97 protein-coding genes, 1 other RNA gene, 2 pseudogenes and 1 riboswitch (1 of these 101 only partly in view) are annotated in these 109,693 nt (G+C 59.9%); of the genes and pseudogenes, 60 read left to right on the top strand and 40 right to left on the bottom strand.

Translation table 11 applies throughout. The annotated features are described in order from the left end of the window. The 5 genes from EXY20_RS22630 to EXY20_RS22650 all read left to right on the top strand — a co-directional run. Window positions 1-160, top strand: partial view of a DUF2087 domain-containing protein gene (locus EXY20_RS22630; RefSeq protein WP_135554390.1) — the end only. It extends 440 nt beyond the left edge of the window; the window shows 160 of its 600 coding nt (coding positions 441-600); its start codon lies off the left edge, out of view; its stop codon occupies window positions 158-160. 519 nt (window positions 161-679) lie between these two features. Then, window positions 680-1,534: an ABC transporter ATP-binding protein gene (locus EXY20_RS22635; protein ID WP_135554391.1), complete on the top strand. Its 855-nt coding sequence runs from the start codon at window positions 680-682 to the stop codon at window positions 1,532-1,534. Next, a complete protein-coding gene (locus tag EXY20_RS22640) occupies window positions 1,527-2,189 on the top strand; it encodes an ABC-2 transporter permease (RefSeq protein WP_135554392.1) in 663 nt (220 codons plus the stop codon). Before EXY20_RS22635 ends, EXY20_RS22640 begins: the two co-directional genes overlap by 8 nt. Further along, a complete protein-coding gene (locus tag EXY20_RS22645) occupies window positions 2,186-2,551 on the top strand; it encodes a GntR family transcriptional regulator (protein ID WP_135554393.1) in 366 nt (121 codons plus the stop codon). The genes EXY20_RS22640 and EXY20_RS22645 overlap by 4 nt, the downstream gene beginning before the upstream one ends. A 70-nt stretch (window positions 2,552-2,621) precedes the next feature. Continuing rightward, window positions 2,622-3,347: an MOSC domain-containing protein gene (locus EXY20_RS22650; protein ID WP_135554394.1), complete on the top strand. Its 726-nt coding sequence runs from the start codon at window positions 2,622-2,624 to the stop codon at window positions 3,345-3,347. Here EXY20_RS22650 and dapA read toward each other — a convergent pair. Next, on the bottom strand, window positions 3,340-4,221 hold the full coding sequence (dapA, locus tag EXY20_RS22655; RefSeq protein ID WP_135554395.1) for a 4-hydroxy-tetrahydrodipicolinate synthase: 882 nt from the start codon (window positions 4,219-4,221) through the stop codon (window positions 3,340-3,342). The two genes, EXY20_RS22650 and dapA, sit on opposite strands and share 8 nt — an antisense overlap. 136 nt (window positions 4,222-4,357) lie before the next feature. Here dapA and EXY20_RS22660 point away from each other — a divergent pair, with 136 nt between their 5' ends. The 3 genes from EXY20_RS22660 (at window position 4,358) to EXY20_RS22670 (ending at window position 7,835) form a co-directional block, all read left to right on the top strand. Then, entirely contained in the window at window positions 4,358-5,236 is an 879-nt protein-coding gene (locus tag EXY20_RS22660) for a LysR family transcriptional regulator (protein ID WP_135554396.1), read from the top strand. 108 nt (window positions 5,237-5,344) lie between these two features. Then, on the top strand, window positions 5,345-6,295 hold the full coding sequence (argC, locus tag EXY20_RS22665; RefSeq protein ID WP_135554397.1) for an N-acetyl-gamma-glutamyl-phosphate reductase: 951 nt from the start codon (window positions 5,345-5,347) through the stop codon (window positions 6,293-6,295). 91 nt (window positions 6,296-6,386) lie between these two features. Next, window positions 6,387-7,835, top strand: a complete 1,449-nt coding sequence (locus EXY20_RS22670) for a SulP family inorganic anion transporter (RefSeq protein ID WP_135554478.1) — start codon at window positions 6,387-6,389, stop codon at window positions 7,833-7,835. 91 nt (window positions 7,836-7,926) lie between these two features. On the opposite strand, the gene EXY20_RS22675 is transcribed toward EXY20_RS22670, so the two are convergent. After that, window positions 7,927-8,607, bottom strand: coding sequence for a DUF2306 domain-containing protein (locus EXY20_RS22675; RefSeq protein WP_167859441.1), 681 nt, complete (start codon window positions 8,605-8,607; stop codon window positions 7,927-7,929). 945 nt (window positions 8,608-9,552) lie between these two features. On the opposite strand from EXY20_RS22675, the gene EXY20_RS22680 reads away from it, so the two are divergent. Together EXY20_RS22680 and EXY20_RS22685 are read left to right on the top strand one after the other, a co-directional pair. Continuing rightward, window positions 9,553-11,346 carry an AAA family ATPase gene (locus tag EXY20_RS22680; protein WP_135554399.1) on the top strand — a complete coding sequence of 598 codons (1,794 nt, stop codon included), beginning with the start codon at window positions 9,553-9,555 and terminating at the stop codon, window positions 11,344-11,346. A 169-nt stretch (window positions 11,347-11,515) separates the two neighbouring features. Next, entirely contained in the window at window positions 11,516-11,719 is a 204-nt protein-coding gene (locus tag EXY20_RS22685; RefSeq protein ID WP_135554400.1) for a YwbE family protein, read from the top strand. A 385-nt stretch (window positions 11,720-12,104) separates the two neighbouring features. Here EXY20_RS22685 and EXY20_RS22690 read toward each other — a convergent pair whose 3' ends face one another. The 3 genes from EXY20_RS22690 to EXY20_RS22700 form a co-directional block, all read right to left on the bottom strand. Continuing rightward, window positions 12,105-12,887, bottom strand: coding sequence for an exodeoxyribonuclease III (locus EXY20_RS22690; protein ID WP_135554401.1), 783 nt, complete (start codon window positions 12,885-12,887; stop codon window positions 12,105-12,107). Window positions 12,888-12,941: 54 nt separating this feature from the next. Beyond that, the gene (locus EXY20_RS22695; RefSeq protein ID WP_135554402.1) at window positions 12,942-13,688 is read right to left on the bottom strand and encodes a phytanoyl-CoA dioxygenase family protein; all 747 of its coding nucleotides are present in this window, start codon (window positions 13,686-13,688) and stop codon (window positions 12,942-12,944) included. A 171-nt stretch (window positions 13,689-13,859) separates the two neighbouring features. Next, window positions 13,860-15,029, bottom strand: coding sequence for a winged helix DNA-binding domain-containing protein (locus tag EXY20_RS22700; RefSeq protein ID WP_135554403.1), 1,170 nt, complete (start codon window positions 15,027-15,029; stop codon window positions 13,860-13,862). A 188-nt stretch (window positions 15,030-15,217) separates the two neighbouring features. Here EXY20_RS22700 and EXY20_RS22705 point away from each other — a divergent pair, with 188 nt between their 5' ends. The 4 genes from EXY20_RS22705 to EXY20_RS22720 all read left to right on the top strand — a co-directional run bounded on the left by EXY20_RS22705 (window position 15,218) and on the right by EXY20_RS22720 (window position 18,507). Then, window positions 15,218-15,700 (top strand): hypothetical protein, encoded by a 483-nt coding sequence (locus EXY20_RS22705; protein ID WP_135554404.1) that lies wholly within the window; start codon window positions 15,218-15,220, stop codon window positions 15,698-15,700. Window positions 15,701-15,833: 133 nt separating this feature from the next. Then, a complete protein-coding gene (locus EXY20_RS22710; RefSeq protein WP_135554405.1) occupies window positions 15,834-16,142 on the top strand; it encodes a TFIIB-type zinc ribbon-containing protein in 309 nt (102 codons plus the stop codon). Window positions 16,143-16,293: 151 nt separating this feature from the next. Further along, entirely contained in the window at window positions 16,294-17,250 is a 957-nt protein-coding gene (msrA, locus tag EXY20_RS22715; protein ID WP_235886148.1) for a peptide-methionine (S)-S-oxide reductase MsrA, read from the top strand. A gap of 63 nt (window positions 17,251-17,313) precedes the next feature. Then, a complete protein-coding gene (locus tag EXY20_RS22720) occupies window positions 17,314-18,507 on the top strand; it encodes a GGDEF domain-containing protein (RefSeq protein WP_135554407.1) in 1,194 nt (397 codons plus the stop codon). Between the two features lie 64 nt (window positions 18,508-18,571). On the opposite strand, the gene EXY20_RS39120 is transcribed toward EXY20_RS22720, so the two are convergent. The 7 genes from EXY20_RS39120 to EXY20_RS22745 form a co-directional block, all read right to left on the bottom strand. Next, complete coding sequence (locus EXY20_RS39120; protein WP_167859442.1) at window positions 18,572-18,868, bottom strand: helix-turn-helix domain-containing protein; 297 nt, start codon at window positions 18,866-18,868, stop codon at window positions 18,572-18,574. Then, window positions 18,865-19,410, bottom strand: coding sequence for a hypothetical protein (locus EXY20_RS39125; protein ID WP_167859443.1), 546 nt, complete (start codon window positions 19,408-19,410; stop codon window positions 18,865-18,867). The genes EXY20_RS39120 and EXY20_RS39125 overlap by 4 nt, the downstream gene beginning before the upstream one ends. A gap of 137 nt (window positions 19,411-19,547) precedes the next feature. Beyond that, window positions 19,548-20,393, bottom strand: a complete 846-nt coding sequence (locus tag EXY20_RS39130; protein ID WP_167859444.1) for a type 2 periplasmic-binding domain-containing protein — start codon at window positions 20,391-20,393, stop codon at window positions 19,548-19,550. 17 nt (window positions 20,394-20,410) lie between these two features. Next, window positions 20,411-21,106 carry an extracellular solute-binding protein gene (locus EXY20_RS22730; protein WP_135554409.1) on the bottom strand — a complete coding sequence of 232 codons (696 nt, stop codon included), beginning with the start codon at window positions 21,104-21,106 and terminating at the stop codon, window positions 20,411-20,413. Between the two features lie 76 nt (window positions 21,107-21,182). Continuing rightward, window positions 21,183-22,055 carry a carbohydrate ABC transporter permease gene (locus tag EXY20_RS22735; protein ID WP_135554410.1) on the bottom strand — a complete coding sequence of 291 codons (873 nt, stop codon included), beginning with the start codon at window positions 22,053-22,055 and terminating at the stop codon, window positions 21,183-21,185. A gap of 1 nt (window position 22,056) precedes the next feature. After that, window positions 22,057-23,037, bottom strand: a complete 981-nt coding sequence (locus EXY20_RS22740) for an ABC transporter permease (RefSeq protein ID WP_135554411.1) — start codon at window positions 23,035-23,037, stop codon at window positions 22,057-22,059. A gap of 136 nt (window positions 23,038-23,173) precedes the next feature. After that, window positions 23,174-25,213 (bottom strand): MGH1-like glycoside hydrolase domain-containing protein, encoded by a 2,040-nt coding sequence (locus EXY20_RS22745; protein ID WP_135554412.1) that lies wholly within the window; start codon window positions 25,211-25,213, stop codon window positions 23,174-23,176. Window positions 25,214-26,220: 1,007 nt separating this feature from the next. On the opposite strand from EXY20_RS22745, the gene EXY20_RS22750 reads away from it, so the two are divergent. Further along, the gene (locus tag EXY20_RS22750; RefSeq protein WP_235886149.1) at window positions 26,221-26,841 is read left to right on the top strand and encodes a GyrI-like domain-containing protein; all 621 of its coding nucleotides are present in this window, start codon (window positions 26,221-26,223) and stop codon (window positions 26,839-26,841) included. Window positions 26,842-26,862: 21 nt separating this feature from the next. Here EXY20_RS22750 and thrC read toward each other — a convergent pair whose 3' ends face one another. Then, a complete protein-coding gene (gene thrC / locus EXY20_RS22755; RefSeq protein ID WP_135554413.1) occupies window positions 26,863-28,071 on the bottom strand; it encodes a threonine synthase in 1,209 nt (402 codons plus the stop codon). 147 nt (window positions 28,072-28,218) lie between these two features. Between thrC and EXY20_RS22760 the strand changes: the two genes are divergently transcribed. Next, the gene (locus tag EXY20_RS22760) at window positions 28,219-29,163 is read left to right on the top strand and encodes a LysR family transcriptional regulator (RefSeq protein ID WP_135554414.1); all 945 of its coding nucleotides are present in this window, start codon (window positions 28,219-28,221) and stop codon (window positions 29,161-29,163) included. On the opposite strand, the gene EXY20_RS22765 is transcribed toward EXY20_RS22760, so the two are convergent. Further along, window positions 29,160-29,831, bottom strand: coding sequence for a DUF421 domain-containing protein (locus EXY20_RS22765; protein ID WP_235886158.1), 672 nt, complete (start codon window positions 29,829-29,831; stop codon window positions 29,160-29,162). The genes EXY20_RS22760 and EXY20_RS22765 overlap by 4 nt on opposite strands. 223 nt (window positions 29,832-30,054) lie before the next feature. Between EXY20_RS22765 and EXY20_RS22770 the strand changes: the two genes are divergently transcribed. The 4 genes from EXY20_RS22770 to EXY20_RS22785 all read left to right on the top strand — a co-directional run bounded on the left by EXY20_RS22770 (window position 30,055) and on the right by EXY20_RS22785 (window position 36,471). After that, entirely contained in the window at window positions 30,055-31,353 is a 1,299-nt protein-coding gene (locus tag EXY20_RS22770; protein WP_135554416.1) for a glucosidase family protein, read from the top strand. A 70-nt stretch (window positions 31,354-31,423) separates the two neighbouring features. Then, a complete protein-coding gene (locus tag EXY20_RS22775; RefSeq protein WP_235886150.1) occupies window positions 31,424-32,047 on the top strand; it encodes an S-layer homology domain-containing protein in 624 nt (207 codons plus the stop codon). A 390-nt stretch (window positions 32,048-32,437) separates the two neighbouring features. Next, entirely contained in the window at window positions 32,438-34,492 is a 2,055-nt protein-coding gene (locus EXY20_RS22780) for a hypothetical protein (RefSeq protein ID WP_135554418.1), read from the top strand. Then, complete coding sequence (locus tag EXY20_RS22785; RefSeq protein ID WP_235886151.1) at window positions 34,489-36,471, top strand: beta-propeller fold lactonase family protein; 1,983 nt, start codon at window positions 34,489-34,491, stop codon at window positions 36,469-36,471. Before EXY20_RS22780 ends, EXY20_RS22785 begins: the two co-directional genes overlap by 4 nt. Window positions 36,472-36,505: 34 nt before the next feature. Here the strand turns inward: EXY20_RS22785 and EXY20_RS22790 are convergent, their stop codons facing one another. Next, the gene (locus EXY20_RS22790) at window positions 36,506-39,676 is read right to left on the bottom strand and encodes a hybrid sensor histidine kinase/response regulator (RefSeq protein ID WP_235886152.1); all 3,171 of its coding nucleotides are present in this window, start codon (window positions 39,674-39,676) and stop codon (window positions 36,506-36,508) included. Window positions 39,677-39,966: 290 nt separating this feature from the next. On the opposite strand from EXY20_RS22790, the gene EXY20_RS22795 reads away from it, so the two are divergent. From EXY20_RS22795 to EXY20_RS22825, 7 genes are all read left to right on the top strand, one after another. After that, the gene (locus tag EXY20_RS22795) at window positions 39,967-41,016 is read left to right on the top strand and encodes a GntR family transcriptional regulator (RefSeq protein ID WP_135554419.1); all 1,050 of its coding nucleotides are present in this window, start codon (window positions 39,967-39,969) and stop codon (window positions 41,014-41,016) included. Between the two features lie 132 nt (window positions 41,017-41,148). Continuing rightward, the gene (locus tag EXY20_RS22800; RefSeq protein WP_235886153.1) at window positions 41,149-42,090 is read left to right on the top strand and encodes an ABC transporter permease; all 942 of its coding nucleotides are present in this window, start codon (window positions 41,149-41,151) and stop codon (window positions 42,088-42,090) included. After that, window positions 42,084-42,953 carry a carbohydrate ABC transporter permease gene (locus tag EXY20_RS22805; protein ID WP_135554420.1) on the top strand — a complete coding sequence of 290 codons (870 nt, stop codon included), beginning with the start codon at window positions 42,084-42,086 and terminating at the stop codon, window positions 42,951-42,953. Before EXY20_RS22800 ends, EXY20_RS22805 begins: the two co-directional genes overlap by 7 nt. Before the next feature lie 66 nt (window positions 42,954-43,019). Beyond that, window positions 43,020-44,651: a DUF3502 domain-containing protein gene (locus tag EXY20_RS22810; RefSeq protein WP_135554421.1), complete on the top strand. Its 1,632-nt coding sequence runs from the start codon at window positions 43,020-43,022 to the stop codon at window positions 44,649-44,651. Window positions 44,652-44,667: 16 nt separating this feature from the next. After that, window positions 44,668-45,669: a sialidase family protein gene (locus EXY20_RS22815; RefSeq protein ID WP_135554422.1), complete on the top strand. Its 1,002-nt coding sequence runs from the start codon at window positions 44,668-44,670 to the stop codon at window positions 45,667-45,669. Between the two features lie 39 nt (window positions 45,670-45,708). Continuing rightward, a complete protein-coding gene (locus EXY20_RS22820) occupies window positions 45,709-46,509 on the top strand; it encodes an HpcH/HpaI aldolase family protein (protein ID WP_167859445.1) in 801 nt (266 codons plus the stop codon). Between the two features lie 387 nt (window positions 46,510-46,896). After that, window positions 46,897-48,396, top strand: a complete 1,500-nt coding sequence (locus tag EXY20_RS22825; protein WP_135554424.1) for a glycoside hydrolase family 10 protein — start codon at window positions 46,897-46,899, stop codon at window positions 48,394-48,396. Window positions 48,397-48,525: 129 nt separating this feature from the next. Here EXY20_RS22825 and EXY20_RS22830 read toward each other — a convergent pair whose 3' ends face one another. The 8 genes from EXY20_RS22830 to EXY20_RS22865 form a co-directional block, all read right to left on the bottom strand. Further along, window positions 48,526-49,608, bottom strand: a complete 1,083-nt coding sequence (locus tag EXY20_RS22830) for a glycoside hydrolase family 172 protein (protein ID WP_135554425.1) — start codon at window positions 49,606-49,608, stop codon at window positions 48,526-48,528. 57 nt (window positions 49,609-49,665) lie between these two features. After that, a complete protein-coding gene (locus EXY20_RS22835) occupies window positions 49,666-50,778 on the bottom strand; it encodes a glycoside hydrolase family 172 protein (protein ID WP_135554426.1) in 1,113 nt (370 codons plus the stop codon). A 27-nt stretch (window positions 50,779-50,805) separates the two neighbouring features. After that, window positions 50,806-52,344 carry an extracellular solute-binding protein gene (locus EXY20_RS22840; protein ID WP_135554427.1) on the bottom strand — a complete coding sequence of 513 codons (1,539 nt, stop codon included), beginning with the start codon at window positions 52,342-52,344 and terminating at the stop codon, window positions 50,806-50,808. A 60-nt stretch (window positions 52,345-52,404) separates the two neighbouring features. Continuing rightward, on the bottom strand, window positions 52,405-53,286 hold the full coding sequence (locus EXY20_RS22845; protein ID WP_135554483.1) for a carbohydrate ABC transporter permease: 882 nt from the start codon (window positions 53,284-53,286) through the stop codon (window positions 52,405-52,407). Window positions 53,287-53,307: 21 nt separating this feature from the next. Next, the gene (locus EXY20_RS22850) at window positions 53,308-54,162 is read right to left on the bottom strand and encodes an ABC transporter permease (RefSeq protein WP_135554484.1); all 855 of its coding nucleotides are present in this window, start codon (window positions 54,160-54,162) and stop codon (window positions 53,308-53,310) included. A 161-nt stretch (window positions 54,163-54,323) separates the two neighbouring features. After that, a complete protein-coding gene (locus EXY20_RS22855; RefSeq protein ID WP_135554428.1) occupies window positions 54,324-55,358 on the bottom strand; it encodes an ROK family protein in 1,035 nt (344 codons plus the stop codon). Continuing rightward, window positions 55,348-56,517 carry an N-acetylglucosamine-6-phosphate deacetylase gene (nagA, locus tag EXY20_RS22860; RefSeq protein WP_135554429.1) on the bottom strand — a complete coding sequence of 390 codons (1,170 nt, stop codon included), beginning with the start codon at window positions 56,515-56,517 and terminating at the stop codon, window positions 55,348-55,350. The genes EXY20_RS22855 and nagA overlap by 11 nt, the downstream gene beginning before the upstream one ends. A gap of 50 nt (window positions 56,518-56,567) precedes the next feature. Continuing rightward, window positions 56,568-57,659, bottom strand: a complete 1,092-nt coding sequence (locus EXY20_RS22865; RefSeq protein WP_135554430.1) for an ROK family protein — start codon at window positions 57,657-57,659, stop codon at window positions 56,568-56,570. Window positions 57,660-58,058: 399 nt separating this feature from the next. On the opposite strand from EXY20_RS22865, the gene EXY20_RS22870 reads away from it, so the two are divergent. After that, window positions 58,059-59,144 carry a Gfo/Idh/MocA family protein gene (locus EXY20_RS22870; RefSeq protein ID WP_135554431.1) on the top strand — a complete coding sequence of 362 codons (1,086 nt, stop codon included), beginning with the start codon at window positions 58,059-58,061 and terminating at the stop codon, window positions 59,142-59,144. Window positions 59,145-59,176: 32 nt separating this feature from the next. Here EXY20_RS22870 and EXY20_RS22875 read toward each other — a convergent pair whose 3' ends face one another. The 4 genes from EXY20_RS22875 to EXY20_RS22890 are packed head-to-tail and all read right to left on the bottom strand — an operon-like array spanning window position 59,177 to window position 61,582. After that, window positions 59,177-59,683, bottom strand: coding sequence for a GNAT family N-acetyltransferase (locus EXY20_RS22875; protein WP_135554432.1), 507 nt, complete (start codon window positions 59,681-59,683; stop codon window positions 59,177-59,179). 36 nt (window positions 59,684-59,719) lie between these two features. After that, window positions 59,720-60,331 carry a VC0807 family protein gene (locus EXY20_RS22880; protein ID WP_135554433.1) on the bottom strand — a complete coding sequence of 204 codons (612 nt, stop codon included), beginning with the start codon at window positions 60,329-60,331 and terminating at the stop codon, window positions 59,720-59,722. A gap of 2 nt (window positions 60,332-60,333) precedes the next feature. Next, window positions 60,334-60,984: a DUF2306 domain-containing protein gene (locus EXY20_RS22885; RefSeq protein ID WP_135554434.1), complete on the bottom strand. Its 651-nt coding sequence runs from the start codon at window positions 60,982-60,984 to the stop codon at window positions 60,334-60,336. Window positions 60,985-61,000: 16 nt separating this feature from the next. Then, the gene (locus EXY20_RS22890; protein ID WP_167859446.1) at window positions 61,001-61,582 is read right to left on the bottom strand and encodes a TetR/AcrR family transcriptional regulator; all 582 of its coding nucleotides are present in this window, start codon (window positions 61,580-61,582) and stop codon (window positions 61,001-61,003) included. 657 nt (window positions 61,583-62,239) lie between these two features. Here EXY20_RS22890 and EXY20_RS22895 point away from each other — a divergent pair. The 3 genes from EXY20_RS22895 to EXY20_RS22905 all read left to right on the top strand — a co-directional run bounded on the left by EXY20_RS22895 (window position 62,240) and on the right by EXY20_RS22905 (window position 67,017). Further along, window positions 62,240-63,445, top strand: coding sequence for an ROK family protein (locus EXY20_RS22895; protein WP_135554436.1), 1,206 nt, complete (start codon window positions 62,240-62,242; stop codon window positions 63,443-63,445). 21 nt (window positions 63,446-63,466) lie between these two features. Beyond that, window positions 63,467-64,504 (top strand): zinc-dependent alcohol dehydrogenase, encoded by a 1,038-nt coding sequence (locus EXY20_RS22900; RefSeq protein WP_167859447.1) that lies wholly within the window; start codon window positions 63,467-63,469, stop codon window positions 64,502-64,504. A 293-nt stretch (window positions 64,505-64,797) separates the two neighbouring features. Further along, complete coding sequence (locus tag EXY20_RS22905) at window positions 64,798-67,017, top strand: LTA synthase family protein (RefSeq protein WP_135554438.1); 2,220 nt, start codon at window positions 64,798-64,800, stop codon at window positions 67,015-67,017. An 85-nt stretch (window positions 67,018-67,102) separates the two neighbouring features. On the opposite strand, the gene EXY20_RS22910 is transcribed toward EXY20_RS22905, so the two are convergent. The 8 genes from EXY20_RS22910 to EXY20_RS22945 all read right to left on the bottom strand — a co-directional run bounded on the left by EXY20_RS22910 (window position 67,103) and on the right by EXY20_RS22945 (window position 75,178). Continuing rightward, window positions 67,103-67,897: an SDR family oxidoreductase gene (locus EXY20_RS22910; RefSeq protein ID WP_135554439.1), complete on the bottom strand. Its 795-nt coding sequence runs from the start codon at window positions 67,895-67,897 to the stop codon at window positions 67,103-67,105. Between the two features lie 322 nt (window positions 67,898-68,219). Further along, a complete protein-coding gene (locus tag EXY20_RS22915; protein WP_235886154.1) occupies window positions 68,220-68,699 on the bottom strand; it encodes a C40 family peptidase in 480 nt (159 codons plus the stop codon). A gap of 5 nt (window positions 68,700-68,704) precedes the next feature. Further along, a riboswitch (cyclic di-AMP (ydaO/yuaA leader) is annotated at window positions 68,705-68,842 on the bottom strand. Window positions 68,843-69,019: 177 nt separating this feature from the next. Beyond that, window positions 69,020-69,274 carry a hypothetical protein gene (locus EXY20_RS22920; protein ID WP_135554440.1) on the bottom strand — a complete coding sequence of 85 codons (255 nt, stop codon included), beginning with the start codon at window positions 69,272-69,274 and terminating at the stop codon, window positions 69,020-69,022. A gap of 5 nt (window positions 69,275-69,279) precedes the next feature. Beyond that, window positions 69,280-70,314, bottom strand: coding sequence for a D-alanyl-D-alanine carboxypeptidase family protein (locus EXY20_RS22925; RefSeq protein WP_167859448.1), 1,035 nt, complete (start codon window positions 70,312-70,314; stop codon window positions 69,280-69,282). Window positions 70,315-70,470: 156 nt separating this feature from the next. Then, window positions 70,471-71,571 (bottom strand): sensor histidine kinase, encoded by a 1,101-nt coding sequence (locus EXY20_RS22930; RefSeq protein ID WP_135554442.1) that lies wholly within the window; start codon window positions 71,569-71,571, stop codon window positions 70,471-70,473. Further along, window positions 71,561-72,268, bottom strand: coding sequence for a response regulator transcription factor (locus EXY20_RS22935; protein ID WP_135554443.1), 708 nt, complete (start codon window positions 72,266-72,268; stop codon window positions 71,561-71,563). Before EXY20_RS22935 ends, EXY20_RS22930 begins: the two co-directional genes overlap by 11 nt. A gap of 80 nt (window positions 72,269-72,348) precedes the next feature. Further along, window positions 72,349-73,167, bottom strand: a complete 819-nt coding sequence (locus EXY20_RS22940; protein ID WP_135554444.1) for a hypothetical protein — start codon at window positions 73,165-73,167, stop codon at window positions 72,349-72,351. A 13-nt stretch (window positions 73,168-73,180) separates the two neighbouring features. Then, on the bottom strand, window positions 73,181-75,178 hold the full coding sequence (locus tag EXY20_RS22945; RefSeq protein ID WP_135554486.1) for a M1 family metallopeptidase: 1,998 nt from the start codon (window positions 75,176-75,178) through the stop codon (window positions 73,181-73,183). 163 nt (window positions 75,179-75,341) lie between these two features. Here EXY20_RS22945 and EXY20_RS22950 point away from each other — a divergent pair, with 163 nt between their 5' ends. Both EXY20_RS22950 and EXY20_RS22955 read left to right on the top strand, forming a co-directional pair. Then, window positions 75,342-75,893 carry a CcdC protein domain-containing protein gene (locus EXY20_RS22950; RefSeq protein WP_135554445.1) on the top strand — a complete coding sequence of 184 codons (552 nt, stop codon included), beginning with the start codon at window positions 75,342-75,344 and terminating at the stop codon, window positions 75,891-75,893. Between the two features lie 103 nt (window positions 75,894-75,996). Continuing rightward, window positions 75,997-76,497 carry a YwhD family protein gene (locus tag EXY20_RS22955; RefSeq protein ID WP_135554446.1) on the top strand — a complete coding sequence of 167 codons (501 nt, stop codon included), beginning with the start codon at window positions 75,997-75,999 and terminating at the stop codon, window positions 76,495-76,497. Window positions 76,498-76,660: 163 nt separating this feature from the next. Here the strand turns inward: EXY20_RS22955 and EXY20_RS22960 are convergent, their stop codons facing one another. Further along, window positions 76,661-78,715 carry a transglycosylase domain-containing protein gene (locus EXY20_RS22960; RefSeq protein WP_135554447.1) on the bottom strand — a complete coding sequence of 685 codons (2,055 nt, stop codon included), beginning with the start codon at window positions 78,713-78,715 and terminating at the stop codon, window positions 76,661-76,663. A 238-nt stretch (window positions 78,716-78,953) separates the two neighbouring features. Here EXY20_RS22960 and speE point away from each other — a divergent pair, with 238 nt between their 5' ends. Further along, complete coding sequence (speE, locus tag EXY20_RS22965; RefSeq protein ID WP_135554448.1) at window positions 78,954-79,781, top strand: polyamine aminopropyltransferase; 828 nt, start codon at window positions 78,954-78,956, stop codon at window positions 79,779-79,781. Window positions 79,782-80,510: 729 nt separating this feature from the next. Beyond that, window positions 80,511-81,404 carry a transposase gene (locus EXY20_RS22970; protein ID WP_135554449.1) on the top strand — a complete coding sequence of 298 codons (894 nt, stop codon included), beginning with the start codon at window positions 80,511-80,513 and terminating at the stop codon, window positions 81,402-81,404. A gap of 581 nt (window positions 81,405-81,985) precedes the next feature. On the opposite strand, the gene EXY20_RS22975 is transcribed toward EXY20_RS22970, so the two are convergent. From EXY20_RS22975 to EXY20_RS22985, 3 genes are read right to left on the bottom strand one after another with little or no spacing between them, the layout of a single operon-like run. Continuing rightward, window positions 81,986-83,497 (bottom strand): glycoside hydrolase family protein, encoded by a 1,512-nt coding sequence (locus tag EXY20_RS22975; RefSeq protein ID WP_135554450.1) that lies wholly within the window; start codon window positions 83,495-83,497, stop codon window positions 81,986-81,988. A gap of 20 nt (window positions 83,498-83,517) precedes the next feature. After that, the gene (locus EXY20_RS22980) at window positions 83,518-84,360 is read right to left on the bottom strand and encodes a carbohydrate ABC transporter permease (protein WP_135554451.1); all 843 of its coding nucleotides are present in this window, start codon (window positions 84,358-84,360) and stop codon (window positions 83,518-83,520) included. Further along, on the bottom strand, window positions 84,357-85,244 hold the full coding sequence (locus EXY20_RS22985) for a carbohydrate ABC transporter permease (RefSeq protein WP_135554452.1): 888 nt from the start codon (window positions 85,242-85,244) through the stop codon (window positions 84,357-84,359). The genes EXY20_RS22980 and EXY20_RS22985 overlap by 4 nt, the downstream gene beginning before the upstream one ends. 119 nt (window positions 85,245-85,363) lie before the next feature. Here EXY20_RS22985 and EXY20_RS22990 point away from each other — a divergent pair, with 119 nt between their 5' ends. The 3 genes from EXY20_RS22990 to EXY20_RS23000 all read left to right on the top strand — a co-directional run bounded on the left by EXY20_RS22990 (window position 85,364) and on the right by EXY20_RS23000 (window position 87,702). Further along, complete coding sequence (locus EXY20_RS22990; protein ID WP_167859449.1) at window positions 85,364-85,792, top strand: DUF1934 domain-containing protein; 429 nt, start codon at window positions 85,364-85,366, stop codon at window positions 85,790-85,792. Between the two features lie 43 nt (window positions 85,793-85,835). Further along, window positions 85,836-86,708: a helix-turn-helix transcriptional regulator gene (locus tag EXY20_RS22995; RefSeq protein WP_167859450.1), complete on the top strand. Its 873-nt coding sequence runs from the start codon at window positions 85,836-85,838 to the stop codon at window positions 86,706-86,708. A gap of 112 nt (window positions 86,709-86,820) precedes the next feature. Next, window positions 86,821-87,702: a phytanoyl-CoA dioxygenase family protein gene (locus EXY20_RS23000; protein WP_135554455.1), complete on the top strand. Its 882-nt coding sequence runs from the start codon at window positions 86,821-86,823 to the stop codon at window positions 87,700-87,702. A gap of 2 nt (window positions 87,703-87,704) precedes the next feature. Here the strand turns inward: EXY20_RS23000 and EXY20_RS23005 are convergent, their stop codons facing one another. Then, window positions 87,705-88,877, bottom strand: a complete 1,173-nt coding sequence (locus EXY20_RS23005; RefSeq protein ID WP_235886156.1) for a S8 family peptidase — start codon at window positions 88,875-88,877, stop codon at window positions 87,705-87,707. A 396-nt stretch (window positions 88,878-89,273) separates the two neighbouring features. On the opposite strand from EXY20_RS23005, the gene rpoE reads away from it, so the two are divergent. From rpoE to EXY20_RS23105, 22 genes and pseudogenes are all read left to right on the top strand, one after another. Continuing rightward, window positions 89,274-89,858 (top strand): DNA-directed RNA polymerase subunit delta, encoded by a 585-nt coding sequence (rpoE, locus tag EXY20_RS23010; protein WP_135554456.1) that lies wholly within the window; start codon window positions 89,274-89,276, stop codon window positions 89,856-89,858. Between the two features lie 198 nt (window positions 89,859-90,056). Then, window positions 90,057-91,658 (top strand): CTP synthase, encoded by a 1,602-nt coding sequence (locus EXY20_RS23015; protein ID WP_135554457.1) that lies wholly within the window; start codon window positions 90,057-90,059, stop codon window positions 91,656-91,658. A 198-nt stretch (window positions 91,659-91,856) separates the two neighbouring features. Beyond that, window positions 91,857-92,237, top strand: coding sequence for a response regulator (locus EXY20_RS23020; protein WP_135554488.1), 381 nt, complete (start codon window positions 91,857-91,859; stop codon window positions 92,235-92,237). Between the two features lie 220 nt (window positions 92,238-92,457). Further along, window positions 92,458-93,312, top strand: coding sequence for a class II fructose-1,6-bisphosphate aldolase (fba, locus tag EXY20_RS23025; protein WP_135554458.1), 855 nt, complete (start codon window positions 92,458-92,460; stop codon window positions 93,310-93,312). 152 nt (window positions 93,313-93,464) lie between these two features. After that, window positions 93,465-94,718: a UDP-N-acetylglucosamine 1-carboxyvinyltransferase gene (locus EXY20_RS23030; protein ID WP_135554459.1), complete on the top strand. Its 1,254-nt coding sequence runs from the start codon at window positions 93,465-93,467 to the stop codon at window positions 94,716-94,718. Between the two features lie 59 nt (window positions 94,719-94,777). Further along, complete coding sequence (gene rho, locus EXY20_RS23035; protein ID WP_135554460.1) at window positions 94,778-96,073, top strand: transcription termination factor Rho; 1,296 nt, start codon at window positions 94,778-94,780, stop codon at window positions 96,071-96,073. 22 nt (window positions 96,074-96,095) lie between these two features. Next, entirely contained in the window at window positions 96,096-97,358 is a 1,263-nt protein-coding gene (locus EXY20_RS23040) for a radical SAM protein (RefSeq protein ID WP_135554461.1), read from the top strand. A 120-nt stretch (window positions 97,359-97,478) separates the two neighbouring features. After that, a complete protein-coding gene (rpmE, locus tag EXY20_RS23045; protein WP_135554462.1) occupies window positions 97,479-97,676 on the top strand; it encodes a 50S ribosomal protein L31 in 198 nt (65 codons plus the stop codon). 59 nt (window positions 97,677-97,735) lie between these two features. After that, window positions 97,736-98,158, top strand: coding sequence for a hypothetical protein (locus EXY20_RS23050; RefSeq protein WP_135554463.1), 423 nt, complete (start codon window positions 97,736-97,738; stop codon window positions 98,156-98,158). Between the two features lie 72 nt (window positions 98,159-98,230). Beyond that, an RNA gene (ffs, locus tag EXY20_RS23055) (signal recognition particle sRNA large type) lies at window positions 98,231-98,498 on the top strand. A 196-nt stretch (window positions 98,499-98,694) separates the two neighbouring features. After that, window positions 98,695-98,961: pseudogene (locus tag EXY20_RS40690) on the top strand (PAS domain S-box protein); the annotation flags it as partial. A 213-nt stretch (window positions 98,962-99,174) separates the two neighbouring features. Then, window positions 99,175-100,197: an ATP-binding protein gene (locus tag EXY20_RS23060; protein WP_407944934.1), complete on the top strand. Its 1,023-nt coding sequence runs from the start codon at window positions 99,175-99,177 to the stop codon at window positions 100,195-100,197. A gap of 189 nt (window positions 100,198-100,386) precedes the next feature. Beyond that, window positions 100,387-102,156, top strand: a complete 1,770-nt coding sequence (dnaX, locus tag EXY20_RS23065) for a DNA polymerase III subunit gamma/tau (RefSeq protein ID WP_135554489.1) — start codon at window positions 100,387-100,389, stop codon at window positions 102,154-102,156. A 47-nt stretch (window positions 102,157-102,203) separates the two neighbouring features. Next, entirely contained in the window at window positions 102,204-102,515 is a 312-nt protein-coding gene (locus tag EXY20_RS23070) for a YbaB/EbfC family nucleoid-associated protein (protein WP_135554465.1), read from the top strand. Between the two features lie 24 nt (window positions 102,516-102,539). Continuing rightward, a complete protein-coding gene (recR, locus tag EXY20_RS23075) occupies window positions 102,540-103,136 on the top strand; it encodes a recombination mediator RecR (protein ID WP_135554466.1) in 597 nt (198 codons plus the stop codon). Between the two features lie 193 nt (window positions 103,137-103,329). After that, window positions 103,330-104,175, top strand: a pseudogene (locus EXY20_RS39990) (lysylphosphatidylglycerol synthase transmembrane domain-containing protein); the annotation flags it as partial. Between the two features lie 402 nt (window positions 104,176-104,577). Further along, window positions 104,578-105,291, top strand: coding sequence for a glycosyltransferase family 2 protein (locus EXY20_RS39995; RefSeq protein WP_235886160.1), 714 nt, complete (start codon window positions 104,578-104,580; stop codon window positions 105,289-105,291). A 21-nt stretch (window positions 105,292-105,312) separates the two neighbouring features. After that, on the top strand, window positions 105,313-106,854 hold the full coding sequence (locus tag EXY20_RS23085) for a nucleoporin-interacting protein (RefSeq protein ID WP_135554468.1): 1,542 nt from the start codon (window positions 105,313-105,315) through the stop codon (window positions 106,852-106,854). 90 nt (window positions 106,855-106,944) lie between these two features. Then, window positions 106,945-107,727 carry a hypothetical protein gene (locus tag EXY20_RS23090; RefSeq protein ID WP_135554469.1) on the top strand — a complete coding sequence of 261 codons (783 nt, stop codon included), beginning with the start codon at window positions 106,945-106,947 and terminating at the stop codon, window positions 107,725-107,727. A 24-nt stretch (window positions 107,728-107,751) separates the two neighbouring features. Then, a complete protein-coding gene (locus EXY20_RS23095) occupies window positions 107,752-108,675 on the top strand; it encodes an FTR1 family iron permease (protein WP_135554470.1) in 924 nt (307 codons plus the stop codon). A gap of 191 nt (window positions 108,676-108,866) precedes the next feature. After that, window positions 108,867-109,163, top strand: coding sequence for a DUF2508 family protein (locus EXY20_RS23100; RefSeq protein WP_135554471.1), 297 nt, complete (start codon window positions 108,867-108,869; stop codon window positions 109,161-109,163). Window positions 109,164-109,165: 2 nt separating this feature from the next. Further along, entirely contained in the window at window positions 109,166-109,432 is a 267-nt protein-coding gene (locus EXY20_RS23105) for a pro-sigmaK processing inhibitor BofA family protein (RefSeq protein ID WP_207671323.1), read from the top strand. Window positions 109,433-109,693 lie beyond the last annotated feature (261 nt).

Genomic DNA, 109,693 nt, shown 5'->3' on the forward strand with positions numbered 1-109,693 from the left:
ATACGACGAAAAAGAAATCAACGCGTTCGTCAAAAGGTTTCACGACGACTTTGCCACGATTCGCCGGGAATTCATCATGCATCAGTTTCTGTATCGCGAGAAGGAGATCTACGAATTGAACCCGCGGGAAATGTGGGCGCGGTGGGAGAAGCTGTCGTGAGGCGCGGCGGCGGTTAGTCGTAATCATGCCAGAGGCTGGAGCAGCTGGAATAATGGGAGCAACCTTCTGCTCCGCTATAGGAGGGAAGCCAGAATAGCCAATGAAAAATGGCTTATTTATCCGATTGCGCCTGCCTCGTCGGAAATAGCCAGTGAAAACATGGCTTATTTGCTCCACCAGGCCCCCAATTCAGGTATTTTAACCGAAATAACCAGTGATTTCACTGGTTATTTTGAAGACACTGCCCGTTTTTGGCGAAATAGGCAATAAAACATGGCTTATTTTGCAAGATGCTTCATCGGAGCGCGGCAGTGAAGCAAATGGGATAGTCGGCGGAGGGGAGAATGCCGCGCTTTGTGCAGCTTGTCTGCTTGATGATTGTTAAAGGGGCGATAGGGCGCATTGCACACCAGCACAAGGCAAGTGTTGCGTACGCAAAAGCATTTGATTTAAAAGCCTCCTCATGTTATATTGTGCATATACGATATACACAATTTGGTTTGGTGGAGGAGGCGCGGCATGCTGGCCTTGGACATTCGAAATATAACGAAAAGGTACCCCGATTTTCAGTTAAGGGATGTATCGTTCCAGCTGGAAAAGGGTTATATTATGGGCTTTATCGGCGCCAACGGCGCGGGGAAAACGACCACCATCAAATCGATCATGAACATGATCCATACCGATGGCGGCGAGGTCTACATTTTGGGCAAAAACATGGCGGAACACGAACTCGAATTGAAACAAGAGATCGGCTGCGCATTCGGCGGCATCGATTTCTATACGAGAAGCCGAATCAAAACGTTGACCGATACCATCAAGAAGTTTTTCACCCGATGGGACGATGCGGCCTATCAAAGCTACTTGAGCCGATTCAAATTGAACGAAAACAAAAAAATCGCCGAATTGTCGATGGGCATGAAGGTCAAGTACAGTTTGGCGCTTGCCTTGTCCCACGGCGCCAAGCTGCTCATCCTCGACGAACCGACAAGCGGGCTCGATCCGGTGGCCAGAGACGATCTGCTCGATCTTTTTCAGGAGCTCGTCACGGACGGCGAAATCAGCATTCTGTTTTCGACCCATATTACTTCCGACCTGGAAAAGTGCGCGGATTTCATCACGTTTATCGCGGACGGGCAAGTGGTCAAGAGCGCCGAAAAAGAGGAATTCAAGGAATCCTTTCTGTTGCTGAACGGCAACGAAACCCAACTGGGCCTGGTGAAAGAACGGATGATTGCCTACAAGGTCAATTCGTTCGGCTTCACGGGATTGATTCGCTCCGCAGACTACCATTCCTCTTCCGGCATTAAAGCGGTCACGCCGAGTCTCGAGGACATCATGATCTACTTCGCAAAGAAGGAGCCCGCGCATGTATAATCTGGTGAAGAAGGATTTGAAATTAGGCATTCAGCCGTTTTTTTTCGTATTCCCTCTATTATTGGGCCTGTTGATGCTCATTCCCAGCTGGGTTTATTTTCTGGTCCCCCTGTATTTTTGCTGGCTCACGATCCCGAACATGTTCAGCAATTTTAAAACGCAGAATGACTTGATGTTTACCGCGATGATGCCCGTAACCAAGAAGGATATGGTCAAAGCAAGAATTTCCGTCATTGTCATCCTGGAGATCATGCACATCGGCTGGGCAGCGATCTTCGGTCTGATTCATGATCTTCTGTACGCGAACATAAACGTCGGCTACTATTTTTTCGCCCCGACCATGGGTTTCTGGGGACTTTGCATGGCCATGATGGCCATCTTCAATATCGCCTTCATCCCCATGTACTACAAGACGGCTTATAAATATGGCGGGGCGCTGGCCGTGGCTGTAATAGCCGCTATGCTTTTTGCCGGTATCGTGCAATGGCTGGGCATCCGGATTTCGTCCTGGTCCGAACTGTTCAATGTTAACGTCGCGGACCATTGGGTTTTTCATGGCACCCTCCTGATCGCAGGAATCGCCATCTTTGCAGCGTTCACCCTGATTGCTTACGGGATAGCGGTGAAACGATTCCTCAAAGTGGAAATTTTATGAACGTATCGATCTCGCACACATCGGAAAAACCGATTTATCAGCAGCTATTTGAACAGATCGGCGCCCAGATTATGAGGGGCGAGCTTCCGAGCGGCTACGTATTGCCGCCCATTCGGCAAGCGGCCCAGGAGCTTCGCGTGAGTGTCATCACGGTCAAGAAAGCCTGGGAAGAACTCGAACGATGCGGTCTGATCAACACGGTGACCGGCAAGGGATGTTTTGTCGCCGAGCTTTCTTCCGAAGAGATGCTGCAAATGCGCAACGAAATGATCTTGAAGCAAATGGAAAGCGACGCCTCCTACTACAAGTCCTTCGGCCTCACCCTGAATGAAGCGATTGAGATGTTGAAAAAGATTTATTAACCGCTCTCTGCCAGGCGGGGAAAAGCGTTTTGTATCATCAGTTCTCGTGCGGAAAGGAAGGTGCCGGACGGTGGTGAGAATCGGCACGATCGGGGATATTCGCCGTTACCCGGTCAAATCGTTTGCGGGCGAGCGGCTTGCGGCTTGCGACATCGAGCCGTACGGCATGAGCGGCGATCGTTTGTACGCGTTCCACGACGGCCAGGGGGCGGGATGGAACAGCTACATCACCGCCCGGGACGTTCCGGCGATGCTGGGTTATCGCGCGCAGCTCGGCGAAGACGGCGGCTTGCGCGTGACGGCGCCGGACGGCCGCCGCTTCGGCTGGGACGCGGCGCTGGCGCAGGAGCTTCAGGCGCAGACGCGGCGCCGCGTGCACTTGACGAGCGGGCCGGCACCGGAGGAGCCGGAGCGAATGGCAGTCGATCAGGGGAGCATTCTGCTGATCGCCGACGCCGACTTGCGCAGGCTGGAAGCGGCCTGGGGCAAGCCGGTCGATCCGCGGCGGTTTCGCGCCAATCTGCTGGTCCGGCTGGATGCCGGCGCGGGCGGCGCGCAAGACTGGCTCGGCCGCCGGCTGACCGTAGGCAGCGCGCGGCTGCGCGTCGACGAAAGCTGCGAGCGCTGCACCGTCATTACGCTCGACCCGGACACGCGCGAGCGCGATGCATCGCTGCTGCGCGCAGTCAACGATACAATGGCGCTGACGTTCGGCGTCTACGCGTCCGTCATAACGCCCGGCCGAGCGCGGCTGGGCGACGAAGTGCTGCTGGAGGAAACGCCGGCCGTCAGTTGACCGGCTCCTGCTCCAGCTCGCGTGCGAGCGCCGGCGAGATCGGCGCCAGCGGCAGCCGGACCGCACCTTCGGCGATCATGCCGTGCCTGGCCAGCAGCCACTTGAGCGGCGCCGGGTTCGGCTCGCGGAACAGCCGCTCGATGATGGGGCGCAGCGGCGCGAACGCCTGTTCGGCAGCGGCCATGTCGCCTGTGGCGGCGAGCCGGCACGTCTCGAGGAACAGCGGCGTCCGCACATTCGCCGAAGCGAGAATGCCGCCGCGGGCGCCGAGCCGGAGCATGTCGCAGAGCAGCGCATCGTCCCCGCACAGGACGGGCTTCGTCTTGTGCCGCATCAGTTCCTCCAGCAGCGCGGTGCTGCCGGAGCTGTCTTTGACGCCGATGACGCCGTCCAGCTCGAGGATGCGCCGCATCGTGTCCGCCGTCAGGCGAACGCCGGTGCGCGCCGGAATCTCGTAGGCGATGACCGGAACGCCGACTTCGGCGATGCGCCGGTAGTGCGCTTCGATTCCTTCCTGCGACGGCCGGCTGTAGTACGGCGTCACGACGAGCGCGGCATTGGCGCCGAGCCGCCCCGCCAGCTCCGTCCGCCGCACGCTGGCGGCGGTGTCGTTCGTGCCGGTTCCGACGACGATCGGAACCGGCCGTTTCTGCGCCGCGGCGACTTCCTGCGCCGCCCGGACGAGCGCCGCCGCTTCCTCCCACGCGACGGTCGGGCATTCGCCGGTCGTTCCGTTGACGACAATTCCCTGAATATCAAACGCGAGCAGTCCGGCGACATAGCGCCGGAAGGAAGCCAGGTCAAGCGCACCGTTCGGCAGAAACGGCGCAACGACCGGCACGAACACGCCGCACAAATCGTTTGTTTGCAGCAACGAAACCACTCTCCTCCAAATTGATGTTGAGCATGAAGCGGATAGTATCACTTTACCATCGCACCGATCATCAACGTTATCTATAATAATCGATAGGGATCATCAATAATTTTGAAATGGAAAGGGGGATGGCACGATGGACCTCGTCTACCTGCGGACGTTTCGCGAAGTGGCGCTCCGCCGCAGCTTCACCCGGGCCGCGGCGGAGCTCGGCTACGCGCAGTCCAGCGTCACGACGCAAATTCAGAAGCTGGAGCAAAGCTACGGCGTTCCTTTGTTCGAGCGCATCGGCAGCGGGCTGCGGCCGACATCGGCCGGAGAAGAACTGCTGGTGCTCGCGACGCAAATGCTCGAGCTGCACCAGCAAGCGAAAGAACGGTTGGCCCGGCAAAGCGGGGGCACGCTGACGATCGGCACGATCGATTCGATCGCCGCCTATTTTTTGCCCGCCATCCTGCAGCAGCTGCGGCGGCAGTATCCCGAGCTGACCATCCGGCTGCAGCCCGGGAGCGAGGACACCATCGTCGGCCAGGTAAAAGCGGGCGAGATCGACATCGGGCTTATTCTCGATCAGGCGGCAACCGATCCGGCGCTGGAGTGGACGACGATCCGCGAAGAGCCGCTCGTGCTGCTTGCTGCGCCCGGCCACCCGCTGACGCGGCAGACGATCGTCGAGCTGCAGCACCTCGAAGGCGAGGAGTGGATCATGACGGAAGCGAGCTGCAACTACCGCGTCATGCTGGAGAAGCTGCTGCGGTCGGAACGGGTAACGTGCCGCATCGGTCTGGAGCTGGGCAATCCCGAAGCGGTGAAGCGCTGCGTCATGGCCGGCGCCGGCATCGCGCTGCTGCCGGAAATGGCGGCGAAGGAGGAGATCCACCGCGGCGAGCTGGCGGCGCTCCCGTTCCGCCACTCCGAATTGCGGCTGGAGCTGCGCTGGTGCAAACACCCGAAGAAGTGGATGTCCCGGGCGCTGCAAGGGTGTATCGCGTTAATGGAGCAACAGGGCGAATGATCGACGCCGGAGAATATTGGCGCAGTTAACGATTGCGCAGCGGCTGCACGAAATGTATATTTATACTTATTAAAGTATAAATATACATTAACACTGGAGTGTGATCGCATGGGCATCAAAATATTCGTGGACGGTCGGGAAGGGACGACCGGACTGAAGATCCATCATTATTTATCGGGCTTCGCGGATGTGGAACTGCTGGCGATCGATCCCGCCTTACGCAAGGATGCTGCCGCGCGCAGCCGGCTGTTGAACGCGGCGGACATCGCGATCTTGTGTTTGCCCGATGCGGCTGCGCGGGAATCGGTGGCGCTGGTGACCAATCCGGCGACCCGCATCATGAACGCCAGCACGGCGTTCCGCACCGACCCCGCCTGGGCGTACGGCTTGCCCGAGCTTCACGGCCAGCGCGAACGGATCGCCTCGGCCGCGCGGGTATCCGTGCCCGGTTGCCATGCGACCGGCTTCATCGCCGCTCTCCGGCCGCTGGTCGAAGCGGGCATCGTGCCGCACGATTACCCGGTCACGAGCTACGCCGTTACCGGCTACACCGGCGGCGGCAAGATGCGCATCACGCAATACGAGTCGCCCGCTTTCGCCGCAGCGCATCAATTGCAGGCGCCCCGCCATTACGCGCTGCTGCACGATCACAAGCACATTCCCGAGATGCGCCTGTACGCCGGGCTGTCGTTCGACCCGTCGTTTACGCCGGTCATCGCGAATTACCCGCAAGGCTCGGCGGTGGCGGTGCCGCTCGTGTCCCGCTTGCTCGGCCGGAACGCATCCGCCAAGGACGCGCATGAGGCGCTTGCCGCCTATTATGACGGCGAACCGTTCATCCGCGTCATGCCGTTCGATGCGGCGGCGGAGCTTGACGAGGGCCATTTTCCGATCATGGCGCTGAACGATACGAACCGGCTCGAGCTGTTCGTCTTCGGCGGCGCGGACCGTTTCACGATCTTGTCCCGTTTCGACAACCTGGGCAAAGGCGCGGCCGGCGCCGCCATCCAGAATATGAACCTGATGCTCGGGCGCGACGAACGGACCGGACTGATCTGATCGGAACGCACTAAAAAGATGAGCGTCCTCCGCTCCATCCTGTATAATGGAACGGTCTTGATTTGCACCATGGGGGAGTGGGGAGCGGTTGTTGTACCGAAAGTGGAAAGAGGCGTGGCTGTTCAACGTGCGCAAAGACATTTTGGCCGGGATGACCGTGGCGTTGGCGCTTATTCCGGAGGCGATAGCATTTTCGATTTTGGCGGGCGTCGATCCGATGGTCGGCTTGTACGCTTCGTTCACCATCGCGGTGACGATTTCGATCGTCGGCGGCCGGATGGGCATGATTTCCGCGGCGACGGGCGCCATGGCCTCGCTGATGGGGCCGATCGTCGCCAAATACGGGATCGAGTATTTGTTCGCCGCCACCGTGCTGACCGGCATCATCCAATATGCGATGGGGGTGCTGCGCTTCGGCAAATTCATCACCTTCATCCCGCACGCGGTCGTCACCGGCTTCGTTAATGCGCTGGCGATCATCATTTTTATGGCCCAGCTGACGAACTTCGAGGACGCCGGTTGGCCCATGTACGCCATGGTCGCCGGAACGCTCGCGATCATTTATTTGCTGCCGCTGCTGACGAAGGCGGTGCCGTCGGCGCTGGTGGCGATCATCGTCATGTCGGCGGTGTCCATCGGCTTTCACCTCGACCTTCGCACGGTCGGCGATATGGGCGAAATTACGCAGCAGCTGCCCTTTTTCCATGTGCCCGATTTGGAGCTGTCGCTGTCCGCGCTTGGCACGATGCTGCCGTTTTCGCTGGCGCTGGCGGTGGTCGGGATGACCGAGTCGCTGATGACCGCCACGATCGTCGACGAAATGACTGAAACGAAAAGCGACAAAAACAAGGAAGTGCGCGGCCAAGGCATCGCCAACATCGTGACCGGCTTCTTCGGCGGCATGGCCGGCTGCGCGATGATCGGACAAACCGTCATTAATGTCAAATCCGGCGGGCGCGCCCGGCTGTCGACGTTCGTTTCGGGCGTGTTTCTGCTGTTCCTCATTCTGGTGCTCGGCAGCGTGGTCAAACAAATTCCGATGGCGGCGCTCGTCGGCGTCATGTTCATGGTGTCGATCGGCACGTTCGACTGGCATTCGCTGCGCACGCTGGCGCGCATCCCGCGCGGCGACGCGCTGGTCATGGTCGTGACGGTTGCGATCGTGGTGGCGACCTCGAATTTGGCGATCGGCGTTGTGTCCGGCGTCGTGCTGAGCGCACTGCTGTTCGGGTGGAAGTCCGCCCGCATCAAGGCGCATGTCGGCGTGGACAAGCATGGGGCCAAGGTGTATCGCATCAGCGGACAGCTCTTCTTCGGCACGATGATGCATTTCGTCGACCTGTTCGATTATCGCAGCGATCCCGAGCGGATCGTCATCGATTTTGCCTCGTCCCACGTGTGGGATCATTCGGCCGTAACGGCCATCGCCAAAGTGACGCACAAATACCGGCAGCTGAACAAACACGTGACGATGGTCGGTCTGAACGAGGAAAGCCGGCTGCTGATCGATCGCGAAGGCGTGTCCGGTCATGTAGCGTAACGGAAGAGCGACGGCTGATTTGGCGGCCAAAATCGTTCGCAGCGCCGTCCGCCGGTGATTTTACACCGGAGGCGGCGCTGTTTGGCGTGCGCTAATGCAGCACGCGGCCGGAAGTTCGACTCGTCGCGGCTGCCGTTGCCGCGCTGCGCCGCCGTCCGATGGCCCATTGCGCGAACAGCAGATTCGGCACCCAGCACAGCCAGGCGATGACGGGAAACGTATCGTTCGTGTCCGTCAGGCCGAACAGCGAATCGGCGAGCGGCGTGTAGATGCGAAGCGAGATCGCCGCGCACGACAACGCGAAATTTCGCGTCATCCAGCGGCCGTGAGCGGCCGGATCGCGTTCGTAAATGATGCTGTGCAGGCCGCGGCCGAGCGTGTAAAGCCACAGCGCCGACAGCAGGCCGAAGCCGAGCTGCGAGACCCAGCCGCCGTTTGCGTAGCAGGCCAGATACAGGCCGGTGACGCCGCCGGCCGCGATTGCCGCCGCATACACATAGCCGATTGCGCGATGCACATTCGGCATGTTCCGGCGGATGTTGCGGCCGAATTGCAGCCAGCCGATCGCCAGCCCCGTGCCGGCCGATACGGCATGCACCCACAGCATGCGATACCACAGGTCGGGCAATGCGCCTTTGTCCGTGACGAACGGCTGACGCCGGACTCCGCCCGGGTCGCCGTAGAACGCCAGCGCGTAAGCGCCGATCGCCATCGCCAGCACGGCCATCGCCCAGAATAGCCACACGGGTACGGAACGTTTTTTCGTTTGCATGACGAATTTGCCTCCTTCGGGAAATGGGCGGTCCATGTCAACATAACCGGACTTGTGGTGATCTGATTGCAGCATACCATGCGCGTTTTCGTTCCAGAAGCGGCTGCGGCAGGGGGAACGGCTCCGTCGGGAGACGGAGTTTTCTTGTAGTGACACGTTTGGGGATGAGGGGCAGGATCAATGTTGTCAGGATAAGGCAAAGAAGTCTGCATTGCTTGGAATGTTTGCGAAATAAGGCCGATTTCAGCCTTACAGCGGCGTTTCGGCGAGCAGTCGGCGAAATAAGGCTGATTTCAGCCTTGCAGCGTCGTTTTGACGAGCAGTCGGCGAAATAAGGCTGATTTCAGCCTTACAGCGGCGTTTCGGCGAGCAGTCGGCGAAATAAGGTTGATTTCAGCCTTACAGCGTCGTTTCGGCGAGCGGCAGACGAAATAAGGCTGATTTCAGCCTTACAGCGTCGTTTCGGCGAGCGGCAGACGAAATAAGGCTGATTTCAGCCTTGCAGTAGACCGGGACAGCTACCATCGCTTAACCTGACAACATTGGGTGCAGGATAATGACTCCCACGAAGGTGCTGCAGCGCAGGAAACATGCGCTAAACGCGCCGCGGTGGGCCATGGCGGGTGCTGCAGCGCATGAAATACCAAATTTTCTTGTGTTGACCAGGCGGATGCAAGCTTGTCCGCGGAGACAAGTTTTCGTTCTTGAACGACCGATTCGGAATATATTGGGATCATCGACAGTTGGGATTGCCAGCCCGAATATCGATCGTATATGCTAGGACTATCACTCATTTTACGGAGAAAGCTCGGAGGGGGGAGACCTTATTCCGCCTGCAGGAAAACGCTGTCAAGCGGCAACCTGTCCGGATCGCGCAAGCGCGGATTATACGGCAAGGCAGTCCCCTTGGAATGCAACCAATCTGGAGCAAAGGAAGGGAGAGCCATGAGGAGTTACCAATGGATCAGGTGGCGCAAGATTCTCCTCAGGCTTGCGATTCTCGTTGTCGTCGTCGCGGGAATATGGCTGGGAGGGCCGCCGGTATGGAACGTCACGCTGTCCATCGTCAGCCTGTTGTTTCAACTGTTGTTTGCCGTCATTTTTATCATCATTCAATTTGTAGCGCTGTTCTGGTTCCTTGCCCGCGGGCGGACGTACTGGATTTTGCCCGGAGAGACCGGCTCGAACTGGAGCGATTACCGGGGCAACCCGGAAATCGTCGACAACGCCAAACGCATCGTCACGTTGCTGAGAGGCGTCAAGGAGTTCAAGGAGATGGGCGGCGAAGCGGTGCGCGGGCTGCTGCTGTGCGGGCCGCCGGGAACGGGCAAGTCGTACCTGGCCCAGGTAATTGCCAACGAGGCGCAAGTCCCTTTCGCTTACGCGTCGGCGCCGAGCTTTCAGAACATGTTTTTCGGCGTCGGCAACATGAAGGTCATGAGGCTGTACAGCAAAGCGCGCAAGCTGGCCAAAATGTACGGCGCCTGCATCATCTTCATCGACGAGATCGACGCAATCGGCATGAGGCGCCAGGGCGGCGGCGGGGGCATGATGGGCGGCATGTTCGGCATGGGCGGCGGCTCCGGTCTGCTGAACGAGCTGCTGCTGCAGATGGATCCGCCGAATATGGACAACTCGCGGATCGCCAAGCTGCTGCGTTCGCTCGGCTTGCGGCACAAGAAGGCGGAACGGCTGCCCGTGCTGACGATCGGCGCGACCAACTTGCCCGACGTGCTCGATCCGGCGCTGCTGCGGCCCGGCCGCTTCGACCGGCAGCTGTGGGTCGATGTGCCGGACCATGACGGGCGCGTGGACGTGTTCGAATACTATTTGCAGAAGATCAGGCGGGACGAGTCCCTCACATCCGAGAAGGCGGCGCTCGATACGGTCGGTTACAGCCCGGCGCAAATCCGGCATATCGTCAACGAAGCGGTCGTCATGGCGCACCAGCGCGGCTCGACGGTAGCGAGCTACGAAGATTTCCGCGCTGCGATGGAAACGTACGAATGGGGATTGAAGCAGCCGCTCCGTTCGATGAAGGACGACGAGAAACGCAATGTGGCGTACCACGAGGCGGGGCATGCGGTGGCCCAGTTTCTGCTGAAGCCGCACGAGCGGGTGTGGAAGGTGACGATTATCCGCCGGGGCGGGGCGCTCGGGTTGGCGGCTACCAAGCCGGTGCATGAGCGTTACAATCATACCGACAGCGAAATTTTGGCCGAAATCCAGGTTTGTTTGGCAGCGAGGGCGGTGGAGGAGCAGTTTTTGCGAAAGAAGCTGAACGGCGTCACGTCCGATCTGCAGCAAGCGACCCAACTGGCCGGCGTCTACCTGGGCATGTACGGCATGGGCGACGAACTGTTCAGCTATTTGGCGGTAGGCGGCCGCACCGATGCCGTGAAATCGCTTCGCCCCAAAATCAACGAACTGCTGAAAAACCAAATGCAAGAAGCAAAAAAGCTCGTGCTGGAATACGCAGACTTCGTCCATGCGATCGCCGAAGAGCTGCTGGCGCGCGAAGACTTGACCGGCGATGAAATCGAGGAAATCTACGTGCGCCTGTACGGGGCCGACAAGCCGAAGCCGCCGCTTCCGAATCCGGAAGGACTGCCTCCGGAAATCGCCAAAATCGACGCGATGAAAGGGCCGGGAGCAATCGCGGCCGCGGGCGGCGACGATGGCGACGACGATGACCGATCGGGCGAAGAAGAAGGGGAAGAGGGCAAGGGCACGGCATGAGCGAAAGCTGCCAATCGAAAAAGGCCGGATTGTCTCGCGGGTCGAGGCGTCCGGCTTTTTTTTGACGTGCGGTTTGGATGTGCGCCGGTTTCGGGTACAATGGGGAAAAAGCGACCGCGCCGCCGGAACGCCGGCAGCGCGGGATGGCAGAAGCGAAAGAGGAGAACAGATGAACGGACAACTACGCGCCAACATCAGGCCCGGCCTCGAAGTGGACATCGTGCTGAAGCAGGACCAGGCGACGGGCAAGCTGACGCGCGGGATCGTGCAGGCGATCCTGACCAATTCTCCCCGGCACCCGCACGGGATTAAAGTAAGGCTGACCAGCGGGCAAGTCGGCCGGGTCAAATCGATTGCAACGCCGCCGCAGTAACACGCACGCGCGAACGGAAAGGCGAGCATCCGCTCATCGCGCTCACCCAAATAGGCCACAAAAAATGGCTTATTCGCCTTTTTTGCCTCGCTCCATCGAAAATAGCCAGTGTTTTCACTGGCTATTTTCATTCAAACGCCCCAAAATCGATCATTTCCCCAAAATAACCAGCATTTTCACTGGCTATTTCATCACCGTCGTCCGTTTTTGGCGAAATAGGCCATGAAAAGTGGCTTATTTCAGGCAGTGGTTGCTGTAGTTGCTGTGTTGTAGTAGTTGCTGTGTTGTTATGGTTGTTATGGTTGTTATGGTTGTTATGGTTGTTATGGTTGTCGTGGTCGTTGCGGCCTGATGTACGTTCTATGCATCAAGCGGGACGCCGCTTTCAGCCGGCCAGCTCCGCTTCGGCGGGTTCGTCGATCGTCAGGCTGACCGGGCAGTGGTCGCTGCCGAGCACATGGGCGTCGATCTGCGCGTCGCGGATGTACGGCGCCAGCCTGGCGGAAGCGAGGAAATAGTCGATGCGCCAGCCGACGTTCCGCTCTCGTACCTTGGGCATGTTCGACCACCACGTATAGGCGTCGTCGCGTTCCGGGTACAGGTGGCGGAACGTATCGAGAAAGCCGGCTTCCAGCAACTGTGTCATCTTGCCCCGCTCTTCGTCGGTGAAACCGGAATTGCCGCGGTTGCTGCGCCAGTTTTTGATGTCGATTTCGTTGTGGGCCACGTTGAGGTCGCCGCAGGCGAGCACCGGCTTGCGCGCGTCCAGCTCCAGCAAATAGGCGCGGAAGCGCTCCTCCCACTCCATCCGGAAATCCAGTCGCGACAAGTCGCGTCTGGCGTTCGGCGTATACACATTAACCAAATAATAGCGGTCGAACTCGAGCGTAATGATCCGGCCTTCCGGCTCCTCGTCCTGCTCCATGCCGTAGCGGACGGAGAGCGGGGCGATCCGGCTGAATACGCCTGTGCCCGAATACCCTTTCTGCTGCGCGTAATTCCAATATTGCCTGTACTCGCCGTCCAGCGCCAACTGGATCTGCCCTTCCTGCAGCTTCGTCTCCTGGACGCAAATCACGTCCGCCTCCGCCTGCTTCGCGTAGTCGAGGAAACCTTTGTTCACGCAGGAGCGCAGTCCGTTGACATTCCATGATACCAGCTTGGTCACGTTTCGAACCTCCACGATCCGTTCTCGTCCGCTGCAAGCCGGCCATGGCGGGACTTACGGGCACGCGAGAATGCCGTTGTCCGGGCCTACCGGGCAAGAAGGACGGTAATTCAGTTCGCCTTTTTTCATTTCCGGGTTGCTAGTCGCATTATAGCACATGATGAACGACCGGCGGGGATAATCCGACAAGTTGGCGGCCGAGCTGTGCAGCAGGTTGCTGTGGAAGAACAACACCGAGCCCGGCTTCATCTCGACCGGCACCAGTTCGAATTGCGACAGGATTTGCTCCATCCGGTCCGGATCGGCGCCGGTCTGAGTGCCGACATACTGGTGGCTCAGCCTGCCCAGCTTGTGCGAGCCTTTCAGAACGCGCAGGCAGCCGTTCTCGATGGTGGCCGGATCGAGCGCCGTAAACGCGCTGATTAAGTTCGGGTACATAAAGCCTTGGTCATACCAGTACCCGTAATCCTGATGCCATTCCCAGGCTCCGCCCGTTTTGGCTTCCTTCAGCATCACTTTCCCGTGAAAAAAGGAAGCGTCTTCACCAAGCAAAATACGAACCGGATTGACGATGCGCGGCACGGTGGACGCCGCCGACCAGATATCGTCGGCCAGATCGAACCAGAGCGCCAGCTTGGTCAGCTTGCCGCTGCCGTCTTTGACCGTATAGGACATGCGCGACACTTTTTCGCCCTGCTCGACGGCGTCCAGCAGCTTGGCGACTTCTTCGGGAGAGAACACATTCTCGAGTACGATATAACCGTCCCGCTCATATTGGCTGACTTGGGAAAAGGATAACATGGGATACACGCTCCTTGGCGAATTTGTGCCCGGGTGAACGAATTCACCTGACTTGGTTAGGAGTATACCACCTGCGGCCGGCGCTTGAACATGTAGGATGTTGTCGCTTTACCTGTACGATATCGCTGTTTTTGCCCGGCGGATTCGGCAGCGAATCGCCGCCCGCCGGGCTCACCGCGAATCCTCGAAACGGATGGCGCGCCGCCCGGCCGTTTCGGCGGCAAACGCCAGCAGCCGCTCGCCTTCTGCCGCCAATTCCTCCCGCACCGCATCGTCGATCGGCTCGAACAGCTCGACGACAAGCTCGGCTTCGCCGCGCTTCCGGTCGATCCGCCACATGCCGCGGACGAAGCCGTCGACCAGCACGGTGGCGCGGATGATGCCGTTGACGGTGAAGACGCGCGCGCGGCTTGCTTCGCTGATGATGCGCGAACGGTCGTCGTAGGACAGCAGCATGTTGTCGAACTCCGCAAGGAAGCGGGGCGGCGCCGGCGTATCCGGATCCGGCCGCGGCGCGTCCGGCAAGTCGAACAGCTCGCCGCCTTGCTCGTCGCGGAAAACGACGAGCAACGGGCGCAGCCGTTCGACCGCTTCGCGCAGCCGGGTCAAGCCGGACCATACTTGCATGTCCTTCACCGTCGCCGGTCCGAATGCGCGCAAATAGCGCACAATCGTCGCTTCCGGCGCGGCATCCGCTGCGAGCGGCCGGCCCAGCCATTGCTCCGCATCGGCATGGGCCGCCTGGCCGCCGGCGCCCCAAATGGCGCGCGGCGGCACCTGCGCCAGCGGCACATACGTGCGCACCGCCGCAGCCAGCGCGGCCGGGTCGCGCTCCGGCCAGCGCTCCGCCAGCCGCGCGCCAAGCTCGCTCGCCGTCAGCGGCTCCCGCGCGAGCAGCTCGCGCCCGGCGGCGGCCACCGCGGGCGCATCGAGGCCCGCGAACAGCTTGCCCGAGGCGCTGTGCAGGAAGGCGCGCTCGAGCATCGGCTGCAGCACGGGGCGCAGCGCCAGACAATCGCGGTCGGTGACGAGGTGGATCGTCGACCGCATCAGGGCGATGCGCACGGCGCGCCGCTCCAGGATGAGCTGCGACAGCTGCTCCTGGCGGAAGTCGGCCAGCCGCGTCCAGAGCCCGAAATAGGGCGGGTTCGGCGCTTGCGCCTGCAGCCCGGCGAGCTGCTCCAGCGCGTCGTAGGCGGACAGCTCGGCGCGGCTTAGCAGCAGCTGGCGCGCCAGCAGAGCGCGGTTCAGCGCGCGCGGCCCGAGCACGCCGCCGGGCGCGGGGCTGTCGCCGGAGCCGGTGCGGAAGCTTTCCGGCCGGGATGAAACGGGCTTCGTCATCGGGAATCGGGCTCCTTCCGTGCAAAAAAAATCGTACTTGCTTTCCATCGTACCAAATGATCCGGAATTCGCCAAAAGCGCCGACTCGCCGCAAAATGTCATTGACCGCCATACGGTCGCGGAGGTACAATGAAGTCCGTTTGGCTTTTCGGACGAAAGTTGCCTTTGCGGAAGGAAGACATCGCGACATGCTGTTGCGCTCGATCGTGCTTTGTATGTATTTGGCTTGCTTATACGAACTATCGCACCAATCTGGCGAATTGCAACTGCTCTTTTTCCCGACGCTCGGCGCGTTCGGGTTTCTGTTTCTTGCCCGTTCCCAGCGGGAAATGATGAAGGTGTCCTCGGCAGCGGTGCTCGCCGTGGTGTTCGGCAACACGCTGTATTTTATTTCTCCGGGGGTAGGGTCGTTTTTTGCAACGGCGCTGCTCGTCGTGTTCCTGATCCAGAAGCTGCGCCTGCAAGCGGCTCCGGTCGTGGCGGCGTCGTTCGTGCCGTATTTCGCCAAGCCGGAAGCGTTCTGGACGGTGCCGATGTCGGTGTTCGCTTCGCTGGCCGGCTTGCTCCTCGTGCTGGCAGCGGCGACCTACGCGGTGCATGCCGGGAAGGCGCTCATCGCCGGTATGGGGTGGACCGGGTTCGCCGCGCGGCGGATGGATGCCGGCGAATAGACGCGGCGGGGGCGGGGCAGGCTGATTTTGAAACCGCCGCGGCTTCCGAACGTATGATTTGCGCGAGCGTCAAGCTTTTGCGAGTGATGCGAATCCGCGTTCGCGGCGGCGAGCGCCCGAGGAGGAATGACGGATGAACTGTCCGGTATGTCACGACACCCGCATGAGAGAAGTGCAGAAGAACGACGTTATGATCGACATTTGCCCAAGCTGCAAGGGCGTCTGGCTGGATCGCGGCGAACTGGACAAGCTGATGAGCGATGTCAAGGAAGTGCGCGACGACTATAACAAGTGGTACTACGACGAACCCGGCAAACGCCGGGAGCGCGACGACGACGATGACGACGACGATTACAAGCGGCGCGGGCCGAACGACCGCAATTACCGTCCGCCCCACCGCAAAAAAAGCGTGCTCGACCGGCTCGGCGACTTGTTCGACTGAGCGAAGCCATTGGCGCGACCCGAAGCTTTCGGGTCGCGTTTGTTTCGTTTGAGCAGCAATTTTCGCCGCGCGCTTCCGGTCTTTTTTGCGGAGGCGCCGCATTTTGGTATCATAAGAAGAGAAGGAAGCGATGTCGAGGAGGGAACCAAGCATGAGCGAGTTGGCGACTTTTGCCGGAGGGTGTTTCTGGTGCATGGTGAAGCCGTTCGAGGAATGGCCGGGCATCGAAAAGGTCGTTTCCGGCTACACCGGCGGCCATACGGTCAATCCGACTTATAAGGAAGTGTGCTCGGAAACGACGGGGCATACGGAAGCGGTACAAATTACGTTCGACCCGGAGACGATCTCTTACGAGCGGCTGCTGGAAGTCTATTGGCAGCAAATCGATCCGACCGACGCGGACGGCCAGTTTCACGATCGCGGTTCGTCGTATCGGCCGGCGATTTTTTATCATAGCGAGGAGCAGCGGCTGGCGGCGGAGCAATCGAAGCGGGAGCTCGACGCCGGCGGCCGGTTCGAGCGGCCGATCGTGGTGGCGATCGAACCGGCGAAGCCGTTCTACCCGGCGGAGGACTATCATCAAGGCTACCATCGCAAAAACACGCTGCGCTACAAGCTGTACCGCAGCGGCTCGGGACGCGACTCGTTCCTGAAGCGGCATTGGCGGGACAACGCCGACGACAAGCAGCTGCGCGCGAGGCTGACGCCGATGCAATACGAAGTGACGCAGAACAGCGCAACGGAGCCGCCGTTCCGCAACGACTACTGGGACAACAAGCGCGAAGGGCTGTATGTCGACATCGTGTCCGGCGTGCCGCTGTTCAGCTCGCTCGATAAGTTCGACTCCGGCTGCGGCTGGCCGAGCTTCACGCGTCCGCTGGCGGAGCAGTTGATCGACGAGAAGCACGATTTCACCCACGGCATGATCCGCACCGAAGTGCGCAGCGCCGGCAGCGACTCGCACCTTGGGCATGTGTTCGAGGACGGACCGGCCGAAACGGGCGGTCTGCGCTACTGCATCAACTCGGCGGCGCTTCGTTTCATCCCGAAGGAAGAGATGGAGCGGGAAGGGTACGGCGAGCTGCTGGAGCTGTTCAAGCGGGGCTGACGCCCGCTGCGCCGGCATCGGCAATCGGATCGGCGCATTCCATAAGAGAGAGGAGCTTGCGGCATGAGCGGCACCTGGATCGTAGTAGGCGAGCAGTCGCGGGAGTGGGCGGCCGTTCGCGCCTTGCTGGAGCGCGAGGCGGATGTGTACGCCGCCATGGATTGGGATGAAGCGGCGAACAGCGTCGGCATGGACGCCGGCGGGCTGGTGCTGGTCGCGTCGGCGTCGCCCGACGGCTGGCTGGCCCGGCTGCGCGGGGAGCCGCGGCTGGCCGGGACGCCGGCCGTTGTGCTGGCGCTGCGGCGGCCCCGCGCCGAAGACGCGCAGCGCTGGCGCGACGAAGGCGCGTCCGACGTGCTCGATGCGAGCCTGCCGCAGTCGGACATCGTGCAGCGGCTGCGCGCCGCGGCCAAGCGCGCGGAGGAGATGCGGCAGCTCGCGTACACGGACCCGCTCACCGGCGCATGGAACCGCCGTTATCTCGACGAGTGGCTGAGCGGACCGCGCGGCGCCGCCGGCCTGAAGCTGCCGCTGGCGCTGGCGATGCTCGATCTCGATCGCTTCAAGGCGATCAACGACACGTACGGCCACGATGCGGGAGACCGCGTGCTGCGCCGGCTGGCGGACCTGTTCCGGCGCCATGTGCGCCGCGGCGACCGCGTCGTCCGGTACGGCGGCGAAGAATTCGTGCTGCTGTTCCCGCAGACGACGGCGACGGAAGCGCAAGCGGCGCTGCGCAGCCTGGCCGAACACGCGGCGCGGGAAGAGTTCCCCGGCGTGGCGCAGCCGGTGACGTTCTCGGCCGGCATCGCCGAATGGCGGCCCGGCCAACCGCTGCGGGACGCGCTGCGCCACGCCGATCAGGCGCTGTACCGCGCCAAGGACGAAGGGCGCGGCCGCGTCCTCGTCGGCGAGCCGGAAGCGGGCGAAGGGCTGCGCGTGCTGCTGGTCGGCGCCGATGTGCCGCTTGCGGCGCTGGCCGCATTCGGCCCGCAGCCGCTGCGCACGGCCAGCGCCGCCGGCGTAGCGGAAGCGGCGGCCGCGCTGGCGGCGGAGCCGTACGATCTGTGCGCCGTCGACATGGACGGGCCGGAGGCCGACCCGTTCGAGTGGATCCGGCGGCTCCGGGCGGCGGCGGCCGACCGGCTGGCGAAGCCGCGGCTGGTGGCGGTGTCCGCCAAGGAAGGGGCGGCGCTGCGCTACCTGCAGCTGGGCGCGGACGAGTTCGTCAGGAAAGGGGACGCGCGCGGCGAATGAACCGCGGGCGCGTCCGCCTTGCGGGACCGGCGCCTCGTTCGCCGCGCCGGTCCGCCCGCAAGGTTCACTTGCTCCAGTATTGCTCGCGATATTGCCCCGGCGTTGTCCCCTCCATTTTGCGGAAATAACGAATGAAATTGGCCGGCGTATTGTACTTCAGCTTCTCGGCGATTTCGGCGACTTTCATGTCCGTTTCGACCAGCCACATCTTGGCCATCTTCAGCCGGTGCGTCGCCAAATAGTCGCTGAACGTCACCCCGGTTTCCTTGCGGAACACCTTGGTCAAGTAGTTGGGGCTGTAGTTCATCCGCCGCGCGCAGTCGTCGAGCGTCAGCTCGGTATCGAAGCCGGTTTCGATCATCTGAATGATCGTGTCGGAGATGCTGCGGTAACCGATATTTTTTTGATCAGCTTCACGTCCCCCGTGCCGGCCGACCAGAAGGAAGTGCGCGGGTCCTTCACCCAGATCGCGTACCGCTCCTGCCTGACGGGATCGACCGCGCCGAGCCCGTTGTCGTCGATGCGCCACAAGCTCGCCAGGCTGGCGAGCTCCATGTGCATCGTCCCGAGCTCGTAGCTCTGCAGCTTGCTCATCGATTCGAGCAGATCCTTCACTTTGGTGACGTCGGCGCGCATGGCGCCGTTCAGCTGTTCCCGCAGCGTGGCGGTCACGAGCGGCAGGTTCATGTATTGAATCGCCGAGTAGTCGACGAGCCGCAGCTGCTGCTCGATCTGCGCCTGCGTCTGCAGCAGGAGCTGGCGATTGCTTTCCTTCACTTTCTCCTGCACGGCTGTAGTCGATTTGGCATAGGAGAACACCCCCAGCGCGATGACCGGGAACGTGCACAGCAGCAACGCAAACCCGATGAGCTTCGATAAAAAAGACGACGCGCGAAATTTCATTTTCTGGCCCCCGCCGATCCATACTTGATCCGTTCTCCCCAGCCTGGTTTGATCCAGGCCGCATACGGCGAAATCGCCGCATCGGTCGGGCCGATGCGGCGTTCGTCGGCTCCCGCTGCATGCGGGAAGCAACGGCGTTATTTGGCTTGCGCTTTCGTGTAGGCTTCCGTGTACTCGGCGATGATCTTGTCGCCGCCCTTCGTTTTCCATTCGTCGGTCGCCTTCTTGAAGCCGGCTTCGTCAAGCTGCCCCATGATGAAGTGGACGCGCGCATCGTTGATGATCTTGTCCAGCTCTGCGCCCCGTTCCGCCCGCGTCGGCGAAAGATAAGGCTCGGTTGCGTTCGGCACGGCGTTCGGCGTTTGTTCCTTGTACAGCTTCTTCACTTTTTTCATGACGTCGGTTTCCGTCGGCCATGTCAAGTCGGAAGGAGCAAGGCGCAGCTGCCCGAGCGTGTCGACCTGATCGGTCCACAGCTGCTGGTTGGTAAATACCGGGTTGCCGTTTTCCACCTTGTAATGTACCCCTTCGACTCCGAACGCAAACAGCTTCAGCACGTCAGGTTCCAGCGTTTTTTCGAAAAAGTTCAGGATTTGCTTCAGGTCGGCTTCCGTTTTGACACTCGATTTGGGGAACATGAACACGCCCGAATACCCGGCATTGGCCGGCAGCTTGACGCCCTTCGGCCCGCTCAGGCCAAGCACGAAGTCCATTTTGGCGTTCGGGTTCAGCTTATACAGATCGGCATGCTTGTTCGCGATATCGTCGATGCTCGTGATGTACATGCCCGCTTTGCCTTCATTGATGTTCTCGTGCAGCTTCGTGCCTTTAATCGCGCCGAAGTCCTGGTTGATCAGCTTCTCGTCGTACATTTTTTTCAGCAGCTTGAGCGCGTCCATGTATTCCGTGGTCAAAAAGTCGGGAACGATTTTGCCATCCTGTACGCCAAATTGGTTGAAGCCGCCGAGCGCTGTGACGAGCACCGGGAACGTATCGTTGATCAGGTTATCGTCGGTGACGCCGAGGCCGTACGTATCGTTTTGCCGTTTTTGTCCGGATCGTTCGATGTGAACGCTTTGGCGACATTGTACAGGTCGTCGACCGATTTGGGCTGCTGCAGCCCGAGGTTGTCCAGCCAGTCCTGGCGGAACAGGAGCCCTTTGCGCGCGAACGGGCGGTCGCGGTAAATGCCGTAAATTTTGCCGTCGACGGAAATGTTGTTGGCGATCGTGTCGTTCCAATACTTCTGGATGTTCGGGTATTGTTTGATGTACGGACCGATTTCCCAGAAGGCGCCGGAGCGGATCGCGCCCACGATCGCGGCGTTTTTGTTGTCGAGCACGACCATGGCTTGCGGCAAATTGCCGGAGGCGATCGTGACGTTCAGCTTGTCGTTGTAGTTGGTGCCCGGAACGAATGTCACTTCCAGCTTGGAGTTGGTTTTCTCCTGGATCGCCTTGAATGCGGCGTTGCTGTCGTCGACCGCCGGCGGCTGCGCCGAATAGAACGGCGACATCATGCTGAATTTGGCCGGCTGGGCCGGGGCCGCGCTTCCCGCCGCAGGCGAGCTGCCGCCTGCCGCCGGGCTGGCGCCTTGTTTGTCGTCTTTCGAGTCTCCGCAGGCCGCCAGTACGGATGCCGCGATTGCCGTCGTGCAGAGAACGGCCAACCCTTTGTTCCACTTTGTCCGTGTCATGTTACACCCTCCATAATCGTTTTATTATAGCTTGAAAACTCCTTGCGGAGTAATTCACGGATAAGCGTCCCGCCTTTTACCCTTTGACGGAACCGAGCAGCACGCCCTTGGCAAAATGCTTCTGCATAAACGGATAAAAAATCAGCACCGGCACCGCCGCGACGACGATTACCGCGTATTTGATGCTTTCCGGCGGCACGACGAATTCCGAAAGCGAACCCCCGTCGGCGAAGCCGCCCGAGGACAGCATGACGATCTGCCGCAGCCACACCTGGATCGGCCACATGTTCATGTCGTTGATGTACAGCACCGCGCTGAAATACGAGTTCCAGTGCCCAACGGCGTAGAATAGCGAGAAGGTGGCGATCGCCGGCAAGGAAAGCGGCACGACGATTTTGTACAGCAGCTGCAGATCGTTGCAGCCGTCGATTTTGGCCGACTCTTCGATGCCGTCCGGCAGCTGCTGGAAAAAATTTTTCAGCAAAATCAGATTAAATGCGCTGATCGCCGCCGGGATCCAGAGCGACCAATACGTGTCCAGCAATCCCGCGCTTTTGACTACCAGATAGGTCGGGATGATCCCGCCGCTGAACAGCATCGTAAACACGATCATCAGCATGAGCGGCTTGCGCCCGCGCAGCGTTCTGCGCGCCAGGGGGTAGGCCATGAGCGTCGTCGCCAGCAGGTTGATCAGCGTTCCCGCAACCGTGATGAAGACGGTAATCAGCAAGCTGCGCGGAATCGTCCGGGTCGAAAAGATGTAGTCGTAGGCATCCCATGTCACATGCGTCGGAACGAGCACGATTTTCTTGGCCAGCAGTTCCTCCGAACCGACCAGCGAACCGGACAACACGTACAGAAACGGCAGCACGGTGACGACCGCCACGACGGTCAGCAGCGCATAGTTGCCTGCGTCGAACAGCGCCGTTCCCCAGGTGCGTTTGTTCATGCTAGTACACCCCCTCTTCGCCGATCGCTTTCGCCGCGCGGTTCGCCGCCACGACGAGAATCAGGCTGATGACCGATTTGAACAGGCCGACCGCCGTGCTGTAGCTGAACTGCGCCCCCAGCAAACCCGACGTGTAGACGTAAGTGTCGAACACCTCGCCCACATGGCGGTTGCCGGAGTTGAGCATCAGGAAAATTTGCTCGAAACCCGAGTCGAGAAAGCTGCCCAGCCGCAAAATCAGCAGAATGACGATCGTCGAGCGAATCGCCGGAATCGTCACGCTCCACAGCCGCTGCCACCGGTTCGCGCCGTCCATGCGTGCGGCTTCGTACAGCTGCAGGTCGACACCCGCCAGCGCGGCGAGAAAAATGATCGTGCCCCAGCCGGTTTCCTTCCACATGACCTGCGACGTGATGAGCGTGCGGAACCAGTTTTCGCTAAGCAGAAAATTGATTTTGTCCGCTCCGGTGTAAGCGATCGCTTCGTTGACGATGCCGCCTTCGGTCGTAAACATCGTGTACGTCAGCCCGGCGACGACAACCCAGGAAATAAAGTGCGGGATGTAAATAATCGTCTGCACGAATCGTTTGAACACTTCTTTTCTAACCTCGTTAAGCAATAGCGCGAGCACGATCGGCATCGGGAAAAAGAAAACGAGGTTGTACACCGCCAGCATGAGCGTGTTGCGGAACAGCATCCAGAACGTCGGGTCGCCGAAAAAACGGTCGAAATGCTTCAGCCCGACCCAGTGGCTGTGCATGATGCCGGCGAACGGCTGGTAATCCTGGAAGGCTATGACGGAGCCCAGCATCGGCAAATATTTGAACAGCAGGAAGAAGAGCACGCCCGGGACGAGCATCCCGTACAGCCATTTGTCTTTGCGCAAGTCCCGAAGCAGGCGGACGGCGTAGCCGCGTTTGACCGGCTGCGGGGAGGAGGCTGCGCTTGCTCCCGGGCCGTCCTGCACGAGCGATGAATTCATGGTGGTTGTCACATCCTTTGCGGAAGACGCTGCCGCCTCATCGTAGCGGCAGGCCGCCGTTTCCGTCTATATTCCGCATGTGCCTTGTTGGCCGGATATTCGCGATCTGCCGTGCGGTATTCCGTATCTGCCGGCTTTACGGGATGGCGCAGGCGGCCGGAACGCCGCGGTAAACGACGGCGCCGTCGCAGACGATTTCGCAATGGCCCGGCGACAGGCGGATGTCGATCGTGCGCCCCCGGAACGGGTAGCCGGCGATCGTGACGCTGCCTTCCCGCGGCGGCTGCGGATGAACGATCAGCGTGCCGTCCGGGTGCGGCTTCAGGCCGGCCATGCCGAACAGGATCGCTTCGGCGCCGGACAGGCCGGCGATGACGTTGGCCCGCTTGTGCGCGGGCACCGCCGGGCGGTCGCAGTAATGCTCCTGCGGCAAATATGGCAGGTGCCTGCCCATCCAGAGCAGCCGCCGCAGCACGTCCCATGCTTGCTCCGGCCGGCCGATCTCCCACAGCGTCAGCGCCAGCATCGTGCATTCGCCGGTGTAGCTGCCGCCTCCGGACCAGTCCGGATCGTTCAGTTCGTAATGGAGCGCGTCTTCCGCCGAAATGCTGCTGACGCCGTACGGCGCCAGAAACGCGCCGTCGCGCAGATGGGACAGCAGCGCCGCCTCCATCGCTTCGGTGCAGACGCCCATTCGCAGCGTGTCGTACGCCTGAATCGTGTAGACGAGCTCCATGTGGCCGTCCGGGTACCGACAGCGGAACCAGCCCGTCTCGTCGTCCCACAGCAGCTCGCGAATGGCGCTGCGGATGCGCGCCGCCTTCTGCCGCCATGCTGCCGCTTCGGCGGACAGCCCCTGCCGCTCGGCCAAGTCGGCCAGCCGATCGCAGCACCAGGCGCGTTCGGCGTTCGGGCTGGAGACGACGTGCTCGTGCGCCGCGCTGCGCATCTCCAGCAAATTGTGCTGCTTGCCGTAGTCGAGCAGCTCGCCACAGGCGGGAAGCCGCTGTTCGTCGGCAAGCAGCAAATCGCGCAGCGTTTCGTAAAGCGGCATTCCTGCGTCTGCGCCTGCGGCTTCGCCTTCTCCGTGCTGCTCGATATTGCTCCAGACCAGGTTAAAATAGGACCATAAGCTGTGCGAGTAAGGGACGTCCCGGCCCAGCCCGCTTGGCGCGAAGCGCGAATGGCGCCCGATGCCGCTTGCCGCCATCAGCTCGGCCAGCTCGTTCATGGCGGGCGGGCCGAGCAGGAGCGCCAGCGTACGGCCGGCGTAGCCGCCGGTGTCCCACGGGTAGCAGCAGATGCCTGCTCCTTCGATGCCGGACACGGCAGGGAACGGCCGCATGGCAAAATCGGGATGCTCCCACAGGCTGACGAGCCCGCTGACGATCGAGCGGCGGTAGTACGCCTCCAGTCCGGGAATGTCGCTGGTCAGCGTCGGAATGGACGCCATTGTGCGTGCGATCCGCTCTTCCCAAATCGACTCCGTTCGTTGTTCCAGGGAGACGAGGTCGGTGTCGGCGCATGGCTCGCCATGGCGCGTCAGCAGCACGGCCAGCCGGAAGACGGCTTCTTCGCCCGGCTCGATACCGGTTAGCTGCGGCAGTTCTTGCAGCAGCGTCAGGCGTACCCGGTCCGTTTCCCAAATGTCCGGGCCGACGGCTTGCGCCGGTTCGCCGAGCGGCGGGTGCGAATAATCCCAATCGTCCAGCGGGACGAGATTGAGCCGGCCCGGCGCGAGTTGCGGCCATGCGCTCAAGGCGATGCTTCGTTCGTTGCGGTTGCCGACCCGCACGGTCAGCACGAAGCCGGCGCGATCCGCCAGCGGCAGCAGGCGGCTGCGAACGGCAAGCGACAGAATGCCGCCGCCGACTTCATAATGATAGGTGCCTTTCCGTTCAATCCGGTCCGGCCGCCATTCGCCGCCTGCGTACAGCAGGCCGCAATCGCCTTTGCCGCGGCTGCCGGTGTCGGCGATCGGGTGGCCGTCCGCTTCCAGCATCATGTTCAGCTGCAGCTCGGGCGCCGCGAACGGCGGCGAGAACAGGCCTCGGACGCCGGCGGCCGTATTCGCCAGCGGGGCGACGGTGGCGTAGCCGCTGCATACCCACAGGTGATGGTCCGGCGCCACGTTCGCCCGCAGGTCGAAAGCAAAATCGTTCAAATGATAGCGCATCGCGTCAACGCTCCTTGTGCGTGGAGTCATTATTTTGGGCAGGGTGCTGACGATCGGTCGGTTGCTTCCCAGTGCTTCCCCAGCATAAGGGCGAAGCCGATTCAGGTCGATAATCGCGAAGTGGGGAAAACGGCGGCAGGCGGGAAAAAGGGCAGCGCTATTCCGCATCTGGGGCGGGGTATTCATTTTGTGGGGTGTGCAAAAGGCTGACAGTTGCTGTCAGGGTAACTGTAGTACAATGAATTGCAAAAATAGGCCACCTTTTCCGGCTTATTTCGTTAAAAGTGGGCTTTCTCCACAAATAGCCAGAAGGCTGAAATCGGCCTTCGTTCGCTGATATGCTACGCCGTGCTCAAGTGGTCAACGGAAGGACGTGTCTGCTGGTTATCCCATTGGCTCAAGCCGGCGCGGCGGCGAATGTGCTTATAGTCGGCAGCAGTTCACTTCTGCGGGTTATTCCATTGGCTCAAGTTGGCGTTTGGTTGTATCGAGTTTGACATGTATCTGAACGGTGTCACTGCATTGCAGGGGGTACTTTTCTTGAAAGGGGATAAAAGTTGTGGATGTTTGCGATTGAGTCAAGGGGATAGCATGCAGAAGAAGCAGGCGGCGCATAAGGAGGCAGGTGCATAGGGGAAGAGGGCGGCGTCAATGGTTTCAGATTAGCGACTGCTGCTCAACATACTGGTTTGAGGATCAACTGGCGGGTTACGTAGTTTAAGTATTTAAGCGCAAATATGCAGTTAATTTCGTCGGATCAAGCGAGTTATTGGGGAATGTGGCGAGGTTAAGCGCATGTTTGCCTTTAGGGTGAAGGTAGGAGGTGAGAGTGAGGGGAGAGGTAAAGGTTGAGGTAGAGGTAAAGGTAAAGGGTGAAGGTAGGGAGTGAAGGTAGAAGGTAGAGAGTGAAGGTAGAGAGTGAAGGTAGGGAGTGAAGGTAGAGGGTAGAAGGTGAAAGAAAAAGTGGAAGATAAGGTAGAAGGTAAAGACGAAAGGGGATACAAATCATGACGATTATGGAAAAGCTCGATTTGGCTAAAACGGACAAGACCTACTATTCGGCGCCGACGCAGCCGCAGGAAGCGACATTTGGCGAGCGGCCGTATTTGGCTGTTGCGGGGGCGGGCGACCCGAACGGGCCGGCGTTTGCCGCCGCGGCCGAAGCGCTGTACACCGTGGCCTATACGGTTAAGGCGGCGGCGAAGCGGATGGGGCGCGATTTTACGGTGCCGAAGCTGGAAGGGCTGTGGTGGGTGGAAGGCGGCGGCGACGGGCTGAAGGTTGCGCGGGAATTATGGCAGTACAAGCTGCTCATTCGGATGCCCGATTTTGTCTCCCGCGAGACGGCGGAAGACGCCCGGACCGCCGCCGCCGCGAAGAAGCCGGAGCTGGCGCCGATCGGCGCCGTTGCATACGAAACGCTGCATGAAGGCCGCTGCGTGCAGATCATGCATGTCGGTCCGTACGCAACGGAGCCGGAGACGCTGGCGAAGCTGGAGCATTATATAGCGGAAGCGGGTTTGGTCTACAACGGGAACCACCACGAAATTTACTTGTCCGACCCGAAGCGGTCGAAGCCGGAGGCGATGAAGACGATCCTGCGCTATCCGGTAGCCGCGCGGGACTGATTTTGCCGCCCGGCGGTTAGGTCAGCCGTAGGCGCGCTGCAGGGCAGCGGTGTCTTTCAGCAGGTGGCCGGTCAGCAGGCAGACGGCGGTTTCCTCCGCGCCGACGACTCCAGCGGCGACAAGCTTGCGCAGCCCCGCCAGCGAAGCGGCGGCGGCCGGTTCGCAGCCGATGCCGCAGCGGTCGACGACGGCTTTGGCGTCCATGATCTCATCGTCGCTGACCGCCGCCGTCACGCCGTTCGTCGCTTCGATGGCCAGGCGCAGCGCCTTTTTCCAGCTGGGCGGGTTGCCGATGTTGAGCGCCGAAGCGGCGGTGCGTGGCCGAGGCTCGGGCGTCAGCTGTGCGGTGCCTTGCTCCACCAAACGATGGAAGGGGGCGGCGCCTTCGGCCTGGATGATCGCGATCCGCGGCAGCCGGTCGATGAAGCCGAGCGCATACAGCTCGCGCAGCGCCTTGCCGGCCGCCGTCGCGTTGCTGAGCGCACCGCCGGGAAGCACGATCCAGTCCGGCAGCCGCCACTGCAGCGTGTGGGCGATTTCGAACACGATGCTTTTTTGCCCCTCGATCCGGTACGGGTTGATCGAATTGCACACGTACAAGTCCGGGCTGCCGCCGTTTGCTCCGAGCAGGCGGATGCCCGCGTCGTAGTTTCCGCCGGCCAGCGGCACGAGGCGGGCGCCGTAAGCGAGCGCCTGGAGCAGCTTGTCGCGGGAGACGCCCTCCTCCGGCAAATACACGTACGTTTGCGCGTCGATCAGCGCGCCGTACATGGCCAGCGACGCGGCCGTATTGCCGGTCGACGCGCAAGCGAAAGCGCGATGGCCGTGCGCGTGGCCATGGGAGACGGCGACGGTCATGCCGTTGTCTTTGAACGAGCCGCTCGGGTTTTCGCTTAACGCTTTCAGCCACAGCTCCCGCACCCCCGCATAACTTCTCACGTTGTCCGGCCGGTACAGGCCGGTGTTCCCTTCGTATTTGGTCACAATGCTCGCCTCCGGCAGCTCCGGGTAAATCAACTCCTTGTACCGCCATACGCCGCTGGCGTAGGGGCTGAGCCGCTCGGCCAGACGGGCGTCGAACGTCCGTTTCAGCCGCTCGGCATCGGTTGCGCGATGATCGCGCACAATGTCGAAAAGCCCGCCGCAAGCGCACATTACGGTGCCCGCTGCGGCTTTGCCGCGTTCGGCTGCCGGCGGCTCGCCGCCGCAATCGAAACAGATCAGCTTCATGGTGGGTTTCCTCGCTTTCTTCCCCGTCGGTTCTGTAGGGTTCCGATGGCTCTACGATACCCGTTTTCTTTTCATAAAACTAATATATAATTCAGGTATAATCATCAAAATAATTGATGTAATTATGCAAAGAAGGGTGGATGAGGGATGAACCTGCATGCGATGCGGATTTTTCATGCGGTGGCGGAAGCCGGCAGCGTGACGCAAGCGGCGGCGGCGCTGCTGCTCAGCCAGCCGGCGGTGACGGCGCAGCTGCGCAACCTGGAGCGCGAGCTGGGGCTTGCGCTGCTGCAGCCGCACGGGCGCGGCATCGCGCTGACGGATGCGGGAACGAAGCTGGCGGAGCAGGCGAAGCGGCTGTTCCGGCTGGAGCGGGCCATCGAGGAGGAGATGGCGGCGCTGCGGCTTGGGCGAGGCGGCAGGCTGCGCATCGCCGCGACCTCGTTGCCTGCGCGGGCGCTGCTGCCGGGCTGGCTGGCCGGCTTCAAGCGCGAGCGCGACGGCGTGGAAATCGAGCTGGCGACCGGCAACGCGTCGTTCGCCCGGCAGGCGCTGCTGCGGTACGAAGCGGACGTGGCGCTGATCGGCGGCGGGGGAGGAGGCAGCGAAGGAGCGGGTAAGCTCGGCGGAAGCGAGGGAATTCAGGCGCACGACGGCGTTCGGCAGGAATGGCTGCTGGAAGATGAGTTTTGGTTTGTCGTCCCGGGCGTGCACCCGCTCGCCGGGAAACAGGCGAGCCTGGAGCGGCTGGCGGACGAGCCGTTCCTCGTGCGCGAGCCGGGCAGCCGGGCGCGGGAGCGGCTGATGGCGCTGTTCGTCGGCCGTGGCTTGCGGCAGCCGCGCGTCGGCTTGCAGCTCAGCGGCTGGCCGGAAACGGCGCAAGCGCTCAAGTCCGGTTACGGCGCCGCCTTCGCCTCCGCGCTGGAAGTGCGCGAGGAAGTGGAGCGGGGCCAGCTCGGCCGCGTGATCGTGCCGGAAGTGCGCGCCGTAAACGCCATCTACCTGTGTACGCGCACAGATGATGAGCCGGCGCCGGTTGCCCAAGCGTTTGCGGCCTGGGTCCGCGCCGCGTTGAACGGCGCCGGCCGCTAGCGCAGCTGCGCGTACAGCCCGTCCTGCTCCGTCCACTCGGCGAACAGCACGTCGCGCGGCCCCGCCGCTCCAAGCTTGCGCAGCTCGCCGAGCAGCCATGCTTCGTCGCGCCCGATGCGGGCCAGCTCGCGTTTCTGCACGTCGCCTAGCTCGATCAGCACGACCGGCAGCTCCTCCTGCGGCGCGGCAACGTTCAGCTCTTCGCGCGTAGCCGGTTCGAGCCTGGACTTGCGCAGCACGCTCAAATTGCCGTTCGTTTCGAAGATCGCATACGCCACCTCGCGCGTCGAAAACACGCCTTGCTCGCGCAACAGCATGCCAAGCTGCGAAATGTCGAGGCTGTTGCGCTTCATCGCCCGCTCGTCGATGCGGCCGTCCCGGATGACGATTTCCGGAACGCCGCTTAGCGCCTTGGACAGCTTGGGCAGCCGCAGCGTAATTTTCTCCAGCGCCAGCGACAGCACTGTCCACAGCACCAGCGCAAACACGAGATGAATCCAGCGGACATCGTCATCGTAGATGGTGTTGCCGACCAGCTCGCTCAGCATGAGCGATGAGACAAAATCGAACGCCGTCAATTGCGAAATTTCCTTCTTGCCAAGCAGCCGGGTCATGATCCACAGGCCGATCAGCGCGGTCACCAGCTTGACCGCAATATAGGCGAACATCACGACGCATCCCTCTTTCCGCCCGCTCGGGCACTCGCGACTCTACCGTTCGCTTACCGCCAATGTACCGCTATCCAAACTCGCTGTATAGCAGGCGCCGCGGCGACCTGCTCTTGTTCGTCGAGGAAAGGAAGGATACTTTGATGCCGCCGCGAATAGATAGGAAAGCGAATCAGGATGATAGCAGCGAGGTCGTACCACAATCAAGAAAGAGGGAACGAACATGAACGAAATGAAATGGATTCGCAAGGAAAACATTCGCACAGGCGTACAGGACGCAATACAAAAAACGCTGCTTCCCGCCCTTAGAGAGCAGCTTTTTCCCGGACACTTTCTGGTAGAGGCGGATGGCGGCCATTTCGGCGATCAATGGGTCTTTCCGGGATTGGATGGCTGGGAAATAGCCGGCGCCTATTTGCTGATGGGCAAAACGAGGGCGGTATTGGATTATTTCGATTTTGTCCAAGCTTCCCAGCGAGCCGACGGCCATATCCCGTTTGCCGTCCTTCCGGCAGATAAGCCGTTGATAGCGGAAGGCGCTATCCGAAATATCAAATACCCCGAGGATGTTTTTATTTATACCCCCGCCCAAAGGGAAGGGCAAGAGCCGTATTCGAATTTGACCCCCCGCCCCTGGATCGGGTTATTCGAGCATTGGGTGCCGAACAACCCGCTCGGCGTACTTGCCCCGGTCACTTATTTGCTGACTGCTTACGAGATCGTTTCCTTTACGAACGATGTGAATTGGCTGCTCGATAAGATCGGCTCGCTTGACAAGGCCGGTACCTATATTTTGTCCCGCAGGTGTGAAAATGGTTTAATCGACGGTGCCGGTTTCTATACGGAGATGCATGCTCGCCATAAGTGGGACGGCGTCACGCAATGCTATGCGATTCATGCGTTTCGCCGGTTGGCCGGCCTGCACCGATTGCTCTCCGATGAGCGCTCCGCCTCCGATTGGGAGTTTCATGCAAGCGAACTTGAGAAGAGCTTCCGGCAGCATTTTTGGCGCGGGGACCATTATGGGGAATACGTACATCCCGAGCATGGGCTGGTAGACTTTCACGGATTGTCCGATGTAAACTGGGCGGCGGTTGCCTTCGGCATTGCGGATGAAGATCAAGCGAAGCTTGTTTGGCGCAAAATGACGGGCGAACCCCGATTTTGGAGGGGCAATTTTCCTACGCAGGCCCTTTCCGTCGCTTATTTGTTCCAAGAGTGGGAGATCGGCGAACGGATGCCGTTTCAGGATATAAATATGGGTGAGCTTCACGATGTGGCTGCCATGGGCAGGGTCTGGTACTTGGAGGCGATGGCGTGCCTGCGCATGAAAGATACGGAGAGGCTGATCAAATCGGTTGAGCTCGTGTGTGACATGGGAGCGCGTCATAACGGGTACTGGTTCGAGAGATACCAGCCGCTTCAGACGTGGGAGGTTCATCCGACAGGCGCCAAGCGGTACTGTGAATACCCCGCGATTCTGACGAGAGTAGTGCTCGGGAGTAGAGAGCTCTTTTCCTGATTTTCGGTCATTGGGCGGCGCTGTACGAAGAGAACCAAATGGAGGAGAACGATCTACGATCATTGTAAAAGTGAACCACTTTACGAAGTATGCGGTATTCGCAGCAGGCCAAGGCGAAGATCCGGCGGCAGTCACGGAGCAGCCGGTTGAGCAGCCGCTCAACTTCAGCGATATCGCCGGACACTGGGCCGAGGCGAGCATCAAGCAAGCGGCAAGCGGCGGCATCGTCGGCGGCTATCCGGACGGTGCGTTCCATCCGAACCGTACCGTAACGCGCGCGGAATTTGCGGTGATGCTGATGAATGCACTCCAACCGCAAGGAGAAGGAGCGGCGCTGGCGTTCGCGGATCAGGCGGAGATTGGCGCGTGGGCGCGGAAAGCTGTCGCGCAAGCGGTACAAGCAGGCATCGTTGCCGGCTATGAAGACGGCACTTTCCGACCGGACGCCGAAATAACACGTTCAGAGATGGCCGTGATGATCGCAAGAGCGCTGGGACAGTCAGTGGAAGCAACAACGGCAACAGGCTTCGCGGACGACAAGGACATTCCGGACTGGGCGAAGGGTGCAGTTGGGGCGATGAAAAAGCGGAGCATTATCGAAGGCAAAGACGCGAATGCATTTGCTCCGGGCGATAAAACGACAAGGGCAGAGTCAGTAACGGTGCTGCTGAGAATGTTGGCGCAAACAAAATAGCCCATGAAAAATGGCCTATTTGCCCGCTATCGCCCGGCCCGCCTGCAATAGCCAGTGAAAACACTGGCTATTTGCCCCAGATCGCCTTCCAATCGGCACTTCAAGCGAAATAGCCAGTGAAATCACTGGCTATTTCGCTTGGACGGCCCGTTTTTGGCGAAATAAGCAAGAAAATAGGGCCTATTTGGAATGGGGGGAGTTGGCGGATGGGGAATGGCGCACATGAAAGCAAAGTACGTGTGAAAAAAATCATTGACAACACAAATGAGAACAATTATCATTCTCCTTGGATATTCACAGGCCCGCATGCTTCCGCCTGCGCAAAAAGCGCAACTGGCGGATTGCTTGTCGGACGGGATGGAGCGGGATTTTCGGGGGAGGAACAACAGAATGGGGAAACGCAACAAATGGAAAGCCGCGCTTGCGGGAAGCGCGGCAGCGGCGCTGATTGCGGCGACGGGCTGCACGAACGGCGGCGCGTCGGTAGATGTGACCGACTACACGTTCGACACCGCCGGCAACATGTTCGCTTACGCGGAATTCGAGCTGTCCGGCGAGCCGCTGGCGGAAACGCTCGGGCTCGATCTTGACGTGCTGGACGCGGGCGCGATCGACAAGCCGAGCAAGTTCGACTACGTCGCCGGCATCGAATCGTACGAATACTCGGAAGAAGCCATGTACGAGGTGGTGGAGAAGTCGGGTCTCGGCCTTCATCTTGTGAACGGCCCGGCGACGCGCAAGCAGGCGCAGACGAGCGGCGCCAAGGCGAACGAGGCGCTGGCCGCGCAATTCGTCAAGCTGGCCGAAGCGGTCGGCTACAAGCCGGAAGAGATCCATCAGAACATGTTCCCGACCTTCATCGAATTCGCCAAAGGGGATCCGCACTACCTGAAGCCGATCGATACGGCCAAGTTCGCCGAAGGCGAAGACGGCGCCTACATTCCGAAATACCAGGTCGACTTCTCCTCGCTGCGCTGGGACCGAGCCAAGATGGACAAAACGCTCGTCCCCGCCGCTTACGGCGGCACGTTCCTGAAGCAGGCGCTGTGGGCGGGCGATTTTCTCGGCAACTACCACACGGTGGATAAAGACGAAGAGCTCGAAGGCAAAACATCCTCCGACGACAAGGACAAAAACATTCGCCTCGGCGTCAGCTCGACCGACGGCATGCAAGGCATGATTCTCGCAGCCGAAATTTGGAACAAACTGCTCTACGTGCGCGACGGCCTGTTCTACGACGCCAAGTCGAAGCAGCTGACGGCCGGCCAGGGCGGCGGCTACAACCCGCAGAACGGCTTCGTCTATTTGCCGCATGCGGTCAAAGTAACGGAGAGCGCGTCCGAAGGCGAGTTCTACGGCCCGCAGAAGCTCGAAGTCAGCGACGCCCGCAGCTTGCTGCAGGACCAGTGGCTGATGCTGTGGCCGGCGGCGGAGTTTCTCGGCACGACGGACCAGCGCGCGGCCAATACGCACACGAACCCGGCGTTCCGCGCCGCGTTCGACGGCACGCCGTTCCCGGCGGCGCCGGCGGCGAATACGGATGCGAACCCGGCCAACGACGTGCGTGCCGACGATCCGTACTCGGTCAACTATGACGTGCTGATGCAGCTGTTCCGCAACGTCAAGGCGATGCACTGGAACGAAGCGGAAGGCGTGTTCGTCACGGAAAACGACGGCGCGAAGCAAGGCGACAAAATGGATACGTTCGAGGCGGGGTATACGCTGGAGGCGCTGCGCATTTTTGAGCGGGCGATCGACGGGCTGCCGGTTGGTTATGCGAACGGGGAAGACGCCGAAGGGCTGAACACCGCCGAAGGCAAAGAAGCGCTGGCGATGATCAGGAAGCAGGCGGACACGATCGCGGACAAAATGATCGATGCCAAAGGGCTCGCGGCAAACGGCTGGACGGTCGGCAAAGGGCTTGACGGCAGCGCGCCGACGCTGAAGGCGCAACTGGGCGCGATCCGCGGACTGACCGCCGCTTATCTGGCGACGAAGGACGAGAAGTACCGCGACGCCGCGCGCAAAGTGTACCAGGCGACGGACGACCGCTTCTGGGATGCGAAGGCCAAAGCATACAAAACATCCGGCGATTCGCTCGCCAAAACCTATGTCTATGACGCGTTCACGGCAGGCGGCGTTTCGGCGATGCTTCGTCTCGGCCTGACCACGCTGGCCAACGCCGACGCCGACAAATCGAAGCCGAAGGCGCTCGACGTGTCCATGGCGAAGAAGCGCTACACCGACTTTTATCGCCAGGTCGTGAACGGACCGGAGCTCGGCCACGGCATGCAGGCCAGCGAGTTCTGGGATACGGGCGACGTGTACAAGGAAGGCGACAAGAAAGGCAATACCGATAAAGACACCGTTCCGCAGCCGCAGGCCGGGCACGGCACGAACGGCATTGCGCCGGTTCTGCTGTCGGTCGAGGTGAAACCGAAATGATGCGCCGTTTATGGAAGGCGGCAGCCGCAAGCACCCTATTGCTGGGTGCTTTTGCCGCTTGCAGCGGGCTGCCGGGGCAGAGCAGAAACGCCGCGACGTCGCTCGCAAGCGACAATATCGTCGTCGACGCCGCCGGCAGTCGGCTGTACACGGCCAACGGCGACACGAACACGGTGTCGGTCGTCGACGTGAAGAAGCGCCGGACGGTCGGCGAAATCGCCGTCGGCCGGGAGCCGCAGCAGCTCGCGCTCTCCCCGAACGGGAAGAAGCTGTACGTGGCGAGCAAGTATACGAATTCGCTCGAAGTCGTCGATGTGAAAAAGCTGGCGGTTGCCGCCTCGGTGCCGACCGGCATCGAGCCGTACGGCGTTGTGGCAAGCGGCGACGGCAAACGGATCTATGTGGCCAACGACCGTTCGTCCACGGTGTCGGTCGTCGATGCGGCGACGCTGAAGACGGTGCAGACGATCCCCGTCGACGAGCGGCCGCATACGCTGGCGTTGACGGCGGACGGCGGGAAACTGTATGTGACGCATTTTTTGTCCGGCAAGGTGAGCGTCATCGACACGACCACTTACAAGGTAGCGAAATCGATCGCGCTTGCCGCCTCGCCCGACAAGGACGATCGCAAGAAAAGCCAGGGCATCCCGAACACGCTGCAGCAAATTCGCATCGCGCCGGACGGGGCGACCGCCTGGGTGCCGCATCTGCTGACCAACGTCGACACGCCGATCCAGTTTGACGAAACGATTTTCCCCGCGCTGTCGGTGCTCGATCTGAAGAAGGACGAAGAGAAGACGTCGGCGCGCAAGGAGCTGTTCCAAAGCATCGACGTGCGCAATTCGCTGAACGAAACGATCATCGTGTCCGATCCGGCCGACGTGGTGTTTTCGGATGACGGCCGCAAGGCGTATGCGCTGATGGCGGGCAGCGAAGACCTTGTCGTGTTCGATCTGGACCGCGGCGGCAAGGCGGCGCAAATTGTGCATCGCGTGCCGGGCGATCATCCGGCCGGGATGGCGCTGTCGCCCGACGGCAAAACGCTGTTCGTGCACAACACGATGAGCCATGACGTGTCGTTCGTCGACACCGGCCGCGGCGCAGGCGACGACGGTTATGCGCAGGCGCGCGTGAACGGCGACAACGTCAAACTGATCGGCGCCGACCCGCTGCCGCCGGAGGTGCGAAAGGGAAAGACGATTTTCTACAGCGCGAACAGCGACAAGTACCCGATCACGAACAAAAACTGGATGAGCTGCGTGTCCTGCCACGCCGGCGGCGAAACGAACGGGCTGACGTTCACCACGGCCAAAGGGCCGCGCCAGACGCCGAGCAACGTGCTGGCGATGGAGACCGGACTGTTCATGTGGGACGGCAGCCGCGACGATTTCCACGACTATATTTTGACCGTGCAGGGGGAAATGGGCGGCATGCTCGGCGTCGACCCGGCGAAGCCGCTGCCGGCGGACACCGACGAGGTGCTGAGCGCGCTCGAGGCGTTCATGAAATCCCCCGGCGCTTTCCCGGTGCCGAAGAGCCCGTACCGCAACGCGGACGGCAGCATGACGGTGAAAGCGCAGCAAGGGCTGGAGCTGTTCGGCGGCAAAGCCGGCTGCATCGCCTGTCACGCGGGGGCGGCGCTGACCGACAGCGTCAGGGCGACGGGCGCGGACGGCAAGCTGACGACGGAGAACACGCGGCAGCTGTACGACGTCGGCACGGCGAGCGCAAGCGATGTCGGCGCTCCCGGCGGCGACGCCCGGGCGCAGTTCGCCAACCCGCGCGACGCCAGTCACTTCGACGTGCCGACGCTGCGCGGGGTGTGGGCGACGGCGCCGTACTTGCACGACGGCAGCGCCGCTACGCTGCGCGATGTTGTCGATCCGGCGCGGGGCGCCGGCGACAAGCACGGCAGCACGTCGAAGCTGACGGAAGAGGAGCTGGATGAGCTGGTGGCGTACTTGCAGTCGATCGAATAAGGCGGGTTTTGCTGCGGCACCACGGGGCGCGCCCTCATTGCTCCTGCGGCCGGTCGGGAATGAAGAAAGAAACGACCGTCCCTTCATGCGGGGCGCTGCGGATGGACAGGCCGCGTCCGTAGTGCTGCGTCAGCCGCCGGTTCGTATTGGCGAGTCCGATCCCGCCGCCTCCGCTTACGGGATGGCTCAGCAGCCGGTCCGCCTGTTCCTGCTCCATGCCTTTGCCGTTGTCGCACACTTCGATCCCGATGCCGCGTTCCTGGCGCCTGACGCGAATCGTCAAGGTGCCGCCCTGGCGCAAGCTCATCAGTCCGTGTTTGACCGCGTTTTCGACCAGCGGCTGGATGGTCAGCGGCGGCAGCCGCAAGCTTGCGACGGGGTCGATCTCCCAGACGATGGCCAGCCTTTCGCCGAACCGCGCTTTTTCGATGTACAAGTACATTTCGGCCAGCTCCAGCTCGCGGGACAAGTCGACCAACTCTCCCGTATTCAAAAAGTCGAAGCCGATGCGCAAATAGGAAGCGAACGCATTGCCCAGCCGGCGCATCTGTTCGGTGTCGATTTCGCTCAGCGCCATGATCGAATTCAGCGTGTTGAACAGGAAATGCGGGTGAATTTGCGCCTGCAAGTACGCCGCCTCCATCCGCAGCCGCTGATCGACCGACATCTTCAGCGCCGTCAGCGCGCGAATCCGGTAACGCAGCTCCAGCGCGTCGACCGGCTTGGCGACATAGTCGCTCGCCCCCGACAGGAAGCCGGCGTAAATATCGGCCGGCTGGCTGCGGGCGGTCAGCAGCAGCACCGGCAGCTCCGAAACGGCGTACGTTTCCCGGACCCGCTGCGTCAGCTCGTAGCCGGACATGTGCGGCATCATCACATCGACGATCAGCAGGTCCCATTGCCGCGCGGCCAGCAGCTCCAACGCCTCGCGCCCCGAACCCGCGGTAGTGACGGCATAGGACTCGGCTGCCAAAATGCGGGTCAACACGCTCAAGTTGACCGGATTGTCGTCGACGGCGAGAATGTGCACCGTTCGATCCTGCAGAAGCGGCGGCGTCGTCGCAAGCTGGGCGGCTGCAGCCGCTTCGCCGTTTGCGGCAACGGGCTCAGTCCATTCGAGCGGCAATTCGTTCGCTTCGCCGCCGGATGGAGCCAGCTCGCGCGGTCCCGCTGCCTGGGCGAGAGACGGCGCATCGGCCAGCGGCAAGTCGAAGCGGAAGACGGAGCCTTTGCCCGGTTCGGAAGCGACGGACAACTCGCCGCCATGCAATTCGACCAACTGTTTGCAGATGCTGAGCCCAAGCCCGATGCCCCGGCCGTCGTTGATGCCGTGGTTCCCTTGTTCGTATGGGAGAAACACCCGCGCCCGCGTCTCCTCGTCCATACCGACGCCGGTATCGGCCACGCGAATGAAGGCGCGTCCGCCTTGCGTCTCGGCGTGCACGGTGACGGAGCCTTCCTCCGTATACTTGAGCGCATTGTGCAGCAGGTTGTAGAGGACTTGCACCAGCCGTTTTTCGTCGGCGAATACCGGCGGGAGCGACGCCGGGATGTCCGCGCGGAGCTGAATCGGCTTTCCTTCCTTAATGAAGCGAAGCATGCCGATGACGCCGGGGACGATCGCCTGCAGCCGGGCCGACTCGCGCTGCAGTACGATGCGCTGCTCCCGCAGCCGCGCGGCGTCGAGCAAGTCGTTCACCATGTGCGACATGTGCCGACCCACGGTGACCAGCAGCTCGATATCTTTCAGGCTGCCCGCGTCGAGGCGGTCCTTCTCTTTGGCGGCGACGGACTGCGCGATGTTGATGATGCCGTGCAGCGGCGTCCGCAGCTCGTGCGACGTGTTCGTGAGAAACTGGTCCTTGCGTTTGTCCGCCTCCAGCAGCTGCGCGTTGAGCCGGACATTGGCGTTGGAATGACGGATATACTTCTTGAACCAGTATGTCGAGAAACCGACCAGGGCGATCATCAGATCGATCGGGTAATAAACGATCGTGACGTCCGCGTTCGATTCCGCGATGCTCCAGGACAGGTTGGAGACGATGCCGGCCGCCGTCAGCAGCAGGTAGATCAGGTCCGGGTCGTCGCGCTTCCGGGCGATCATCGTGCCGATCGTATAAAGAAACCAACCGAACGATACCCCATACACGGCGAGGAACGCGCCGCTGCCGGAAAGTACGTTGACCCAGGAAACGGGCGTCGCCATCAGGGCGACGGTAATCGCCGCCAGCAGGGCGGTATACAGCCGCAGCCACACGTTGTCCGGCGGCGCGGAGGCGAAGTGGCGGTAGATGCGCAGCAGGAACAAGTTTTGCCACAGCAGGAAAATCAGGCGGAGCTTGATCGTCCACGTGTAATTGAACGGCAGCCAGATCAAGAGCAGATTGTCGTGGCCGATCAGCACCGCGAACCCGACCGCCAGCATCAGCAGCCCCGTCGTATACAGCGACCTCTCCTTGCGATTGATCGGATTGAACAAGTAGATGATCCAGATGTACAGGCCGTGCAGCAGCAGAATCACAAAAATCAGCAGCTGGAAGCCGATCGAATACCAGCGGATGTGATCGACGGCCGCCTGGGAACCGAACTGGATGCTGCGTACCATGCCGCCGGCGAGCGGTTCGTCGAAATTGGCGACGCGAATCAGGAGCTCGAGCTCCTGCACGCCTTCCCCCGAATAGGATACGGCGTAGGAGATGTTCTCCGGCCGATAGTCTTCCGCCAGCGCCGCGACAGTGCCCGACCCGCCGGAAGCTTGCCCGTTGATCTCGATTTCCGAGGCGGCCTGGATGTTCTGCACCCACAGCGAAACCGGATGCTTCAACGGCTCGACCAGGATGAGCAGCCGGTAGGTGCCGTACCCGTAAGGGGACGCCGCGCTGGCTTCCGCCTGTGCGGTTTTCCAGTTTCCGGGTATGCGAACCGTGCGCCAGCCGTCTTGCGGCGGCTGAGACTGCAGGCGGGACACCAGCTCACCCGGATACAGCTGCCATTCGCCGTCGAGCGGAATGGCAGTCAGCTTCTCCAGATCGATGCCGCGCAGATCGAGAATGCCCTGAACCGGCTTCGGATGCGCCGAGACGGGGAAAATGGCCGTCCACGCCATCCGCATGGCGAAGAGAACACCCAGGAAGAGCAGCATCGCGGCAATATAGCCAAGGGTTGTTTTGGTCGAAGGTCTCATTCCCGAAAATTCGACATTCATGGCAACGATTCCTGTCGAATCGTTGCATTTTCTTGGCGGCAGGTTTTTATGGCTGTACGGTACGGTTGTCAAAAGATAATGCAGGGCGTCCGGTACGCTTCGCAGAAAATCGGAACCAATCGACAGAAAGTGGCGGCATTTCTTCGTGCGGAGACTGAAACCGGCAAACTGCCCGATACAATTTGCGCAAATAAAGCGCTATACCGGCGAATATTTTTGTGTTGACACAGAAAAGAGCAACGATTATGATAACTGTATGGTACAGTTGATCGTACGAGGAGCATAAACGAATGAGCGTCAGTTCCACCAACAAGGCCAACCATTTGCACGACCTTCTGAAACAAGACCTTGCCGGCAACAAATACGCCCGCGGCGAGAAGCTGCCGTCCGTCCGCGATTTGTCGACGATGTACAACGTCAACAAGAGCACCGTTGTCACCGTGCTTGCCAAGCTGGCCAGCGAGGGGCTGATCAAGACCGAAGCCGGCAAAGGCGCCTTCGTGCTGGAGCCGAAGACGGAGCCCAAGCAGATCGCCGTCCTGCTGTTCGATGTCCAGTCGCCCATGCGTGTCGACACGGAGATTCTCGGCCATATCCAGAAGAACATCAAGGAAGGCTACTTCCTTTCCCTTCACGATACATCGCAGAACTACAAGGTGTTCGAGAAGAAGATCGCCGATCTGGTAGCGGGGGGGGTCAAGGGCATCGTCGCCATTCCGCCGAAATTTTATACCCCGACGAAGAGCGAAGTCGACTACATGAACGATTTGCTGGGCGACTCGGTTTCGCTGGCGTTTATCGTGCGCAATATCGACGGGATCGCCGCCGATTACTTCTCGATGGATCTGAACAAAGGCATCCAGAAGGCGATGACGTACCTTCATTCGATCGGGAAGAAGCAGATTTGCCTGATTAAACACGACAGCCAGAAGTTTATCGACGAGGAGTTGGCCGGCTTCGAGCAATCCTGCCGCAAATACGGCCTCGAGATGAACCCCAAATACGTCTTCGACCACGACGAGAACGCGGAGCGCATGGGAAGCAAGCTGGGGGCCGTACTGCACGAAATCGATGCGATCATCGGCTCCGATCATCTGCTGTGCTCGCTGCAAGGCATTATCCGCGGTGCGGGCCGGCAAATTCCCGACCAACTGTCGATTGTCGGCATCAATAACGTGGTGGCGCACTATTTTTCGCCGCCGCTGACGTCGATTTGTTTTCCCGTCGAGCAGATTGGCCTGCACGCGGTGCAGACGGTGATGGCTCGCATGGAAGGCGCGATTGGCGCGGGCAAGGTTGTCCGCAACTTCGTGCCGGACCTGATCATCCGGGAAACGTAGCTTCCAGCGCAAGGCAGCTTGCCGGCGCGGTCCGCCCGATCAAGAAAGGGGGGCCGATACGGGGCGGAGACCCGCCGGCAGGCAACCGATATATACGACAAGCAAGGAAAGGGGCTGGGCGCCATTTCGAGTGTGCGTGGGGCCGCCGTCGCGAACCGCAACCGCAGCGGTTCGGCCAGAGGCGTGTGGAAGCATCGTTACTATTACTTCCTATTATTGCCTGCATTAGTTTATTTTGTGATGTTCCATTATGTGCCGATGGCGGGCGTCGTGCTCGCATTCAAGAAGTTTACGATTGCCAAAGGCATTTTCGGCAGCGCTTGGGTCGGAACCGAACACTTCCGACGGCTGTTTGAAAGCGCTTCCTTCCATGAAGTGCTGACGAACACGATTGTCATCAGCCTGTATCGGCTCGTCTTCGTCTTCGTTGCGCCAATCGTGTTTGCGCTGCTGCTGAACGAAGTGAAGAAGAACGGCTTCAAACGTTCGGTGCAGACGATTTCGTACTTGCCGCATTTTATCTCTTGGGTCGTGCTTGGCGGCATCATCCGCGAGCTGCTGTCGCCGTCGCGTGGCATCGTCAACTACGTGATCCAGCTGTTCGGCGGCGAACCGATTTATTTTCTCGCCGAGCCGGATTACTTCCGGGCCGTGCTGATTGTCACCGACATCTGGCAGTCGGTCGGCTGGGGCAGCATCATCTACTTGTCCGCCATCGCCGGCATCAGTCCCGACCAGTACGAATCGGCATCGATCGACGGCGCCTCGCGCTGGGCGATGGTGACGCGGATTACGCTGCCGTCCATTTTGCCCACGGTGATGATCTTGTTCATTCTGCAGCTGGGCGGGATCATGAACGCCGGCTTCGACCAGATTTTTAACCTGTACAATCCGTCGGTCTACAAGGTGTCCGATATTATCGATACGTATGTGTATCGCACCGGCATGGTTTCGATGGAATACGACTATACGACGGCGGTCGGGCTGTTCAAGAACACGGTCGGCTTCGGACTTGTCGTGCTGGCCAACTTCATCACAAGCCGGGTAAGGGGCGGTGAATACAAGCTGTGGTAAACCGCAATCGCAGATGGCATACGTTCGACATCGTGAATGTCGTGTTCCTGACGGCGGCCGCCTTCGTGTTCTTCTACCCGTTCTGGCAAACGGTCGTATTGAGCTTCTCGACGCCGGACGTGGCGACCAAGGTGGGCATTCGGCTGTTTCCCGGAGCGATGACGCTCGATGCTTACAAGGTCGTGTTCAAGACGGAAAGTATTTACGTCGGTTACGCCAATACGCTGATCCGCACGATCGTCGGAACTTGCCTGACCGTCGTCGTGACCTACTGTGCGGCGTACGCCTTGTCCCGCGAGACGCTGCCGTATAAACGTTCGATCACGTTTCTGATCGTGGTGACGATGTTTTTCTCCGGCGGGCTGATCCCGACCTTTCTCGTGATGAAAAGCTACGGCCTGGTCGGCACGCTGATGGCGCTTATTTTGCCGATGACGACGTCCGCCTGGAATATTCTGATTACCCGCAACTACGTGGCTTCGATCAACAAGGAGCTGGAGGAGGCGGCGCTGGTAGACGGCGCGCATCCGCTGAAGATCGCGTTCCTCGTCATGTTCCCGATTTCCATGCCGATCATCGCCGTCATCACCATCTGGTCATCGGTCGGGCATTGGAATGCCTGGTTCGACGCGCTAATCTATACGAACGGGGGCAAAAATATCGTGCTCCAGCTTGTCCTGCGGCGGCTGCTGATCGACACGCAGGCGGAAACGAGCATCATGCAGTCGACCTTGGCCGCAACGACAGGCGATACGATCAAAGCGGCGACGATCATTGTGGCGATTCTGCCGATCATCTGCGTGTATCCGTTCCTGCAGCGGCATTTTACGAAAGGGATTATGGTCGGCGCGGTCAAAGGTTGAGCAGTTCGATCGATGCGCCAAGCCGATCTTGCATCCACATAACGAATTTACAGGAGGTCACAAGAAATGAGAACACGGTTTCCGCTCCGCAAGAAAACCGCATTCGGCGGCATGGCGCTCGTATTGGCGAGCTCCGTAGCGCTTGCCGCTTGCAGCACCAGCGACAAGGGGGCAACGGGTTCAAGCAGCAGCCCGTCGCCGGTGTCGTCCGCAGCCGGCAGTCCGTCGGCGAAGCCGAACGAGTCGAAAGAGCCGCTGGCGATCAACGTGATTGCGTATCCTCAGGCCGGTTTTACGCCGGTCAACGGTTCGGAAGCGCAGAAGGTGCTGGAGCAGAAGTTCAACGTCAAGCTCAACGTGCTGTCGGTCGACATCTCCACTCCGGAGAAATTCAACCTGTACTTCGCGCAGGGCGGCACGACCGACGTCATGCTGACCGGGCGCGCGGAAATCGATCCGCTGCTTGACCAGGGCCTGTTCCGCGAAATCAAAATGGATGACCTGTACAGCAAAATGCCGAACTGGATGAAAAAAGTCGACAGCCTCGTGGGCGACCCGGCGTTGACGAAGAAGCTGCTCACGTACAACGGCAAAGTGTACTCGATTCCGTTCACCCACGGCCCGCTGATGGAAAGCGGCATCATGATCGCACGCAAGGACTGGATGACTAACGTCGGCATTACCAAGTCTCCGACCACTCTCGACGAGTTCGAGCAGATGCTGAAAGCGTTCACCGAAGGCGATCCGGACAAAAACGGCAAAAAAGACACCTACGGCATCCACGGCGGCCAACGCTACAGCTTCAACTATGTCTGGGGCGCGTACGGCTTCATGCCGAAGACGTATACGCTGCAGAACGGCAAAGTGACGTATACGAGCATTTTGCCCGAGTACAAGGATGCGCTGAAGCTGATCGCCAAATGGTACAAGGCGGGCTACATCGATCCGGAGTTCATTACGGACGACCGCACGAAGCAGCGCAACAAGTGGAGCGAAGGCAAGTTCGGCATTCTCGCCGACAACGCGTTCTGGATGGATTCGGTGCGCGGGGAAAGCGGCGTGCTGGCGATGGTGGAGGCAAAAAATCCGAAGGTCGAATTCCAGTTCATGTCCCCGTTCAAAGGGCCGACGGGCAAGTCCGGCTCGTTCGTCGACTTCCCTTCGCTGCGTGGCGACGGCGCGATCTATTTCGGCAAAAACGCGTCCGACCAGGTCGTGGCCAAAATGATGGAGATCAAGGAAGCGCTCGCGACCGATTGGGATTTGTATAAGCGCATGTACTACGGCGTGGAAGGCACGGATTACACGACGGAAGCGTCCGGCAAAATTACGGTGTCGCCGAAGCTGAACGCCGAAGCGATCACGAAAGCCGGGATTGCACAAACGTTTGCGCTGATGCCGATCACGATGGACTGGATGAGCAAAACGATGAACGATCGCGACAAGCAGTTCCACGCGATGTCGATCGAGCAGCCGAAAACGTTTAACGGCCGGGACTTCGCCGTCAGCGGCACGAACAAGTCGCTGAACACGAAGGGCGCTGACATGATGAAGATCGTCGACGAGTACTATTTCAACGCCATTACGGGTAAAGTCGACATCGACGCCACATGGGACAAATACGTCGATTCGGCCAACAAGGCCGGGTTGAGCGACATTCTGGCGGAGTACACGAAGATGTATAGCGAAGGCAAATGATCGGAGGCGCAGGCGCGTGATAAAAACGATTGCAGTCGACCATGTATGCGGATGGCCGAACTTGACCAAGCTGCCGGACGGCGGGTTGCTGTCCGCCGTATTCAATCATCCGAGCCATGGCTTGGCGGAAGCGGAAGTGGATGTATACCGCAGCGATGACGGCGGCGCGACATGGCGCTACCGGGGCACGCCGGCCGTTCACGAGCCGACGAGGAACCGGATGAACGTCGCCTGCGGGCTGACGGCAAACGGCGATTACCTCGTGATCGCCGGAGGCTGGGACAACCGGCCGAAGCGGAAAGAAGACGCGCTGCCATACCGCGAATGCAACCGGTTGCCTGCCGTCATCTGCCGGTCTGCCGATGGCGGCGCAACGTTCGCGGTCAGCGACTTCGCTTACAGCATCCCGGGCAACGAGCATGTGCTTGTCCCCTACGGCGATATTTTCGTCCTGGGCGGCAATCGGCTGGCATGCGCTTGCTACACGGTAACAAAGGACATGAAGCATACCCAGTCCTACGTCGTATTCAGCGACGACGACGGGCGCACGTGGACCGACCATGGCGTGATCTCCGAGCGCAACCATCACGAAACGGCGCTTTGGTTCCACGATTCATTGAACGGCATCGCGCTGTGCCGGCAGAACGCGACCGACCATCTCGACCAGTTCGTCACCTCCGACGGGGGCAAAACGTGGACGTTTCAGCAAATGGTCACCTGCGCCGGCATCCATCCCGCTCATATCACGCAGCTGCAGGGCGGCGATCTGCTGATGACGTGCGGCGTGCGGATCCGCAACTTGTGGGGCATCGCCGCCGCCGTCAGCAAGGACGGGGGCGCGAGCTGGAGCAGGCTGGCCGCCATCTGCAACTTCGGCCACATGAGCGACGGCGGTTACCCGGCCACCGTCCAGTTGGACGACGGTCAACTGCTGACGCACTATTATGCGAGCGGCGTGCCGTTTCACGAGCGCTATTTTGTCGGTCAGGCGCTGTGGCGGCGGGAGGAATTATTCTAGCGGATGGCTTATACACGACATACAACGGCAGGTGCGGAGATGGAATCCATATCGAAGTATTTGAAGAAAAGCGTCATTAAGCGCAAGCTGCTCGCCAATCAACTGGCCGGCTGCCTGAAACTGAACGTCTCCAACCAGGCCGCGTTCGAAATCGCCGCCATGTCGGGAACCGACGCCATCTGGTTGTGCCGGGAGCACGTGCCGGGCGACTGGGATATCGTCGAACGCTCGAGCGTTGTCGCCAAGCTGTACGACTGCGATCTGATCGTGCGGGTGGAGAAAGGCAGCTACAGCGACCTGATCAAGCCGCTTGAGCTGGACGCTACCGGCATCATGGTGCCGCATGTGCGCTCGGGCGAGGAGGCGGCGAACATCGTGCGCAACACGCGTTTCTACCCGCTGGGCATGCGGGCGTGGGACGGCGGCAATGCGGACGGCAAGTTTTGCGCGATCGGGTCGGACGAATACATGCGCTACTCGAACAGCGAAAAGCTGGTCATCGTGCAGATCGAAAATCCGGAAGGCGTGGATGCGATCGAGGACATCTGCTCCGTCGACGGGATCGACATGATCTTCTTCGGTCCGGGCGACTTGTCGCAGGCGTACGGCATTCCGGGGCAAATCAACCACCCGGAGGTGGCGGCGGCCCGCAAAAAAGTGGCGGATTGCGCGAAGAAGCACGGGCGGTTCCTCGGCACGATTACGACGCCGGACATCATTCGCGACGTCGTCGCCGAAGGCTACCGGTTCCTTAATATCGGCGCCGACGTGCATGCGCTGCGCGAAACGTACGGCCGTGCGGTGCGCGATTTGGCATCGCTCGGCGTGCCGACGGCGTGAGAGTGGGCGGGAGTGCGTGGAAACACGCGGATGCGAGTGTGTGTGCGTGAACGGAGAGCCCCTTTGGGGGCTCTCTTCCGCATGATTGTGCCACGGGGCTGACCGGTGGAGAAATAAGCCATGTTTAATTGGCTATTTCGGCAAAAATGGCCGACTTCAATAAAATAGCCAGTGTTTTCGCTGGTTATTTGGAGTGAAAGTCCGATTTTGGGGTTTCAGGGTTGAGATAGCCAGTGTTTTCGCTGGCTATTTTCGCCGAAGCAAGTAAAATAGAGCGAATAAGCCATTTTTCATGGGCTATTTTGCTTCCGCGCGTCTGATATAAAATGGAATATAATGTAAAATTTCGAGTCATACCAGAGAACCAATCGACTGGAGGGAACGGATGTGGGCCGACACATCGTGCTGAATGAAGACAACAGCCATTATTTTTTCACCCGTTGCGATCGGCGTTTGACGGAGACGGAGGTGGATGCCTTCGTCGATCAATACGCAGGTACGCAAGTCGGCGAACTGTTGTTCTGCGTCAATGCCATGCGAACCAGTTACGCCAGCGGCGTATGGGAGCCGATCTGGCAAGGCTTCGATCCGCAGCGGGGTGAGGAGCAGCCGCTGTTTGCTTCGGCCGGCCCGGGCGAAAAACGCGCGGGGCTGAACTGGATGCGCACCGCCCTTCAACTGCACCGCGACGGCATCGACCCTTACGAGCGGTGGATTCGCCGCAGCCGGGAGGCGGGCATCTCCCCGTGGATTTCGGTGCGGATGAACGACGTGCACAATGTCGACGACGAAGCGCATTACTTGCACAATCAGCTTTGGCGGGAGCGTCCCGATTTGCGTCGGCAGCAGGACCGGTTCGAGGCGTGGACGGATCGCGCGTTCGACTATGGCAAACAGGAAGTGCGCGACTATCACTTCGCACTAATCAGGGAGCTGGCGGAGCGGTACGACTTCGACGGCATCGAGCTGGATTGGATGCGCTTCGGCTTTCATTTCCGCCCCGGCTTCGAGCGCGAGGGGGCGCCGCTGCTGACCGCGTTTACCGCATCCGTTCGCCGGCTGCTGGACGAATGGGAGCAGCGGCGGGGCCATCGCATCAAGCTGTCCGCACGCGTCCCGTCCCGCCCCGACGCGGCGTTCGACCTTGGGCTCGACGCGTGCGAATGGGCGGCGCAAAGGCTGGTCGATCAGCTGGTTGTGACTCCGTTCTGGGAAACCGCGGAGACGGACATGCCGATCGAAGCATGGAAGCAGCTGCTGCGCGGGACGCCGGTCACGCTGGCGGCCGGGCTGGAGCTGCTGATCCGCGCCTATCCGCAGTCGCCGTTGCGGCAAAAGAACACGATCGAAACCGTGCGGGGGATGGCGATGTCGTACTTGCATCGCGGCGCGGACCGGATTTATCTGTTCAACTACATGGACGCGATGACGGCTATCGACGATTTGTCGCAGTATCCGCGCCTGCTGCAGGAAGTCGGCGACGTCGCGACGATGCGCGGCGGGCCGCGGCGCCATGTCGTCGCCTACGCCGATACGTGGGCGCCCGGCACGCCAAAGGCCCATTTGCTGCCGCGCGTATGTCCGGCCGAACGCCATACCGGCCTGCGGATCCACATCGGCGAGAAACCGGCCGGCGGGCAGCGCGCCTATATATGTTTCGCCTGGCGGGAGCAGGAAGCGGACACTGCCTTCGGCGGCGAAGTGCTCGTCAACGGGCGGCTTTGCAAGCGGGCGGAGTCGTTCCTTCCGGAGAAGCCGCTGCCGGAGGAGCCGCTGCACGCGTTCGAGGTGCCGGAGGAAGCGCTGAAGGATGGTTTTCAATACGTGGAAATCAAGCCCGCGGGCCGCGAGCTGACGCTCACCTGGGCGGAAATCGCCGTGCTGTAGACGGCGGAGGCGCTCCTTTGTCTGCCGCCGGCTCGAGCCGAAGGAGGGGGCGGCGAAATAGGCCATTTTTCATGGCCTATTTTCGTTCCGACACGAATGTTGCTTCGTGTCTGAGCATGACGCCGCTCCTTACGGCTCCGACAGCGGCCTGCGGTCGAGGCCGTCGAGGTTTTCGAAGCCGCCGTGCGAGAACGGGACGCGGTCCTCGAAACGGCCTACGTCCGGCAGCGGCTGGCTGCGCCCGATCTGGTACCAATACGCGCTGCTCGACCAGTCGCCGCGCATGTCGTTCGCATGGCCGTGCTCGATGCTGAACGTGAGCGCGCGCTCGAAGTAAACCGGGTCCTCGATGTGGAAGCGGTATTGGGAATGTTTGCCCGTATAGTCGCCATTGCCCTTGAACGAATAGCCGTAATACGGCGTGCAATGGGTCCGTTTCAGATGGTTGTAATTCCAGGCGCCGCAAAAATAGTCTTCGGTGCCCGTACCGTGCAGCCGGGGCGGCCACGGCTCGTCGTCGATGAAAATCATGTCGTCGCCTTCGCCCCACCATTTGGGCCTGTTCGTATCGAGATGCAGCACGCAGCCGACATAATGGCCTTTGCCGCGGGCGTCTAGCACGACATAGTTGTGTTCGCCCGTCTTGTTCAGGCGCTGCACGACGCCGCCGGCGTTCGGTCCCGTCTCCGCGTCCTTGGCCACGACAAGCTCCCGCCGCCAGCAGGCGTGGAACCGGCCAAGATCGTCGGCGATCCGCGTCGTCTCCTGGTAGTCGATGTAGAAGTAGATGAACGAATCGCGCTCCGCTTCATTCGTAAGCGTGATCGTGGCGCCGTCCGCATACGGCATCGAAAACCAGCTGTTCATGCCCAGATGCGACGCCTGCAGCGGCAGCGACTCCCAGTAGTTGGCCCGCCCATGGCCCAGGCCAAAAAAATCGCCGAGCGGGCAAAGCACCGAAGGCGTCGTTTCGCCGTCCCAGTACATGCGCAGCACCAGCCCGCGCAAGTTGTGCTGTTCTTCTGTCGTCGTCATCCAGATATGTTTGACGATACCCGCCCCTTGCATCTCGCCGAGCACGACTGTTTCGCCGGCCCGAACCGGCCAATAATCGCGGTTGCCGCCGGTCCGGTCGTAAGAAGACAGGCGCCGGCTGGCGACGCCTGTGCCGAGCTGCGCCAATCGGTCCAGCGCCGTCATTCCGCTATGCATCGTGGATCCCCCTCTTTCATGCGCTATTGTGCAGTTCGCATCGCTTTCCCCGCCATCTCATAGCGGCGCTTCGTCCGCTGTGCCCGATGTCTCCGCAGCAGCCGCCCCCGCGAACAAATCGGCCGACCGCTCGCTTTTGCCGGGAAGCGGCTCCCGCGACTGCGCTAGCGGATACTGGTACCAGTAGGAAGTAGCGCACAGATCGTCGGAACGCAAGTAGAAGCCGTCCTCCGGATCGCGCCGGGGGTGGAGCTTCGGCTGGAATATGAGCCGGTCCCCGTATTGCGCCGCAAGCTCCTGCTTCATTCCGCAGCCCATCTGCTGCACAGTAACGGTCAACCGTTGCTGAAAAAAGATCGGATCCGCGTCGTGGAACCGGTACAGGGAGGCGAAGCCTCCCCGAACCAGCGGCGCTCCTTGCGTTGGCGTGCAAATTTCGCCGAGCCCCCAGGCGGAGCCGACATAATCCTCCATGCCGGTGCCGCACAAGGTCGGATAATCGCCGTCATCGTCCAGATACAGCTTGACTTCGCCTTCGCCCCACCAGCCGGGGGTGAGCGGGCGGACGCCGATCACGCAGCCGAGGAAAACGCCGCGCGCCCCGCGCACGTCGGCGATCGTAAAGTCGCGGCCCAGCGGGCACGGATTGTCCCGCCGGAACGACGCGTGGAACCGGCCGTGCTCCTCCGTAACCTCGTCGCCAAGCGTAAAGTCGATCTGGTAAAAAAACCAGTCGATATCCGTATCCGATTCGTTCGTCACGGTGATGCGCGCCGACGCCGCAAAGGGCATCGGGATGAAGCAATTCAGCCCGCGGCCTTCCTGCATGCTGACGTACTTGGCGTACATCGGCACGGACGCCCCGTGGGCGACGCCGAAAAAGTCGCCCAGCGGCGCCTCCACGCTCGGCACCGCGCAGCCGTCCCAGTACATGCGCAGAATGAGGTTGCGCATATGCTGCGGCTCGCGCGCGTGGGACGTCATCCACATGCGCCGCACGACGCCTGGCCCCTCGGCCGCAAGCAGCGTCTCCGTCGTGCCTGCGCGAAAATCCTTGATCGCCGGCGACCCTTTGACGCCGCCTCCGCTCATGCCGCCCCGGCCGGGCAGCGCATCGCGGTTCTCCGCCGTGGCGGAGCGGCTGCGGAGCGTTTTCATCGTATAGATCACGGCGCATCCTCCTCCTGTCGAACCGGGTTATTTGCCCATCTTCGCCTTGTAGGCGTCGTTCACTTCGGCAATGATTTTCTGGTATTGCGCGTCGGCCTTCAGCTTCGCCACCATGTCGTCCCAGGCCGACAGCGGCTGTTTGCCCATGATGATCTGGATTTTCAGATCGCTGATTTTTTTCTTGTAATCGCCCCCGACCTGCAGCTCCGTCGGCGACACAAGCCCGAATTTCGGATCGGAAATCGCATATTTGGCCGCTTCGTCGATAATTTTTTTGTTGTTCTGATACATGTCGCCCGGAATGCCGGTGGCGTAAGCTTTCAAGTATTTGTCATAATAAGCGTAAATTTGACCGAACGCCTGCTGCGCGACGATATCCTTGGTCGCTTGCTCCGTCGCTACCTTGAAGCCGTCGACAACGTTGTAATGCACACCTTCGAAGCCGTAATTGCCCAGATCGGAACCTTCCTGGGAAGCGCCATAGTCCATGAAGGCGAGCACTTTTTTCAGCTTCGCCTCCGGCACCGATTTGGGAATGACGAACATGCCGTAGGAGCCTGAGCCGGGCAGCGCGACTTTGGTGCCATCGGGGCTTTTCAAATAAGGCAGTGCCGACAGATCGGCCTTGACCGACTTGTATTGTTTTTCCCCGATCAGCCAGGAGCCCATGTAGTTGCCGCCGATGGCGCCGGCGCCGCCGCTGCGCACCACGTCCTCCGACTGCGACCCCTGCATCACGGCAAAATCCGGGGGAATCAGCTTCGCGTCGTACACCTTTTTCAGCCATTCGATCGCCAGCTTCGTGCCCGGCTCCAGCTCGGTGTCGACCAGCTTGCCGTCTTTCAGTTTCCATTGGCCGTTCGAGCCGTTGAACACGTTATGCGCCAGCGAAACGAAGCCGGTGCCGGTTTCGGAAATGCCGAACGTATCGTTTTTGCCGTTGCCGTCGGGGTCTTTTTCCGCAAACGCTTTCAGTGTCGTGAACAATTGGTCCATGTCCTCCGGAACCGGCAAGCCGAGCTTGGCGATCCAGTCCTTGCGGATGAGCAAGCCGCCGTTCATGAGCGGCCGCACGCGCGGAATGCCGTACGACTTGCCGCCCATCTTCAGACCGTCCCACACTTGCGCCGGGATGGCGTTCAGGTTTTTGTAATCTTTGATGTAGGGGGTCAAATCCCAGATAGCGCCGTCCTTGATCAGCTGCTGGATGTTGGAGGCAAACGGGTCGATGACCAGCGTCAAGTCGGGAATGTCGCCGGAAGCGAGCGTGACATTCAGCTTGTCGCCGTAGCTGTTGCCCGATACCCAGTTGATTTTGAGCGCGGTGTTGGTCCGTTTCTCGACTTCCTTCACCACCACGTTGTCGGCGCCCGGAGGCTCTGTCGTATTGAACGTCACCAGAATCGAAATCGCGGTCGGCGCTTCCTTGCCCGGTGTGCTGTTGCCCGGCTGACCGCTTGCCCCGCCGCTCGAGCCGCTGCCCGAATCCTTTCCGCCGCCGCAGGCGGCCAGCACCGTCGCCGTCGCCAGCAGCAGCGCCGCAGATCCCAAGTACCCTCGCTTCATTTGTAAAACCTCCCTTTCGATTGGTCATGCATGGTCGTACATGGTCGTGCGTTTATCTGCTCATCCCTTGACAGAGCCCACCATGGCGCCTTTGGCAAAATGCTTCTGCAGGAATGGGTAGACCAGCAATACGGGAACCGTGGCGCATACGACCGCCGCCATCTTGATCGCTTCCAGCGGAATCGTTTCGCCGCCGACGAGCATCGCCGCCGCCACGTCCCCGCCACCAAGCGCGGATTGCTCCACGAACAGGTTGCGCAGCACGAGCTGCAGCGGCCACTTTTCAAAATCGTTGATATACAGAATCGCGGAAAAGAACGTGTTCCAGTAGCCTACCGCGAAGAACAGGCCGAACGCCGCCATGGCCGGCAGCGACAACGGCAGGACGATGCTGAACCAGGCGCGGACTTCGTTGCAGCCGTCCATGACCGCCGCTTCCTCGAGCGAATCCGGCAAGCTTTCGAAGAAGCCGTTCATCAGCAGCACGAACCAGCCGCTGGTGAGCACCGGCAGGATGAGCGACCAGACGCTGTTGATCAGGCCGAGCTCGCGCACGACCAGATACGGCGGAATGATGCCGGGGCTGAGCAGGATCGTCAGCAAAATCGCCAGCATGAGCGGCTTGCGTCCGGGCGTGCGCTTGCGCGACAGGCCGTAGGAGAGCGACGAGGTCACCAGCAGGCTGAGCAGCGTGCCGACGACAGCGAGAAAGGCGCTGATGCCCATCGAGCGCAGGAACGTGCGCACCGCAAACAAGTAGCGGTAGGAGTCGAGCGACCATTCGCTCGGGAACAGGGACAACTGCGTGGTCGTAAACGCCGACGGCGCCGTAAACGACATGATGACGACGTAGTAGAACGGGAACAGCGCCGCCAACCCGACGACGGTGAGCGCGCCGACGACGGCTCCGTAGGCCCAGACGTTTCGATGCTGCGCAAGCATGATGACTGTCGCCCCTCTCATTTAATAAATGCCGCCGTCGCCGAAGCGTTTGGCCAGCCGGTTCGCAGATAGCGCCATGACGAAGCCGATCAGCGATTTGAACAGCCCGACGGCGGTGCTGTAGCTGAATTCTCCTTGCTGGATGCCGGCGCGGTACACGTAAGTATCGATAATGTCCGCCACTTGCGAGACGGCGCCGTTCATCATCAGGAACACCTGCTCGAAGCCGGCGTCCATAATGTTGCCCATGCGCAGAATCAGCAGGATGACGACAACGTTGCGGATCGCCGGCAGCGTGATGTGCCACATCTGGCGAAACCGGTTCGCGCCGTCCATCACCGCCGCTTCGTACTGCTGCGTGTCGACGCCGGCGATCGCCGCAAGGAAAATGACCGTGCCCCAGCCGGCTTCCTTCCAGATGCTCTGCAGCGTCAGGAGCGGCCAGAACAGGCGGGAGTCGGTCATGAAGCCGACGGTTTCCCCGCCGAAGTGGGCGATGAGCTGGTTGACCAAGCCGTTCTGCTGCGACAGGAACAAGTACGTCATCCCGAAAATGATGACCCAGGACAGAAAGTGCGGCAAATAGACGATCGATTGCAGCACCCGTTTGTAAAGCTCCGACCGCAGCTCATTGAGCAGCAGCGAAAGGATGATCGGCAGCGGGAAGAAAAACACAAGGTTGAACAGGTTGATCGCCACCGTGTTGCGCAGCAGCAGGTAGAAGTCGGGATGGGAGAAGAAGCGGGCAAAATGCTTGAACCCCACCCAGTCGCTGTGCCAGAAGCCGCGGTAAGGGGAGTAGTCCTGGAACGAGATGAGCACTCCCCACAGCGGCGCGTACTTGAAGACGAGAAAATAGACGAGTCCGGGCAGCATCAGCAGGAACAAGTACCGGTGCTTCCAGGCGCCGCTGCGGGACAGACCGAGCCTGCGGATCACGAAAGACGCACCCCTTTCATGGCAGTTTGGTTGGCAAGTCGAGCATGGTCCGGAAAATAAGGCGGGCTAACGTCGAGATTGTTACTTAGCATTACTAACTAAAGAGGGCCGATGGGCAAACGAAATCCTTCCTTTCCGGGCAAAAGCTCCTGTTCCGCCTGCCGCCCGTGAACGGCGGCAAAATAGGCGGCGCCCACGACGCCGGCTTCGTCGCCGAGCTGTCCGGCGCACAGCTTCGGCGGCCGCTCCCGCTGGAAGTAATGGCCGGCGATGAACGAGCGCAGCGGGTCGAGCAGGAACGGACCGGCTGCGGCCGCGCCGCCGCCGACAATGACAATTTCCGGATCGAGCAGGCAGATGGCGGTCAGCAGCTTCTTGCCGAGCGTCGCGCCGACAAAGGCGAAGACGCTTCGCGCCACTTCGTCTCCTTGCAGGCACGCCTGGTAGACGTCGTGGGAGGAGAGGCGCTGCGGCTCCGGCAGCCGCGCGAGCAGCGTTGCCGCGCCTTCCCGCACTTTGGCGCGGGCGAGACGAGCGATGCCGGTTGCCGAAGCGATCGTCTCCAGGCAGCCGATCTGGCCGCAATTGCAGCGCCATTCGTTGCCTTCGACCGGATCGTGGCCGATCTCCCCGGCGTTGTAGTTGTGCCCGCGGATCAGCCTGCCGTCCAGCATCAGGCTCATCGCCATGCCGGTGCCGAGCGTCAGGCACACGATGTTGCGGTAGCCCCGGCCGGCCCCGGCAATCGCTTCGCCGAGCAAGTACAGGCGCACATCGTTGTCGATGGCGACCGGCCTGTCGAGGCGCCGGGCCATCTCCGCCGCCAGCGGGACATTGCGCCAGCCCAGATTGGAGGCGCCGAGCACAACGCCGCATTCCGAGTCGACGCGGCCCGGCACGCCGAGGCCGACACGGCCGATGCGCCGGCCGTCGCCGGTTGCCGCGGCCAGCTCGCGGATCGCGCCGGCCAGCCGGTCGAGGAACGGGGCCGGATGGCCGGGCGCCGCCGCGCCGGGAAAGGCGGCCGTGTCGATCCGGCATGTGCCGAGCACGGTCAGCGTGTCGTCGAGCACGCCGATCACCGTGTTCGTGCCGCCGATATCGACCCCGACAAGTATTTGGTCAGCGTCCATACACTTGCCGCCCTTTCACGTAAGTGGCCTGCAGCTGCAAATCGGCATCGACCACGATAAAATCGGCGTCCATACCGACCGCCAGCGCTCCTTTGCGATGCTGCGCACCGGTCAGCCGGGCGGGTACTGTGGTGAAGGAAGGCAGCACCCGCTCCGGCGCATACCCGGTGAAACGCAACGCGTTGCGCAGGGCGGCGATCATCGTCAGCGAGCTGCCGGCGAGGCTGGAGCCGTCCTTCAGGTAAATCGCGCCGTTCGTCATCACCTTGTGCCCGTATTCGCCGTCCGGCAGACCGGCGCAGGAGACGGCATCGGTAATGGCGCATACGCCGTCAGCGGTCTTCAGGTCGAACAGCAGCTTGACTACCGCGGGATGGACGTGGATGCCGTCGGCTATCAGCTCGGTTGTGAGCTGCGGCAGCGCCAGTCCGGCTCCGGTCAGGCCGGGTTCGCGGTGGTGCAGCGGCCGCATGCCGTTAAAATGGTGGGTCGTCATCGTCGCGCCCAGACGCACGGCTTCTTCGGCCTGCGCGTAAGTGGCGTCGGAGTGGCCGAGCGACACGGCGATGCCCCGTTCGAGCAGCCAGCGGATCGCTTCCGCCGCCCCTTCGATTTCCGGGGCGATCGTCATTTGCCGGATTGCGCCGGGGGCGTCCGCCGCATACAGCTCCAGCTCCGCGATCGTTGCCGGGCGGAGGTGCGCCTTATTCTGCGCTCCGGCCCGCACGGCATTCAGGAACGGCCCTTCGAGATGGATGCCGAGCAATTCGGCTCCGTCCGTACCGGCGGCCATCGCGGCGACCGCGTTCCGCACCGCGCTCCGCGTGTCGGCGACGGAGGCAGTTCCGGTCGTGGCGAGAAAAGCCGTCGTGCCGTGGGCGGCGTGAAACCGGCTCATGCCGTTAACGCTTTCAAAAGTGGCGTCCATCATCTGGAAGCCGCCGCCGCCGTGAACATGCACGTCGATCAAGCCGGGCATGATGCCGAAACCGCCGGCGTCCACGATTGGCGCCGGTTCGTCCGGCGGCGGCTGCCAGTCGGCATCGCCGACGCCTTCAATCCGGCCGGTCGGACCGACCAGCAGTTTCCCTCCCCGGACCGGCCCCTCGGGCAAATAAATCGTGGCGTTGACATACAGCTTGCGAATGGACTGGTGCATGGACGCGTTTCCCCGCTTTCTTCGTTCTTCGCGTTTGCGGCCCGCTGCCGCTACAATTGATTGAGCGCATCGCCGCGCGCTTGCTCGAGCGCCACGCTGAGGGCGCCGTAAACGGCGGCTTTGCGGCCGGCCTGCGATTCGATCAGCGGCGGAGGCTCGACCGGCGTATGCTTCTCCAGAATGCGCTCGAGCTCGGCGCGATGCCGCATGACCGATGCGGCGTGCCGCCCGCCGATGATCACAAGCTGCGGATTCAGCATGCAGATCAGGTTGACGAGCATCATCGCGATGTAGGCGATGCGGCGCGGCGACAGCAAGTCGCCGTTCGGTTCGTCGCCGTCGTCGCGGCCGAAGACGAGCGTTTCCAGCGCGCCTTCCTCTTTAAACTCCATCAGGCATTGAGCCGGATCGAGCAGCATGTTGCCGAGCTCGCCGGCCGCGTTCTGGCTGCCGCGGAACAGCTCGTTGCCGAGGATGATGCCGGCGCCGATGCCGTCGTCGATATTGACGAACACGATATGCTCGTAGCGGTCGCCGAGATGGTTCCATTTTTCCCCGAGCACCGCCATATTCACATCGTTGTCGACGATGACGCGGGCGGACAGCCGTTTCGTCAATTCCGCTTCGATATCGGTCGGATCGTTTTTCAAGTGCAAGTAGTTTTTGGCTCTTGCTTCGCTCTTGACGCCGTGCATGCCGAGCGCTACCGCGGCCAATCGTTCGAGAAATCCGGGGAAGCGCCCGTCGATGCCGCCCAGAATCGCGACGATTTCCCGGGCGATTTCCATCATGCTGCCGGTTTGCTTGGACGGGACTTCTTCGTAATGAATGATCGTTCCGGCAAAATCGGCCACCGCCACCTGAAAATGGCCCAGCTCCGCGTTGATTCCCGCCGCATAACGAAAATGCTCGTTGACGCACACCAAGGTGGAATTGCGGCCGATGCTGTTCGTGTTGCCGGCGCTTCCTTCGTAGAGCAAGCCGTGTGCGAGCAGCTCCCGGACATTGGCCGACAGCGAAGGGAAGCTCATGTTCAGCCGCTTGACCAAGTCCGCGCGCGAAGTCGGGCCGTGCTGGAGCAGGCTGCGAACGATCAGTTTTTTGTTCATGCGCGATATCGTTTGGGGAGTGCCTCGTTCCATAAATCATTCTTCCTCTGCGCTAAAATGGGGTCCGGGACGCTTCTTCATTACAGAATCAGAAAGGATAAGCTTCGGAGCGGAACTTCCTGATTCGGCATGAAAAGTTAACGCTAAAGCCGGGCCAACTTCTTCGAAGTGCTTCGATAGAAGCTTCTATTACTAAGTAATCCTAACTAACTAAAACAATAAAAAACGATGGCTGTTTTGTCAAGCTCCAATTTTGAAGGCCGCCGCGGCAAAAAAACCGTAGTTGACTAATTCAACCGAGTTGAACTATAATTCCCCTTGTTGAAACGATCGCTTACAGCCAGATGCCGAATCTGGTCGGCTTGCAGTTCCATCTCGGCCGAGCGTGTTCCAGGCGGGGCGCGGCTCGGCTCATCCATTGGAGGGGTTGGCATGCATCAGTTTCATGTGAAGTACAATTTCGAATTCGAACGCAAGATCAAAGCCTGCTTTATCGGTGCCGGCGGGCATTCGTTCCGCAATGTGTACGCCGCGTTTCCGTATGCGCCGGTCGACCTTGTGGCCATCTGCGACCAGAATGAGCAGCGGGCGGCGGATTACGCCAGGCAGTTCGGCGCGCTTCGCCACTACAGCGATGCAAACGAGATGCTGGAGAAGGAACAGCCGGACGCCGTGTTCATCGTCACCGCCTATCACCCGGACGGGCGCGTGCAAGCGACCGATCTGGCCCTTGACGCTTTGCGCCGCGGCGTGCACGTGTGGATGGAGAAACCGACAGCGGCCAGCGTCGAAGAAATCGAGGCGCTGCGGGAGGCCGGGCGCGCCGCGAACAAATTTGTGATGACCGGATTGAAGAAAGTGTTTTTCCCCGCCATCGAAAAAACGAAACAGCTCATTTCCTCGCCGGAATTCGGCCGGCCGGCTTCGATTTACGTCCGTTATCCGCAAGCGCTGCCTGCGGCCGAGGATCGCGCCGTGTTGAAAAAGATGACAAGCTTCCTCGACCACATCTATCATCCCGGGGCGATCCTTCACTATTTGATGGGGCGGGTTTCCAGCCTGGTCTACGATCGCGAGCCGTTCAACGGAGGCTCCGTTACCAACCTGCGATTCGAGTCCGGCGCTGTCGGCACGATGCATCTGACGGCGGGCATCTCGGGGTCCAGCCCGCTCGAGCGGCTGGAAATTGTCGGCGAGAACGCCAATGTCGTGGTCGACAACGGGGTGAAGCTGACTTATTATCGCAAGGCAAACCGCCCCGCTTACGGCCGCAGCGCCTCGTACATCGTGCCGGACGAAACCGCCCCGCTCGTCTGGGAGCCGGAATTTTCGCTTGGCCAGCTGTACAACAAGAACATCTTCTACCTCGGTTACGTGCCGGAGATCGTTCACTTCTGCGAAAGCGTGCTGGCGGACACGCCGCCGGTGAAAGGAACGCTGGACGCGTCGCTGGAAATCGCCAAGCTGTTCGAAGCGTACCGTTTCGGGCCGGAAGGGGAACGTATCGTGCTGAATTAGCGCTGCCTGTGCGGGAAGTACGGGCCGTTGCATTACAGACGCTTCTCCATGCATAAATACGGCTCCTTGCGCAGCGGGAAGCGGATCGTGCCGACTTCGGCATACCCGGCCCGGCGGTACAGCTCGACCGCTCCGGGATTGCCGGTATAGACGTCGAGCCGGATGCTCGTGCCTCCCGTCTCCCGCGCCCGCTGCTCGGCGAATTGCAGCAGCCTTTTGCCGATGCCCCGTCCCTGGTGCTCCGGATGCACCGCCAGCCGGTGGATGCATGCCGGTTCTCCGGCGCGGTCGGACCACGGCAGGCCGCTGTACCGGCCCGTCTGGCGGCGATCGACGACAACGGCGCCGACGATGCGGCCGTTGCCGTCGCAAGCGCCAAATGCGGTTTCCCGCTTCAAGTCGCCGCGGATTACGAACCGGTTCGGGTAGAACCGGTCCCACTGGCGGACGCCGTTCGCGCGCAGAACCGCCGCCACGGATCGATACAAGGCTCGCAGGTCCGGCAAGTCCTGTTCGGTCAATTGCAGGATGGCCGACATGGTGCCATCTCCTCCTTTCGCTTGTGCTCGACGCCGTTACGCGACCCGCAGCTTGATGCGTTTGAATTTCGCGGCGGAGTGGCGGCGGTAAACGAGCGTCCACAGCACGGCGGCGCCAATGAATCCGTACAGCACGAAATTCGACAAGGCGAGATAACGTTCCGTATCCATCCGATACACCATCGCGATGCGAACGGCCGCTTCCCCGGTAAGCATGATCCCCCAGACGAACGTCATCAGCCGCATCACGAAGCGGAAATAGCCATATTGCCAACTGGCCGGAAAATCGTTGTTGCCGACAAAACGCAGCGCCAAATAATACATCAACGGCCGGCGGAACAGCAGGGATGCGAGGAACGCGAGTCCGACCGCGGCGGTGACAAGCGATTCGCGGACGAGCAGCAGCTTTTCGCTGCCGCCGATCAATACCAGCACGAACGTCAGGATGAAGGTGGACAGCATCAAAGCGCCGAAGGCGTCCAGCTTGTGATGCCGGATCAGGTGAACGATGTTGTCGAACAACGGAACGAGGGTGGCGATCGTCAGTGCGCCGAGCCCGTTCATATATTCGGACAGCCACATGTACAGCAACCAGGGAACAACGCCATTAATCAGCAAGGTAACAATGATGTACATCGGTCTGGACATGGTCAGATAGCTCCTTCAATAGTGGAAATGGCGCGTTTCGGTTGCGCTTTTCGCAGATACAGTTCGGTCACGATCAGGTTCAGGGCGATCGAAAGATAGACGGACAACGGGAACGTAACGCTTTGCGGCGCGTCGAACGACAGCTCCGCGATCCCCAGTACGATGCGGAACGTGACGAAGACGAAGGTGACCGCATAGCTGCGCAGCATCCATTGCCGATGGGCGGCGACACGGCCGCGGACGATGTGGCGAATGCCGATCGCCGTCGTTCCGAACCAGACAAGATCGAGGAACAGGAAAGCGATCGTGGCTGGCGTTCCGCCGGTGGCAAACAAAGCGATGTAAGGCACGGCCAGCACATTGAGCAGAATCGCTGCTCCATATATTCGCCCCAGCTGCTTGTGCCGCTTCGGATTGCGGCGGCTCCGCTGCGTCAGCTGCCAGGCGCCGATCAACAGCGCTGCGACGCCGAGCGCGATGTGCGGGTAGAAGAAAAGCTTCCACATCGCATAAGGGAACGAAGCGTCCGCAAGCTTGGCTGACACCATGGCGGCTTGTTCGGGTTTGTAAACGACGTATTGGATGACCACATATAGGGTGAGCAAATAGGCGGCGATGTAAATGACGGGCAGCAACCATTTTTTGTTCAGCATTGATGTTCCGGCTCCCTCACTGCAGCGTGCGCGCCATGAACGCCATCAAATCCTGCACGGTCATCCGGCTTGGCTCCTGCAGAATCGTATTTTGCACCCTCATGCCGTACACGAACGTCATCAGCGATTCTGCGATTCTGGCGCTGTCGACGGCGGCCGGGATCGCGCCATGCATTTTGCCCACGTCGATCCAGCTCGCGCACGTTTGCAGCGTATATTCATACACTTCCCGCACCATGGCGGCAATTTTCGGCTGGTCGGTCTGGCTCAGCATGTAGAGAAAAATTTTGTTGCCGACATCCTCATGACTCGCGGAACGGACCATGCTTTCGGCGATCAGCCGAAGCGGGTTGTCCAGTCCGTTCGTTTGTGGACTCGCAACTGTGGCGGCGAAACGGGCGTTGAGCTGTTCGACGCGCGCTTTCAGCACCAGGCCGAACAGTTCGTCCTTGCCCGAGACGTAATGGTAGATGGCGCCCTTGGACAAGCCGGTGCGCCCGATGATGTCCTGCAGCGTCGTCTGGCGGCAGCCTTTCTCCTGAATAAGCGCTTCTGCTGCCTCCATAATCGACTGGAAGCTGGCATTGGGAGCTGTCATGGGGATATCCTCCTCGTTATTTGTAAACCGACCGTCGGTTTGTTGTGAAATCAATATAGCATACCGACCGTCGGTCTGTAAAGGGTTGTTGAGAGGAAGAAGCTCCGAATGTTTTCGGGTTAATCGATTGCTGATCCATATACTGGTTGCTCCGCTCCAGAGGAAGGGGGGGGCCTGGCTCGAGCATGGGCTCAAGCGACAACGTCCCATGCCATTTCAAGCCCTCATTTGCGTCACTGGAGCGTTTCTGACCACCTCATCGCTCGGCTTGGGCGGCTTGGGGCAAAATAGGCCATATTAAATGGCTTATTGCCCCCATTTCGGAGGTCTCATCGAAAATAGCCAGTGAAAACACTGGTTATTTCGGTCAAACAGCCTCAATTCGGGCAGATGGACACGAATAACCAGTGAAATCACTGGCTATTTTGAGGTGACTGTCTATTATTGATGAAATAGGCCATAAAAAGTGGCTTATTTTCGCCATTCCCTTATTGTGCCGCGTTAACCTGTTTACATTGAAGCTCCCTCCTTGTCCAAAACCGAACTGGAGGAGGGCGCACCTCAGCCTCTAAAATCAGTTGACGGCACCGCCGGCCGGAGACTAAAATAATTTCCATAAGGACTTTATTAAATAAATTAATAAAGAGTGGAGGCACGATGGCCAGCGCAGCAGAACTGAAACGCGGCAATTTGCTTGAGCTGATTAATGCGATTTGGCGCAAGGAGTCGTTTACGAAGCCGGAGCTCGCCGAACGGACCGAACTGACCGGGGTCACCGTGCACCATGCGGTGAATGAATGGCTCGCCGCAGGCTTCGTCGTCGAGCAGGGCGCCGCTCGTTCGAACGGCGGCAGGAAAGCGGCGCTCTACCGGATGAACGCCGCATTCGGCTCGATCGTCGGCGTTCACGTCGGCATTCGCGGCTTTCATGTCGGCGTCTACGATTTGCGGCTGACGCTGCTGCACGGACGCCGCTGCGATGCCGACCTCGTCTACAACCCGTCCGTCATCGAACGGCTGGCGGCGGAGATCGAAGCCGCCGTCCGCGACAGCGGAGTCGGCGCAGAGCAAGTGCTCGCCGTCGGCATATCGCTGCCGGGTCAGGTCGATTACGCGGGCGGCACGGTGCTCAACCTGACCAACGTGCCGCATTGGCGCGGCATCCCGCTGAAGCGGCTGCTGGAGGAACGGCTTGGCGTCGACGTTATTCCCGACAACGACAACTGCGGCACGATTCTTGCGGCCAAATGGCTGGGGCTGATGAAAGAGCGGGCGGACGCCGTTTACCTGTCCATCGGCGACGGTGTCGGCACGGGGGTCATGGCGCAAGGGAAGGTCGTGCGCGGCAAACATGCGAACGTCGGCGAAATCGGCCATATGACCGTCGATTACAACGGCGCGCCGTGCAATTGCGGCGGCCGCGGCTGCATCGAAACCGTCGCTTCGAACCGCGCCGTGCTGGCCAGGCTGCAAGCCGCTCTGCCGCAAGCGGGAGCCGCCGCTCCAAGGCAGCTTGCCGACTATGTGGCGCTGGCGCGCGAAGGCGATCGCACGGCGCAACGCATTTTCCGCGAAACCGCCGCGTTCGTTGGCCTTGCGCTCGATATTGCGGTCAAGGCGTACGATCCCGAGTTGATGATTGTGCAGAACGACTGGCTGCCTCATTTTCCGGAGTTGTTCGCCGAATTGGTTGACGGGGTGTACGCCAAGTCGGCCTGGCTGCGGGGCGGCGGGCTGACGGTGTTGCAGAACCCGATTCCCGAACTGGAAGCGATCGGGGCGGCGGCGCTGGTGAAGGAGCGATTGGCGGCGGAGGTGGCCGGCAACCCGCTGCTCGCCCGCTTGACGGCGACACACAGATGACACAGAGGAGGCTATATGAAGATGAACGATAACAGGATGAACGCCATCGTTTTTGAAGCGCCCGGGCAACTGGCCTACCGCCAGGTGGAGCGTCCGGTTTGCGGCCCGGACGAAGTGATCGTCCGCATCCGGCGGATCGGCATTTGCGGCACGGATGTGGAGATGTTTCACGGGCATATCCACAAGGCTAAATTCCCGATTATCCCCGGTCACGAATGGGCCGGCGAAATCGTCGAGCTCGGCGGCGCAGTAAGCGGCTACCGCATCGGCGACCGGGTCGTCGGCGAAACGACGATTTCCTGCGGCCGCTGCCGCAGGTGCCGGAGCGGCGCTTACAACATGTGCGAGCGGCTGTCCGAGAACGGCATCTTCGGCAAAAACGGCGCCGCCTGCGAGTACATGGCGTTCCCGGTTCACGGCATGCACCGGTTCGACAGCCGGCTCAGCTACGACCAGGCGTGCCTGATCGAACCGTCGGCGGTCGCGTTCCGCGGCCTGGAGAAGCTCGGCCTGTCGCAGCAGGATACGCTGGCCGTCATCGGGCCCGGCACGATCGGGCTGCTGACGGTAGCGGCTGCCAAACATCGCGGCGTGCGCAAGGTCGTGCTGGTCGGCTTTCAGGAAAGCCGGCTGCAGCTCGGCCTCAAGCTCGGCGCGGACGAAATCATCGATTTGAGCAGGGAATCGTACGCAGAGCGGGCGCTTGAAGCGACGAACGGCGACTTGTTCAGCGCGGTGGTCGAAGCGTCGGGCAACGCCGAAGCGTGCGAGCAGCTATTTTCCATCGTCGGCCCCGGCAGCAAGGTACTGCTGCTCGGCACTTACGGCGAAAAGCTGCCGCGCATCGACGCCAACAAAATCGTCGACAACGACATGGTCATTCACGGCTCGCTCAGCAGCCCGGGCGTCTGGGACGCCGTCGTTGACTGGATGGAATCGACCTCTTTGCCGGTTACCGATCTGATCACGCATCATTTTGCGTTGTCCGAATACGAAGCCGCGCTGCGCCTGATCGAAAAACGCGACCCCTCTGTGCTGAAAGTCATGCTGGAGCCGTAAACGAACTCGCGCCGCGAACATTAAAGTTTCATTAAAAACGTTTCATTGCTTCGCGTTAAGGTTACTAATCAAAAGACGACAAAGCCGGTTGCCGCGTGCGCCGGCTTATTCGGCGCGGCCCCGCGGAGGTGGAAGTTGCTGCATCGTTTTCCTGAATCTAGATATGGAAATGTAAGGAAACTCTAATGAAGCATTAATAAAATCTCCCTATACTGCCCATAACGAGTTGTTTGGGACTGCTTGTTTGCTGCCGCGCGTCAAGCGAGAGAAAGAAAGAAGGGAGAGAACCTCTTGTGACTGTAGTCAAAAAAATCAGGAAACGCACCACGGCGTTTTTTGCCGCGCATCGTCCGTTGTCGCTGCTGTTCGGAGCCGTGCTGCTCGTTGCGGGGGCGCTGCTGCTCGCCGCCGGCGTGGAGCTGATCCAACGCGGTTCGGCGCATGCGGTATGGACGTGGATCGACGGAAACCGCCACTCCTACTACATGAATGCGGGGATCGACTTTTTTGTCCTGCTGCTGATTTATTGTCTCGTCGGCTCGTTATTCCTTGGCCTGTCGTTGACCGCGCTTTTATTATTCGTCGTTTCGCTCGTCAGTTATTATAAAACGAAGCTCATCGGCGACCCGTTTATGCCCTGGGACCTGTTTCTCAAGAAAGAGGGCATGGACATTATTCCGCTCGTAACCGGCACCTCCGCCATGCTCAAGCTGGCGTATGTCGTGGCGATTGCGCTGGCTGTCATGCTGTTCCGGCTGTTCCTGCCGAAGCTGAAGCTGCCGATCGTCTATCGCGGGCTTGCGGCGCTGGTCGCCTGCTTCATGCTGTATTCGCTTAGCTTCAAACCTGTCTGGACGGGCGATGTCGCGAACAAGCTGGGCATCCAGGACATCAACTGGAACCAGGCGCAAAATTACGACGTCAACGGCGTTACCCTCGGCTTCGCCATGAACGTGAAAAACGCGGTCGTGCCGAAGCCGCCCGGCTACAACCAGGCAGCGGTGGAGACGATCGCCGCGGCGCTGCCGGCCAGCCTGACTGCCGGCCGCGAGGACGTGGCCGTGGCCAAATCCGGCGGCTTGCAGCCGAACGTCATCTTCATCATGAGCGAGTCGTTCTGGGATCCGACGTTGCTTCCCGACATTACGTTCAGCGAGGACCCGCTGCCGACGATCCACAAGCTGCAGCAAACGACAACGTCCGGCTATCTGCTGTCGCCCCAGTTTGGCGGGGGTACGGCCAACGTCGAGTTCGAGGTGCTGACGGGCGAATCGATGAGCCTGCTGCCGGCAGGTTCGATTCCGTACCAGCAATACATCGGCCGTCCGACGCCGAGCCTGGCCAGCTATTTTGGCGATCAAGGGTATAAAAGCATGGGGATTCACACGTACGAAGGCTGGTTCTGGAACCGCAACACCGTGTACAAGAATCTCGGCTTCCAAAGCTTCATGAGCAAGGAATACTTCTCGAATCCATCTTACAGCGGCGGCTTCATCTCCGACGACGAGATGGCGAACGCCGTGATCAAACAAGTCGACAGTACGGATAAGCCGATGTTCATCTACAGCGTCACGATGCAGAACCATGGGCCGTACGACATGGAGCGCTACTCGACCAACCCGATTACGGCAACGGGCGACAAATTGACGGCCGATTCCAAATCGATGCTGGAGATGTACACGCACGGCGCGCACGAAGCGGATCAAAGCTTGCAGAAGCTGATCGACCACTTCTCTTTATCCGACGAGCCGACGGTCATCGTTTTTTACGGCGATCACCTGCCGATGCTCGGCTACGATTACGAAATTTACCGTCAGGGCGGTTTTGTCGGCTCCGCCAATTCGGCGGAATGGTCGCTTGAAGAAACCCGGAAGATGCACAGCACGCCGCTCGTCATGTGGTCGAACTTCCCGATGGAGACGGAGAAGCTGCCGGCGGTCAGCAGCTCGTTCCTCGGCTCGTACGTGCTGGACCGTCTCGGCATGCAGCAGCCGGCGCAGTTCGCGTTCAACTACGATCTATATACGAAAATGCCCGGTCTGCTGAAAAATCTGGTCGTCGGCGCAGACGGCGAACTGCACGCCCAAGTGCCGGAAACGTTCCAGAACGAAGTGAACCAATACCGCGATCTGCAATACGATACGCTGTTTGGGAAACAGTTCCTGCAGCAGATCACGAACGAAAACTTCCTGGTCAACTATCCGGTGCAAGGCTACAACGAAGAGTTTACGGACGTTGCGATCACCAGTATCGAGCAGAAAGAACTGGCTTCCGGCGAAATCGAGCTGACCATCTCCGGCAAAAACTTCTACGACGGCGCTTATGCGGTCGTAAACGGCAAGAAGGTGGCGCCGGACAGCTTGTCGTCCGACACGATGGTCATTTCGGTGACGAAGGATCTGCTCAAAAAGCAGGACAGTTTATCGATTCAAGTGAAACAATTGAACTCGAAAAATGTGCAGCTTGCGCAGTCGAACGTCGTGCAAGTCGACGTCAACCGCCCGCCGGTATAGGCCGCCGCGGCTGCAATGAAAAACCGCCCCATCCCGCACTGCCGCGGCGAGAGGGGCGGTTTTTTGCGCTGCGGTCGCCGGCGGTTCAGCCGCGAATCAACGATTCGGCGCCGTCGATGTAAATTTCCGTGCCGGTGATGTGCGACGACTCGTCGCCGGCGAGGAACAGCGCCAACTCGGCTACCTGCTCGGGCGACCCGGGCTTATGCGTCAGCGGTATGTCGCCGCCGTCCGGGAATTGCACCGGAATGCGGATTTCCTCCACTTCCGGCGTCGGGTGCGTGCTCTCGTCGATATGCGTACGGATTGCACCGGGACAGATAGCGTTGACGCGAATGCGGTACCGTGCCAGCTCGAGCGCCGCCATCTTCATAAACGCGACTTGTCCGGCTTTGCTTGTGCTGTAGGCCGAGAAGCCGAAGTTCGAGAAGATGCGGTTGCCGTTCACCGAGCTGGTGACGATGATGCTGCCGCCTTGCTGTTTGAGCAGCGGGACGGCGTATTTGACGGTGAGGAAGGTGCCTTTCAGGTTGATGTCGATCGTCCGGCTCCATTCCTCGGGCTCCATCTCTTCGATCGGCGCCAGCACGCCGTTGATGCCGGCGTTGGCGAACACGATATCGAGCCGGCCGAACTGCCGGTTCGCTTGCTCGAACGCCGCCTCGACGCCGGTCGGGTCGGCGACGTCCGTCAGCGCAATGAAGCATGCGGCGCCTTCCCGCTCGATTGCGTGCCGCGTCTCTTCGGCGCGCGCTTTATCGCGCTCTACGATGCACACCGACGCGCCGTGGCGGGCAAAAGCAAGCGCCGCGCCGCGGCCGATGCCCGAGCCGCCGCCGGTGACAAGCGCCGCTTTGCCGTTCAATCGTTTGGACATGATTGCGATGCCTCCTTTTGGGCTTCTTTGAGTTTTGAATTGGGGTCAAGATGAATTTACACGTCCTGCGCTTGACGCAAACTGGCGATATTGCCCGGAAAAATATTTTTTCGGTGCGATGAAACTTCCATGACGTTCGAAACGTCAATAAGGGTATGAACGAAAGGTTGGTTTAGTTTGTCTGGGAAGCGGCGGATTTAACCGCTGTTTCATAGGCGAAGGAACGGGGTATAAGAGGGTAAGAGCGGCAGGAGGCATGGAAAAAGCCCCAACCGCGTTTGGACCGGAAGGTCTGCCGCAGCCAGGGCTTTTGGGAATATGGGTGTTACTGCGCTTCCTCGATCTCTTTCGTCAAGTCGTTGTAGAGGTCGTCCCACAGCACGCGTCGGGCGGAAACGTAACGGGTCGAATAGTACTTGCTGTCGAGCCGGTCGATCGTCACGCCGATATTCGTGGCGGAATGAACGAATTCACCGTTGCCCCAGTAGATGCCGACGTGGGAGATGCCCGAACCGTCGGTGTTGAAGAATACGAGATCGCCTTTGCGAAGATCGCTTTTGGAGACCCAGTAGCCTTCGGAGTTTTGCGCTTTCGAGCTGTGCGGCAGGTCCATGTTGAACTGGGAGAAGATGTAGGCGGTGAATCCGGAGCAATCGAAGCCCTTCGGCGTCGTGCCTGCCCAACGATAAGGCGAATCGGATACGGCGTCTACCATTCGGTCCAGCTTGGAATCCGCAAAAACGGTTCCCGCCGAAAAACAAAAAAGCGCCACTGCTGCAAAAACAAACAGAAATGCCTTTTTCAACAAAGACGGCTCCTTCCGGATGCCTACGAGGTTAGCTGAGGGTTCGGTTGAAGGTTCCCTATGATCCCTTGCTTTCGAGATCAATTCACCCAGAAATTGGTTCCCCCGTTTCCCGAAATGCGGGAATTCGGCAAATTTCTATTATTTTTTTTTGCAATCATTTTGCAATAACTTAATATATTCTGCAGGCTTGTCAGAATTCCTCCCAACGGGACAAAAAAATTCCCGATTTTGGCGGAATTTTTTTGTGTGGACGAATATGCGGGGATGTCGAAGACAAGATTTGGATCAGATGCTGTTTCGATACATTTCGACAGCGTTTAATGGGGGGCCGCGGAAGCTCCGTGCTGGCGGATGGCGGCGCGCATCGCCAGCTTGCGCATATGGCGCGATTGCTGGGACGCGTCCAACCGGTAGAAGCCGTTGTCGCGAAACAGTTCGCGCAAGGTGCTTTCGGCCGCCAGCAGCGACTGCCGCTCGTTGCCGAGCAGGGCGTAGCAGACGCGGTAGCATTCCGTTTCGAGCGAACGGAGGACGGCCGTCCTTGTATGAAGCTGCGTCGTTTCGGTAGGCATGCCGATCATCTCTCTTTGGACTTGATGGTGTTGAAGCCGTACGCGAGCAGTTGTGCAGAGTCGGTCCACACGCCAACGCTGGTCGAATGCATCGCCACGGCGATGATGCTGCTGCCGCCGCGCGTCGCGGAGGAGACCAGGCAGTAACCGGCTTGATCGGTGAAACCGGTTTTGACGCCGGAGACGCCTTGCACGTAGTAACCGCTGTCCGGCTGCAGCAGCAGGTTGCGGTTGACGAGCGGGAGCGAACCGCCGGCGCCCTGCAACTGGGCGTTGTAAGAGCGTTTCGCCACTATGGTTTGGAAAGCGGGGAGCTTCATCGCCGCCTGGGCGATCAGCGCCATGTCACGCGCCGTCGTATAATGGTTTGCGTTGTGCAGGCCGTGCGGGTTGACGAAGTTGGAGCCGGTCGCGCCTGCTTGTTTGGCGCGGGCGTTCATCAGCGCGACGAAGGCGCGAGTCGCCTTGGCGGCGCTAAGCGACGGCGACTTCTCGCTTTGCCGGCCGATGTAGACGGCGACCGCGCGGGCGGCGTCGTTGCCGGAAGGCAGCAGCATCGCGCCGATCAGGTCGACGAGCTTCAGCCGTTCGCCCGGAACAAGGCCGGCCGAGCTTTCGTCGGCCTCTTCAGGCTTCACTTCGTCGCCGACGGTGACGATGTCGTTCAAATTGCCGCGCTCGATCGCAACGAGCGCCGACAGCACTTTGGTTGTGCTGGCCGGGTACACTCGCTTCGTGTCGGCGGCGCGGTACAGCACGTCGCCGCTTGCCGCGTCGATCACGATCGCCGCCTTGGCGTCCAGGTTGCCGATGGCGGGCGTGCCGTCCGTTGCCTTGCCGGCGTTCTTCCCGGCGCCGGCGGCTTCCGCGACGGCCGAAGGTCCGCCGCCGCCTTGCTCCTTGCCGCTGGGGGCTGCGACGTCCGCCGCCCAGCCGTGCAGCCGGGTCGTAAGGGCGGCGAACCGTCCGTCAGCGGCGGCCGACCATAACAGCAGCCCGGAGAGCACGGCCAGCAGCGTCAGTTTGAATCGGTTGGTCATCCTATATCGGCCTTCCTTCATCCTCTATTCGCTGTGCTTTTCTCGAATCCTACGATAGCGGATAAGGTTTAAGAGAAGGATAAGAATTCGTTAACTTTTCCTTAAGATGCGACGGCGGACGCTGCTGCAGCGCAAAAAAAAGAGCCCCTCGTCAGGCTAGGGCTCCTGGGAAATCAGCGGCAATCGCACCTCGAAGCGCGTCTGCGCTTCGTCGCTGGCCGCGTGGATGCTGCCGCCGTGAAGCAGCGTGATGTTGCGGGCGATCGCCAGCCCGAGGCCGGAGCCGCCGGCTTGTTCGCCCCGCGACTTGTCCACGCGATAGAAGCGCTCGAACAGATGGGGCAGGTCGCCGTAAGGGATGGGATCGCCATAGTTGGTCACGGAAGCGACGGCGCTGCCGTTCTCGCCGATCAGCGCCAGATCCGCGTAGCGGCCGGCGCGGCCGTAGGCCAGTGCGTTGGTCAGCAAATTTTCGAAGATGCGGACCAGCTTGTCCCCGTCGGCCATGACCATGACGCGGGCAGGGGGGAGGGACAGCCGCAGCTCCATTCCCGCGGCTTCCGCATCCAGCCGCATATGCGCCGCCAGCTGGCCGAGCAGCTCGCCCAGATCGATCGGCGCCGCATGCAGCTTCATGCCGCCGCTCGTGCGCGTATACTCGAACAGGTCGTCGATCAGCCGCCGCATGCGCTGCGACTTGTCGTAGGCGATACTGACGTAGTAGCGCAGCTCCGGCTCGTCGCGGTAGCGGTCCTGATCGATCAGACCGAGGTAGCCGGTGATTGACGTCAGCGGCGTACGCAAGTCGTGCGACACGTTCGAGATCAGCTCGGCCTTGGCCCGCTCCGACCGGCGTTCTTCCTCGATCGACTGGTGCAGCCGTTCGGCCATGCGGTTGATATTGGCGGCGAGCACGCCAAGCTCGTCCTCGGTGTCGAGCCGGATGCGCGATTGCAGGTTTCCGTCGGCGATTTGCTGCACGGCTCGCGTAATCACCGCCATATCGCGGATCATGGAGCGGCTGAGCAGCAGGAAAAACGCAACGAACGACAGAACGCCGATCGTCGCAACCGCGGCCGGGACGCCGACGCTGCGATAGACCCATTTGACGAACGTCTCCAGAAAGCCCATATCGAAGAAGGTTGCTATTACCGCTGCTACGTACAGCACGCCAAGCAGGGCGGCCGTCGAAGCGACGCTCATCCCGAAGAACAGCAGCATTTTCCAGCGGATGCCGAACAGCAGCTTAGCGATCAATTTTGTAGCCGACCCCCCACACCGTCTGAATCAGCTTGGCGCCTTCGGTTTCTTTCTCCAGCTTGTCGCGCAGCTTGCTGATATGGACCATGACTGTATTGTGCGATTGGTAATAGGGGTCGCCCCAGACGCGCGTGTAAATGTCTTCGGCGCTGAACACGCGCCCGGGGTGGCTCGCCAGCAAATACAAAATGTTGAACTCCAGCGACGTTAGCGTAACTTCGCGGCCTTCGACGGTGACGGCGTGGTTCGTCTTGTCGATGACGAGCGACTGCAAGCGAATGACGCCGGGATCGGCCGCCTGCTGGAGCTGCGGATTCAAGCTGTAGGAGCGCCGCAGCAGCGACTTCACCCGGGCGAGCAGCTCGAGCGGGTTGAACGGCTTCACCATATAGTCGTCGGCGCCGGTGGCGAGGCCGAGAATTTTGTCCATGTCTTCGGCCTTGGCGCTCAGCATCAGAATCGGAATGCCGCGTTCGGCCCGGATGCGGCGGCACACCTCGATGCCGTCCAGCTTCGGCATCATGACGTCGAGAATGACGAGTTGGACCGTCTCGCGCGCCAGCACGTCGAGCGCTTCTTCGCCGTCCGCCGCTTTGAACACCGTGTAGCCCTCGTTTGCGAGGTAAATGTCGATCAGTTGGACGATCGCCGGGTCGTCGTCGACGACCAGCAGCTGTTTGGGCGACGTTTGCATGGCAACAGCTTTCCTTTCGCACTTTCGCGTTTTCGCGTTGTTGCCCACATTCTATCACAACTGGCTCATTGTCGGCACGGTTACGCCGCTGCCTTGTCCTGGAACAGCTTATGCTGCGCGGCCAACTCCCACAAGCGCAGCAGCGTTTGCAGCAGCCGGTACGCCTGATAAGCGAGCAGCGTCCAGAAGCCGGCCCAGACGAAGGTGGCGGTCATCGCCGCAGCGGCGACGCCAAGCGAGACGGCGAGCAGCAGCAGCGTCAGCGCGATGATCGGCGCATAGCAGCGCAGCGTGACCGCAAGCGATCGGCCGAGCGAGAGCTGCTCCGTGCGGGCGAACTGCAGCAGCGTGAACAGCAGCTTCACGGCGAAGCCCCAGGCGAGGCAGCCGGCCGCGTAAGGAAGCAGCTCGCGCAGCAGCGCTTCGAAGCTGGACGCGTGCGCGAGGAGCGCCGTCGCCTTCGGCGCGAGATAAGCCAGCGGGGCGCAAGCCAGCGCCGTCTGCAGCAAGTAGTAGAGCGTAAACGAGCCGCCCAACTCGCGAATGCCTTTCATGAAGCGGTAGCCGGCGTTCAAGTGAGTGTTCGCCAGCGAGTAGTAAATGCCGGCGTTCAGCAGCGGCGTGACGATCATGCGGATGGCCAGCAGGATGCCGAGCAGCCACACGTAGTCGTGGCTGAGATCGGTTTTGATCAACCGAAACTCGCTTTCCGCGGCGAACAGATGCGACTGGGCGGAGGACACTGCCGCGCCTGGATACCGCTGCAGCAGCGGCTCGACGATCGAGCTCGCCAGTTCGTACAGCGCAAGCGCCCATCCGAAGCGGTACACCGCCATCGCCAGCAGCAGAAACTTCTGCCGCAGCGCGGCGCTCCAGCCTTCCTTCATATAACGCAGCATCGAACGTTTCACCTCACCAGGCGACCCAGCCGAACAAGGTCTCCACAATTTTTTCCACGCCTACGTTCAAGCGGATGCGCAATGCGGGGTCGGTATCCTTTTGCAGGAAATTGTTGATATGACGGTTCTCCAACACCATGGTGTATGACGGATCGACCATCGCCCAATCGACCGGGGCCGTGTGAGTCAGGCGGAACTGCACTTCCCGGCCGTCGCCTTCCCAAGTCTGGTCGTTCGTCGTGCCGTCGCTGAAGTGGAAGCGCACCGGCACCGACGCGACATTGCCGCCCTGCTTGCTGAGCCGTACCAGGCTCTCGTACAGCTGCCGGCCTTGCTCGTCTTTCTGCGCGAGCTTGCGAGTCTGAATGGCGTCGACCGAGACGTCCACCATTTCGCCGCCGTAAACGTACTGGTTGAAGAAGTCGCTCCACGGCTTCTTCGTCACCGACTCCAGCACCGCCTGAAAATCCTGCGTCGACGGATGGCGGAATTTCCACTTCTGGAAGTAGGTGCGCATCACCTTGGCCATCGCCTGTTCGCCGATGTCGCGTTCGATGGCGCCGAGCACAAGCTTGCCCCGGATGTATACGTTGTCGGCATATTGGCTGTGATCGCCGTAATCCCAAGCGTTTTGCCGGAGCGGCTCGGGAGAGGTGACGTAGCTGCCTTCCAGCGCCAGGTTCGGCTTTACGCCGTAGTCGCGCTCCATCACCTTGTCTTCCGCATACGAAGTGAAGCCTTCGTCCAGCCACGCTTCCTCGAATTCGTTGGTGGCGACCATGCCGTACCAGTATTGATGGCCGATCTCGTGCACGAGGACGCGCTCTAGGTCGAGATCGGGCAGTGCGTCCGCTGCCCCCCAGGCGGTGACGAGCGTCGGGTATTCCATGCCTCCCGCGCCGTTGCCGTCGGCCGGGGGCACCACGATCGACAGCGTCGAGTAGGGGTACGGGCCATACCATTCGCTGTAGCGGGCGAGCGCTTTTTTGGCGGCCTGCAGGTAGCGGGTTTTCAAGCCGGCGTGTTTCGGGTCGAGGTACAGCTTGATCTTCACCCCCGGCACATTCGGCGTCGAGAAGGGCTCTTCCGCATACACGAAGTGGGGCGAGCCGGCCCAGGCAAAGTCATGCACATCCTCGGCGTAAAAATAGTACGTCTTCACGCCCTTGGCTGTCGTGGCCGGGCGGGTGGGAAAACCGGTGGCGGCGACGGTGTAGCCTTCCGGCACGGCGATCTTGACGTCGAACATGCCGAAATCGGCGTAAAATTCCGAGTTGCCGTGGTACTGGTGCAGGTTCCAGCCTTCCTCCGTCCTGCCGCGCGTTCCGGCCGGCTCGTAGACGGCCAGCTTCGGGAACCATTGCCCGGCCATGTAGAAATCGCCGGCGGTTCCCATGCGGGCGAACACAGTCGGCATGGCGACGGCGAAGCCGAGGCGCAGCGTCGTTTTGCCGCCGGGCTCGACCGGATGCGGCAGCACGACCTTCATCAGCGTGCGGTCGTCCTTGTTGCCGTCGTCGGGCTGCACGAAGCTGGTCAGCATCGACAAGTCTTCGCCTTGCTCCGTGGCGATTGACTGTACGCTCATGCCGCCGACGCTGCCTTCCTTCGCTTTGTCGCCGCGCAATTGACCGCCGGATTCGCGATTGAACGTCGTTTTCTTCGACTCGAAAGCATTCGGGTACAAATGCCAATACAGCTCGCGCACCGGCTGTTTGCCGGGGTTGGTCCAGGTGACCGTTTCGAGGCCTTGCAGCGACCGGTTGTCCGTGTTCAGCGCGACGGAAATGTGATACTCCACGAGCCGTTTGCTGAGCGGGGCGGCCGTATTCTGCTCCGGCGTCGTCGGCGTGCCCTGCAGCACGGTATCGCTGCCGGCCGGCAGGTTGTCCAGCCGCGCGGCGGCCGACTGGTGCGGCGGCTGCGGATGGATTTGCGGGTATGCGATTGTCGTCACGGTAAACGCGAAGGCGAGAGCCAAGGTCCATTGCCACGTACGGCGGGCTATCATTCGATTCATCCATTTTCACCCCGTTGACAAGCGTCTACAGCATGTATATGTGGGCAAGCCGGGGATTATTTCTGGCGGAACGGCGGTTTTTTTGCGCTTTCGTCTGCCGGCCGATGTTTGCTACAATAGAAGCACTCTATATTGCCGGACTGGAGGCTCCGCCATGAACCACCTCGGACAAGTCGCGATCCCGACGCTGGTGATCGCGTTCGTCATGTACCGCCGCATTCGCCGCTCGATCGGCTTCCAGCAGTTCCGCGCCGGGCGGCTGAAGTTTCGCGTCGGGATGCTTGCGCTCGTCGGTTTGCTGCTGCTGGCGACCGGTTACACGCATCCGATGCGTTACCTCGCCGATGCCGGCGGCATTCTTTGCGGCGCGGTGCTGGCCTATTACGCCATTCGCCACTCCGAATTCGAGCGGCGCGAGAATGGCTTGTATTACCGGACGCATACCGGCATCCAGATGCTTGTCATCGCGCTGTTGGTTATCCGCATCGTTTATCGCTTCGCGTTTGTCCAGAACGGCATGCCGACTGCCGACGATCCTGCGGCCGCCAACGACCCGACGCAGATGTGGGCGGGCGATCCGTGGACGGCGGCTGTATTTTTCGTAATGCTGGCGTATTATGCGGGGTATTACACGTTCCTGCTGCGGCAGGAGAAACGGGAACGGTTTGATGCGGGCGGCCCCGGCGAACCGAAATCCGCCGAATAATCGCACAAGCCGCTTCGGTGGCAAAATGGCGCCACATGCTGTATTGTGATAATGTGCAACAGAAACGCAGCGTACTTACGACAAGCAAGGACGGTGTTCCCTCTTGGAATTGAACGATAAAGGCAAAAAACCGCTGGCGCTCAACATCGTCAGCAGCAAAGTGCAGCATAAAGGGTTCGGCGCCGGGTCGATCGACCTGAGCAACGTATCCGGCATCATTATCGACGGCGACGAAGTATATCTCGACGACGGCACGCTGCATGCGAAGAGCAAGATCGAGAAGGGGATCAAATTTTCCCCGAACAAGGACGACGTGCCGAACGGGCGCAAGTGCTGGATCGTCTGGATCGCGATCGACCGCGGCGCGGAAGGGGCGAGCTACGGCGGCGCGGCGGCGTGCGAGATGCTGATCGACACGGAAGCCCGCCGCGGCTGGAAAATTCTCGCCGACCACGTCAACCGGATGGATAAGGCGATGAAGCGGCATTTCCTGCTGGATGTGCTGGACGACGAGGAGAAAGCCGGATTGAAGGCCTTTTTGATCGGGCACAACCCGGAATGGTGGGAGCGCTCGGACAGTGCGTTGAAGGAAGCGTTAAGCTGACGGCACGGCCGGGGTCCATTTATGGCAATTGTGTGTCAGCGGTTGTCGCCGTATGGCGTGCGGATTATACTAGGGAAAGTGTATGCACCGCCATATACTAGGACAGCAAAAAAGCAGACCTCGGTCTGCTTTTTTGTGTTGCCCGCGACCGGAAGAGGTCGGGTTAGTCGCGCCACCAGCGCTTCAGATCGCTCCACCAGGAGCCGGAGTCGCGGCTTTCCTTGCCGCTGCCTGTTTCTTCCCTGTCGCCGCCCGTATCGGCGCAGTAAGCGGTTGGTTCGGTGCCGGCGACGAACGTTTCCAGCCGAGAGCCGTCCGAGCAAGCCGCATTCGCCAGTTTGCCGCTGGCCGGGTCGATATAGGCGGTTACGACGCCGTCCGGTATGGCAAACAGCTTCGGCGGCACGGCCGCAAGCGCGTTCTCCGTAAACGAGGCAAAAATCGGCGCCGCCAAATGAGATTCCACCGCGCTGATGCTGCGTGCCTTGTCGTAGCCGACCCACACCGCCGTGGCCAGCTCGGGCGTAAACCCGACCATCCACGCGTCCGTGTTGGTTGTACCGGTTTTGCCCGCGACCGGGCGTTTGAGCGTGTCTGCCACTCGGTAGCCGGTGCCGCCTTCCTCGAAGACGCTTTGCATCAAATTCGTCAGCACGTAAGCGTAAGCAGGAGCGAAGACGACCTTGCGTGCAGGATTCGCTTCATATAGCACCTTGCCCGATGGGTCCTCGATGCGCAGAATGGCCGTTGGCTCGGCTTTTTCGCCGCCGTTTGCGATGACGCTGAAGGCGGCGGCCATTTCGAACGGGCTCACCGGATACGTGCCCAGCGCCAGCGACGGCAGCGGCGAAAGCGGGCTCGTAATGCCGAGCTTGCGTGCACCCTCGATCACTTTGTCGGCGCCGACGCCGACGATCGTGTTGACGGCGTAAATATTGTCCGACTTCGCTATCGCCGTCCGCATGTCGATCGGCCCGTTCTCGTAGAGGCCGCCGTAATTGCTCGGCGTATACGTTTGTCGGCCGTCGTCGTACGTGAACGTCGTCGGTTCGCTGCGGAACTGAGTGAGCGGCGTAAAGCCGTTCTCCAACGCCGTCAAATAGACGATCGGCTTGAACGAAGACCCTGGTTGCCGCGTTGTGGCGAATGCTCGGTTGAACTGGTTGTCGGCATAATTGCGGCCGCCTACCATCGCCTTGATGTAGCCTGTGCGCGGGTCGATCGCCACCAGCGCGGCTTGCAGCTCGCCGCTGTCGGGCAACTCCTGTGCGACCGCGGCTTCGGCCGCTTTTTGCATATCCAGATCGAGCGTCGTATACACCTTGATGCCGCCCGAGTCGAACAGCGCCTCGTCGATGCCGAGCTGCTCCGTCGCCACTTGCCGGACGTAATCGCGGAAGTACGGAGCTATTGCGGCCTGATTTTGCTGCTGCGGTACAATGTCGATCGGCTCGGCATAAGCCTCGTCCGCTTCTTCCTGCGTGATGTCGCCGAATTTGGCCATGGCATCCAGAATGAGCTTCTGCCTGTCTTTTGTATTGGCCATATTCAAGAAGGGCGAATAAAACTTTGGCCCCTTCGGAATACCTGCGAGCAGGGCGCTTTCGGCCAGCGTCAAATCCTTGGCGTCCTTGTGCAGAAACAGCTGCGACGCGGCTTGAATGCCGTATGTCGCATGGCCGAAATAAATTTGATTCAAATATTGCTCCAAAATTTGATTTTTCGACAGCTGCAGTTCGAGCCGCATGGTGTAAACGGCTTCCTTGATTTTGCGCGACCAGGTGCGCTCGTGGTCGAGGTACAAGTTGCGGGCGAGCTGCTGGGTGATCGTGCTGGCTCCCTGCTCCATCGACATCGTGCGCAAGTCGGTCATGAGCGCCCGCGCCACTCCTTGCGGGTCGATGCCGTAATGCTCGTAGAAGCGGTGATCCTCGATCGCCAGCACCGCCTTGACCAGCCATGGCGACACGTCGGCCAGCGGCACCACCGAGCGGTTCTGCCCTTCGTACATCGCGTCGATCACTTCGCCGCGAGCGTCGTAAAGCATCGACGTTTGCGCCACCGTTGCGGCCGGCAGTGCCTGCGAACGCCAATAGAGCAGCAGCAGAAACAGGCCCGCCAGCGTGATGACGGACAACGAGGCGAAGAGCGACGCAAGCTTGCGCAGACGGCGCAGCAGGCGGCTTGGGGCGGCGGGTTTGCGGTGCTGTTCGGGCATGGCGGCGCCAGCTCCTTTTTGGGCGGATAGGATCGGGTCACTCCTTAGTATGGAAAAAGTCGGCAAACACTATACCAGCGCTAACAAGCCGCGTATTATTTTTTTGTAAAAGAGGGGCAGCGCCTTCGTTCCTTCCTTGCAATTTTGGGGTGTTCCACTATAATACAATGAGGTGCATGACAGGACGGGAACGACCCGGCGGACAGGCCTGATTACGATGAGGAAAGAGGCGAAGATCATGGAATTGTGGTACACGGAGAAACAGACGGAAACATTCGGCATCACAGCCAAAATACGCGAAACGCTGGTAACGGAAAAAACCGATTTCCAGGACCTCGCGATTATCGATACGATGGAATTCGGACGCATGCTCGTGCTGGACGGCATGGTCATGACGACCGTAAAGGACGAGTTTGTGTATCATGAGATGGTGGCGCACCCGGCGCTATTCACGCATCCCAACCCGGAACGCGTGCTCGTTGTAGGCGGCGGCGACGGCGGCGTCATCCGCGAAATCATGAAACACCCAAAAGTGAAAAAAGCGGTGCTAGTCGACATCGACGGCAAAGTCATCGAATACTCGAAGCAGTTTTTGCCGGAAATCGCCGGCGAACTTGAAAACCCGCGCGTTGAAGTCATCGTTAACGACGGTTATATGCACATCCATGACCACAAGAACGAATACGACGTTATCATGGTTGACTCTACCGAACCGGTGGGACCGGCGGTGGAGCTATTTTCCCGCGGTTTCTATCAGGGGATTTACGAGGCGTTGCGCGAGGACGGCATTTTCGTTGCTCAGACGGACAACCCGTGGTTCAAAGCGGATTTGATCCAAAGCGTCAATCGCGACGTCAAAGAAATTTTCCCGATCGTGCGCGTGTATTGCGCCAACATCCCAACGTATCCAAGCGGCTTGTGGACATTCACAATGGGCAGCAAAACCCATGACCCGCTCGCCGTCGATCCGAATGCGATTCCGGACATTCCGACTCGCTATTACACGCCAGAACTGCATCGAGCGGCGTTCGCGCTGCCTCGCTTCGTGGCCGACCTGGTCAAATAATTTCGCCAGCCGCTCCTCCTCTTGTGGGGGAGCGGTATTTGTTTCCTGACGTACACTTCTTATTCGCAGTCCGTCATGTTTCGTACATCGCCGACTCCCAACTCCAAGTCCCTCAATTCCAAACGTCTTAGTTCCGCTTCTCCAGTTCGAATGTTATTCCTTCGCGTCGATATTTCGGTTGCCCATCTCAACCGCCCATCTCAACCGATCCATCTCAGTTGGCCCCTCCACAACCGAATCCTCCCCGGTCGCCGTATGTTTCCGTTGTGCTGCTCCAAACTTGCTGTCGACTCATCGAGCACGTTACCCCAGCCGCCAACTCCTTTTGTCGATTATCCCATTAACTCAATTCCCACCGAAAGTATCTCTGTCGTCAACTCCTTTTGCCGGGTATCCCATTAACTCAATTCCTCCGAAAGTATCTCTGTCGTCAACTCTTTTTGTCGGTTATCCCATTGACTCAAATTCCTGATAGTACCCCTCTTGGAGAGAAGGGCAATGCTGAACGAGCCGGGTCCGAGTGGGTGCTCGCAACTTTCACGGCGTGCGGGGATCGTTACTTCGCAAAAACATTAACCAAAAAGCGCTTGAAATACGAACGTATGTTTGATAAAATACAAAAAAAGGAACAAGTGTTCTTGACTTGGATTGGCTTTTCGGAACTTCAGGACTTCAGGACTTCAGAATTTTGGCTGTTGAGATTTCGGGACTTTGGGGAGGATATTGGCGATGCAAGCTTGTATGCCCATTTCGTTGCGATTGGATGGTGCCATGTCGCGGGAGCAGTTCGATAGCCAATTTGCAACCGAGGAAGCTTGTGCGGATTATTTGATTAAGCTCCGTTGGCCGGAAGGATATAGTTGTTTGCGCTGCGGTTCGGGGAATACCGGTTGTCTCCGTTCTCGCCGGTTGCCTCTATTTGTATGCCGGGACTGTCATTATCAGGCTTCTCCCATCGTCGGAACCGTAATGGAGCGCAGTAGTACTTCACTGCGGGTCTGGTTTCTGATTTGCTTTTTGTCCTCGCAATCGGCGTTTCGCATGAACGCCGCAGCGATCAGCCGTGCAGCTTCCGTCACATACAAGACCGCGTGGCTGATTCTTATGAAGCTGCGGCAAGCTATTGCGGCAAGCGATGCACGGCACCCGCTTACAGGTGCAGTGACGGTCAACTCTGCCTTCGCTTCCGAGCGCGACTGCTATTCCAACCAGAGAAACCGTCGTGATGCCCCCGTGCTGATTGGGGCTACTTTCCATGAGTCGGGGAGACTCCATCGTCTGAAGATCAAGCTCGTTCCCTTGCCTCATATGGAGGAGAAGCGGGTGCTGCCGGAAGGTACCGCCGCTTTTACGGAGCGCCATGTCACCGCGGGCTCGTTCGTGCGGAGTGTGACAGCACGATTTACGGCCCGAAGAAACAAACTGCTGCTTCCTCACTTTGAGCGTGCACTTCAATGGGTGCATACGACATACGGTGGCATCGGCAAAAAACATTTGCAAGTATACCTTGATGAAGTTTGCTTTCGCTTGTGTGCGGTCCATCGAGGCAAATCGTGCTTTTCGTCATTCGTACGACTTTGTGCCACTACGACACCGTTTCCGTACGCTGCCATAGTTGCTTGACATTCCAATATGACGGAGTTTACTTGCATCATTTGGGTTTTGCCTGATTTACCGGACGAACCCGATCAATCGACTAATCCTCATCTCTGATTAACCGGCTTCATCCGATTAAGTTACACCACTCGACTAGTCTGCGCCATTCAATTGTTTGCGTCACTCGACTGACTGCGTCTACCGATTCGCCAATATTATCCGATTTGCCCGCTTCGCCGGACCCTCCCAAGCTACTTGATTGCCAGAAGCATCTCACCTGAATGTCAGAAGCATCCCACCTGAATGTCAGAAGCATCCCATCTGAATGTCAGAAGCATCTCACCTGATTGCCAGAAGCATCCCACCTCATTGCCAGAACATCCGACTTGCCGAGATCGTCTGTTCAGCTACCGCCGGCCAAGTTCCAGGAGCAAAAAATTGAGCCAACGGGATAATGGACAAATGGGGCTGCCAGATCAAATAACATCCCTCCCTCAATGCAGGGAATCTCCTGCTTCGCTAACCGGTAACCGATGTATTTGAGCCGACGGGATAACGGGCAAAAGGGGCTGCCGAGTAACGAATGACTAATAACGAGTAACGAGTCACTACTTGATGCAGATAAGTGCCACAGCCGTGACAGTGGCGCCGCTGTCGAGGCCGGTGAATACGAAGGTGTGCATCAAGCCCCCGTCTTCCTGGATGGTCACATCGTCTCCAGGCGCCGGGCTCCATCGGCAACCGCCTTCACGAACGCTCTGACTATCGCCCGCATTCGCACTCTCACTTTCGCGCGCACTCCTGCCATTGACAATGACGTCGGAAGGCAACGTTGTTTCACGAACGGGCGTCAACATGGCTGTCAAAGCGGCTTCGCGGGCGACGCGATCCGCAGCGTTCATAACGGTCACGCGTACGACGAGTCCATCCTCTTGGTGAACAAGCCGCAGGCGGATCGCGATGCCGTCGGGCAGCGTCGTTTCGAACCAGAGCGAGCCGTCAGGGTCCGGCCCCAGCCAACGCACAGCCGACTGGCGATCCAGCGACGGGAAGGTGAGCTTCCACTCGCCGCGCCCGTCGCTTGCGGCAAGGTGGGCGCCATTGTCGTCGATCGTCGCCCGCAACGGCGTCGATACCGCAGTGCCAATGCCGCCTTCGCCGTAACCGTTGCCGGTGTAGAACAGCCGATATGAACCGTCTTCTCGTGTAACGACGGACGGATATTCGACCATTTTGTTCTCCCAGTCGTTTGCCGCCCAACCGCTGCCTCTCGGGCCAAGCTGCAGGTTGTCGCCGTAATGAGTACCCCGGTTCCACGTCAGACCGTCCGCCGATTCGGCGTAACAGATCGAATAGTAGCCCCAGCGGGTGCCGATTGCCGAATACCACATCTGATAGGTGCCGTCCAACAAGCGGCGTACGACTGGCCCGGCGACGGCGATGTTTTCGTAGTCGTGCTGCGGGTTGCGGAGCATAACGGCGCCACGCTTGATCCAATGGAGGCCGTCGTCGGAAACGGCCAGGCAAATGCGCTTCTGCTGGTCGAGGAAGACATCGTCGCCCAGCGTCGGACACCCCGTATAGTAAAACCGCCATTGCAAGCGGCCGTCCACATCGGTCACACGCAGCACCGAGCCGCCGGCGATGCCTTGGCAATCGGGATCGCCTTCTACTTTCGTGCGCGCCAGCAACGGTCCCGTATCAAGCTTCACCCAAGGGCCGCCGTCGCGTGATTCCGCCACGCAAATGCCCGGGAACGCGGACAAACCTTTGCCCACGCCGCTGTTCGCCGTGTAGTAAAGCCGGCGCAGGCTGTCGACCATATCTACGATGTGAGGCAGCACGCACCAGTTGGCATCGATGCTCCCCGGCGTCCCGTTGCTCAACTGGACGCCATGCCGCTCCCAAGCGGCGATATTGTCTTCGCCGGCCTCCGCCAGGCAAATGCGGCGGCGCCCTTCGTTATCGGCGCCCGCATAATACAGGTCGTAGCGGCCATCCTCGCGAACGACCGCCCACGGGTTCATGCAGCAAGTGCTGTCATAAGCGCTCCCCGGCAGCGGCGGCAACACCGGATTGTTCGCATCGCGCAGCCAGGCGGTATTGTATTTGAGCTTCATCTGCATAAACCTCCGTCTGTTTATCCTTTGACCGAACCGGCCGTAAGCCCTTTGACAAAATATTGTTGAAAGAACAGGAACAGCACAACGAGCGGCAGCAAGACCAGAAAGAAGCCGCCGAACAACAAACCGAGATCGGTCATGCCCTCGGTCGAGAAAAATTTATACAACATCAGCGTGATCGTCGGATAGTCGCTTGAGTTGAGAATGACGAGCGGCAGCAACAAATCGTCCCAAATGTAAATGATTTGGAAAATGGCGACGGTGGCGGTTACCGGCTTCAACAGCGGCAGCAAAATGACGGCGAATGTCCGCAGCGGCGAACTGCCGTCCATGACAGCCGACTCCTCCATTTCGCGGGAAATGCTCTTGATGAACCCGGTATACATGAAGATGGCGAACGGTGCGGTTACTGCGACATACACCATGGACAAGCCGAAGATGTTGTTGTACAGCTCGAACCGCTTCAATACGAAGATCAGCGGGATAAAAGCCGACTGGATCGGCAGCAAAATAAAGGACGTATACAGCCAAAACATGCCGTCGAAGAAACGACCGCGCAGCCGTGCGATCGCATAAGCGGCCAGCGCGGAGAAAAACACGCTGTAGCCGACGCTCATCGCGGCAATAGCGACGGTTACGCCATATGTCCGCAGCAGCTCCATTCGCTCGAAGGCGTGAACGAGATTGTCGAAGCCGGCTTCGAAGCTCGGGAACGCAAGCGGATTGCGGCCGATTTCTTCCTGCTTCTTGAACGCATTGATCAGCACGGTATAGAGCGGAACGCTGTAAAGCAGCGCGAACAGCAGGAACACAGCCTCGCCAACGATCAAGCCGAAATTGCGATGGTTGCGGTTGTTCATCCGTGCACCGTCCCTTCGTACTTTTTGGACAGAAACACAAAAACGAACGTAATCACAAGAACGACACCCGTAAGTACAAAAGCGCCGGCCATACCGTAGCCGAGCTCGGAGCTCTGGAAGGCGTTGCTGTAAATGCGGATGGCCAGCGTTTCACTTGCATTGGCCGGACCGCCGCCGGTCAATGCGAACGGCAGGTCGAACAGTTTAAGCCCGTTTGCCAACCCGATCAACACGTTGATGGTGATGCCCGGGGCGATAAGCGGAAGCACGATGCTGCGAAACCGCTGCCAGGCATTCGCGCCGTCAATCAGTCCGGCCTCCTTGAGCTCGTGCGGCACCGTCTGCAAGGCTGCCAAGTAAACAAGCATGACCGGTCCGACGATTTGCCAAACGGCGATGCCGATCACGGTCCAAACGACGTTGCCCGGTGTATCGATCAACAGCAGCTTGACGTCGCGGCCGAGCAATTCGCTCAGCACTTTGTTAATCATGCCGTTGTTGGCGTCGAGCATGTATTTCCAGATGAAGGCGGCGACGACGATCGGAATCAGTTTCGGGATGAAGAAGAGCGCCCGCAGCGCCTTCTGCGTACGGAAGGCGCGATCGAGCGCCAGCGCCAGCGTCAACCCGAACAGATTGGTCAGCAGCGCGATGCTGAAGCCCATGAACAGCGTGCGCTTCAAAGCGCGCAGGAATGAGGCGTCATCCATAATGATGCGGTAATTTTCCAGGCCGACATAGGTGATGCGCCCGATTCCCGTCCAACTCGTCAAGCTCAGCGCAATCGTTTGCATCGATGGTACGACCAGAAACGTCAGCATCATGGCGGAAATCGGGAGCAGGAAGACGACCCCGGTCCAAAAGTATTTGTTCGTATCCAGCATCGGGTTATGCGATCGCAGCGAGAGGAAAGATTTGTGCGAGTAAAGCGGCAAATCTGTACGATATGATATAATGATTTTTCAGATCGATGCTATTCAGCGAAGCAGGAAGTGGGATAACCATGACGGAAGCCGTACAAGTGCCGCTGACGATTGCCGGCGGCAGCGAAGACGATCGGATCGAACGCCGAACGCAGGCGGATTTATACCGGAAAGGGCAACATGTGTATTTGCGTTATTCCGAACTGGAAGAGGAGATGGGCCGCACGACGACAACGGTGCGCCTCGGTCCGGACGGCGTGCGCATCATTCGCCACGGCGACGTGCGCTCGGAGCAAACGTTCTCGGCCGGCGAAACGCATCGCGGCTATTACGAAACGGCGCACGGCAAGGTGGAGTTGGCAACGTCGACCCGCGAGCTGCACATGCGCCTGGAGGAAACGGGCGGCGACGTGCAGTGGCGGTACGAACTGTCCGTTTCCGGAGACCCGGCGGGCATGTTCACCCTGCGGCTGTCCTACGGATCGAATGGGGAAGGGCAAACGTCCTGACCGCAGCCGGGCACGGCATGCGGACGAAACGGAGGGAACCATCATGGAGATCCGGATCAAGTTGGGCGACCGTTATTTGACGATCGACCATTTGACGACCAATTTAATGAAGGATCGGCTCGACAGGCGGGGCGACCTTCACTCTCATCCGGTCTTCCATTTTATGTATATTCTTGAAGGCAGCGGGGTGTTTACGGTCGGCGGCTATACGACCGATGCGAAGCCTGGCATGCTCTATATCGTGAACCCGGACGTGCCGCACAAGTTTTATTTCGGCAGCGACGGCCCGCTGACCAACCTGGAGTGCACGTTCCGCCTGACGGACGACACCGGCAAAGCGGCCGTCGTCGACTTCTTCGACGAGTGCGGGTTTGCGGTAACCGAAGAAGGCCGCCATACGCCGTACGCCGTGCCCGCCCGCTTCAAGCCGATGCTGAGCGAAGGCTTCGAGCATGTGATCGACGCTTTCACGAGTCCCCGCCTGCAGCAGCATGCGGACATCATGGTGGCGGACCTGTGGGCGCGGATCGAAACGGTGCTGCGGACGATGCTGCAAGAAGGCGGCATGATCGAAATGACGGACGACACGGTCGCCAGCGTCAAACGATTCCTGCTTGCGAACCGTCACCGCCCCGTCAAGCTGAAGGAAGCCGCCGACTTCGCCCATGTTACGCCCAATTACTTGTGCCGGCTGTTCAAGGAACAGTCCGGCGATACGCCGATGGGCTACTTGCAGACAGCGCGCATGCGCGAGGCGGAGAAGCTGCTCGCTTACACCGATCTGCCGATTTACGCGATCGCGGAGCGGCTCGGGTATGAGGAGCCGTCGTATTTCGCGCGGGTGTATCGCGAAACGTACGGGCAGTCGCCTCAAGCGCACCGCCGGCGAATGGTGGCGGAAAACAGGATAAAATAGTCCGCTTCCCGGGCAATATTATGCCTTCTGCCAAGCGGCGCCTTTTCCTATACTTAGGGTAATTCCGATCGGCTGCAGCGAATCGGGAATTTCCAACCGGGGGGAAACGTCAGTGGCGCTTACGATCGAACAAATCGTCGATTTTCAAACCAACGGGTATTTGATTGCGGAGGATATATTCGCCGAAGAAGATTTGGCGCCGGTCATCGCGGAACTGAACCGGGCGATTGACGAACGCGCGAACGAGCTGTACGCGCAAGGCAAAATTACCGACCGATGCGAAGGCGAGCCGTTCGAAACGCGCATGGCGTCGCTGATGCGGCAATCGACGGAAGTGGGCCGCGGCTTCGATATTATGTATTTGCTCGGCCCCGCCATGTTCGAGTTTCTGCACAACCCGAAGCTCTTGGACGTGGCCGAATGTTTGCTGGGCCGCGACGTGTCGTGCAATCCGATTCAGCATATCCGGCTCAAGACGCCGTGGAAAGGCGAAGGCGAACAGCCGATCGGCATGGAGAATGTGCCGTGGCACCAGGACGCCGCGGTCACGACCGAAGATTCCGAAGCGTCGGAAATTATCACGTTCTGGATTCCGCTGGTGGATGCGACAGCCCGTACGGGCTGCATGCAGGTGATCCCGCGTTCGTTCCGTCGCGGCTACCTGACCCACCAGGCCGCAGGCGGCACGACGATCCGCGGCGACCTGATGCCGGGCGAGCAGCCGGTAACGGCCGAGTGCCGCAAGGGCGGCATCGTAATGATGAACAAATACACGCCGCACCGGGGCACGTCGAACCGCTCCGATATCGTGCGCTGGTCGCTCGACCTGCGCTTTCACAAAACCGGCTCGCCGTCCGGCCGCTCCGATCAGCCGTCGTTCGTCGTGCGCGGCAGCGAGGAAGCCGCGGAGCACGGCGCGATCGACTACGAAACATGGTGCGCCCTGTGGCGGGAAGCGCTGGCGAAGCCGATGAAGGGACATCACCGGGTGTAGCGCTAGCTCTTGATGCGCGACAGCGCGAGCAGCGTGCGGTAGGCATTCGCTTCATAAGCGACCTGCAGTTCGTTGCGTACGGTCATAAGAGAGGCGTGCCGCTTGAGCAGCCATTTGATTTGCCGCGGCGTCAATTCCGGCTTTGCGGCCAGCATCAGCGCGATGACGCCGGAGACATGGGAAGTGGCCATCGAAGTGCCGCTCAGCACATGATAGTTGCCGTTCAGCCAGGTGGAGTAAATTTTTTCGCCGGGAGCAAAAATGTCGATGGCCCGGCCGCGGTTGCTGAACGAAGCGATCCGGCTTCGTTTGGTCGTGGCGCCGACCGAAACGGCAAGCGGGCAACTGGCGGGGAAATCGATGCCGCTGCGCTTGCCGTCGTTGCCCGACGAGGCGACGACGATCATGCCGGCATGATAAGCGCTGCGTACGGCGTCCTCCAGGGCGCCGCTCTTTTTTTTCATGCCGAAGCTCATGTTGATGACGCGGATCCGGTTGCGTACGCACCAATAAATGCCGCTGACAATATCCGACACGTAGGCGCTGCCGTTATGGTCGAACGCCTTGACGGCATGAATCGAAGCGTGCGGCGCAACGCCGACGATGCCCGATCGTTTCGCAGCGGCGGCGATCGTGCCGGATATGTGCGTGCCGTGACCGTTGTCGTCAAGCGGCGGCAAATGCGGGTGGACCAAATTGATGCCGCCTTCGAACGAGTCGCGCAGATTGGGATGATGGTAGTCGATCCCTGTGTCGATGACGCCGACTTTGACGCGGCTGCCGGTGCTGAGGGGCCATGCTTCCGGCGCTCTGATCTGGCCGACTCCCCAGGGGATGGCCGGTTTGGGCGTGCGTGGGCGGACAGGTTTTCGTCTGGCGGTCGCCCCGTGGAGCATGCTGACATAAGCGGGCCGATCGTCCGCTTCAATATATGCGATGCAGGAGGCGCCGGCTGCCTTCACGGCAGCGGCGGACCGCAGCCGGCACGAGACGGCGTGGATGAGCGGGAGCGGGGTGACAGCGGCCGCCGCTTGCGCCGGACAAACCGTCCCGATGCCGCTTACGAAACGCTCGTAGTGTTCGGCGGAAGCGAAGCGGATGATATACCGTTTCGTGGAGTCGGATGCGGCGGCCGTTTCACGGACAATGGCCTGGAGCAGAGGTTCGTCATTCACGTCCACATCCCCATTTCGTTCCGAGGGTTAGCAGGTTCTCCGTTATGATATGAAGGGACCGTTGCCGTGGCATGAGGTTGGCGCCTGATTTGAAATAATTAGACGCACACCCGTGTCACTGCGCACGCTCCCACATACGATGAAGGGAGAGACCGATTCCGGCTCTTGTTTCCGGAAGAGGGCGGCGGGTGGCCGACCGGCGTCTTAAGCGGATACAGTCGTAAGCGGAAGCAGCGATGCTTCCGCTTATTCCCGTTTGCGCCGGCCGCTCGAACGATGGCGAATGGCGCGGTTTTTGTTTGCTCCCGGGAGGACGGCATCGAGTTGCATTTTTACATAAAATAAGGTTTACTAGATGAAGATCATTTTGGAAGCCGATGAAGGGGTGTATGTGGAATGAGCAGCCAGTACCAGCTTAAGATAAGCGCGGAGCAGGCACAGGAAATTCCGATGGTCGACCTGGCCTTCGAATTGCTGAAAGCGGCGAATACGCCGTTCTACTACCGCGATCTGATGCTCGAAATCGCCAAAATCAAAGGATTTTCCGACGAACAGGTGATGCAGGTCATCGCCCAAGTATATACCGAAATCAACGTGGACGGACGGTTTGCTTGCGTCGGCAACAACCTGTGGGGCTTGAAACGCTGGTATCCGGTCGACAACAAGTCCGACGACGCGATGGGCAGCGCCAAACGGCCGCGCATCATCAACGACGACGACGACGATCTGGACGACGAGGATTACCAGGAGGAAGAAGAAACGTACGCCTCCGACGAGGAAGACTTCGACACCTTCGACGAAGACCGCGAGGATATTGCGGCTGACGAGGAAGAAGAGGAAGAAGAAGTGTTCGAAGAGGACCTCGACGAGGAAGATCTGGAGGAAGACGCGGAAGAAGGCGCCGAGGAACTGGAAGAAGACGCCGAAGAAGACGATTTCGCCAGCGCCGAAGATGACGAGGACGAAGACGACGACAAATAAGGTGCCGCGCCGCCGCGGCGAAGGCCGGAAGCGGCCTTTCGTTGCCGGCGGCTTGGCTTGACAGCCCCCCTGCGAACAGAGTAAACTATTGCATGGGCTTTAGATTTACAATAATTTTATAAGCGTTTGAATCCAAAGTGCCCCGTGTTCTACGGGTGTCACTTTTTGTTTTTTTTACCAGATACAGGAGGTATCGTTGTGACGAAGTACATTTTCGTGACCGGGGGCGTCGTTTCTTCGCTCGGCAAAGGAATTACGGCCGCTTCGCTCGGTCGGCTGCTCAAAAATCGCGGACTCAAAGTGACGATTCAAAAATTCGATCCGTACATCAATGTCGATCCGGGCACGATGAGCCCTTATCAGCACGGCGAAGTGTTCGTGACGGACGACGGGGCGGAAACCGATCTCGACCTGGGGCACTATGAGCGGTTCATCGACATCAATCTGACCAAAAACAACAACGTCACGACAGGCAAAATTTATTCGTCCGTGATCACGAAGGAACGGCGCGGCGAATACTTGGGCGGCACGGTGCAGGTTATCCCGCATATTACGAACGAAATCAAGGACCGCGTCTTCCGCGCGGGACGCGAAGCCGGCTCCGACGTCGTCATCACCGAAATCGGCGGCACCGTCGGCGACATCGAAAGCTTGCCGTTCCTCGAGGCGATCCGCCAAATCAAAAGCGACATCGGCCGCGAGAACGTCATGTACATTCATGTCACGCTAATCCCGTACCTGAAGGCGGCCGGCGAAGTGAAGACGAAGCCGACCCAGCACAGCGTCAAGGAACTGCGCAGCATCGGCATCCAGCCTCATGTGATCGTGTGCCGTACCGAACATCCGCTGTCCGAGGACATGAAACGCAAGATCGGCCTGTTCTGCGACATCGAAGCGAATGCGGTCATTGAAGCGAGCGATGCCGATACGCTGTATGACGTGCCGCTGATGCTGCGGGCACAAGGGCTGGACGACTATGTCGTCAATCATCTGAAGCTGAAGGCCGGTCCGCTCGATATGACCGAGTGGGAAGCGATGGTCGGCCGGATCAAGCAACTGAAGTACAAGACGCGGATCGCCATCGTCGGCAAATACGTCTCGTTGCACGATGCTTACCTGAGCATTGTCGAAGCGTTGTCCCACGCCGGTTTCGCCTGCAATACCGAAATCGAGCTGAGCTGGATCAACGCCGAAGACGTCTACGAGCACAACGTGGACGATCTGCTCGGCGATGTGCAGGGCATTCTGGTGCCCGGCGGCTTCGGCGACCGGGGGATCGAAGGCAAGATCGCCGCGATTCGTTACGCGCGCGAGAAGAACATTCCGTTCTTCGGCATTTGCCTGGGCATGCAGGTGGCTGTGGTGGAATTCGCCCGCAATGTCGTCGGACTGGCCGGCGCGAACAGCTCGGAGATCAACCCGACGACCGCTTACCCGATTATCGACCTGCTGCCGGAGCAGAAGGACATCGAAGATCTCGGCGGCACGATGCGGCTCGGCCTGTACCCGTGCAAAATTGCCGACGACACGCTGGCGATGCGCTGCTATGAGGACGAGCTCGTCTACGAGCGTCATCGCCACCGGTACGAATTCAACAACGAGTACCGCGAAGCGATGGAAGCGGCGGGGCTTGTGTTCTCCGGCACTTCGCCGGACGGGCGCCTGATCGAAATGATCGAACTGCCCGAGCATCCGTGGTTTTTGGCCGTGCAGTTCCATCCGGAATTCACGTCCCGGCCGAACCGGCCGCAGCCGTTGTTCCGCGAATTCGTGCAGGCGGCGTTTCAGCTGACTCACTAGTTTGATGCATCCTTTCCAATCCCAACCGTCCGGGCATGAGCCAGGGCGGTTTTTCTGTTTTTGACGGGGATGGAAATTTTTCGCGGGCAGCGAGCAGGAATAGGGGGAACGACAGCGAAATGTATACCCAACTATATCGCGGAAGCGCAGCTGCCGGCCGCCGCAGCCGGACAGCATGAGAAAGGGGTACGCATGACGATGGACAAGAAGCTATTGATCGTGGACGATCAGAACGGCATTCGCATTCTGCTGCTCGAAGTTTTCAACACGGAAGGGTACCGCACTTTCGAAGCGCCGAACGGAAAAATCGCACTCGATATCGTACGCCGGGAATCGCCCGACCTTGTGCTGCTCGACATGAAAATTCCCGGTATGGACGGCATTGACATTTTGAAAAATATCAAGCAGATCGATGCTTCGATCAAGGTGATCATGATGACCGCTTACGGCGAGCTGGATCTGATCAAGGAAGCGACCGATCTCGGCGCGCTCATGCATTTCACCAAGCCGTTCGATATCGACGAACTGCGCATCGCGGTCAACCATCAGCTGAAGCATACTGCGCCATCCGCGTTTTAACCCTCCAGTCGGAACAACGGGCGCCGCTGCCGGAAGCGCATGCCGCTTTCGTTAGCGGCGGCTCGTCTTTTTGTGCTATAATGAAGTGATGATCGGTGCAAATCAGCGAAGTAGGCCCGGCGCAAGAGGTAAACTTCATTGCCGATTGAACCTGAGAAGCGGTTCAATGCGGTAATAGTCGTTATGATTGAGTAGACATAATTCGGGAGGATCAGAAGCCATGCCATTAGTTTCAATGAACGAATTTTTACCGAAGGCGAAGGCCAAGAAGTTCGCCGTCGGGCAATTCAACATGAACAATCTTGAATTCGCGCAAGCAATTATGCAAGCGGCCCTGGAGCTGAAATCGCCGTTTATTTACGGTGTCAGCGAGGGTGCGATTAAGTATATGGGCATCGAGTTCACCGTTGCGATCGCCGAAGCGGCCGCCAAGAAGTCCGGCCTGCCGATCGCGCTTCATCTCGACCACGGCAGCAGCTTCGAAGTCGCAATGAAATGTATCCGCGCCGGCTTCAGTTCGGTCATGTTCGACGGCTCGCACCACGGCTTCGAAGACAACATCCGCCTGACCAAGGAAGTCGTCAAGGCCGCTCGCGCCATGGGCGTATCGGTGGAAGGCGAGCTCGGCACGATCGGCGGCGTGGAGGACGACATCAGCGTCGACGAAGAGGATGCGAACCTGGCGAAGCCGGAAGAAGCGATTCGCTTCTACGAAGAAACCGGCGTAGATTGCCTGGCGATTGCGGTCGGCACCGCACACGGCATGTATGCCGGCGAGCCGAACATCCGCTTCGACATCATCGAAAAAGTGTCGGCGGCGATCCCGGTGCCGGTTGTGCTGCATGGCGGTTCCGGCGTGCCGGACGAGATGATCCGCAAGGCGATTGAGGCCGGCGTAGGCAAAATCAACGTCAACACGGAAAATCAAGTAGCTTGCACCGAAACGATCCGCAGCGTACTTGCCAAAGACGCGAAAGTTTACGATCCTCGCAAATATTTGACCCCTGCCCGTCAAGCCATGGTCGATGTCGTCAAATCCAAAATTGAATTGTTCGGCAGCGCCAATCAGGCGTAAGCAAGCGGTTTAAGCTCCAAGCGGGAAAGCATCGGAGAGGGTGCTTTCCCTTTCCTGCGAGGTTGCCTTTCCGGCGGTGTCGCCATGTCTTCGCAGGGAATAAGGAAAGCGAAACCGTTTCTTCTTGCAGCGTAGGGGGAAAATAGGGACACATGGAAAAACTGTTGGTAGCAGGCGGAAAGCCGCTCAGAGGCACCGTGCCGATCAGCGGCGCCAAAAACAGCGCGGTTGCGCTCATTCCCGCCGCGATTTTGGCGGAGTCGACGGTGATACTGGACAATTTGCCGGCGCTTAGCGACGTCGAGACGTATATGACGCTGCTTGGCGAGCTCGGCGCGGTCGTAAGCCGCCAGGGGGATCAGATGACGATCGACCCGAGCGCGGTGCGTTCCGCTCCGATGCCGAACGGCAACGTGAAGAAACTGCGCGCGTCGTATTATTTGATGGGCGCGCTGCTCGGCCGTTTCGGCGAAGCGGTTATCGGGCTGCCGGGCGGCTGCAATTTCGAGCCGCGTCCGATCGATCAGCATATCAAAGGATTCGAAGCGCTCGGCGCCAGGGTAAGCAACGAGTATGGCGCGATTCACATTCGCGCGAGCAAGCTGAAGGGCGCGAAGATATACCTGGACGTCGTCAGCGTTGGGGCGACGATTAACATCATGCTGGCTGCCACGCGGGCAAGCGGCATCACCATTATCGAAAATGCGGCCAAAGAGCCTGAGATTATAGATGTGGCGACATTGCTGAACGCCATGGGCGCCAAAATCAAGGGAGCCGGCACAGAGACGATCCGCATCGAAGGCGTCGACTCGCTCAGCGGCTGCCGGCATTCGATTATCCCCGACCGCATTCAGGCGGCGACTTACATGATTGCGGCGGCGGCAACCCGCGGCGATGTGACGGTCGACTGCGTGATCCCGAAGCATTTGGAGGCCGTCACTGCGAAGCTGCAGGAAATGGGTGTCCATATCTATGAGATGGACGAATCGATTCGCGTCGTAGGGCAACGCGATTACGAGAGCATCGACGTCAAGGCGCTCGTTTACCCCGGCTTCGCCACCGACATTCAATCGCCGATGATCAGCTTGCTGACGCAAACGAACGGCATCAGCCTGTTGACCGACTATGTGTACAGCAACCGGTTCAGCCATATTCCCGAGCTGCAGCGCATGGGCGCGCGAATCAAGGTGGAAGGCCGATCGGCGATCATCGAAGGCAGTCGGCTGAACGCAGCAAAGGTAAGGGCGACGGATTTGCGGGCAGGAGCGTCGCTGGTCGTAGCCGGGCTCGCCGTGCCTGACGGCGTGACCGAAATTTCCGGCGTGGAGTTCATCGATCGCGGCTACGATCGGCTGGTCGCGAATTTGACGGAGCTCGGCGCGGAAATATGGCGGGAGAAAGAATAGATTGCAAGAGAACGGGCATGAATAGGTAATAAAAATATGATGATCTGGTGGTAGATCGTATGGAAAATTTGCAGCTCGCGCAGTTGGAAGCACAGAAGCTAACGGAATTATACAAACTGGCCAAAAACTATCAGATCGTCGCCTACAACAAGATGAACAAAAAAGAGCTGATGTTCGCCATCCTGCGTGCCCAGGCAGAGAAGAGCGGGCTCATGTTCATGGAGGGCGTGCTCGATATTTTGCAGGAAGGCTTCGGCTTCCTGCGGCCGATCAATTATTTGCCCAGCTCCGAAGACATTTACATCTCGGCGTCGCAGATTCGCAAATTCGATTTGCGATCGGGCGATGTCGTCTCCGGCAAATGCCGGCCGCCCAAAGAGAACGAGCGCTATTTCGGCCTGCTGCAGGTGGAAGCGGTCAACGGCGAGAAGCCGGAGACGGCCGCCGAACGGCTTCACTTCCCGGCTCTCACCCCTCTCTTTCCGCAGAAGAAGATCGTACTCGAGAATGTCCCAACCCATTTGGCAACGCGCATCATGGACTTGCTCAGCCCGGTCGGCTTCGGCCAACGCGGCTTGATCGTCGCTCCTCCCAAAGCGGGCAAAACGCTGCTCCTCAAGGAAATCGCCAATAGCATCGCGGCCAATTATCCGGATGTCGAGCTGTTCGTGCTATTGATCGACGAACGTCCCGAAGAAGTGACGGACATGCAGCGTTCGGTCAAAGGGGAAGTCGTCGCGTCGACGTTCGACGAATTGCCGGAGAACCACATCAAGGTGGCCGAGCTTGTGCTGGAGCGGGCCATGCGGCTTGTGGAGCACAAGAAGGACGTCGTTATTTTGCTCGACTCGATCACGCGTCTGGCACGGGCGTACAATCTGGTTATCCCGCCGTCGGGACGCACGTTGTCGGGCGGGATCGATCCGGCGGCGTTCCACCGGCCGAAGCGGTTTTTCGGCGCGGCGCGGAATATCGAAGAAGGCGGCAGCCTGACGATTCTGGCGACGGCGCTGATCGAAACCGGTTCGCGGATGGACGACGTTATTTACGAAGAGTTCAAAGGCACCGGCAATCTCGAGCTGCATCTGGACCGCCGGCTGGCGGAGCGCCGCATCTTCCCGGCGATCGACATTCGCCGCTCGGGCACGCGCCGCGAAGAAATGCTGCTGACGAAGGAAGAGCTCGACAAGCTGTGGGCGGTGCGCAAAAACATGCAGGAATCGCATGAGTTCACCGACGCCTTCATCCGCAAATTTGCCGAATCGAAAACGAACGTGGAGTTTCTGGAGACGCTGGAAACGAACCTTAACGGCAACAACAGCAACAAGCGGGTGAAGAGCAGTTCCGTCTCCTGACGGATCGCAGGGAGCAGGAACCATGAATTTCGTTTATGCCGACAAGGAAGGCAACGTTTACGACCATCCCGACTATCTGGCGCTTGGGCGCAGCGCGGACATGATTACGGAGCTGCTGGAGGACGAGTTGATCCCGCTGCCGGAAGGAGCGACGCTCGTCAGCCTGCCGGATACGCGCGCCGTCTACCTCGACCCGGACAGCGGCGAGATGCGCCCGTTCGACAGCGCGTATACCGCCGTGGGCGCGCTGCTTCCGCAAGGGTATACGCGGCTGCTGCTGCCGGGGTACATCAAGGCGGACAAGACGAAGTCGCTGCCGCTGTTCGGCTACACCGCGGTCGTCTGGAAGGACGGCGGCTTTCATGCGGCGGCGCGGCTGACCGACGATCCGGAGCGGTGGAACCCGCGCAATTGCGACGTCGCCGAGCTGGAGCTGCAGGTGGAGCGGCTGGTCGCCAAGTATCCGGAGAACCGGCTGTACCAGCACCTCAGCAACTGCGCGCTCGGCTACGAATGCCTGACGGCGTCGAACACGTTCCTGCAGCGGTGGGAAGGCGCCGTGCCGGTATCATATTCGTGCAACGCCGGCTGCTTCGGCTGCATCTCGGAGCAGCCCGACGACAGCGGCTTCCCTGCGCCGCAGACGCGCATGAATTTCAAGCCGAAGGTAGACGAAATCGTCGAGATCATGCTGGAGCATTTGCGCGGACCGGACAGCATCATCAGCTTCGGCCAAGGCTGCGAAGGCGAACCGTCCACGCAGGCGGCGCTGATCGTGCCGGCGATGCGGAAGGTGCGCGAGATCACCGACGTAGGCTTCATCAATATCAATACGAACGCGGGGCTGACCGATCATATCCGCGGCATCGTCGATGCGGGACTGAACCTGATGCGGGTCAGCACGATCAGCGCGCTAGACGACCATTACAACGCGTATTACAGGCCGCGCGGCTATACGCTGAAGAATGTCGAGAGGTCGTTGCGGTATGCCGCCGACAAAGGTGTCGTTACGTCGATCAACTACCTCATCTTCCCCGGCGTCACCGACCGAGAAGAGGAGATCGAGGCGATGATCGAGTTCGCGCGGCGCACCGACCTGAAGCTGATTCAGATGCGCAATCTGAACATCGATCCGGAAGCGTATCTGAACATCATCCCGAAGGCGCAAGGCGACATTCTGGGCATGGGCCAAATGATCGACATTTTCCGCGAGGAGCTGCCCCATGTCGTGATCGGTTCGTATACCCATGTGCCGTCCGACATCGTCGGCAGCGACCGCCGATAGCCGCCCATAACCGCCGATAAATTGCAGGTTGCATCAGACGCGGTTAAGGTGATATAATGCCATCACGTGTCCATTTAACTCTGGTCGACGAACTGACCAGGGCGGAGAGAGGTGAAAGAAATGAAAACTGCAATCCAACCGAAATATCATGTGGCAACCGTGACTTGCGCTTGCGGCAATACGTTTGAATCGGGCTCGGTTAAACCGAACCTGCGCGTCGAAATTTGCTCGGCTTGCCATCCGTTCTTCACCGGCAAACAGAAATTCATCGATGCTGGCGGCCGTGTCGATAAGTTCAAGAAGAAGTACGGCATCTAAGCGAAGCGAATACGAAATCCTCTCTTGGGCCACATTAATGGCCTAAGGGGGGATTTTTTATGTTCGCCAAGCGTATTGCCGCCATAGTTGCCGCTGCCGCGCTGCTCGTCTCGCTGGCTGCCTGCGGCCATTCCTCGTCTTCCGCGCCGAATGCAAGCCCCGGCAAGACCAAGGCGTATGCCAACGACGGCATGCTCGGCACCTCGCAATCGAACCCGAACTTGCCGACTAACGAAACGTACCACACGTATACGGCGGATACCCAGCTGATCAAGGACACGCTGGCCCGCATCTCCGGCATTCGCAAGTCGACCATCGTGCTTAACGGGCCGAATGTCTTCGTGACGCTGGATTTGGAGGACGCGACGCCGATCGAGGAAGCGATGCGGATCAAGGCCGACGCGCAGCAGCAGGTAAGCCGCATGATGCCGCGTTACAATGTCAAGGTAAGGGTAAACAAGTCCGGCATCTTTCAGCGGTGACGGTCCGACGGCGGGTTGCCAAAGCCTGCCGTCGGTTGCTATTTGCCTGGTGATCGGCTATACTTAGTTTTGCCGTGCTAGACGGGGAGGTAGCGGTGCCCTGTAACCTGCAATCCGCTATAGCGGGGTTGAATTCCTGCTAGAGGTCTTGTTGATGTGAGGTCTGGTATCTGTACGCAGTGTTGACAGTCGGGTCCTTCGCAATGAAACCTTGTGAACCCGGTCAGGTCCGGAAGGAAGCAGCCGTAAGCAAGATGTTTCATGTGCCGGGGGGCAGCCTGGCTCGAGCTAAACGGCAGGGGTGCCGCTTGGATCGCAACGATCAATAGCAGGTGCACGGTTCCTGCTCGAATTAATAGTGACGTCTCGAACCATTATTGAGGTTGGGACGTTTTTTTGTTTTAGGGACAGGACAACATGTATGCGTTTTCTCCAATCCGGGTAGGGTGTGATATTCTATCACATCGACAGCGGCGGAAAGGCGGGAAACGCAAGTTTTTGCGCAGAATGGGAAGGAAAAGCCCAATAAAGGGAGAATGTTTATATTTGTAAACTCCGACACTTTTTCAACTGGGAGGGAAACCGGATTGTCAGTCCCGAACATAGTTACCATTCTGCTGCGCTTCTCTCTGGAACAATTAAATGCATACATAAATATGTGTCCGTCTGCCATTCTGGTCGTCGATTCGAATGGACGCATTACCTTGTGCAATGCCGAATTGAATCGCAGGCTTGGTCTCCGGGATGACGAGATTGCCGGTCGAACCGTAAGAGATGCTTTTGGAGTGCAGGAAGAGATGGACCTGCTTGCTTCCCGCTGTACGCAGGCGGTTGCCGATAATATACCCGGCCCGGTCATCACGCTGTTGGCGTCGAACGGGGCGTCGCTTTCCGGCCCGATCTTCATCGTGCCGTACGAACTGAAGGGCCACGATACGCCGTATTATTTGATTGTTGTCCTGGAAGACGGCACGCTGCGGGGCCCCCACCTGCTGCAGCGTTTCGCCGGAACGTTCATGCAGGATTTGAGCATGGGCGTCATGCTGCTCGACACCGGGTTCACGCTGGTCGATATCAACGAGATGGCGTGCCGGGTGCTTGGCTTCAAGCGCGAGGATATCATCCGCAAGCCGATGGAGGACGTATTCGCCGCCGTGCCGCTCGAATACCGGCTCGTGCAGCGAACGATTCTGGACGGCGTCGTTTTGCGCAATCATGCGATTTCCTGGATGAACAACCAGGAGGAGCGCTACGATTTGTTGCTCGACACGAATGTGTTGCGCGACGAGGAAGGCCGCATCGTGGGCGCCTACTTGATTTTCAAGGATGTCAGCAACCTTCGCTCGCTGGAGGAGCAAGTGCAGCGCAGCGACAGGCTGGCCATGATCGGCCAGATTGCGGCGGGCACGGCGCACGAAATCCGCAACCCGCTTACGTCGATCAAAGGCTTTCTCCAGGTGCTCAAAAATACGTTCCACGAGAAGGAGATGGACAAGGAGCACAGCTATACCGAAATCATGCTGACCGAGATCGATCGGATCAACGAGCTGGTCAGCGAGTTTCTGCTTCTTTCCAAGCGCAAAATCGTTACCTTCGACGAAGTGCACATCTCCCACGTGCTCAAGGAAATTTTGCCGATTATCGAAAATGAGGCGATTCTGCACAACGTCACCGTGCATTACGACGATTCGGTGCACGCGATGCCGAAAGTGATCGCCGACCGCAAGCTGCTCAAGCAAGTGTTCCTTAATATTTGCAAAAACGGCATCGAAGCGATGGTGTCCGGCGGCAAACTGACCATCTGCGAAAAAGTCGATTACGAGGAGCGCAAGGTGCACGTGGAAATCCACGACACCGGGCCGGGGATCCCGAACTTCGTCATCGACAAAATTTTCGACCCTTTCTTCACGACCAAAGAAAACGGCACCGGCCTCGGCTTGTCGGTATGTCAGCGCATCGTCCATGATATGGGAGGGAATATTCGCGTATCGTCCAAAGGGTTCGGCACGACTTTCGCGGTGTGCATTCCGTTCCCGTAAGTGCCCCATAGGAAGGCGACAAGGGAGAATCCGCCGGGTTCTCCCTTCTTGCTGCCTCTCTCCGGACCTCACCCGCGTGCAGGAGCCTGCGCCGATTGTCCCGCCGCCCTTCAACGGCGGGGCCGCTTATAGTATAATGAGGAGAACCACAGGATGGGCAAGATCGGCGAAAGCCGCAGAGGGGACAATATGGCGCACATTGCATGGTACCGCTCTTGGCGCTCGCAGGCGTTCCGGGAGATGGTCGGACAACAGCATATTATACAGACGCTGCAGAACGCCTTGAAGGAGCAGCGGTTGGCGCACGCTTACCTGTTCAGCGGGCCGCGGGGCACGGGCAAGACGAGCGCCGCCAAAATATTGGCCAAAGCGGTCAACTGCCTGAACGGACCGGCGGCAGAGCCTTGCAACGAATGTTCGGCGTGCTTGCGGATCACCGAAGGCTCCGTCATGGACGTGGTCGAAATCGATGCGGCGTCCAACCGCGGCGTCGAAGAGATTCGCGACATCCGCGACAAGGTGAAGTACGCGCCGACGGAAGTCCGGCAGAAGGTGTATATCATCGACGAAGTGCACATGCTGACGACGGAAGCGTTCAACGCACTGCTGAAGACGCTCGAGGAGCCGCCGGCGCACGTGATGTTCGTGCTGGCGACGACCGAGCCGCACAAGCTGCCGGCGACGATCATATCGCGCTGCCAGCGCTTCGATTTCCGCCGCGTCGCGTTGGAGGAGCAGGTCGAGCGGCTGGCGCTGATCTGCCGCGAGGAAGGCGTCGACGCCGATCGCGACGCGCTGCAGCTGATCGCGCGGCTGTCGGACGGCGGCATGCGCGACGCGATCAGCCTGCTCGACCAGACGGCTGCGTTCGCGGGCGGCCGCATCGCTTACGCCGACGTCGTGTCGATGACGGGCGGCATGGCGGCCGACCAGTTCGCCAAGCTGGCCGAGGCGATCAAGGACAAGGACGTCGGCCGGGCGCTGCAGCTGATCGACGAACTGATGCAGGAAGGCAAAAGCGCGGACAAGTGCATGGAAAGCTTGATCCTGTTTTTCCGCGACTTGCTGCTGATCAAGTTGGTGCCGAATTCGCAGGCGGTAACGGACCGCATCCTCGATGTGTCCGGCTTTGCCGGCATTACGGCTGCGTTCGCCAACGACGAGTTGTTCGCATTGATCGACACGCTCAATAAGTATCAGGTCGAAATGAAATATGCGGCACAGCCGCAGACGTTGTTCGAAGTGGCCGTGATGAAAATTTGCAGCGCCAGCGAAGAAGCGGCGCCGGCCGCGGCCGATGCCGTACGCGCGCCAACGCCCGCCGGCGGAGCGCAGGTTGCCGCGGCGGCGGATGCCGGCGAAGTGGCGCGATTGCAGCAGCGGCTGCAGCAAGTGGAGCGGCAGCTCGCGCAGCTGGCGCAGCAGCAAGCGTCCGGCGGCGGCGCGGCAGGCGCGGCCGGCGGTACAGCCGCGCCGCGGGCTGCGGCTGCCCCGGCGGCGCCCGCGGCGGCCTTGCGGCGCTCGGGCGTGAAGCTGGACGCCTACCTCAAGGGCAAGGACAGCCCGCTGTTCCGGCAGGCGATGGGCAAGTGGGGCCAGGTGCTGGCGCAGGTGAAGGAGCAGAAGGTGACCGTTCATGCCTGGCTCATGAACGGCGAGCCCGTGTCGTTCGACAGCGACACGATGCTGCTGGCGTTCAAGAACGCGATCCATCGCGAAACGACGGAGAAGCCGGACAACCGGCAGCTCATCGAGCAGGTCATGTCGGCGGTATTCGGCCATCCGACCAAGCTTGCGACAGTGATGCAGAAGGAATGGAACGACGCGGCGGCCGTGTCCGCAGCGGAGCCGGAGGTGCTGCAGCCTACGCCGGATGAGCCGGACCGCGCCGCTGACGAGTTGGTGACCGGCGCCCTGTCGCTGTTCGGCGAGCAGTTGGTCAAGGTGACTGACGAGTAGAGCGCGGGCGGCTGTCAATCGATATACATTCAAAGGAGACGAATGCGATGAATAACATGAACCAGATGATGAAGCAAGTGAAGAAGATGCAGGAGCAGATGCTGAAGGCGCAGGAGGAGCTCGGCGGCAAAACGGTCGAAGGCACCGCGGGCGGCGGCGTGGTCACCGTCACGGCGAACGGGCACAAAAAGATCATGAGCATCGTCATCAAGCCGGAAGCGGTCGACCCGGACGATGTCGACATGCTGCAGGATCTGGTATTGACAGCGGTCAATGACGCGATTACGAAAGCCGACGAGCTCGCGAACAAAGACATGGGCAAGTTTACCGGCGGCATGAAGCTGCCGGGGCTGTTCTAAACTATTTGAGAAGAGGCAACAAGCTTGTACTATCCCGAACCGATCGCCAAATTGATCGACTCGTTCACGCGCCTGCCCGGCATCGGTCCGAAAACCGCGGGCAGGCTGGCGTTTCACGTCCTCCGCATGAAAGAAGAAGACGTGCTCGAATTCGCCAAGTCGCTCGTCAACGTGAAGCGCAATTTGCACTACTGTTCCGTCTGCTGCAACATCACGGACATCGACCCTTGCCGCATATGCCAGGACAAGAGCCGGGACGGCGCCGTCATCTGCGTCGTGCAGGAGCCGAAGGACTTGGTGGCAATGGAGCGGACGAAGGAATTTCACGGCTATTATCATGTGCTGCACGGAGCCATCTCCCCGATGGAGGGGATCGGTCCCGACGAAATTTACATCGCCGAGCTGCTCAAGCGGCTGGGCGACGAGCAAGTGCAGGAACTGATTCTGGCGACCAATCCGAACATTGAAGGCGAAGCGACGGCAATGTATTTGTCGCGGCTCGTCAAGCCGTTCGGGCTCAAGGTGACGCGCATCGCGCACGGCTTGCCGGTAGGCGGCGATCTCGAATACGCCGACGAAGTGACGTTGACCAAGGCGCTGGAAGGCCGCCGCGAGTTATAACGCGACGCGAGCTTCGGCCGTGTGTTTTCCGTGATGCCTATTCCCCGACGCCCCCTTCATGGGGGCGTTTCGGTGTTTATGCCTTCCCATTGACGCCTCCCCGAAAACGCCCTATAATCATACCATCACTGGGATGAGAACGTTTCTCATCCGTATTGTGCCGGATCAATCCAGCACGGGAAAAGGATCCCCCATGACGTTATTTCGCCGCCAGATCGTCCCCGTTCTCGGGGGGCTGCTTCTGATCGGATTTCTGTATATGAGTTGGCGCTGGTTCGACTTCGCCGAATTGAAGAAGCATCTGCTTTTGCTGGTCGCGCATCCGCAGTGGCTGCTGCTGATGGCGGCGGCCTATTGGGGCGCCTTCGTGCTGAAAGCGGCTGCCTGGCGAATGTACGACGGCTCCGGCACCCCCTACCGCATTTACTATCACGGCATCATCTACAGCCTGCTCGTCAACCATTTGCTGCCGCTTAAAGCCGGCGACATCGCCCGCGTCGGCTTTCTGATGCAGCGCGGGCGCCGCACCTGGGACGAGGCGCTTCATTCGGTCGGCGCGATGCGGCTGCTCGATATGCTGGTTCTTGCCGCAATTGCCGGTGTTGGTATCGTGCGGCACGGGTTATCCGCCTCGTGGCTGTGGCTGGCCGTCCTGGCTGCCGCCGTCGTGGCGCTTGCGGCGGGCTACAGGCTTCCGGCTCTTTCCCGGCTGTCGTTCGTGCGCAAGCATCTCGCCCATGCGCACGGCGTTCTGCTCTCGCCAAGCGGCGCGGCGATCGCGCTGCTGGTGGCGGCAAGCTGGCTGCTGGAAGCCGGCGTTCTGTATAGCGTCATGCGTGCGCTCGGCTTGCATTTGCCTGCAGGCTGGCTGGTATGGGCGAACAGCATGACGATTGCCGGCCAAGTGTTTCATGTGACGCCGGGCGGCATCGGCACGTACGAAAGCACGCTGAGCGGCACGCTCGTCTGGCTCGGCATCGATTGGAAAACGGCCTACGCGGCCGCCGTGATGTCGCACCTGTTCAAGTTTGCGTTCGCCTATGTCGCAGGCGCCGTCACGTGGGTCCGCATGCCGGTCCGTCGGTCGGATTGGCGGGCCTGGATGGGGAGAAGCCGCAGAAGCGCGAAGCGGCAAACGGAGTCGGTTGTTGCTACTTCTCAACAGCAGCCTGTTGATAGTGTGGATATTGTGAGTAGTTTAAGCAGTTCGGCTGTGGATAGGTCGGATTGCGGGGATAGATTTCAGAAGGAGAGTGTGGATATTGTCGGCGGTGTGGATAGTTTTCGCGATCAAAATGTGAGTAATGTGGGCGGTGTGGAGGGGTCGGGCGATATTTTCAGAAAAATGTTCACGGAAATGGCAGCTGGAGATGTGGATACTGTGGACAATGTGGACAATAGCAGTGTCGATTCATCCACATTACTCACAGGTGCGCCCGATCTGCGCACCATCGTCGTTTTCCTCCCGGCGCATAATGAAGCGGACAATATTGCGGCCGTCATCGCCCGGATTCCTCGTTTCTTTCACCCGGATTTTCGTGTGAAAGTGCTGGTGATCGACGACGGCTCCCGGGATGCCACCGCAGCGCTGGCATGGGAAGCCGGGGCCGACCGGGTCGTATCGTTTCCGCGCAATCGCGGCCTGGGCGCCGCCGTTCGCGAAGGGCTGGCCGAATGCTGCCGAATGGGAGCGGACGCCGGGCTGATGATCGACGCCGACAACGAATACCCGCCGGAGCAAATTCCCGACGTGCTCGCTCCGATCTTGAGCGGCGCGGCGGACTACACGTTCGGCTCCCGGTTCAAAGGGCGAATTCGCGGCATGAAGCTGCATCGCCGACTGGGCAATTACGCGTTCACGCTGCTGCAGGTTCTGCTGCTGCGCAAGTGGATCAGCGACGGCCAATCCGGCATGCGCGGGTTTTCGCGCGAGGCGATGGAACGTGCGGAAATCAACCATGACTACAATTACGCGCAAGTGCTGACAATCAATTTGCTGCGGCAAGGGTTCCGCTTGGCGGAAGTGCCGATCGCCTATCAGGTGCGGACCAAGGGACAATCGTTCATTAAATTCAGACAGTACGTAACGTCTGTGCTGCCGGCCATCTATCGCGAAATGAGGCGGCGGCCGGTTCGCCGCCGCCGCGAGCCGTAACGACGAAGGGAGGAGGCGGACATGCCGACCGGTCGAAACGTTCTGCAGCTGGGGGCGATGCTGCTCGCATTGGCCGCCGTCGCCGGTTGCGGCTACTTTAGTTTGCGTTACGCCGGCGGCGTGGCGCGCACCTGGGACGAAGTCGATTTTGCGCTGGCGCTGGAGCGGTTCGATCTGCTGGCGATGCAGCCGCATTTTCCCGGTTACCCGTACTTCATTCTAGGCGGCCTGGCGGTCCATCGCTGGATCGCCGACCCGGCCCGCGCGCTGTCGGTATGGAATGCCGTCGCCGCGCTTAGCTCGGCAATTCCGATGGTGCTGCTGGCACGCCGCTGGGGCGGAGGCTGGATGTTCGCTGCGCTGGCGCTGACCGCCCCTTACCTGTGGCTGATGGACGCGCGCCCGATGTCCGAAGGCGCCGGCATCGCCGCCTTGTGGTGGTTTCTGTGGAGCGTAATCCGGGCGATGGAGCAGCCGCGTTCGTGGGCTCGGCATGCCGCGGCGCTGCTGCTGTTCAGCGTGCTGATGGGGGTCCGGCTTTCGTTCTTTCCGTTCGGCCTGGCGCTTGTGCCGCTGTGGGCGGACCGCTTTCGTTTCGGGGGCGAGCGCCGCAAAATGTCGGCGCTGCTTGCCTCCATCGCGTTGACCGGCGTGTTCCAGCTCGTCTGGGTGGCCGGTCTGGCCGCCTCGGAAGGTTCGCCTGCGGGATTCTGGAAGCTGTCGCTCGCGTTCGTGCAGGGGCATTTCTCCGAATGGGGCGGCAGTGTCGTGTCGACGCCGATGCCGCTGGCGGAGCGAATGGTCCGCTTGTTCGGCGACAATCTTGTCTGGCAGGCGCTGCTTGCTCACTCTTTCGCCGCCGGGGCGCTGCTTGTGCTGATCCTCGCGGCGACGGCCGTAGCCCGGCTGTGGCTGAAGCCGCAACCGGCCGCACTTGCGGACGACCCGCGCGGCGCCGCGAATCGCCGCTTCGCCCGCTGGCTGGCCGCTTGTGTCCTGTTCTACGCCCTGTGGGCGCTGCTCGGCCAAAATATCGAAAAGCCGCGCCACATCGCACCGCTCGTCGGGCCGCTGCTTTTCTTCGTGTATGCGGCGGTCGCGCGCACGTTTGCCGCATTGCGGGAGGTGCCGCCGCAAGCTCGTTTGCGCTTCATGGCGATCGCCTTGCACATGCTGCTGCCGCTGCTGCTTGCCGTACAGTTCGTCCAGGGCGCCGCGCTGCTGAAACGGCAAGCCGTGGAACAGCCGGCGATATTCCAACTGCACGACTATTTGCGCCGCTTGCCGGAGCCGTTCGTGCTCTATACATGGGAAGAAACGCGCGTACTCGGGTATTTGCATGCCGCCTACGAGCACGACCGGATCTATACCTATGCGCGCTTCCTGGCGGCCGTCGAGGCGCAGCCCGCCCGCCGCGTGCTGCTAACCGACCATGTGCTGCAAGGGTTTGCCGATCAGGGCGTCGACTGGCGCGAACATGCGACGAAGCTGGCGACGTTCAGCGCCGATCCGCTTTTTGACCCGGCTTATGCCGAGATTGAGCTTTACGAATGGAAGCGATAATGCAGGTGCGATGAAAAAAGGATTGACGCCCATTTTGATAATCATTATCATTTTTCATGAATCATTGATCTTGTTGCCAGAGGTGCCTGGATGAGAAAAACGTTATTAATTGGAATGCTCGCTCTGCTATTTGCCGTTTGTGCAGTGCCGCTGCAGGTATTTGCTTATTCCTACGGCGACGCGAACACAGACGAAGTAGCCGAGACGTATAAGCTGATCGACGCGGCATTGGCGGGCGGTTCGCCCAATTGGAAAGCGGCGGAAGACGCCTACAAGGAACGCCGGTCGGAAATATCGTCGCACTTCGGCGAGCCGGTAGCCGCGACGCTCGATGCCAATTTTCAGAAAAAGGATGCCGCGCTGACCGTCGCCAACTTCAAGGCCGTGCTCGTCATGAACCTGGATCGCCGGTTCACTTATGCGCTGCAAGGCATCAGCGACTATGCGGCGACGAAGCTGCTGCTGGCCAAAGCGAGGGCGACCTTCGATGCGCTCGCGCCTTATGTCGGCGACAAGAAGGCGACGGTGGAGCAGGCTTTTGAGGCGGCGCTTGAATCGCTTGGCAATCCGGGGCTGTTTGGCGTCGGCAAAAAAGAGGCCCAACCCGATATTTTTAAGGAGAAGGTCAATTTTATTTACGGTCAGATGGTTCCGCTGTTTCCGTACCAGGCCAGCGGGAGTGTTTCCGCAGCCCCGGTACAAACGCAAGCTCCGGCAACGGCGCCTTCCGCCGCTGCCGTGGATGAAACGACTGCCCACGCCGCCATGGAGCGAACGAACAAAACGAATCCATGGGTCACTGTCGTCGTCGTAGGCGCCGTCGTTGTTGTCGGCGGAGCGCTATGGTTCGCCCGTCGCAAGAAATGGATCTGATCCCTGGTAAAGGATGAACGAGGCATGGATCTGCAGGCATTCCTGATTACTTTTCGCGAAGCGCTGGAAGCAATATTGATCGTCGGCGTCATTCTAACTTATCTGACCCGGGTGGAGCAGACGCGCTTTCACAAGTGGGTTTGGTCGGGCGTGGTACTGGCGATTGCGGCCAGCTACGGCGTGGCGCTGTTGTTCCAGATCGTTCTGACGGGCTTTGCCGCGATGGGCAGCCAGAACTATTTGAAAATCGGCATCATGCTCGTCTCGTCCGGGCTGCTGACGCATATGATCCTGTTCATGAACAAGCAGAACCGGGATATGCAGGGCAAGGTGCAAAGCCGCATCGCCGAAATTTTGACGATTGGCGGCGTGCTGAACATGATCGTTCACTCCTTTCTCGTCGTGGTGCGGGAAGGGGTGGAGACGGTGTTCTTTTTCGCCGCGATTACCGGCGGGGATATCGGGAAGGCGCTGCAAAGCTGGGGGGCGCTGATCGGGCTGCTGCTGGCCTGTGCCATCGGCGTTTTGTTCTTCAAGGGGACCAAACGGGTGAAGCTCGGCACGTTCTTCAAAGCGACAAGCATCTTGCTGACGATGATTTCGGCCGGTTTGCTGGTGCAGGCGATCGGCATCATGCAGGATATCGGCCTTATGGGCACGGTGTATCGCACGGCAGGCGGTCAATTTGGCGAAGTGTACAACATCACCTGGTTGATGCCCGAGCATCCGGTCGACGAGATCCAGTACATTCGCGATACGGGCCATCACCCGCTGATCAATGGGCAGGTGGGCATTTTCTTCCGAGCGTTTCTCGGCTATACGCAAAATCCTTCTGTAGAGGAGTTTCTGTTTTATTGGGGGTACTATTTGCTCGTTTTCGTGCTGCTTGCCCGGCAGCGGCGGCAACGCGAACGGGAAGCCGCGGCGGCGATGCGGGCGGGCCGTTGAATTTGGCGTCGTCCAGCAGGTCCCGGTTCCCCGGATGCGGGGGGCCGGGGCTTTGTTGTTTTTCGAGGCCCCGCTTTCGAAGCAGATCTCCACTTTGAGTTTTTTTGTTCGGGCCAAGCCGGTTCTAAACGGCTCTTCTTCTCTATATGTATAGCATAAGATGCTTTTCATAGACGGGAGCGGGGCTGGCGATGGGCATATTCAGGCGGTTGACGCGATTGCGCCGGGATGGCGGGGACACGACGCAATCGAAACGCGTGCTGTACGAGCAGATCCATGCCGCGCATGCCGATTGGGAAGTCGCGTTTCAGCGACTGGATTGGGCGGTGCAGCAAGATGAGATCGACTATGCGATTTTTGCTTTGGAAGCCGCCGAGAAACGGTTCGAAATGCTGCTTCGCCAGGCAAAGCAGTATACATGGGAGTCTTGGGAACATCACGAGATGAGGCCGCTTCCGGTCCAGGTCACATTTACGAAGGAGGGGTAAAGTTGCATACCTTGTGGTGGGCGATGTTTATCGTTTCCGCGTCGTTTCTCGTGTTGCTGCTGCTCAGGCGGCGACATTCGGCAAGATGGCTGGCCTATGTCGGGATGAATGCAGTGTTTGCCGCGCTGCTGCTGTATGCGGTGAATTGGCTGGGGGCGGGGTACGATTTTCAGATTCCGATCAACGCTGTCACTGTGGCATCCGTAGGCATTCTGGGCGTGCCGGGATTGCTGATGCTGGCGGCGGTGAAGCTGACGTTAGTATCGTAGGAGGCAGCCATTGGACGGAGAAAAAAATTCCTCGATATTTCGCGAAAAATAACGTTGACTTCGATTTGTGGGCTGTGCTATATTATTAAAGTCGCCTTTGGGGCTGACGCGCAAGACGGTAAGACAAGCAAGCCTCATTGCCCTTTGAAAACTGAACAACGAGTGAGCAAGCAACAGCGATCTTCGGATCGTAAGCTAGTGTTTTGAAGAGCAAGTTCGAACTACCTTTATGGAGAGTTTGATCCTGGCTCAGGACGAACG

Source organism: Paenibacillus cymbidii (genome assembly GCF_004764705.1).
Taxonomy (GTDB): domain Bacteria; phylum Bacillota; class Bacilli; order Paenibacillales; family NBRC-103111; genus Paenibacillus_AN; species Paenibacillus_AN cymbidii.

Excerpts from the sequence above, each read along its gene's own strand:
- nagA (WP_135554429.1), bottom strand. The coding sequence starts at position 56,517 with ATGCACCAGTCCATTCGCAAGCTGTATGTCAACGCCACGATTTATTTG.
- EXY20_RS22975 (WP_135554450.1), bottom strand. The coding sequence starts at position 83,497 with ATGAAGCTCAAATACAATACCGCCTGGCTGCGCGATGCGAACAATCCG.
- EXY20_RS22880 (WP_135554433.1), bottom strand. The coding sequence starts at position 60,331 with ATGTCCAGACCGATGTACATCATTGTTACCTTGCTGATTAATGGCGTT.
- EXY20_RS23060 (WP_407944934.1), top strand. The coding sequence starts at position 99,175 with ATGCAGGATTTGAGCATGGGCGTCATGCTGCTCGACACCGGGTTCACG.
- EXY20_RS22990 (WP_167859449.1), top strand. The coding sequence starts at position 85,364 with ATGACGGAAGCCGTACAAGTGCCGCTGACGATTGCCGGCGGCAGCGAA.
- EXY20_RS22720 (WP_135554407.1), top strand. The coding sequence starts at position 17,314 with ATGAGCGGCACCTGGATCGTAGTAGGCGAGCAGTCGCGGGAGTGGGCG.
- EXY20_RS22970 (WP_135554449.1), top strand. The coding sequence starts at position 80,511 with ATGCAAGCTTGTATGCCCATTTCGTTGCGATTGGATGGTGCCATGTCG.
- EXY20_RS22685 (WP_135554400.1), top strand. The coding sequence starts at position 11,516 with ATGAACGGACAACTACGCGCCAACATCAGGCCCGGCCTCGAAGTGGAC.
- EXY20_RS22875 (WP_135554432.1), bottom strand. The coding sequence starts at position 59,683 with ATGTCGGCCATCCTGCAATTGACCGAACAGGACTTGCCGGACCTGCGA.
- EXY20_RS22770 (WP_135554416.1), top strand. The coding sequence starts at position 30,055 with ATGAACGAAATGAAATGGATTCGCAAGGAAAACATTCGCACAGGCGTA.
- EXY20_RS22705 (WP_135554404.1), top strand. The coding sequence starts at position 15,218 with ATGCTGTTGCGCTCGATCGTGCTTTGTATGTATTTGGCTTGCTTATAC.
- EXY20_RS39125 (WP_167859443.1), bottom strand. The coding sequence starts at position 19,410 with ATGAAATTTCGCGCGTCGTCTTTTTTATCGAAGCTCATCGGGTTTGCG.
- rpmE (WP_135554462.1), top strand. The coding sequence starts at position 97,479 with ATGAAAACTGCAATCCAACCGAAATATCATGTGGCAACCGTGACTTGC.
- EXY20_RS22750 (WP_235886149.1), top strand. The coding sequence starts at position 26,221 with ATGACGATTATGGAAAAGCTCGATTTGGCTAAAACGGACAAGACCTAC.
- EXY20_RS22740 (WP_135554411.1), bottom strand. The coding sequence starts at position 23,037 with ATGAATTCATCGCTCGTGCAGGACGGCCCGGGAGCAAGCGCAGCCTCC.
- EXY20_RS22735 (WP_135554410.1), bottom strand. The coding sequence starts at position 22,055 with ATGAACAAACGCACCTGGGGAACGGCGCTGTTCGACGCAGGCAACTAT.
- EXY20_RS22940 (WP_135554444.1), bottom strand. The coding sequence starts at position 73,167 with ATGCTGCGTTATATGAAGGAAGGCTGGAGCGCCGCGCTGCGGCAGAAG.
- EXY20_RS23100 (WP_135554471.1), top strand. The coding sequence starts at position 108,867 with ATGGGCATATTCAGGCGGTTGACGCGATTGCGCCGGGATGGCGGGGAC.
- speE (WP_135554448.1), top strand. The coding sequence starts at position 78,954 with ATGGAATTGTGGTACACGGAGAAACAGACGGAAACATTCGGCATCACA.
- EXY20_RS22635 (WP_135554391.1), top strand. The coding sequence starts at position 680 with ATGCTGGCCTTGGACATTCGAAATATAACGAAAAGGTACCCCGATTTT.
- EXY20_RS22895 (WP_135554436.1), top strand. The coding sequence starts at position 62,240 with ATGGCCAGCGCAGCAGAACTGAAACGCGGCAATTTGCTTGAGCTGATT.
- EXY20_RS22660 (WP_135554396.1), top strand. The coding sequence starts at position 4,358 with ATGGACCTCGTCTACCTGCGGACGTTTCGCGAAGTGGCGCTCCGCCGC.
- msrA (WP_235886148.1), top strand. The coding sequence starts at position 16,294 with ATGAGCGAGTTGGCGACTTTTGCCGGAGGGTGTTTCTGGTGCATGGTG.
- EXY20_RS22780 (WP_135554418.1), top strand. The coding sequence starts at position 32,438 with ATGGGGAAACGCAACAAATGGAAAGCCGCGCTTGCGGGAAGCGCGGCA.
- EXY20_RS22855 (WP_135554428.1), bottom strand. The coding sequence starts at position 55,358 with ATGGACGCTGACCAAATACTTGTCGGGGTCGATATCGGCGGCACGAAC.
- EXY20_RS22680 (WP_135554399.1), top strand. The coding sequence starts at position 9,553 with ATGAGGAGTTACCAATGGATCAGGTGGCGCAAGATTCTCCTCAGGCTT.
- EXY20_RS22640 (WP_135554392.1), top strand. The coding sequence starts at position 1,527 with ATGTATAATCTGGTGAAGAAGGATTTGAAATTAGGCATTCAGCCGTTT.
- EXY20_RS22810 (WP_135554421.1), top strand. The coding sequence starts at position 43,020 with ATGAGAACACGGTTTCCGCTCCGCAAGAAAACCGCATTCGGCGGCATG.
- EXY20_RS22870 (WP_135554431.1), top strand. The coding sequence starts at position 58,059 with ATGCATCAGTTTCATGTGAAGTACAATTTCGAATTCGAACGCAAGATC.
- EXY20_RS22885 (WP_135554434.1), bottom strand. The coding sequence starts at position 60,984 with ATGCTGAACAAAAAATGGTTGCTGCCCGTCATTTACATCGCCGCCTAT.
- EXY20_RS23090 (WP_135554469.1), top strand. The coding sequence starts at position 106,945 with ATGAGAAAAACGTTATTAATTGGAATGCTCGCTCTGCTATTTGCCGTT.
- EXY20_RS22980 (WP_135554451.1), bottom strand. The coding sequence starts at position 84,360 with ATGAACAACCGCAACCATCGCAATTTCGGCTTGATCGTTGGCGAGGCT.
- EXY20_RS22920 (WP_135554440.1), bottom strand. The coding sequence starts at position 69,274 with ATGCCTACCGAAACGACGCAGCTTCATACAAGGACGGCCGTCCTCCGT.
- EXY20_RS22795 (WP_135554419.1), top strand. The coding sequence starts at position 39,967 with ATGAGCGTCAGTTCCACCAACAAGGCCAACCATTTGCACGACCTTCTG.
- EXY20_RS22850 (WP_135554484.1), bottom strand. The coding sequence starts at position 54,162 with ATGCTGCCCGGACTCGTCTATTTTCTCGTCTTCAAGTACGCGCCGCTG.
- EXY20_RS23050 (WP_135554463.1), top strand. The coding sequence starts at position 97,736 with ATGTTCGCCAAGCGTATTGCCGCCATAGTTGCCGCTGCCGCGCTGCTC.
- EXY20_RS22845 (WP_135554483.1), bottom strand. The coding sequence starts at position 53,286 with ATGCTTGCGCAGCATCGAAACGTCTGGGCCTACGGAGCCGTCGTCGGC.
- fba (WP_135554458.1), top strand. The coding sequence starts at position 92,458 with ATGCCATTAGTTTCAATGAACGAATTTTTACCGAAGGCGAAGGCCAAG.
- EXY20_RS22695 (WP_135554402.1), bottom strand. The coding sequence starts at position 13,688 with ATGTTATCCTTTTCCCAAGTCAGCCAATATGAGCGGGACGGTTATATC.
- EXY20_RS22785 (WP_235886151.1), top strand. The coding sequence starts at position 34,489 with ATGATGCGCCGTTTATGGAAGGCGGCAGCCGCAAGCACCCTATTGCTG.
- EXY20_RS22995 (WP_167859450.1), top strand. The coding sequence starts at position 85,836 with ATGGAGATCCGGATCAAGTTGGGCGACCGTTATTTGACGATCGACCAT.
- EXY20_RS22890 (WP_167859446.1), bottom strand. The coding sequence starts at position 61,582 with ATGACAGCTCCCAATGCCAGCTTCCAGTCGATTATGGAGGCAGCAGAA.
- EXY20_RS22790 (WP_235886152.1), bottom strand. The coding sequence starts at position 39,676 with ATGAATGTCGAATTTTCGGGAATGAGACCTTCGACCAAAACAACCCTT.
- EXY20_RS22765 (WP_235886158.1), bottom strand. The coding sequence starts at position 29,831 with ATGTTCGCCTATATTGCGGTCAAGCTGGTGACCGCGCTGATCGGCCTG.
- EXY20_RS22675 (WP_167859441.1), bottom strand. The coding sequence starts at position 8,607 with ATGCAAACGAAAAAACGTTCCGTACCCGTGTGGCTATTCTGGGCGATG.
- EXY20_RS23030 (WP_135554459.1), top strand. The coding sequence starts at position 93,465 with ATGGAAAAACTGTTGGTAGCAGGCGGAAAGCCGCTCAGAGGCACCGTG.
- EXY20_RS22925 (WP_167859448.1), bottom strand. The coding sequence starts at position 70,314 with ATGACCAACCGATTCAAACTGACGCTGCTGGCCGTGCTCTCCGGGCTG.
- EXY20_RS22935 (WP_135554443.1), bottom strand. The coding sequence starts at position 72,268 with ATGCAAACGTCGCCCAAACAGCTGCTGGTCGTCGACGACGACCCGGCG.
- EXY20_RS22745 (WP_135554412.1), bottom strand. The coding sequence starts at position 25,213 with ATGCGCTATCATTTGAACGATTTTGCTTTCGACCTGCGGGCGAACGTG.
- EXY20_RS39120 (WP_167859442.1), bottom strand. The coding sequence starts at position 18,868 with ATGATCGAAACCGGCTTCGATACCGAGCTGACGCTCGACGACTGCGCG.
- EXY20_RS22985 (WP_135554452.1), bottom strand. The coding sequence starts at position 85,244 with ATGCTGGATACGAACAAATACTTTTGGACCGGGGTCGTCTTCCTGCTC.
- EXY20_RS22840 (WP_135554427.1), bottom strand. The coding sequence starts at position 52,344 with ATGAAGCGAGGGTACTTGGGATCTGCGGCGCTGCTGCTGGCGACGGCG.
- rho (WP_135554460.1), top strand. The coding sequence starts at position 94,778 with ATGGAAAATTTGCAGCTCGCGCAGTTGGAAGCACAGAAGCTAACGGAA.
- EXY20_RS22645 (WP_135554393.1), top strand. The coding sequence starts at position 2,186 with ATGAACGTATCGATCTCGCACACATCGGAAAAACCGATTTATCAGCAG.
- EXY20_RS22830 (WP_135554425.1), bottom strand. The coding sequence starts at position 49,608 with ATGCATAGCGGAATGACGGCGCTGGACCGATTGGCGCAGCTCGGCACA.
- EXY20_RS22950 (WP_135554445.1), top strand. The coding sequence starts at position 75,342 with ATGAACCACCTCGGACAAGTCGCGATCCCGACGCTGGTGATCGCGTTC.
- rpoE (WP_135554456.1), top strand. The coding sequence starts at position 89,274 with ATGAGCAGCCAGTACCAGCTTAAGATAAGCGCGGAGCAGGCACAGGAA.
- EXY20_RS22960 (WP_135554447.1), bottom strand. The coding sequence starts at position 78,715 with ATGCCCGAACAGCACCGCAAACCCGCCGCCCCAAGCCGCCTGCTGCGC.
- EXY20_RS23040 (WP_135554461.1), top strand. The coding sequence starts at position 96,096 with ATGAATTTCGTTTATGCCGACAAGGAAGGCAACGTTTACGACCATCCC.
- EXY20_RS22730 (WP_135554409.1), bottom strand. The coding sequence starts at position 21,106 with ATGACACGGACAAAGTGGAACAAAGGGTTGGCCGTTCTCTGCACGACG.
- EXY20_RS22820 (WP_167859445.1), top strand. The coding sequence starts at position 45,709 with ATGGAATCCATATCGAAGTATTTGAAGAAAAGCGTCATTAAGCGCAAG.
- EXY20_RS22865 (WP_135554430.1), bottom strand. The coding sequence starts at position 57,659 with ATGGAACGAGGCACTCCCCAAACGATATCGCGCATGAACAAAAAACTG.
- EXY20_RS22945 (WP_135554486.1), bottom strand. The coding sequence starts at position 75,178 with ATGATAGCCCGCCGTACGTGGCAATGGACCTTGGCTCTCGCCTTCGCG.
- EXY20_RS22760 (WP_135554414.1), top strand. The coding sequence starts at position 28,219 with ATGAACCTGCATGCGATGCGGATTTTTCATGCGGTGGCGGAAGCCGGC.
- EXY20_RS23020 (WP_135554488.1), top strand. The coding sequence starts at position 91,857 with ATGGACAAGAAGCTATTGATCGTGGACGATCAGAACGGCATTCGCATT.
- argC (WP_135554397.1), top strand. The coding sequence starts at position 5,345 with ATGGGCATCAAAATATTCGTGGACGGTCGGGAAGGGACGACCGGACTG.
- dnaX (WP_135554489.1), top strand. The coding sequence starts at position 100,387 with ATGGCGCACATTGCATGGTACCGCTCTTGGCGCTCGCAGGCGTTCCGG.
- EXY20_RS22710 (WP_135554405.1), top strand. The coding sequence starts at position 15,834 with ATGAACTGTCCGGTATGTCACGACACCCGCATGAGAGAAGTGCAGAAG.
- thrC (WP_135554413.1), bottom strand. The coding sequence starts at position 28,071 with ATGAAGCTGATCTGTTTCGATTGCGGCGGCGAGCCGCCGGCAGCCGAA.
- EXY20_RS22700 (WP_135554403.1), bottom strand. The coding sequence starts at position 15,029 with ATGACGAAGCCCGTTTCATCCCGGCCGGAAAGCTTCCGCACCGGCTCC.
- EXY20_RS22900 (WP_167859447.1), top strand. The coding sequence starts at position 63,467 with ATGAACGATAACAGGATGAACGCCATCGTTTTTGAAGCGCCCGGGCAA.
- EXY20_RS23085 (WP_135554468.1), top strand. The coding sequence starts at position 105,313 with ATGCCGACCGGTCGAAACGTTCTGCAGCTGGGGGCGATGCTGCTCGCA.
- EXY20_RS23095 (WP_135554470.1), top strand. The coding sequence starts at position 107,752 with ATGGATCTGCAGGCATTCCTGATTACTTTTCGCGAAGCGCTGGAAGCA.
- EXY20_RS23070 (WP_135554465.1), top strand. The coding sequence starts at position 102,204 with ATGAATAACATGAACCAGATGATGAAGCAAGTGAAGAAGATGCAGGAG.